95 protein-coding genes and 1 pseudogene (2 of these 96 cut by a window edge) are annotated in these 115,343 nt (G+C 39.0%); 87 read left to right on the forward strand and 9 right to left on the reverse strand.

All coding sequences use genetic code 11. From position 1 onward, the window contains the following. The 4 genes from atpA to QDN89_RS12705 all read left to right on the forward strand — a co-directional run. Positions 1 to 1,332, forward strand: partial view of a F0F1 ATP synthase subunit alpha gene (gene atpA, locus QDN89_RS12690; RefSeq protein ID WP_280770519.1) — the 3' portion only. It extends 174 nt beyond the left edge of the window; 1,332 of the gene's 1,506 nt are visible here — the last part of the coding sequence; its start codon lies beyond the left edge, outside the window; its stop codon occupies positions 1,330 to 1,332. Between the two features lie 140 nt (positions 1,333 to 1,472). Next, positions 1,473 to 2,357, forward strand: coding sequence for an ATP synthase F1 subunit gamma (gene atpG, locus QDN89_RS12695; RefSeq protein ID WP_280770520.1), 885 nt, complete (start codon positions 1,473 to 1,475; stop codon positions 2,355 to 2,357). A gap of 143 nt (positions 2,358 to 2,500) precedes the next feature. Further along, positions 2,501 to 3,904 carry a F0F1 ATP synthase subunit beta gene (gene atpD, locus QDN89_RS12700; protein WP_280770521.1) on the forward strand — a complete coding sequence of 468 codons (1,404 nt, stop codon included), beginning with the start codon at positions 2,501 to 2,503 and terminating at the stop codon, positions 3,902 to 3,904. Between the two features lie 133 nt (positions 3,905 to 4,037). Beyond that, on the forward strand, positions 4,038 to 4,445 hold the full coding sequence (locus QDN89_RS12705) for a F0F1 ATP synthase subunit epsilon (RefSeq protein ID WP_280770522.1): 408 nt from the start codon (positions 4,038 to 4,040) through the stop codon (positions 4,443 to 4,445). A 1,023-nt stretch (positions 4,446 to 5,468) separates the two neighbouring features. On the opposite strand, the gene QDN89_RS12710 is transcribed toward QDN89_RS12705, so the two are convergent. Beyond that, positions 5,469 to 6,347 carry an NERD domain-containing protein gene (locus tag QDN89_RS12710; protein WP_280770523.1) on the reverse strand — a complete coding sequence of 293 codons (879 nt, stop codon included), beginning with the start codon at positions 6,345 to 6,347 and terminating at the stop codon, positions 5,469 to 5,471. 1,187 nt (positions 6,348 to 7,534) lie between these two features. Here QDN89_RS12710 and ndhC point away from each other — a divergent pair. The 28 genes and pseudogenes from ndhC (at position 7,535) to QDN89_RS12850 (ending at position 34,172) form a co-directional block, all read left to right on the forward strand. Continuing rightward, the gene (ndhC, locus tag QDN89_RS12715; protein ID WP_280770524.1) at positions 7,535 to 7,906 is read left to right on the forward strand and encodes an NADH-quinone oxidoreductase subunit A; all 372 of its coding nucleotides are present in this window, start codon (positions 7,535 to 7,537) and stop codon (positions 7,904 to 7,906) included. Next, positions 7,897 to 8,424, forward strand: a complete 528-nt coding sequence (locus tag QDN89_RS12720) for a NuoB/complex I 20 kDa subunit family protein (protein ID WP_280770525.1) — start codon at positions 7,897 to 7,899, stop codon at positions 8,422 to 8,424. The genes ndhC and QDN89_RS12720 overlap by 10 nt, the downstream gene beginning before the upstream one ends. Next, positions 8,421 to 8,900, forward strand: a complete 480-nt coding sequence (locus tag QDN89_RS12725) for an NADH-quinone oxidoreductase subunit C (RefSeq protein WP_280770526.1) — start codon at positions 8,421 to 8,423, stop codon at positions 8,898 to 8,900. The genes QDN89_RS12720 and QDN89_RS12725 overlap by 4 nt, the downstream gene beginning before the upstream one ends. A gap of 14 nt (positions 8,901 to 8,914) precedes the next feature. Then, complete coding sequence (locus QDN89_RS12730; RefSeq protein ID WP_280770527.1) at positions 8,915 to 10,027, forward strand: NADH-quinone oxidoreductase subunit D; 1,113 nt, start codon at positions 8,915 to 8,917, stop codon at positions 10,025 to 10,027. Between the two features lie 11 nt (positions 10,028 to 10,038). Continuing rightward, entirely contained in the window at positions 10,039 to 10,986 is a 948-nt protein-coding gene (gene nuoH, locus QDN89_RS12735) for an NADH-quinone oxidoreductase subunit NuoH (protein ID WP_280770749.1), read from the forward strand. A gap of 4 nt (positions 10,987 to 10,990) precedes the next feature. Beyond that, positions 10,991 to 11,377: pseudogene (locus QDN89_RS12740) on the forward strand (NuoI/complex I 23 kDa subunit family protein); the annotation flags it as partial. Between the two features lie 398 nt (positions 11,378 to 11,775). Further along, positions 11,776 to 12,276 (forward strand): NADH-quinone oxidoreductase subunit J family protein, encoded by a 501-nt coding sequence (locus QDN89_RS12745; protein ID WP_280770528.1) that lies wholly within the window; start codon positions 11,776 to 11,778, stop codon positions 12,274 to 12,276. A gap of 1 nt (position 12,277) precedes the next feature. Next, positions 12,278 to 12,586 carry an NADH-quinone oxidoreductase subunit NuoK gene (gene nuoK / locus QDN89_RS12750; RefSeq protein ID WP_280770529.1) on the forward strand — a complete coding sequence of 103 codons (309 nt, stop codon included), beginning with the start codon at positions 12,278 to 12,280 and terminating at the stop codon, positions 12,584 to 12,586. A gap of 110 nt (positions 12,587 to 12,696) precedes the next feature. Continuing rightward, positions 12,697 to 14,697 (forward strand): NADH-quinone oxidoreductase subunit L, encoded by a 2,001-nt coding sequence (gene nuoL / locus QDN89_RS12755; protein ID WP_280770530.1) that lies wholly within the window; start codon positions 12,697 to 12,699, stop codon positions 14,695 to 14,697. Continuing rightward, positions 14,694 to 16,226, forward strand: coding sequence for a complex I subunit 4 family protein (locus tag QDN89_RS12760; RefSeq protein ID WP_280770531.1), 1,533 nt, complete (start codon positions 14,694 to 14,696; stop codon positions 16,224 to 16,226). The genes nuoL and QDN89_RS12760 overlap by 4 nt, the downstream gene beginning before the upstream one ends. A gap of 5 nt (positions 16,227 to 16,231) precedes the next feature. Next, positions 16,232 to 17,692, forward strand: a complete 1,461-nt coding sequence (locus tag QDN89_RS12765) for an NADH-quinone oxidoreductase subunit N (RefSeq protein WP_280770532.1) — start codon at positions 16,232 to 16,234, stop codon at positions 17,690 to 17,692. Positions 17,693 to 18,484: 792 nt separating this feature from the next. Next, positions 18,485 to 18,718, forward strand: coding sequence for a DUF1146 family protein (locus QDN89_RS12770; protein ID WP_280770533.1), 234 nt, complete (start codon positions 18,485 to 18,487; stop codon positions 18,716 to 18,718). Positions 18,719 to 19,232: 514 nt separating this feature from the next. After that, positions 19,233 to 20,558, forward strand: coding sequence for a UDP-N-acetylglucosamine 1-carboxyvinyltransferase (gene murA / locus QDN89_RS12775; RefSeq protein ID WP_280770534.1), 1,326 nt, complete (start codon positions 19,233 to 19,235; stop codon positions 20,556 to 20,558). Positions 20,559 to 20,995: 437 nt separating this feature from the next. After that, the gene (gene spoIID, locus QDN89_RS12780; RefSeq protein WP_280770535.1) at positions 20,996 to 22,084 is read left to right on the forward strand and encodes a stage II sporulation protein D; all 1,089 of its coding nucleotides are present in this window, start codon (positions 20,996 to 20,998) and stop codon (positions 22,082 to 22,084) included. A gap of 291 nt (positions 22,085 to 22,375) precedes the next feature. Then, positions 22,376 to 22,582 (forward strand): hypothetical protein, encoded by a 207-nt coding sequence (locus QDN89_RS12785; RefSeq protein ID WP_280770536.1) that lies wholly within the window; start codon positions 22,376 to 22,378, stop codon positions 22,580 to 22,582. Positions 22,583 to 22,803: 221 nt separating this feature from the next. Further along, the gene (spoIIQ, locus tag QDN89_RS12790; RefSeq protein ID WP_280770537.1) at positions 22,804 to 23,697 is read left to right on the forward strand and encodes a stage II sporulation protein SpoIIQ; all 894 of its coding nucleotides are present in this window, start codon (positions 22,804 to 22,806) and stop codon (positions 23,695 to 23,697) included. 370 nt (positions 23,698 to 24,067) lie between these two features. Further along, positions 24,068 to 24,352, forward strand: a complete 285-nt coding sequence (gene spoIIID / locus QDN89_RS12795) for a sporulation transcriptional regulator SpoIIID (protein ID WP_280770538.1) — start codon at positions 24,068 to 24,070, stop codon at positions 24,350 to 24,352. Between the two features lie 356 nt (positions 24,353 to 24,708). Beyond that, complete coding sequence (gene mreB / locus QDN89_RS12800) at positions 24,709 to 25,713, forward strand: rod shape-determining protein (protein WP_280770539.1); 1,005 nt, start codon at positions 24,709 to 24,711, stop codon at positions 25,711 to 25,713. 157 nt (positions 25,714 to 25,870) lie between these two features. Continuing rightward, entirely contained in the window at positions 25,871 to 26,695 is an 825-nt protein-coding gene (locus QDN89_RS12805; protein ID WP_280770540.1) for a flagellar hook-basal body protein, read from the forward strand. Positions 26,696 to 26,805: 110 nt separating this feature from the next. Then, positions 26,806 to 27,630: a flagellar hook-basal body protein gene (locus tag QDN89_RS12810; protein ID WP_280770541.1), complete on the forward strand. Its 825-nt coding sequence runs from the start codon at positions 26,806 to 26,808 to the stop codon at positions 27,628 to 27,630. Between the two features lie 122 nt (positions 27,631 to 27,752). Then, positions 27,753 to 28,520 (forward strand): DNA-directed RNA polymerase subunit beta, encoded by a 768-nt coding sequence (locus QDN89_RS12815; protein WP_280770542.1) that lies wholly within the window; start codon positions 27,753 to 27,755, stop codon positions 28,518 to 28,520. Between the two features lie 145 nt (positions 28,521 to 28,665). Next, positions 28,666 to 29,100 (forward strand): 3-hydroxyacyl-ACP dehydratase FabZ, encoded by a 435-nt coding sequence (gene fabZ, locus QDN89_RS12820; RefSeq protein ID WP_280770543.1) that lies wholly within the window; start codon positions 28,666 to 28,668, stop codon positions 29,098 to 29,100. Between the two features lie 578 nt (positions 29,101 to 29,678). Then, complete coding sequence (locus QDN89_RS12825) at positions 29,679 to 30,014, forward strand: hypothetical protein (RefSeq protein ID WP_280770544.1); 336 nt, start codon at positions 29,679 to 29,681, stop codon at positions 30,012 to 30,014. 91 nt (positions 30,015 to 30,105) lie between these two features. Next, the gene (locus tag QDN89_RS12830; RefSeq protein WP_280770545.1) at positions 30,106 to 30,369 is read left to right on the forward strand and encodes a DNA primase; all 264 of its coding nucleotides are present in this window, start codon (positions 30,106 to 30,108) and stop codon (positions 30,367 to 30,369) included. Between the two features lie 66 nt (positions 30,370 to 30,435). Continuing rightward, positions 30,436 to 30,597: a hypothetical protein gene (locus QDN89_RS12835; RefSeq protein WP_280770546.1), complete on the forward strand. Its 162-nt coding sequence runs from the start codon at positions 30,436 to 30,438 to the stop codon at positions 30,595 to 30,597. A gap of 90 nt (positions 30,598 to 30,687) precedes the next feature. Further along, the gene (locus QDN89_RS12840; protein WP_280770547.1) at positions 30,688 to 30,819 is read left to right on the forward strand and encodes a hypothetical protein; all 132 of its coding nucleotides are present in this window, start codon (positions 30,688 to 30,690) and stop codon (positions 30,817 to 30,819) included. 388 nt (positions 30,820 to 31,207) lie between these two features. Next, on the forward strand, positions 31,208 to 31,459 hold the full coding sequence (locus QDN89_RS12845; RefSeq protein WP_280770548.1) for a hypothetical protein: 252 nt from the start codon (positions 31,208 to 31,210) through the stop codon (positions 31,457 to 31,459). Between the two features lie 1,117 nt (positions 31,460 to 32,576). Continuing rightward, positions 32,577 to 34,172, forward strand: a complete 1,596-nt coding sequence (locus tag QDN89_RS12850; protein WP_280770549.1) for a C40 family peptidase — start codon at positions 32,577 to 32,579, stop codon at positions 34,170 to 34,172. Between the two features lie 218 nt (positions 34,173 to 34,390). Here the strand turns inward: QDN89_RS12850 and QDN89_RS12855 are convergent, their stop codons facing one another. Then, positions 34,391 to 34,966, reverse strand: a complete 576-nt coding sequence (locus QDN89_RS12855) for a hypothetical protein (protein ID WP_280770550.1) — start codon at positions 34,964 to 34,966, stop codon at positions 34,391 to 34,393. Positions 34,967 to 35,272: 306 nt separating this feature from the next. After that, on the reverse strand, positions 35,273 to 36,235 hold the full coding sequence (locus QDN89_RS12860; RefSeq protein ID WP_280770551.1) for a C40 family peptidase: 963 nt from the start codon (positions 36,233 to 36,235) through the stop codon (positions 35,273 to 35,275). 488 nt (positions 36,236 to 36,723) lie between these two features. On the opposite strand from QDN89_RS12860, the gene QDN89_RS12865 reads away from it, so the two are divergent. From QDN89_RS12865 to QDN89_RS12950, 18 genes are all read left to right on the forward strand, one after another. Beyond that, a complete protein-coding gene (locus tag QDN89_RS12865) occupies positions 36,724 to 37,839 on the forward strand; it encodes a glycosyltransferase (RefSeq protein ID WP_280770552.1) in 1,116 nt (371 codons plus the stop codon). A gap of 17 nt (positions 37,840 to 37,856) precedes the next feature. After that, entirely contained in the window at positions 37,857 to 38,981 is a 1,125-nt protein-coding gene (locus QDN89_RS12870) for a glycosyltransferase (RefSeq protein WP_280770553.1), read from the forward strand. A gap of 23 nt (positions 38,982 to 39,004) precedes the next feature. Beyond that, complete coding sequence (locus tag QDN89_RS12875; RefSeq protein ID WP_280770554.1) at positions 39,005 to 39,775, forward strand: glycosyltransferase family 2 protein; 771 nt, start codon at positions 39,005 to 39,007, stop codon at positions 39,773 to 39,775. A 42-nt stretch (positions 39,776 to 39,817) separates the two neighbouring features. Continuing rightward, entirely contained in the window at positions 39,818 to 40,600 is a 783-nt protein-coding gene (locus QDN89_RS12880; protein WP_280770750.1) for an ABC transporter permease, read from the forward strand. Positions 40,601 to 40,614: 14 nt separating this feature from the next. Continuing rightward, positions 40,615 to 42,126, forward strand: a complete 1,512-nt coding sequence (locus QDN89_RS12885; protein WP_280770555.1) for an ABC transporter ATP-binding protein — start codon at positions 40,615 to 40,617, stop codon at positions 42,124 to 42,126. 13 nt (positions 42,127 to 42,139) lie between these two features. Further along, positions 42,140 to 44,671 (forward strand): glycosyltransferase, encoded by a 2,532-nt coding sequence (locus QDN89_RS12890; protein ID WP_280770556.1) that lies wholly within the window; start codon positions 42,140 to 42,142, stop codon positions 44,669 to 44,671. Then, positions 44,661 to 47,309, forward strand: a complete 2,649-nt coding sequence (locus tag QDN89_RS12895) for a glycosyltransferase (protein ID WP_280770557.1) — start codon at positions 44,661 to 44,663, stop codon at positions 47,307 to 47,309. The genes QDN89_RS12890 and QDN89_RS12895 overlap by 11 nt, the downstream gene beginning before the upstream one ends. Then, positions 47,302 to 48,726: an ATP-grasp fold amidoligase family protein gene (locus QDN89_RS12900; protein WP_280770558.1), complete on the forward strand. Its 1,425-nt coding sequence runs from the start codon at positions 47,302 to 47,304 to the stop codon at positions 48,724 to 48,726. Before QDN89_RS12895 ends, QDN89_RS12900 begins: the two co-directional genes overlap by 8 nt. Continuing rightward, entirely contained in the window at positions 48,723 to 50,357 is a 1,635-nt protein-coding gene (locus QDN89_RS12905) for an acylphosphatase (protein ID WP_280770559.1), read from the forward strand. The genes QDN89_RS12900 and QDN89_RS12905 overlap by 4 nt, the downstream gene beginning before the upstream one ends. 25 nt (positions 50,358 to 50,382) lie before the next feature. Further along, the gene (locus QDN89_RS12910; protein ID WP_280770560.1) at positions 50,383 to 52,029 is read left to right on the forward strand and encodes an acylphosphatase; all 1,647 of its coding nucleotides are present in this window, start codon (positions 50,383 to 50,385) and stop codon (positions 52,027 to 52,029) included. A 106-nt stretch (positions 52,030 to 52,135) separates the two neighbouring features. Continuing rightward, entirely contained in the window at positions 52,136 to 53,761 is a 1,626-nt protein-coding gene (locus QDN89_RS12915; RefSeq protein ID WP_280770561.1) for an acylphosphatase, read from the forward strand. A gap of 35 nt (positions 53,762 to 53,796) precedes the next feature. Continuing rightward, complete coding sequence (locus QDN89_RS12920; protein ID WP_280770562.1) at positions 53,797 to 54,999, forward strand: YheC/YheD family protein; 1,203 nt, start codon at positions 53,797 to 53,799, stop codon at positions 54,997 to 54,999. 140 nt (positions 55,000 to 55,139) lie between these two features. After that, positions 55,140 to 56,744, forward strand: a complete 1,605-nt coding sequence (locus QDN89_RS12925; RefSeq protein ID WP_280770563.1) for an acylphosphatase — start codon at positions 55,140 to 55,142, stop codon at positions 56,742 to 56,744. A 108-nt stretch (positions 56,745 to 56,852) separates the two neighbouring features. Then, complete coding sequence (cuyB, locus tag QDN89_RS12930; RefSeq protein ID WP_280770564.1) at positions 56,853 to 57,575, forward strand: cysteate racemase; 723 nt, start codon at positions 56,853 to 56,855, stop codon at positions 57,573 to 57,575. 520 nt (positions 57,576 to 58,095) lie between these two features. Continuing rightward, positions 58,096 to 61,506, forward strand: a complete 3,411-nt coding sequence (locus QDN89_RS12935) for a peptidoglycan-binding protein (RefSeq protein ID WP_280770565.1) — start codon at positions 58,096 to 58,098, stop codon at positions 61,504 to 61,506. Positions 61,507 to 61,659: 153 nt separating this feature from the next. Beyond that, positions 61,660 to 65,733, forward strand: coding sequence for a peptidoglycan-binding protein (locus QDN89_RS12940; protein WP_280770566.1), 4,074 nt, complete (start codon positions 61,660 to 61,662; stop codon positions 65,731 to 65,733). Between the two features lie 316 nt (positions 65,734 to 66,049). After that, a complete protein-coding gene (locus tag QDN89_RS12945) occupies positions 66,050 to 67,462 on the forward strand; it encodes a sugar transferase (protein ID WP_280770567.1) in 1,413 nt (470 codons plus the stop codon). A 30-nt stretch (positions 67,463 to 67,492) separates the two neighbouring features. Next, positions 67,493 to 68,440, forward strand: coding sequence for an SDR family NAD(P)-dependent oxidoreductase (locus QDN89_RS12950; protein ID WP_280770568.1), 948 nt, complete (start codon positions 67,493 to 67,495; stop codon positions 68,438 to 68,440). Between the two features lie 45 nt (positions 68,441 to 68,485). Here QDN89_RS12950 and QDN89_RS12955 read toward each other — a convergent pair whose 3' ends face one another. Further along, positions 68,486 to 69,505 (reverse strand): YheC/YheD family protein, encoded by a 1,020-nt coding sequence (locus QDN89_RS12955; protein ID WP_280770569.1) that lies wholly within the window; start codon positions 69,503 to 69,505, stop codon positions 68,486 to 68,488. 464 nt (positions 69,506 to 69,969) lie between these two features. Here QDN89_RS12955 and QDN89_RS12960 point away from each other — a divergent pair, with 464 nt between their 5' ends. From QDN89_RS12960 to mtnA, 5 genes are read left to right on the forward strand one after another with little or no spacing between them, the layout of a single operon-like run. Next, the gene (locus QDN89_RS12960; protein ID WP_280770570.1) at positions 69,970 to 71,121 is read left to right on the forward strand and encodes a sugar ABC transporter substrate-binding protein; all 1,152 of its coding nucleotides are present in this window, start codon (positions 69,970 to 69,972) and stop codon (positions 71,119 to 71,121) included. Between the two features lie 56 nt (positions 71,122 to 71,177). After that, positions 71,178 to 72,683, forward strand: a complete 1,506-nt coding sequence (locus tag QDN89_RS12965) for a sugar ABC transporter ATP-binding protein (RefSeq protein WP_280770571.1) — start codon at positions 71,178 to 71,180, stop codon at positions 72,681 to 72,683. A 1-nt stretch (position 72,684) separates the two neighbouring features. Further along, a complete protein-coding gene (locus QDN89_RS12970) occupies positions 72,685 to 73,683 on the forward strand; it encodes an ABC transporter permease (protein WP_280770572.1) in 999 nt (332 codons plus the stop codon). 18 nt (positions 73,684 to 73,701) lie between these two features. Beyond that, positions 73,702 to 74,931: an S-methyl-5-thioribose kinase gene (gene mtnK, locus QDN89_RS12975; protein WP_280770573.1), complete on the forward strand. Its 1,230-nt coding sequence runs from the start codon at positions 73,702 to 73,704 to the stop codon at positions 74,929 to 74,931. 18 nt (positions 74,932 to 74,949) lie between these two features. Further along, a complete protein-coding gene (gene mtnA / locus QDN89_RS12980) occupies positions 74,950 to 76,017 on the forward strand; it encodes an S-methyl-5-thioribose-1-phosphate isomerase (protein WP_280770574.1) in 1,068 nt (355 codons plus the stop codon). A gap of 131 nt (positions 76,018 to 76,148) precedes the next feature. Here mtnA and QDN89_RS12985 read toward each other — a convergent pair whose 3' ends face one another. Continuing rightward, a complete protein-coding gene (locus QDN89_RS12985; RefSeq protein ID WP_280770575.1) occupies positions 76,149 to 76,907 on the reverse strand; it encodes a DeoR/GlpR family DNA-binding transcription regulator in 759 nt (252 codons plus the stop codon). A 183-nt stretch (positions 76,908 to 77,090) separates the two neighbouring features. On the opposite strand from QDN89_RS12985, the gene QDN89_RS12990 reads away from it, so the two are divergent. The 21 genes from QDN89_RS12990 to QDN89_RS13090 all read left to right on the forward strand — a co-directional run bounded on the left by QDN89_RS12990 (position 77,091) and on the right by QDN89_RS13090 (position 95,928). Next, positions 77,091 to 77,864, forward strand: a complete 774-nt coding sequence (locus QDN89_RS12990) for a class II aldolase/adducin family protein (protein WP_280770576.1) — start codon at positions 77,091 to 77,093, stop codon at positions 77,862 to 77,864. Between the two features lie 14 nt (positions 77,865 to 77,878). After that, positions 77,879 to 79,423, forward strand: a complete 1,545-nt coding sequence (locus QDN89_RS12995; protein ID WP_280770577.1) for an aldehyde dehydrogenase family protein — start codon at positions 77,879 to 77,881, stop codon at positions 79,421 to 79,423. A gap of 15 nt (positions 79,424 to 79,438) precedes the next feature. Further along, positions 79,439 to 79,768 (forward strand): BMC domain-containing protein, encoded by a 330-nt coding sequence (locus QDN89_RS13000; protein WP_280770578.1) that lies wholly within the window; start codon positions 79,439 to 79,441, stop codon positions 79,766 to 79,768. A 12-nt stretch (positions 79,769 to 79,780) separates the two neighbouring features. Next, positions 79,781 to 80,071 (forward strand): BMC domain-containing protein, encoded by a 291-nt coding sequence (locus QDN89_RS13005; protein ID WP_280770579.1) that lies wholly within the window; start codon positions 79,781 to 79,783, stop codon positions 80,069 to 80,071. Next, positions 80,068 to 80,409, forward strand: coding sequence for a BMC domain-containing protein (locus QDN89_RS13010; protein WP_280770580.1), 342 nt, complete (start codon positions 80,068 to 80,070; stop codon positions 80,407 to 80,409). The genes QDN89_RS13005 and QDN89_RS13010 overlap by 4 nt, the downstream gene beginning before the upstream one ends. Next, positions 80,402 to 80,677, forward strand: a complete 276-nt coding sequence (locus QDN89_RS13015; protein WP_280770581.1) for a BMC domain-containing protein — start codon at positions 80,402 to 80,404, stop codon at positions 80,675 to 80,677. The genes QDN89_RS13010 and QDN89_RS13015 overlap by 8 nt, the downstream gene beginning before the upstream one ends. Positions 80,678 to 80,700: 23 nt before the next feature. After that, positions 80,701 to 80,982 carry a BMC domain-containing protein gene (locus QDN89_RS13020; protein WP_280770582.1) on the forward strand — a complete coding sequence of 94 codons (282 nt, stop codon included), beginning with the start codon at positions 80,701 to 80,703 and terminating at the stop codon, positions 80,980 to 80,982. Between the two features lie 13 nt (positions 80,983 to 80,995). Then, entirely contained in the window at positions 80,996 to 81,667 is a 672-nt protein-coding gene (locus tag QDN89_RS13025; RefSeq protein WP_280770583.1) for a phosphate propanoyltransferase, read from the forward strand. A gap of 15 nt (positions 81,668 to 81,682) precedes the next feature. Next, complete coding sequence (locus QDN89_RS13030; protein ID WP_280770584.1) at positions 81,683 to 81,946, forward strand: EutN/CcmL family microcompartment protein; 264 nt, start codon at positions 81,683 to 81,685, stop codon at positions 81,944 to 81,946. Between the two features lie 13 nt (positions 81,947 to 81,959). Further along, entirely contained in the window at positions 81,960 to 83,117 is a 1,158-nt protein-coding gene (locus QDN89_RS13035) for an extracellular solute-binding protein (protein ID WP_280770585.1), read from the forward strand. Beyond that, positions 83,114 to 84,451: a CoA-disulfide reductase gene (locus QDN89_RS13040; protein ID WP_280770586.1), complete on the forward strand. Its 1,338-nt coding sequence runs from the start codon at positions 83,114 to 83,116 to the stop codon at positions 84,449 to 84,451. Before QDN89_RS13035 ends, QDN89_RS13040 begins: the two co-directional genes overlap by 4 nt. Before the next feature lie 17 nt (positions 84,452 to 84,468). Beyond that, entirely contained in the window at positions 84,469 to 85,353 is an 885-nt protein-coding gene (locus tag QDN89_RS13045; RefSeq protein ID WP_280770587.1) for a CoA transferase subunit A, read from the forward strand. After that, positions 85,353 to 86,099 (forward strand): CoA-transferase subunit beta, encoded by a 747-nt coding sequence (locus QDN89_RS13050; RefSeq protein ID WP_280770751.1) that lies wholly within the window; start codon positions 85,353 to 85,355, stop codon positions 86,097 to 86,099. The genes QDN89_RS13045 and QDN89_RS13050 overlap by 1 nt, the downstream gene beginning before the upstream one ends. 262 nt (positions 86,100 to 86,361) lie before the next feature. Next, entirely contained in the window at positions 86,362 to 88,446 is a 2,085-nt protein-coding gene (locus QDN89_RS13055) for a BglG family transcription antiterminator (RefSeq protein ID WP_280770588.1), read from the forward strand. After that, a complete protein-coding gene (locus QDN89_RS13060; RefSeq protein WP_280770589.1) occupies positions 88,443 to 88,739 on the forward strand; it encodes a PTS sugar transporter subunit IIB in 297 nt (98 codons plus the stop codon). Before QDN89_RS13055 ends, QDN89_RS13060 begins: the two co-directional genes overlap by 4 nt. Next, positions 88,736 to 89,995, forward strand: coding sequence for a PTS ascorbate transporter subunit IIC (locus tag QDN89_RS13065; protein WP_280770590.1), 1,260 nt, complete (start codon positions 88,736 to 88,738; stop codon positions 89,993 to 89,995). Before QDN89_RS13060 ends, QDN89_RS13065 begins: the two co-directional genes overlap by 4 nt. Positions 89,996 to 90,099: 104 nt before the next feature. Beyond that, positions 90,100 to 91,203 carry an ABC transporter substrate-binding protein gene (locus tag QDN89_RS13070; RefSeq protein ID WP_280770591.1) on the forward strand — a complete coding sequence of 368 codons (1,104 nt, stop codon included), beginning with the start codon at positions 90,100 to 90,102 and terminating at the stop codon, positions 91,201 to 91,203. 54 nt (positions 91,204 to 91,257) lie between these two features. Then, complete coding sequence (locus QDN89_RS13075) at positions 91,258 to 92,976, forward strand: ABC transporter permease (protein ID WP_280770592.1); 1,719 nt, start codon at positions 91,258 to 91,260, stop codon at positions 92,974 to 92,976. A gap of 27 nt (positions 92,977 to 93,003) precedes the next feature. Then, positions 93,004 to 94,086: an ABC transporter ATP-binding protein gene (locus QDN89_RS13080; RefSeq protein WP_280770593.1), complete on the forward strand. Its 1,083-nt coding sequence runs from the start codon at positions 93,004 to 93,006 to the stop codon at positions 94,084 to 94,086. Positions 94,087 to 94,106: 20 nt separating this feature from the next. Continuing rightward, on the forward strand, positions 94,107 to 95,180 hold the full coding sequence (locus QDN89_RS13085; protein ID WP_280770594.1) for an ABC transporter substrate-binding protein: 1,074 nt from the start codon (positions 94,107 to 94,109) through the stop codon (positions 95,178 to 95,180). Beyond that, positions 95,164 to 95,928 carry an inositol monophosphatase family protein gene (locus tag QDN89_RS13090; RefSeq protein WP_280770595.1) on the forward strand — a complete coding sequence of 255 codons (765 nt, stop codon included), beginning with the start codon at positions 95,164 to 95,166 and terminating at the stop codon, positions 95,926 to 95,928. Before QDN89_RS13085 ends, QDN89_RS13090 begins: the two co-directional genes overlap by 17 nt. Before the next feature lie 66 nt (positions 95,929 to 95,994). Here the strand turns inward: QDN89_RS13090 and QDN89_RS13095 are convergent, their stop codons facing one another. Both QDN89_RS13095 and QDN89_RS13100 read right to left on the reverse strand, forming a co-directional pair. Beyond that, a complete protein-coding gene (locus tag QDN89_RS13095) occupies positions 95,995 to 97,041 on the reverse strand; it encodes an LCP family glycopolymer transferase (protein WP_280770596.1) in 1,047 nt (348 codons plus the stop codon). Between the two features lie 859 nt (positions 97,042 to 97,900). Next, a complete protein-coding gene (locus tag QDN89_RS13100; protein ID WP_280770597.1) occupies positions 97,901 to 98,878 on the reverse strand; it encodes a zinc-binding dehydrogenase in 978 nt (325 codons plus the stop codon). Between the two features lie 492 nt (positions 98,879 to 99,370). On the opposite strand from QDN89_RS13100, the gene QDN89_RS13105 reads away from it, so the two are divergent. Further along, on the forward strand, positions 99,371 to 101,356 hold the full coding sequence (locus tag QDN89_RS13105; RefSeq protein WP_280770598.1) for an N-acetylmuramoyl-L-alanine amidase family protein: 1,986 nt from the start codon (positions 99,371 to 99,373) through the stop codon (positions 101,354 to 101,356). 858 nt (positions 101,357 to 102,214) lie between these two features. Here QDN89_RS13105 and galU read toward each other — a convergent pair. After that, on the reverse strand, positions 102,215 to 103,102 hold the full coding sequence (gene galU, locus QDN89_RS13110) for a UTP--glucose-1-phosphate uridylyltransferase GalU (protein ID WP_280770599.1): 888 nt from the start codon (positions 103,100 to 103,102) through the stop codon (positions 102,215 to 102,217). Between the two features lie 271 nt (positions 103,103 to 103,373). Here galU and QDN89_RS13115 point away from each other — a divergent pair, with 271 nt between their 5' ends. Beyond that, entirely contained in the window at positions 103,374 to 104,480 is a 1,107-nt protein-coding gene (locus QDN89_RS13115; protein WP_280770600.1) for an LCP family glycopolymer transferase, read from the forward strand. Positions 104,481 to 104,707: 227 nt separating this feature from the next. Here QDN89_RS13115 and QDN89_RS13120 read toward each other — a convergent pair whose 3' ends face one another. Then, a complete protein-coding gene (locus QDN89_RS13120; RefSeq protein WP_280770601.1) occupies positions 104,708 to 105,670 on the reverse strand; it encodes an LCP family glycopolymer transferase in 963 nt (320 codons plus the stop codon). A gap of 188 nt (positions 105,671 to 105,858) precedes the next feature. Between QDN89_RS13120 and QDN89_RS13125 the strand changes: the two genes are divergently transcribed. From QDN89_RS13125 to QDN89_RS13165, 9 genes are all read left to right on the forward strand, one after another. Continuing rightward, positions 105,859 to 106,605, forward strand: a complete 747-nt coding sequence (locus QDN89_RS13125) for a YveK family protein (protein WP_280770602.1) — start codon at positions 105,859 to 105,861, stop codon at positions 106,603 to 106,605. After that, entirely contained in the window at positions 106,595 to 107,296 is a 702-nt protein-coding gene (locus QDN89_RS13130) for a CpsD/CapB family tyrosine-protein kinase (protein WP_280770603.1), read from the forward strand. Before QDN89_RS13125 ends, QDN89_RS13130 begins: the two co-directional genes overlap by 11 nt. Before the next feature lie 111 nt (positions 107,297 to 107,407). Beyond that, the gene (locus QDN89_RS13135; RefSeq protein WP_280770604.1) at positions 107,408 to 108,172 is read left to right on the forward strand and encodes a tyrosine-protein phosphatase; all 765 of its coding nucleotides are present in this window, start codon (positions 107,408 to 107,410) and stop codon (positions 108,170 to 108,172) included. An 850-nt stretch (positions 108,173 to 109,022) separates the two neighbouring features. Then, positions 109,023 to 110,843: a polysaccharide biosynthesis protein gene (locus tag QDN89_RS13140; protein WP_280770605.1), complete on the forward strand. Its 1,821-nt coding sequence runs from the start codon at positions 109,023 to 109,025 to the stop codon at positions 110,841 to 110,843. Between the two features lie 190 nt (positions 110,844 to 111,033). Continuing rightward, on the forward strand, positions 111,034 to 112,089 hold the full coding sequence (locus QDN89_RS13145; RefSeq protein ID WP_280770606.1) for a DegT/DnrJ/EryC1/StrS family aminotransferase: 1,056 nt from the start codon (positions 111,034 to 111,036) through the stop codon (positions 112,087 to 112,089). 5 nt (positions 112,090 to 112,094) lie between these two features. Then, positions 112,095 to 112,718, forward strand: a complete 624-nt coding sequence (locus QDN89_RS13150; RefSeq protein ID WP_280770607.1) for a sugar transferase — start codon at positions 112,095 to 112,097, stop codon at positions 112,716 to 112,718. An 18-nt stretch (positions 112,719 to 112,736) separates the two neighbouring features. Continuing rightward, positions 112,737 to 113,375: an acetyltransferase gene (locus QDN89_RS13155; protein WP_280770608.1), complete on the forward strand. Its 639-nt coding sequence runs from the start codon at positions 112,737 to 112,739 to the stop codon at positions 113,373 to 113,375. A gap of 98 nt (positions 113,376 to 113,473) precedes the next feature. After that, positions 113,474 to 114,721, forward strand: a complete 1,248-nt coding sequence (locus QDN89_RS13160) for a glycosyltransferase family 4 protein (protein ID WP_280770609.1) — start codon at positions 113,474 to 113,476, stop codon at positions 114,719 to 114,721. Positions 114,722 to 114,741: 20 nt separating this feature from the next. Then, a protein-coding gene (locus QDN89_RS13165; RefSeq protein WP_280770610.1) for a nucleotide sugar dehydrogenase crosses the window boundary here: on the forward strand, positions 114,742 to 115,343 show its beginning. Its footprint extends 712 nt past the window's final position; only the first 602 of its 1,314 coding nucleotides appear in the window; it begins with the start codon at positions 114,742 to 114,744; its stop codon lies beyond the right edge, outside the window.

Below are 115,343 nucleotides of genomic sequence, written 5' to 3' on the forward strand. Positions count from 1 at the left end.
GTCATGGGAATGGCACAAAACTTAGAAGAAAATACGGTCGGGATTATTATCCTTGGTCCGTTTAGAGAAATTCGTGAAGGTGACGAAGTTCGTCGTACAGGACGTATCATGGAAGTACCTGTAGGCGAAGAACTTCTTGGTCGAGTTGTTAATCCACTTGGTCAACCACTTGATGGCATGGGTCCTGTTGAAACAAACAAAACTCGTCCAATCGAAGGTGGAGCACCAGGGGTTATGGACCGTAAATCTGTTCATGAACCACTACAAACAGGAATCAAAGCGATTGACTCCTTGATTCCAATTGGTCGAGGTCAGCGTGAGTTGATCATCGGAGACCGTCAAACTGGTAAAACAGCAATTGCGATCGATACGATCATTAACCAAAAAGAAGAAAACATGATTTGTATTTACGTGGCAATCGGACAAAAAGAATCCACGGTGGCTGGAGTGGTAGACACACTTCGTCAGCACGGAGCTCTTGATTACACGATTGTCGTGACAGCTAGTGCGTCACAACCAGCACCACTTCTTTACCTTGCACCTTACGCTGGGGTAACGATGGGTGAGGAATTCATGTACAACGGAAAACACGTCCTCGTTATTTATGATGACTTAACGAAACAAGCGTCCGCATACCGTGAACTTTCCTTGCTACTTCGTCGTCCTCCAGGTCGGGAAGCTTTCCCAGGGGATGTATTCTACCTTCACTCACGTCTATTAGAACGTGCGGCGAAGCTTAGTGATGCGAAAGGAGCCGGTTCACTTACGGCCCTCCCATTTATCGAAACACAAGCAGGGGACATTGGAGCTTATATCCCAACGAACGTAATCTCGATTACGGACGGACAGATTTTCCTTCAATCGAACCTATTCTTCTCAGGTGTACGACCAGCGATTGACGCCGGTTTATCCGTATCCCGAGTAGGGGGATCTGCCCAAATTAAAGCGATGAAGAAAGTAGCCGGGACACTGCGTCTTGACCTCGCATCTTATCGTGAATTAGAAGCATTTACCCAGTTTGGTTCAGACCTTGACGCATCCACACAGGCGAAATTGAGCCGTGGTGCGCGAACAGTAGAAGTACTGAAGCAAGGCCTTCACCAACCGCTTGCTGTTGAAAAACAAGTATTCATCCTTTTCGCCTTAACAAAAGGCTTCTTAGATGATGTAGAAGTAGAAGATATTAGTCGTTTTGAAATGGAAATGTACACATACTTGGAGCACAATCAAAAGGATCTCTTGGCTCAAATCAAAGAATCAGGGAAACTTGCTGATGAAGACGCGATGAAACAAGCGATCGAAGACTTCAAGAAAACATTCCAAACGAATTAAGAACGACTCGAAGATAAAAAGAGGATAGGCGTCTAGCACCAAAGTTACGAGAATGACCTCAACCATGGACCAAACCATCAACGAGGAAACCTCCCGTAAACGAGGTGCTTACGCTTTTCAACAAAAGGTGGTGAAGAACGATGGCCTCTTTAAAAGATATAAAGACAAGAATTGGATCGACGAAAAAAACGAAACAAATCACAAAGGCAATGGAAATGGTTTCAGCTGCCAAGCTTAACCGCGCCCAAGGCAAAGCTGAAGCATTCCAACCTTACACTGATAAAATTCGGGAAGTCGTATCGAGTATCGCAGCAGGTTCAGATGATGTATCCCATCCGATGCTAACCGACCGTGAGAAAGTGAAGAAGACCGGTTACATAGTGATCACATCAGACCGCGGGTTGTGTGGAGCTTATAACAGTGGACTCCTTCGCGAAACGATGCGCACGATCAATAAACGTCATAAATCAACTGATGAGTACGGTCTTATCGTCATGGGACGCGTCGGACGTGATTTTTTCAAAAAGAGAAATATGCCAATTTTTCAAGAAATCATTGGTTTACCCGATCAGCCAGACTATACGGACATTAAGAGCATCGCTTCGACAACCGTACAAATGTTTGAAGATGAATTGTTTGACGAAGTTTACATTCACTTCAACCATTTCGTTAGTGCCATCAGCCAGCAAGTGACCGAGTCCAAGCTACTCCCACTTACTGATATTGCTGAAGGTGAAGGAGAAGAATCACAAACACCTGCTCGTGTCATGGATTATATTTATGAGCCAGACGCAGGAACGATTCTAGAACAACTCCTTCCACACTATGCGGAAAGTTTGATCTTCGGCGCATTGCTTGATGGAAAAGCCAGTGAATTCGGAGCAAGAATGTCCGCCATGCGTTCTGCTACAGATAATGCAGACAACATGATCGGCGAATTAACTCTGAAGTATAACCGAGCTCGTCAAGCGGCGATTACCCAAGAAATCAACGAAATTGTCGGCGGAGCATCTGCCCAGAACTAACCTTATTAAACGAGCGACATAGTCGCATTTAATCAATAATACTGGTATTTTTTCGAAAGGTGTCCTTCGCTTTGCAAAGTAATCGATCCGTCGTTTTCCAAGCAAAACGAAAGCACTCACCTTTCTGAAAAGGAGGAAAGAAGATGAATATAGGACGCGTCACTCAAGTAACTGGTCCCGTTGTCGATGTTCAATTCGAACGTGGCCAACTGCCTGAGATTTATAACGCTATCAAGGTTGACCATAAAGCCCAATCTTCCGGAGAAGTCGACGTTGCTCTTACACTTGAGGTTGCTCTTCACCTAGGTGATGACACCGTTCGTACAATCGCAATGGCATCCACAGACGGTCTCGTTCGTGGCATGGAAGCGATTGATCAAGGAGAAGCAATTTCTGTTCCTGTCGGTGACGATACGCTCGGACGAGTATTTAACGTACTAGGGGAAAACATTGACTTAGACGAAGCAATCAACCCAGGAGTTCAGCGCGACCCGATTCACCGTGAAGCACCGGTTTACGAAGAATTATCAACACAAACGGAAATCCTAGAAACAGGAATCAAAGTAGTTGACCTACTAGCCCCTTACGTAAAAGGTGGTAAAATCGGTCTCTTCGGTGGTGCCGGTGTAGGTAAAACCGTATTAATTCAAGAGCTCATCAACAACATCGCCCAAGAGCACGGTGGTATTTCCGTATTCGCAGGTGTTGGTGAACGTACTCGTGAAGGAAATGACTTATACTACGAAATGAAAGACTCTGGCGTTATCAACAAAACAGCCATGGTTTTCGGTCAAATGAACGAGCCACCAGGCGCACGTATGCGTGTTGCCTTAACTGGACTCACAATGGCAGAACATTTCCGTGATGAAAAAGGCGCAGACGTGCTACTTTTCATCGACAACATTTTCCGATTCACACAAGCAGGTATGGAAGTATCCGCCCTCCTAGGACGTATGCCTTCTGCCGTTGGTTACCAGCCGACACTATCTACCGAGATGGGTCAGCTGCAAGAGCGAATCACATCAACGAAAAAAGGTTCTGTTACATCGATCCAGGCGATCTACGTCCCTGCCGATGACTACACAGACCCAGCACCAGCAACAACATTCGCCCACTTGGACGCAACAACAAACCTTGAGCGTAAACTTTCGGAAATGGGTATCTACCCAGCCGTGGATCCACTCGCATCTACGTCACGCGCCCTCTCTCCAGAAATCGTTGGAGAAGAGCACTACGCCGTAGCACGAGAAGTCCAAGTAACGCTTCAAAAATACAAAGAACTACAAGACATCATCGCTATTCTAGGGATGGACGAACTATCTGATGAAGACAAGCTAACGGTTAGCCGTGCCCGTCGCATCCAGTTCTTCCTATCTCAGAACTTCCACGTGGCCGAGCAGTTTACAGGACAAAAAGGATCGTACGTACCCGTCCAAGAAACCATCAAAGGATTCCGTGAAATCCTTGACGGTAAATACGACGACGTACCAGAAGATGCCTTCCGTCTCGTGGGCCGTATCGAAGACGTCCTAGAAAAAGCGAAGTAACATTTATTTACTAAGATGGAAGAATGAATGCAACAGGCAATAGGAAGCGATATTCGCAAAGGTCACTGCCGCGGATTTCTTATCCCGGCGATGATGCTTTGATGAATCGTCCCTTTCATAAGGAGGGTGAACCGTGAAGACGATGCAAACCAATGTCGTCACTCCTGATGGCAGTGTATATAGTGGAGAAACAGAGATGGTGAGCGTGAAAGCTTACGAAGGTGAATTAGGGATTCTCCCTGGTCACTTACCTTTAGTGACGCCCCTTACCGTTGGTGCCATCCGCATTAAGAAAGATTCGAAAGTGGAGCTCATCGCTGTTAGCGGCGGCTTCATGGAAGTTCGGTCCGACGAAGTGAACATTCTCGCTGAATCAGCCGAACGGCCATCAAATATCGATATCACTCGTGCCCGTGCTGCCAAAGAACGAGCAGAGCGCCGCCTAGAGGAAGCAAAAAGAGACAACATCGACTTCAAACGCGCGGAAATGGCCCTCAAACGAGCCGTCAACCGTCTAGAAGTCTCAGAGAACAAAATGTAATTCAGTTCTATCCGAGCGCCGTTCACCCTCATACGAGGCTGGACGGCGTTTTTGTGTTTCATCTAAAGGCAAATCAATCATTACCTCATATGTACGGGAAATAATATCGTTAAAGGCTGTGAGAGGCTAACTTAGGCACGCATTTGCTTTTAGTTTGTCTGGACGACTCTCTTGTGACGGTTACGAGCTAATTTTGATGAAAGACGGTCACAAGAGGAGGGCGCTTGTGTCCGTAGCGAGCTATTTTTGGTAAAAGACGGTCACAAGAGAGAGCGTCTTGTGCCCGATGCGAGTTGATTTTGGTGAAAGACGGTCACAAGAGGAGTCTGCTTGTGACCGATGCGAGTTGATTTTAATGAAAGACGGTCACAAGAGGAGTCTGCTTGTGCCCGTTGCGAGCCGATTTTAATGAAAGACGGTCACAAGAGGAGTCTGCTTGTGCCCGTTGCGAGCCGATTTTAATGAAAGACGGTCACAAGAGAGAGCGCCTTGTGCCTGTAGTGAGCCGATTTTAATGAAAGACGGTCACAAGAGAGAGCGTCTTGTGCCCGTTGCGAGTTGATTTTGGTGAAAGACGGTCACAAGAGGAGTCTGCTTGTGCCCGTTGCGAGCCGATTTTAATGAAAGACGGTCACAAGAGGGAGCGCCTTGTGCCTGTAGCGAGCGGATTTTGATGAAAGACGGTCACAAGAGAGAGCGCCTTGTGCCTGTAGCGAGAAGATTTTGATGAAAGACGGTCACAAGAGGAGTCTGCTTGTGCCCGATGCGAGTTGATTTTGATGAAAGACGGTCACAAGAGGGAGCGTTTTGTGACAGTTGCGAGCTATTTTTGGTAAAAGACGGTCACAAGAGAGAGCGTCTTATGACCGATGCGAGTTGATTTTGGTAAAAGACGGTCACAAGAAAGATGCATTATGCATGTTAAGTCGTAGTTAGTTCTTTACCAAAAATAGGTATTTAATTTTGGTTTTAAAATAATGAAGGACGAATCCCTTTTGAATTTCCTTTCTCAATAAATATAATTCATAGTGTACCTTCATAGACAAAAAATGTTCCAGCACCATAACCAACTCTATTACAATTTTTAATTAAAAGTTGCCTGATCGTTTTCCTTCCAGCAACATGGCCAATCCAATCATAAATGTCTTTAGATTTTATTTTTTTATCAGGGAAAAGAAGTTGAAACTCATTAATGCTCCTAATAATTCCAATACTTTTTGGTTCAATAAAACCACATGAGTCACAGGTGAACTTATGCTGTTGTGCAGACATAAAAGATTGGCACTGGGGACATACAACACCTTTATCAAGGTGATCAAATTCATATTTTGGCAACCGTGAATATGGTGATTTTTCTATGTGAGAAGCTAGTAATTTGTTTGCTAAATCGTAATACTGCTGAGTTAAATTAGAAGTGGAAGTATTGTTAAGTTTGTACATAAAGTGATTTATCTGGTTAGGTAATATCAAAGGGAGATTTAACGGTGTTTGAAACAACGTAAATTCTTGATTTGTAAAAATCACGAAGGGTTTTAATTGAAAATGAGGGGAACGATATTGCCGAAGTAATTGTTTAAAAAGTGTTTCAGCTCTCTGGACTTGAAGAATTGGATTTTGAATATCTTTATTTGAGATTGTAAACCATTTTCCATTTTGATCAATATAAAAATCACCTCTATAGTTCTTAACTTCAAAAATGATGATTCCTTTTGAATAAATTAGCAGTGAATCTATTTGAAATTCACTCTGATTTACCTTTAAAAGCAGGTCATTTAAAATGATTGAATCGAAAGTTATGTTCTTAAGCCAGGAGTCAAATATGACTTCCCCTTCGTATCCTTTCTCCATATTTTCGTACTGGAGTGTATGCTCTTCTGAAAAAAGCATACGAGGTTTTAACATCCGGAGGAGTAATAATTCCTTCGGTAGTTTTCGTGGTTTCATAATCATAAGCATCATCCTGTTCTAAATTATTGAACGTTTTTAAATCTGATAGTTTATGACAGACGGATAGGTATGTGAGGGAGTTTCTCTTCAATAAATGAAATCATTAAATATACAGATTTAGATCGTACGTTCCCTTATATATTATGATAAGTAGAAATATTTAACAAGTAAAATTTGATAATTGATAGAAATAATAAAAACAGGAATGAATTTGATAGATAAAGTTAAATGGGCAAAGACGGTCACAAAAGAGGACGTCTTGAGACCGTTGCGAGCTAATTTTGATGAAAGACGGTCACAAAAGAGGACGTCTTGAGACCGACATGAGTTGATTTTGATGAAAGACGGTCACAAGAGCAGCCTGCTTGAGACCGACATGAGCTAATTTTGATGAAAGACGGTCACAAGAGCAGCCTGCTTGTGCCCGACATGAGCTAATTTTGATGAAAGACGGTCACAAGAGCAGCCTGCTTGTGCCCGACATGAGCCGATTTTAATGAAAGACGGTCACAAGTCCCCCCGCCACTGTCTCCGCACACCAAAATTCACCATTGAGAATGAACACGCAAAAAAATAAATTTTCAGCTCAAATAAGATTCATGAAACGGACACATTTTCAAAACTAAACAGACTAAAATATATCAAAAGGAACTGTTATATTAATAGATATACTACTGTTATAGTACTTGAATATACTTTCACAAATCAGTTATAATAAACGTACCCACTAACAAATACAGGTTTTATAATGAAAAATGTAAAAATACATTCAAATCTGTAGCAACGAAATAAATGGTAATAAATCCCACCTACTATAAACAGCAAATGAGAAAGATCAAAACACCCATTAAATAAGTTTAGAAATAATAATTATCATATAATAATTATTATTGCCAAAACAACAGCTCAAACAACACCTACCAACACCTATCAAGACAGTCTAAATCCTTATACACCAACATTTTACAGGACATCCATATTCCCAAATCTCACATAAACAAACGCTTAAACGATATTAACACTATATATACAGTATTTATCTGAGAATTCCGAATCATATAGACATCATTTTCATTGCTTTGTTATAATTCTAGTGTGAGTTGGTGTAAAAATGAAAATACTTTACGGAGGGGAGTGAACGTATGGGGTTAAGTGTTTATTATGACAATTATATACTTGTCTTGATTTTTATGTTACTAGGGGTTGCCTTACCAATCGTGTCGATAACATTTGGACGATTCGTAAGACCGAAGAACCCGTATGCTGATAAAATCACGACATACGAAAGCGGAATTCAGCCTGAAGGAGACGCTCAGGTTCGATATCATGTAGCCTACTATATAGTAGCGTTAGAATTCATAATCTTTGATATTGAAACCGTTTTCTTAATTCCTTGGGCTGTAACGCTTGATCAGTTAGGTTGGGTTGGATTAAACATGGGTCTCGTATTCATCTTTATCCTAGCTTTAGGTCTCGTTTATTCTTGGAAAAAGAAGGTGCTAGAATGGAACTAAAAGGGTTTAGTGAAACAGAACAGTATGATCCGAGAATCCTTGAGGATGTAAAGAAGAACGTCTTTTTTACAAAAGTCGATCAGTTAAAAGCCTGGTCACGCACACGCTCATTCTGGCCATTGAGTTTCGGCTTAGCGTGTTGTGCGATTGAAATGATGACAACAGGTGGATCGAGGTACGACTTTGATAGGTTTGGAGTTATTTTCCGAGCATCGCCTCGTCATTCCGATGTCATGATCGTTGCAGGGACAGTAACAGGTAAGATGGCTCCTGTACTAAGAACGTTGTACGATCAAATGCCTGAGCCTAAATGGGTGATTGCGATGGGTTCCTGTGCGACGTGTGGAGGACCATACAAGGAAGCATACAGCGTCCTGAACGGTGTCGATAAAATTGTTCCGGTCGATGTCTATGTGTCCGGTTGCCCACCAACTCCACCGGCTTTATTAGACGGCGTAGACAAACTACGTGAAAAGATTCGCTTAGAAGCAAAAGGAGAGAGGGTGCCAAAAGGATGAGCCAAGAGCTTCTCGACCTGATTGTTGAAAAATTTAACACACTCCACGGAGAAGAATCAATAGTAGAATCCAAATTAAACTTCGGGAAGCCGATGGTCATTCTCGGTACTGAAAAGTGGGATTTAGCTACTGCAAAACTTCTTCACGATGATGAACAACTCCAGTTTGATTTTCTAACTTGCGTCACTGGCGTAGATTACGAAGAACATATGGAGGTCATTTACAATTTTTACTCAACAACGTTAGATCAGTATTTATATGTGAAAGTGAACACATCCAGAGAAGAACCAACTGTAATGTCAGCAGAACCTATCTGGAAATCAGCAGACTACATGGAACGCGAAACATTTGACCTTCTAGGGATAGACTTCCCAGGTCACTGGCGTTTGAAACGTATTTTGCTCGAAGACGACTGGGAAGGATATCCGCTCAGAAAAGATTATATTACAGATAAAAAAGCTCTGGGCTTGGATTAGGGGGTGCAAAGTAAATGTCGGAGTTAAAAACAGAAACGATGACGCTCAATATGGGTCCTCAGCACCCAAGTACACACGGAGTATTCCGTTTGCAGCTAAAAGTTGATGGGGAGACAATCAAAGAAGCGATTCCAGTTATGGGATATTTGCACCGTGGATCGGAAAAATTAGCAGAGAGATTTTTATATTCACAGTTTATCCCGTATACAGACCGTCTCGATTATTTGAACGCTATGACCAATAACTATGTGTATTGTTCAGCTATTGAAGAACTACTTGAGTGGGAAGTTCCAGAACGTGCAGAATATTTACGTGTGATTACGATGGAATTAAACCGAATCGCCAGTCACCTTGTATGGTGGGGAACATATTTATTAGATATTGGCGCAATGAGTCCATTCTTATATGCATTCCGTGACCGCGAAACGATCCTCGATCGTCTCAACGAAATAAGCGGAGCGAGAATGACGTTTAACTACCATCGTATTGGTGGAGTGAAATGGGATGCACCTGAGGGATGGATCGAAAAAGTACAAGAAACAGTAAAAGAGTTGCACACGAACATTCAAGAGTTCGATGTACTCGTTACTGGAAATGAAATATTTCAAGCCCGAACCATTGGAGTCGGAATATTGTCAAAAGAGAAAGTGATCAATTGGGGCTTATCCGGTCCAATTGCACGAGGAAGTGGCGTTGCGATCGACGTTCGTAAAACAGAACCATATTCGATTTATGACCGATTTGATTTCGATATCCCTACTCGTGAAGAAGGGGATGTTTTTGCAAGATACAAAGTTCGCATTGCTGAAATGTTCGAATCATTAAAGATTATCGAGCAAGCTTGTGAGCAAATTCCAGAAGGCGACATCATTACGAAAAAAGGGAAACGATTAATGATGATCAAACCGCCGGCTGGGGAAGTTTATCGAAGAGCGGAAGCTTCTAAAGGTGAAATTGGCGTTTACGCTATCAGTAATGGAAAAAATAAGCCTTACCGAATTAAACTTCGTCGTCCATCTTTCGTAAACGTATCGATTCTTCAAGATCTACTCGTCGGAGAATCTATTCAAAATCTCGTTGCGATCTTTGGAAGCCTAGACGTCGTTCTCGGGGAGGTCGATGCATAGTGGATTATTTGATGATGTTTATATATGCCGTAACCGTGATGGGTGTGTTATTAGGCGGTGTAACGTTCGCTATCCTTGCAGAACGTAAAGTCATCGGTGCGATTCAACTAAGAAACGGTCCGAACCGCCACGGTCCATGGGGACTTTTTCAAACGATCGCGGACGTATTAAAACTATTGTTAAAAGAAGACGTGATACCTGCAAAAGCAGACAAACCAATCTTTGTCCTTGCACCTGTATTGGCGTTTGCGCCAGCCTTTTCAGTCATGGCTGTGCTCGTCTACAGTAGTTCAATAGGTGGAGCAGATCTTAACATCGGCGTCCTTTATTTCTTAGGGGTGTCTTCGATTACAATGCTAGGTGTGTTAATGGGTGGTTGGAGTTCCAATAACAAATACTCGTTACTAGGTTCCATTCGTGGGGTTGCTCAAATGGTTAGTTACGAGCTACCACTCGTCTTATCGATTATTGGGATTATCATCATGGTAGGATCATTGAACTTAACAGATATCGTTAACTATCAAGCAAGCATGGGCGTTTGGTTTATCGTTCCGCAATTCCTTGGATTTGTTGTTTACATGATTTCCTCGATTGCCGAATTAAACCGTTCACCATTTGACTTACCAGAAGCTGAATCAGAATTAGTCGGTGGTTTCTTTACCGAATACTCAGGGTTCCGCTTCGCTATGTTTATGTTGGCAGAGTACACGTACGCGATTGCCATTGCAGGACTTGCAACAATATTATTTTTGGGCGGATGGTTAGGACCTGCGTTCTTACCAGGGATCGTTTGGTTCATGCTTAAAGTTGTTGGAGTTATGTTCATTTGGTTCTGGCTAACAGCGACATTGCCAAGAGCTCGTGTTGACCAGCTTATGAACTTCGGCTGGAAAGTGCTCATCCCGATAGCATTACTCAACATTGTGATTACGGCGATTATCAAAGTGTGGATGGGGTGATAAAATGTTTCGATTATTAAAGGGGTTTGGCGTAACCTTAAACTATTTTAGAAAAAAGAATATTACCATCCAATATCCTGAGGAAAAAGTGGTTATGCCTGAAAGATTCCGCGGTATACACCGGTTTTTTCCGGAAAAATGTATTGTATGTAATTTATGTGTGCAGGCATGTCCAACGGACGTTATCACGTTGACAGGTAAAAAGAGCGAAGAAAACCCGAAGAAAAAAATAATTGATACGTATAATATTGATTTCCAAGGGTGTATCCTTTGTGACTTCTGTACAGAAGTTTGTCCAACAGAAGCGATTGTCATGACCGCTCGTTACGACAACTTAAGTGAATTCAACCGTTCTGCTCACTTCAAAGATATTCACTGGTTAACGGATAACCATGTGTATGGAAACTACACAGAGCCAGATCCAGAAGAAGAAGCGAAAAAAGCGGCGAAAGAAAAAGAAGCAGCGGAAAAGAAAAAGAAAGCTGCCGCAGAAAAGAAAGAAAAAGAAGCCGTGACGGCTGGAGCGAAAGCGGAAGACAAGACAGCGGACGCAGAAAAGCCTAAATCGGAATCGGCAAAGCCAGACACAGCTAAAACGGCAGACACAGCTGAGCCAAAAGCTGACACTGCAAAAACAGCAGATACAGAAAAGCCAATTGCTGAAGCGAAAAAAGAAGATGTAGAAGAAAAGCCGTCAGATAAGACAGGGAAGTCGGAAGAAACAGAAAAGCAGTCAAAAGAAAATCCTGAAAAAACCGACGATGCCACTAAGGGAAGAGGTGACGATAAGTGACCGCGCAAATGACTTTCTTTATTATCCTTGCACTAATCGCCATTGTGTCTTCTGTTCTAGTTATGGCCTTAAGAACCATCTCACACCGAGTGGTATCGATGGCTTTCAGCTTTTTTGCCATAGCTGGGTTGTACTTTCTATTAGGTGCAGAATTTATCGGGATTATTCAAATCATGGTTTACGTGGGAGCCATCACAATCTTGTTCGTTTTCGGTATGATGATGACCGAGCACAGAAACATTGGGTTCGGTCCTGATCCCCGAAAAATACAACAAGTAGTCAGTTTTCTAGGGGTTGCCACACTACTTGGAATCATGCTTTACGGCATCTTTTCAATGGATCTGCCAACTACACCACAGCCGTACGTTGGTAGCGTGGAAGCGATCGGTCTTGAGCTATATGGACACTATTTCATCGCATTTCTTGGATCGGCTTTCCTTTTAACATCTGCCCTTATCGGAGCAGTTGTCATCGCACGAAAGGAGGCTGACGAATAATATGGTGCCTATTACGCTATTTTTGGCCCTCGCAGCCATTTTATTTTGTATCGGATTATACGGGGTGTTAACGAGACGCCACTTAGTTATTGTTCTAGCTAGTATTGAAATTATGCTCAACTCAGTGAATATTAACCTTGTCGCCTTTTCAGCGATCGGACCGTTTGCGAATATTTCAGGGCAAGTGTTCAGCCTATTTATCATAACTGTTGCAGCAGCAGAAGCAGCAGTAGGGCTAGCCATTTTAATCGCCTTGTATCGCAACCGAAACTCCATCGATGTCATTAAACATGACCTGTTACGGTGGTAAATGGTAATTCATAGAACAGAAAATCAGACGTGCTTGAAAAGCAGAACAACCTGTTCTCGACTTTTTAACACCCTTTATAGTAAGAGACTAATCGAAGAAAAGGTGATGGTATGATACAAAATGCCTGGTTAATCCCGGTTTTTCCGCTTATCGCCTTCCTTATTCTGTTATTCATCGGAAGATTTCTTAAAGAAAAATCTTCATATGTCGGGATAACAGCTTTGGCCCTGTCGTTCATCCTTTCCGTAATGGTTTTGTTTGAACGAATTGGCGGAGAAACGTACACATACGTAATTGACTGGATAACCTTTGGAGAACTTACGATCAGCATGGGATATGAAGTAACACCATTGAACGCGATGATGCTCATTGTCGTTACTCTCGTCAGCTTGGTCGTTCACATTTTCTCCCGTGAATACATGCATGACGATAAGCGAATTCATATATTCTTTGCTTATCTTGGACTATTTTCATTCTCGATGCTAGGACTTATTCTAGCTCCGAACGTATTACAACTCTTTATTTTCTGGGAACTTGTAGGGCTCATGTCTTACTTACTCGTTGGTTTCTGGTACTTTAAACCAGAAGCTGCCGCAGCTGCCAAAAAAGCGTTTTTAACGACTCGAATCGGGGACGTTGGGTTATTGATTGGTTTAGTGATTCTCTTCAATCAAACCGGAAGTTTCGATTACGCAGACATTTACGCAGCAGTGGAAGGCGGAATGATCAACGAAACGTTGATTACGACAATCGCACTCCTTATTTTCATGGGTGCTGTCGGTAAATCCGCACAATTCCCGCTTCACGTCTGGTTGCCGGATGCAATGGAAGGTCCGACACCGGTAAGTGCTTTAATCCACGCCGCAACAATGGTTGCCGCAGGGGTATACTTAGTAGGCGTAATGTATCCTTTATTCTTAGCTTCGTCTACAGCGATGACTGTTGTCGCATATACAGGTGCAATTACTGCCTTTTTTGCTGCAACGATGGCGTTAGTCATGACCGATATCAAAAGGGTATTGGCTTACTCCACCATCAGTCAGCTAGGGTTTATGATTTTAGCATTAGGAACAGCCGGCTATGTCGCAGGTTTGTTCCACTTAATGACGCATGCCTTCTTTAAAGCGCTCCTTTTCCTCGGAGCAGGAAGTGTGATTTATGCGGTTCACCACCGTCAAGATATTCGAGACATGGGTGGACTTTGGGGAAAAATGAAGATTACATCGATCACATTTTTGATTGGTGCCTTAGCGATCTCAGGGGTATTCCCATTAGCAGGGTTCTGGAGTAAGGAAGAAATTCTCGCTTCCGCTTTGTTAAATGGAGATGGATTCTTATTTACCATCGCTCTTGTGACAGCATTTATGACAGCATTTTATATGTTCCGCTTGTTTTTCAAAACGTTCACAGGAGAGTATCGCGGTGGAGACCACGACGATGCGCATGCTAATGATCCAGGCGTTGACGCCTATGGAGCAGCAGATGTAGCAGAAGCGGATAACCCGCGGGATGACTCGATGGACGAAGAAACTCACGTCTCACCGGCAGAAGATCATGATCATCATGATTCGCCAAAAGAGAACTCAGGTTTCATGACATTCCCACTGATTGTGTTGGCATCCATGGCAGTCGTTGCTGGTTTCGTCAATTTACCATTCCTGGGATATCCATTAGAAGGATTCTTAACAGAAGGAATCAATGTAGGATCACAGCCACACGGTGAACTATGGCTCGCTTTTGTTTCCTTAGCCGTTGCCGGGGCAGGTATCGCCTTAGCATGGGCAATGTACTATAAAGGTTCGATTTCAGAAGACTACTTTGCCAGTAAAGCACCTGGCGTTCATAAACTTCTCATAAACAAATATTATTTAGACGAAGTTTATACCGCTGTTTTTGTTCGACCAACCGTCGCAATCGGAAGATTCTTCTGGGAAATGGACAAAAGCATCGTCGATGGCATTGTCAACTTGATCGGTCGTTCAACGAGTAGCACTGGACGTACTGCCGGAAGACGGCATAATGGCCAACTACAGACGTATGGTCTCGTGTCTATCCTCGGAGGAATTGTTGTCATCGCACTTGCCTTCGTTCTAAGGGGGTATTTCGGATGATGCTAAACATTTTGACATGGCTCGTATTTTTACCACTCATCGGTGCGATTATCATCATGACGATTCCTAAGGAAAACGTCAATGTGATTCGTTCACTAGCTGCCATCACATCAGGAATTGCATTGGTCATCTCGCTCGTCTTGTGGGCAGGATTTGAACGAGGCGCTACTGGATTGCAATATGCAACAACAGCAGAATGGTTCAACATTGGCTTTTTACAAATCAACTATGAAATTGGATTGGATGGCTTGTCGTTACCACTCATTGTGTTAACAACGATTGTCACAACACTAGCAATCTTTGCTTCCTTTTCAATTGAAAAACGCGTCAAAGAGTTTTATCTTTGGACACTCGTTTTATTAACAGGGATGCTCGGGGTTTTCGTTGCCCTAGACATGTTCCTATTCTTCCTATTCTTTGAGCTAACGCTTATCCCAATGTTCTTCTTAATTGGTATATGGGGAGGAAAAATGAAAGAGTACGCATCCTTTAAGTTCTTGCTTTACACAGGACTGGGAAGTGCGATTATGTTCATGACTTTCATCGCTATGTTCTACAAAGCGTATGAAGCAATGAACATGCAAGAAACAACCTTTAGTATGATTCGAATGGCTGAAATTTTTGCAGACCCAGCTAATCCAGACGTGTTAACAGGTGCCGTCAAAGGTGCGCTATTCCTAGCATTGTTTGTAGCGTTTGCGATCAAACTACCAGTCTTCCCGTTCCATACATGGTTACCGAACGCTCACGTAGAAGCACCAACAGCAGCAAGTATGATTCTTGCCGGTGTCCTTCTAAAAATGGGTGGTTACGGATTAATCCGAGTTGGGGTTGGTATCTTACCAGACCAAGCAGCACGATTCGCATCCTTAATTGCGCTACTCGGTGTCATTAACATTATTTACGGGGCGTTACTAGCGCTCGTTCAGACAGACTTAAAGTCTTTGGTGGCTTACTCAAGTATCAGTCACATGGGGATCGTTCTACTAGGAATTGCATCCTTCACGACAGCCGGCATGCAAGGGGCGATTTTCCAACTCGTCTCTCACGGATTTATTTCCGCACTGCTGTTCTTCATGGTAGGAGCTATTTACGAACGAACAAAAACACGCACGATCTCAGAGCTTGGCGGCTTATCCAAGTCTGTTCCAATCTTAGCCGGGTTTACGTTAGCGGCAGCCATGGCTTCTGTTGGACTTCCGGGACTATCTGGGTTCGTCAGTGAATTGCTCGCCTTCATCGGAATCTTTGGCGCATCCGCAGAGATCCTTCCAGCGGCAACCGTATTTGGTGTCATCGCCGGACTTGGAATTATCTTAACGGCTGCCTACTTATTGTGGGCGGTGCAACGGACAACATTTGGACCAATGAAAGAGAAATTCGTTGGCTTAGCAGATGCCCGTCCGATGGAATATGTACCAATGATTGGCTTGCTCGCGTTAAGCATTGTCATTGGCGTATACCCACACATCTTAAGTGACGTAATAAACACTACAGTAATCGACATCGTGTCGAAGATAGGGGGTTAAAGACAATGACAGCTTTTGATGCCAACTGGTCTTTATTAACTCCGGAAATGGTTTTGGCCGCTTTAGCCTTATTAGTATTTACGATTGACTTTATGACCGGCATTCATGGAAAAAAACCGTTTATAGGTAAACTATCGGTGCTTTCCTTGCTTGTGACCGCAGTCCTTGTTCTTTTCATGAACAACTCCGGCGGACAAATTGCCGATCTATACTTGATAGACTCATTCGCGATGGTGTTTAAACTCATCATATTAGTTGGTGTAGCGATGGTCATTATGATCAGCCTTCACTACCTAGACCGGAACGAAGAAATATATCAAGGCGAATATTATTCGATTCTCTTGTTTGCCACATTAGGTGCAATGATCATGGTCTCATCTGCAGACTTGATCACGTTGTTCATCGGTTTGGAAATCTTAAGTATTTCCTCTTACGCCCTCGTAGGGTTTAAAAAACATCACCGTCACTCAACGGAAGCAGCACTGAAATATGTCATACTCGGAGGAGCGGCTTCAGCGTTTATCCTTTACGGAATGTCGTTCTTATACGGCCTAACAGGATCGACCAGTTTACTAGAAATCGGGCAAGTCATGCCGACGTTATTTGCAGATTACACCGTGATTATGACAATCAGTTTAATCTTTATGTTAGTTGGATTCGGGTTCAAAATTTCCATCGTTCCATTCCATATGTGGGCACCAGACGTATATGAAGGAGCACCAACACCCGTCACTGCCTTTCTATCGGTTGTCTCAAAAATCGCCGGATTCGCCATTGTCTTACGTGTCTTCACCTTCGGATTCCTAGGAGTTCACGAAGAGTGGGTGATGATCATTGCGGTATTAGCAGCCGTAACAATGGTATTAGGAAACATCATTGCACTAACACAGAAAAACACAAAACGACTGATGGCATATTCAGGAATTGCACAAGCAGGATATCTACTCGTTCCGGTTGCAGCCTTGCCATTTATCGGAACATTTTCCATCAACATGATCTTGTTCTATAGCATCGCATACTTGATGATGACATTAGGCGCATTCGCCGTCATCTCCCTCGTCACAGAAGATGCAGGAACAAACGATTTAAGCAGTTTCGCAGGGTTATTCCAGCGCGCACCATATTTAGCGATCTCCATGACCGTCTTCCTCGTATCCCTTGCAGGTCTTCCACTGACTGCTGGGTTTATCGGGAAAGCACACATTTTCTTTGGAGCAGCAGCCGCTGATATGCTCTGGCTTGCGATCATCATGATCGTCATGAGCGTCGTGTCATTCTTCTATTACTTTGGCTTTATCAAGCAAATGTTTATGACCGCGCCAAAAGCAAACGACGAAGAACTGAAAGTACCAACAAGCTTAAATGCTGTGATTACCGTTGCCCTAGCCGTAACGCTAATCCTCGGTATTTTGCCAAACATCGTACTCGACGTCTTCAACACATTTAACTGGTTCGCATTATTCTAGAAAACGTTTAAAAATTAACGGACAAAACAAGACCTCTTTCGACGAACGTTACCCATAGTGGTGTCGAAAGAGGTTTTTTGTTTTACCTACGTTTTAAATGATTTTCGTTGAAAACAATAGCCAATGACAGCGCACAACGGAAGAAAAAAAGCCTTTCTTCTCATTTCATCAGATTTCGACATACCTTAAGATACATCAAGTCGAATTTTGCCAAATTGTGAGTGATCGTTTTGTTGGAAAATATCAGTATTAAATATTTCTTTGACATCATAAGTTAACGTGTCAATCAGATTTTTACGAGTGGTGTATCACCTTTGTGAAAGGTGTGTCTAGTCAGTGTTTAATAAAAACCCTTTTTTTAGATAAAAATAAAAAAAATCCCTAAAAAAGGTTTGACGATGAACAAAACTGTGAAATGTACTCGTAAGGAGCTGAGGTACCTTTAAAGAAAAAAACAGACACGCGTGAAATCATTTCAAATGGAAAATTCGATATGTACCGATATTATCAGACAATTCCAACAATTGACGATTAACTAGGAACGATTAGGAAGAGGTCGTGATAGCGCTCTCATTTAAAAATCGTACAAAAGACCTATTTAAAAAAGCTGGAAAAAGTTAAATAATCAGTAGCGTTATTGGACTTTATCCGTTATGATTAGGTTTGTGCCAGGTTATCCATTGTATTTTTCAAGGATAAACAATGAGTAACATGTGCACACGTTTGAGGCATTCCAACACACACTGGAATCGATCTCACAAAAGGTCAGTACATCTCGGAGGGTATCACATCATGATCGAATCAATGGGACAACAGTCATTATTCAACATTTTAATAAGTCTGATGGTTCTCGTTGTCGTATGGTGGTCAATCCAGTCGATTAAAATCGACTTGTTTGTCAAAGATCCTGACGGGGTAAAGGCAAAGAGCTTGATGATTATTCTTACCATTTCGCTAACGTATATGGTAACCAGCTTTTTACTGAATTATTTAAACTGGTCTACATCGATCCGTTACCTCTTTTAATGAAATGATTAAAGATAGGAGTGGATGACAGTCGCTGTGCTTTCCGTTTATTAACGGATACTTCCATGTATGCTTAGCCCATTCAAGGCAACAATTTTAATAAGAGCATTATTGAACGAGGCAGTTTTATTAAAAAAATGGGAAACATGTTCGGCGGAAGAAATGTCAGTAACTTCTATAAGACACTTGATTACTAAAATTAGAACTGAATAGCATCAATATTGCAACGATATATGACAACGCTTATGGAACTATTCCTAGCAACGAACCCACATTGAATGAAACTTAATCCCAGTAATGATCGTACTACCATACAGACTAATTAGCGTCGTAATGACAAAAATAATGGTAAATGAGCAATATGTTATTTTGAACCGAGCAATTATTGTGTGAACAAACGACGCAACAACTGGATTTATTTATGCAAAAACAAAAGAATGCCAATGAAATGGCACACGAAAGAATATGATTGAATATTATTAAAGTATACAATCAGGACGCGGAGGGGAATATATTGGAAAAAATAATCGTCCGTGGTGGCCGGCAACTAAGTGGCACTGTCCGTGTCGAAGGAGCTAAAAACGCTGTTTTGCCAGTCATCGCTGCATCTATTCTAGCAAGTAAAGGAAAGAGTCACATTTATGATGTACCAGCTTTAGCTGACGTATTCACGATAAACGAAGTTTTACGGAACCTAAATGCAGAAGTAACTTATGATGGAAGAAACCATATAGAAGTTAATGCAGAAAACGAGTTAAATATTGAGGCACCATTTGAGTATGTCCGAAAAATGCGCGCATCATTCCTCGTCATGGGACCATTATTGGCTCGTGTCGGTCATGCACGTATTGCATTGCCAGGCGGTTGCGCAATTGGATCACGCCCAATCGACCAGCATTTAAAAGGCTTTGAAGCCATGGGTGCCAAGGTTGAAATTGGAAATGGTTACATTGAAGCAAAAGTGGACGACCGTCTAGTTGGAAACAAAATTTACATGGACTTTCCAAGTGTTGGAGCAACAGAGAACATTATGATGGCCGCTACTACTGCTCTTGGAACAACGATCATCGAGAACGCAGCAGAAGAGCCAGAAATTGTTTGCCTTGCTAACTATTTAAACGCCATGGGCGCAAAAGTTCGCGGAGCAGGTACTGGAACAATCCGCATCGATGGGGTAGATGAACTTGTAGGTGCTGAGCACACAATCATCCCTGACAGAATTGAAGCAGGAACGTACATGGTTGCCGCAGCAATTTCAAAAGGTAATGTATTTGTCGATAACGTTTTAACTGAACACTTACGTCCTTTAATTGCAAAAATGAAAGAAATGGGCGTTGAAATCATTGAAGAAGACAACGGCGTTCGCGTCATTGGACCAGATAAACTAAAGGCTGTCGACATCAAAACGATGCCACATCCTGGTTTCCCAACAGATATGCAGGCGCAAATGATGGCCCTCATGCTAAGAGCAGAAGGTGCCAGCGTCATCACAGAAACTGTCTTTGAGAACCGTTTCATGCACGTGGAAGAATTCCGCCGTATGAACGGAAACATTAAAATTGAAGGTCGCGCTGCGATCATCAATGGACCAATGGATCTTCAAGGAGCGGAAGTAGCTTCTACTGACCTTCGAGCAGGCGCAGCCCTCGTATTAACTGGTCTCGTAGCAGATGGTTACACCCGCGTAACAGAATTGAAGCACATTGACCGTGGTTATGTTGATTTTGCTGAAAAGCTTCACCAACTAGGTGCAGATATTGAACGCATTAATGAAGAAGCTGAATTAGAAAACTTAGAAGCACCAGCACCACTAAGACTAGATCCAAACTTTGCTTCCTAATTTCTTAATACATTCTTCTTGCTATCTTATTTATATCGATTAATATCGATGAACACCGAAGAATAACGAAGATTACCCAAACCTCCATGGGGGAGCCGTCTGAACAACAGACTCTCCCTCATGGAGGTTTTTTGTGGTTAAAACATTACAAACACACACCGCAAAGTGCCTGAAGAGCGAGAGGATTTGCGATGAAAGGCACCAAGGGAAAGTAGACACAACGATAATCAAATCTCAAAGCGGTTACTATACACATTAATAGAGTCCACCCGAATAAAAGTCCAAGCCTTCGTCGACGCTAGCGATAAAAGCGTTTTTGACCGACTTGCTAGCATGTTTCTATTAAATGATCTCTGTTTTGTTCTAATCATTCAATAGAGTTCATAGATATGTGATGAGACGTGCTTAAGCAAGGGGACGAAAAAGGAGGACATCGAATGATCAGAGGAATGATGGCAGTGGTTTTAATTTTTATGATGGGGATATTAGTTGTGCCCGTCATCCTAGTTACAGCTTTTTCAAGTGACTCTCCAGGAAACAATCTGGAAGTAACAATGCAAGAGAATGAACAACAATTCGGTCAAACAGAAATGGAATTAGAAGAAGGGAACAATGAGGATGCTAATAGACAAGATGGGATGTCTATCGAAAGTGTATCAGTTTTCCGATCTAATAATGAAATGATAGAAGAAGTTCCTTTGGAAGAATATATCATTGGTGTGGTTGCATCAGAAATGCCAGCATCTTATGAGATGGAAGCACTGAAGGCACAGGCATTGACGGCAAGAACTTACTTAGTCCGACAAATGATAGATGGAAATGACTTGAATTTGCCAGAAGGGGCCGACGTGACTGACACCGTAATGCACCAAGTTTACAAAAACGACGATGAACTGAAAGAAACATGGGGAAATGATTATGAGTGGAAAATTTCACGAGTACGTAAAGCTGCGCTAGAAACGGAAGGGCAAATAATTACCTATGAAGAAGAACCGATTACAGCAACGTTTTTCTCAACGAGCAATGGTTACACGGAAAACTCAGAAGAATATTGGGAAAATGAAATTCCATACTTGCGAAGTGTGGAAAGTCCATGGGATAAAGATTCTCCTCGCTATGAAGGAGATCGACAAATGACAGTAAATGAATTTGAACAAGAACTTGGTGTCCAACTAGCAGATGGGGAAGTAGGGAAGATTATTTCTAGAACAACGGGTGGCAGAGTGGCCAAAGTGGAAATTGGGGAACAGACTTTTTCAGGTAGAGAGATTCGTGACGCTTTGGAATTAGATTCTAGCGATTTTGACTGGGAACGAAATGGAGACAATGTAGTCATTCAAACACGAGGTTGGGGTCACGGTGTTGGCATGAGTCAATATGGTGCAGATAGCATGGCCAAGTCTGGAAAAACATACCGAGAGATTATCGATCACTACTATCACAACGTCCACATTGAAGAGGCTTCATCGGTGCTCGTAAATAATGAAATGCTAGATGGCGATCAAGTGAGTTTTGCGAATGAGTAGATGGGGGATCACCCCATCGTGACTTGTTCGTAAATGATAAGTAATGGTTACATAAAAGGAAAAGTAGTACCCACGCCGGTGCTACTTTTCCTTTTATGTTAGCGAATGGCTTATCCAAAAATGTCTTAGCAAATAATGGTCAATAATTAGTATTGTTTTTAGGGAGAAAAGGGTTCTTGTGACCGTTGCAAGCTGGTTTTGGTAAAAGAGGGTCACAAGAGGAGGCCGCTTGTGACCGTAGCGAGTTGATTTTAGTGAAAGAGGGTCACAAGAGGAGGCCGCTTGTGCCCGTTGCGAGCTGATTTTGGTAAAAGAGGGTCAAAAGAGGAGGGCGCTTGTGACCGTAGCGAGCTGATTTTTGGTAAAAGACGGTCACAAGAGAGAGCCGCTTGTGACCAAGATGAGTTGATTTTAGTGAAAGACGGTCACAAGAGCAGCCCGCTTGTGCCAACAAACAGATCACCGCTCCTCCAACCAAAAACTAACCAAAACAAATAAAGGTACACCTTAACAGACTAGTTAAGCGGCTAAACGACGTGGGATTGCTAGATGCTAGTTTTGCTCAAGTATATAGCAAAGGTTGGTGCATCGATTCATTCATTCTATCAAGTAATCTTGCTAGGTTTCATTCCTCGCAATCACTCTAGTAAATAAAATTTTCTAAATAATGTATAAACTTTCAGTGATTTGATCAGAATGATTGCTGAGGTGGTGATTACATGAACAATCATGAAGAAAACAAAGCTTCCAAGTGGGAGCAACTAAAGGCGAATACGAAACGCCTAATGAAAAAACGCTGGGCAATGCCCGCATTGTATTTAGGATTATCCGCAATCGTATTAACGACATTTTTGTGGATGTCCGCAACAGATGAAGATTTAGCTGACCTAGAACGAGACTCTGAGTTTGATATAGAAGGTCTCGACGAGGAAAATGCTGAGAATCCATTTGGAGAAGAAAACGGTGACGAAGAAGCAGTCCCAGCAGTATCCCATGATGAGGTATTTGATATGCCTGTTGTGGATGACGAAGAAGTTGCAGTTGTAGGTACCTTTCATGACTATGAAGCATCAGTAGAGGAGCAAAAACAATCATTGATCCACTACGACAACTATTACTATCAGAACAAAGGAATTGACTTAGCGAAAGAAGATGAATCGACTTTTGACGTGACTGCAACCTTAAGTGGTACAGTCGTAAAAGCAGAAGAAGATCCGCTATTTGGCCAAGTCATCCACATCGAACACGATGAGGATACGCTAACGATCTATCAAAGTCTTGAAAATGTGACAGTTGAGACAGGACAGTCGGTAAGACAAGGAGATGTTCTTGGACAAGCAGGTAGAAACCTTTATAATCGTGACGCAGGTGTCCATGCTCACTTTGAAATTCGAAAAGCAGGAGTTCCAGTGAATCCATTAGATTTTATGGACAAACAATTATCGGACTTGCCTGACTTCTCGGAAGAAGAGCAAGAGGAGCAACAAGCTCCAGAGCAAATGCCAGATCCTGAAGAAGATTTCTCAGATTCATCTGAAGGCTCAAATAACGACTCAAACGAAAACGAGCAAGAAGATTCGAATGAAAATGATGAGAATGATTCTGACGAATAATTAGTAAGCACATCTCCATAAAAAACGATCGGGAAAATCTACAGCAATAGCGGTAGCAAAGCGCTTCTGTTATGGTTTTAGACTAGGTTCTATCGTTAAAGCAAAAGGAAAAAGCACGGAGGACAACCCTCTAGCTTTTTCCTTTTTGTGCTTTTTAGGCATATCTTCCCTCATTGTCTAATAAAATTTAACAAACCTTAGCACAACCATTACAACATGAGAAGGTCGTTCAAAGAGAATGAGGGTGATGACAGACGAGCGGGACGAAGGAAGAAAGGGAGAGGGATATTACACTCATCATCGGACCGCTAACGAGACTGTCTTTTTCTCCGTCTTTTTGGATTGCAGAATGATGAGGGAGGCGAGAGATGTGCACGATTACATCAAAGAGAGGACCATCAAGATAGGAAGGTACATCGTAGAGACGAGAAAAACAGTCCGGACCATCGCAAAGGAGTTTGGTGTTTCCAAAAGCACCGTCCATAAAGATTTGACAGAACGCTTGCCTGAAATTAATCCGGAGTTAGCCAACGAAGTGAAGGCAGTGCTTAACTATCACAAATCGATCCGACACCTTCGCGGGGGAGAAGCAACAAAAGTCAAATACAGACAGCCAGGAGGAGAACAATCGAACATGGTAAAAACAAAATTGTAGACATCCTCACCGTTTACTAACGGCAAGGTGAAAGAAAAAGCACCCGCCCTATTGGAAGAGTGGGTGTTCCCTGTCGTTGCCATTTTTGGTGGTGCGAGTGACCCATGATTTTTCAGATAAAGAAATAAAGAGGACGGAGTGTTCTAGTTTTCATGGAAACATCCGTTCATATTCCTATAAAAGATTCCATAACCTTCCCTTAGTTATGACAAATTGTGATAAAATAATATAATGAATGCAGAGACTACACATATGTGTTCAAAAAGAGACGCTTTTTGAACCGGACATATATTGCAACTAACGACACTTAAATGATCTAACACCACATTCAAAATGAACCGGGGAGGAAATTACAGATGTTTGGAAGGGATATTGGAATTGATTTAGGGACGGCGAACGTATTGATTCACGTAAAAGGCAGAGGGATTGTGTTAAATGAACCTGCTGTCGTGGCGATTGATACATCAACAAAAAGGGTATTGGCAGTCGGAGAAGAGGCGTTTCGGATGGTCGGAAGAACGCCAGGAAATATTGTTGCCATTCGCCCATTGAAAGATGGGGTGATCGCAGATTTCGAAACGACAGAACAAATGCTTAAACACTTCCTTGAAAAAATACGAGTTAAAAGCTGGTTCGTTAAACCGAGGATTCTTATTTGCTGTCCGACAAACATCACGTCTGTGGAACAAAAAGCAATTCGTGAAGCAGCGGAAAAAAGTGGTGGCAAAAACGTATACTTAGAAGAAGAACCAAAAGTTGCAGCAGTAGGCGCTGGCATGGATATTTATCAACCGAGCGGAAACATGGTTGTCGATATCGGTGGCGGAACAACCGACGTGGCTGTTCTATCAATGGGAGACATCGTGACCGCATCTTCCATTAAAATTGCTGGTGACCGTTTTGATGCTGACATTCTTCATTATATAAAGAAGAAGTACAAGCTATTAATCGGAGAACGGACAGCAGAGACGATCAAGAAAGAAGTCGGAACCGTATTTCCAGGTGCCCGTAATGAAGAAATAGACATTCGCGGACGAGACATGGTTAACGGCTTGCCAAAAACGATCAATATAAAATCAGAAGAAATTCGCGTAGCCATGGAAGAGGCGGTTTATCATATCGTCCACGCAGCGAAAAATGTTCTCGAAAAGACACCTCCGGAACTATCCGCAGACATTATCGATCGCGGTGTGATCATTACAGGTGGGGGAGCTTATTTGCACGGCATCGATCAACTTCTTGCTGAAGAGTTGAAAGTGCCTGTCTTTATTGCCGAAAATCCAATGGACTGCGTTGCAAATGGGACAGGTATGATGTTGGAAAACTTAGATCGTATTAATAAAAACAGAGTGAAAGTATAAGATAATAAAGAGATACTAAAACGAATACGTTTGCGGAGTTTATAAACAGGCTTTGCCAACCGATATAGAAGATAGGCCGTATGATTGACCCGCTACAACAATGGGGGCTAGTCATCAACATTGTTTTTCAAAGCCATTAAAAAACGAGGTGAAGTCTATGTTACGAGGGTTATATGCAGCGGGGTCAGGGATGATTGCCCAGCAGCGTCGTCAAGAAATGTTGACGAATAATTTATCAAATATTAATACGCCAGGTTACAAAGGCGATCAAGGATCGATGAGAACATTTCCGAAAATGATGATTCAAGCGATGGGAACAGACCATCAGAAATTTGGACGATCCAATCACGTTGGTGAGTTAGCGACAGGTGTTTACATGCAGGAAAGAACGCCTAACTTCCGCCAAGGAGATATGCAAGAAACAGGCAATAATACAGATATCGCCCTGATTCAAGGACTCGTCCCAACAGATGAAGAGTCAGGGCAAGATGCGATGCTCGTTTATGAAACGTTGAATAACGACGGTGATATTCGCTATACGCGTAACGGAAACTTCACCATCGATGGACAAGGATTTCTGACTTCTTCCAAAGGTCATTACATTCTTGGCGATGATGGCGAACAGATCAACGTGCAAAACGAAAACATTCGTGTCACAAGGGAAGGCGAGATTTTTTCAGCTGACGACGAACTACTCGGGCAAATCGGGGTATCTGTCATCGCTGATCCAACGCAGCTAGTAAAAGAAGGCGATGGCTTCCTTCGTTACGAAGGGGAAAATGATGTCGTTACCGCTATCGGCAACGGAGACGTCACGTACCAGTTACAACAAGGATTTATCGAGCGCTCCAACGTGGATGCTCAGCAAACGACAACAGAAATGATGAATGCCCTTCGATCATTTGAAGCGAACCAGAAAATGCTTCAAGCCTACGACCAAAGCATGGAACGAGCAGTGAACGATATCGGCCGCATTGGCTAACCGATTGCTCCGTGGAACGGCATAAAGCCGGAACTCTCTGCTATATTTTTAGGGTAGCAAAAAATAAATACGGACAGCACGTCCATTATAAAAAAAGCAGGTGAATCAGATTGAATCAATCGATGATTAATTCCGCTGTCACGATGGGACAGATTCAGAAAAAGTTAGATTCCACAGGTCATAACTTGGCCAATGCGAATACTCACGGGTATAAGCGTCGCGATACTAGTTTTTCTGACTTACTTATCCAACAAGTAAACAATCAATCGCAAGAAAGGTTTGAAACAGGACGAACGACACCGAATGGTATTCGTGTTGGCTCAGGAGCAGCTGTGGCCCAAACAGCGCTTCGTTTCGAACAAGGATCGATCCAGGAAACAGGACGTGACCTTGATGTCGGGTTAACTCAACCAGGTTATTTCTTTGAAATCTCGCCTACAGAAGAAGGCGAACGGAGATTTACGAGAGATGGTGCGTTTTATTTAAGTCCGAATGGTGAAGGCGAAAACTTCCTCGTGAATTCCGAAGGAGAATATGTCTTATCTGCAGATGGCAATCCAATATTACTCCCAGCAAACTATGAAAGTTTTAACATTACGGAGTCAGGGAATATCCAAGTTACAAATGAAGATGGCGTGGAAGAAAACGTTGGCCAACTTCAACTTGTGAATATTACGAAACCTCAGCTCTTACAGCATAACGGAGAAAACAACTTTGTTTTTCCAGACCTTGAAGAATTAGAATTAGAGGTAGCTGACGTATTAGAAGAAGCGGCGGGCACAGACGTATTCCGACAATCTTCATTAGAAATGTCCAACGTAGATATGTCAAAGGAAATGACAAACATGCTTGAGGCGCAACGATTTTATCAGTTTAATTCCCAAGCCATCAGCATTACAGACCAAATGATGGGATTAGTGACAAATTTAAGGTAAAAATATTGACGATTTGTTTAAGTAGGTCGGAAAATCTGTTAAGAAGAGCGTTTTTTGCTTCATCCTTCTTTAAATCAGTGTTATGATAGTTGGGGAAAAACGTAACAGACGAGGAGTTAGTCATGAGTAAAGAGAACGATCAACAGTTCCAGTCGGAAGAAGAGCAAGGAAACGAGCATTCTTCTGAAAAGGAGTCTGATCATAACCACCAAGCACAATCAAATAAATCACACGATCAAAAGACAGAAGATGACTACATGAGACCGTTTATTTCTGATAAAAGCGATCAGTCATCGACTGCCGAATCTGCTGAACCATCTGAGTCAACAACGGAAACCTCTGATGAGGGAAGTCCGTCTAAAAACGAAGAGAACGAGCAGGAAAGGAAACCTTCGGAGGGTGAAACCGATACGTCGATGGAAAACGATGCATCTAATCATTCGGTAAAGGACTCTCAGTCAGAGGATCTTACGGAAACGATTGAAATGAAGCCAATCAAGTCGGAGGAGCAACAGGATAGCGTAGAAGAAAATGACGCCGACACTGTGGAATATCATAAGACGGCTGTGGCAGTCCCTCTAGAAACAGATGAAGAGGAGATCTCACGCGATCTTGAAGAAGAGGAAGCGGAAGAGACGGTGGAAACAGGGGAAGAAAAGAAACAAAAACGAAAAGAACGAAAGCGTGAGAAAAAAGGACGCATTCGTTTAATTCCAATTTGGGTTCGTCTCGTCATTGTTATCGCAGCACTTCTAGGAAGTTTAGCATTAGGCGCGATGATAGGGTACGGAATTATTGGAGGAGGCGGTAATCCAATGGATGTGTTTAAAGAAGATACTTGGTATCATATATATGACTTAATTTTTCAAGGAACAGATAGACAACGATAATTTTCATTTTATGATAAATAGGAGCTGGACATGAGTGCGGATATTTTCCGTGAACGTGTTCAGCTCCTCTTGTGTCTCCTCGAAAAAACACGTAAACTAAAGGCAGGAGAATCATTGCCTATTAATATGAGGAGGTCATAAAGAGATGTTAAATATTGAAGAAATAAAGGAAATCATCCCGCATCGTTATCCATTCTTACTCGTCGATCGCATTTTAGAAGTAGAAGAAGGGCAACGCGCGGTAGGTATAAAAAACGTGACAGCAAATGAAGAGTTCTTTAACGGTCATTTCCCAGATTATCCGGTTATGCCTGGTGTCCTAATCATTGAAGCGTTGGCGCAAGTTGGTGCCGTGGCGATGCTGAAAAAAGAAGAGAATCGCGGAAGACTTGCTTTCTTTGCAGGGATTGACGGTTGTCGTTTCAAAGGGCAAGTTAAACCTGGTGATCAGCTTCGACTTGAAGTCGTCATGACTCGCCTACGTGGCTCGATTGGAAAAGGGAAAGCAACAGCATCCGTAGACGGCCAAACGGTTGCTGAAGCGGAGCTCATGTTTGCCTTAGGAGAAAAACAACAGTAATCATCATAAACTTCTCAGTTACGATTAATCGTAGCTGGGAAGTTTTTTGTGTTGGTTTTATCGTTTAATGCAACGGATTAGTGACCCTAGACGAGGATTTGTGATTGATTTAGGGCAGTAGAGCAGACGATTAGTGACCTTAAAAGAGCATTTAGGTAAAAGAAAGGGCAGTAGAGCGACCGATTAGTGACCCTAAACGAGCAATAAATGAAAATAAGGGCAACTAAACTACACCGATCGACAAGTATCACCTTAAAAGAATCGCCGATAATTACAAAAATCAAAATAACCCTTTAGATTGTATTTTTTAAACACTAATTAGCTAATTTTCTCTTCTAAACTAAACCTGTTTATCAAACATTCTTTCATTCCAGCTCTAATTGTAAATGAAATCAGCTATAAAAAGCCTGTTGTGTAGGCTTTTTTATATAAATATGTGACTCTGTGTGAGAAATGTGGGAGATTATCAAAATAACACGATATACGTTTTGAAGACGAGGTCACGTGAAATAGACTGTATAGAAACAATGCTATTATAGCAATTTCAATCTTAGAAAATCATACAGGAGGAATTATTTATGCGTAAAAAGGCAATATTAACAGCAGCATCAGCAGTACTATCTTTAGGAATTTTAGCTGCATGCGGAGATCAAGATCAAGAAGTAGAAATTAACGATAATAACGGAACAAATGGTGGAGCTGACGTGGAAGAGAACAATAGCGACATTGATGTAGAGAATGAAGGAAACGAAGGAAATGACGTTAATGTTGATACGAACAACAACGACGGCAACATGAACCATGACGAGAATAACGACATGGATAATGACATGAATGACGATATGGATGACGACATGGATAATGATATGAACAACGATTTTGATGATAACGAAGACGATAACAACGATTATTAATAAGCAGTTGAATTAAATCATCAAAATTATCAATAAAATTGCTTAAAAAGTATCACAATATACAGTAAGAAATAATAAGGAGGAAATTAAAATGAAAAAGAAATTAATGATATCAGTATTGTCTAGTGTTTTAGCGTTAGGTGTATTAGGAGCTTGTGGAGACGCGGAGAATGAACCTGTGGAAAATGACCCAGCTATCAATGACAATGGTGGAATGAATGACGACATGAATAATGACGGAATGAACAACGACATGAATAACGATGGCATGGATGACAACATGGATAACGATGGCATGAATAACGACATGAACGATGATATGAACAACGATATGGATAATGAGGATAACGCATAATTTTTTAAAACTCGTGTCTGCAAGTTTTTATTAATATAAATTACTTTGCAAAGGGAGGAATAAAAAATGAAGAAAAAGCTAATGGTAACAGCATTGTCTAGTGTATTGGCGTTAGGTGTTTTAGGAGCTTGTGGTGACGTGGAAAATGAACCGTTAAACAATGATCCGATGAATGACAATGGCGGCATGAACGATGACATGAATGATGATATGAACAACGACATGTAAGTTGACGTTCATAATGGTGTTAGATAAGCTAAACAGCTTTTGACGATTGTTTCAAGTTTGATTTTAAAAAAATCGAAGGAGGAAGAAGTCATGAAGAAAAAGCTTATGTTAACGATGTTGTCCAGTGTTTTGGCATTAGGGTTTTTAGGCGCATGCGGTGATGTGAACGACGAGCCGTTAAATAATGACCCAATGGAAGAAAACATGAACAACGACATGTAAATGATATCATGGGAAAAGGCGTGCATCTGTGCACGCCTTTTTTCATTTGTCTGTTTGCTAAACCTATTCTCCTGAACATCAGAAGTAGGTAGAACGTATTTCGCTTTAGTTTTAGGATCTCTACCACACGCTAAGAGAGCCTTCTGAAAAAGTACTATGCAAGGATAAGCACACAATAAAAACAATCGATAAAGTTATATCATAGTTTGCGACAACAATATGAGAAAATATGGAAGAGTAACGAAAAGTAGAGGATGCTATTGTAACAATTGATTTCTCGCGTTAAGCTTATCGCAGTTGATCAAAAGAAATAAGGTCAACCTTGTGAGTCGGAAAGAACATAAAAAGATTACTCACATGTAGCACCAAAAATCAGGAGGAATAAATAATGAAGAAAAAATTATCACTTTCAATCTTATCAGGCGTTTTAGCAGTAGGTGTTTTAGCAGCATGTGGAGACAACAATGTAGAAAACAATGATCCAGGTCTTAACAATGACAATGGCATGAACGTAGAGAATAACGACGGCATGGAAAACGACCCAATGGATGAAAATGAAGGCATGAACAACGAAGACCCAATGGATGAAAATGAAGACATGGGTAACGACATGGAAGATAACAACGCAGCAAACGAATAATAAATAGAAATGATTTGATTATACGAGATGAGCTCTGCTCATCTCTTTTTTTTATGGACTGCTCCAGTGAATTTTAAGTGGGTTTTCGTATTCTTGAGGCGAAAAGCTACGGAAAAGGCTTATGATTGCTCAGAGAAGAGATCTATAGATGAGAGGAACAAAGATGTCTCACTCTATCCTTGAGTGACAGCGGCACATCTGAGAGTGAGAGAACCATAAGAATTTCAACCACTTAACAAAAACCTGAATAAATGAAATAACTCCTATGTTTCTTCAAAAAACAATCGTTTCGTTCAGCACTTGAAGCATCTAAATTCCATATGGTGATTATCAAGGAAACAAACATGTTAAGAATAGAAAATCAAGATTGTTGATACATTGTTCATTATTCTAATCTGCAAAATAATAAGAATGATACTATTAAAACGACAAAAAGAAAAAAGCGACCACTCCTTGGGACGAAGGAGAGTCGCTTTTTTCTTGCTTATCGAAGGAACGGTCCTTCGAATGCATATTTATAAAAAATGATAGGGGGGAGAGATGAAAGTGGTGGATTTCAACTCCTACTTTAATTGTACCCGCCTAGAAAATAAATGAAACATATTTTAAAGAAAAAAATAATAAATAATAAAATTTAATTAATAAATGCTTCAAAATGAAAGGTGAAATTATATTTTTAATCTTTTGAGGTTAATAGACTAAATATTAGGTGGTGCAATGTAGGTGGTAATCGAAATTAAGCCAAATAACATTTTTAAGCAGGGGCATCTCAACTTTGTAAAATCCTCCAAATTTAACGGACTCAAATTTCATTTGCAAAAGATGGAGGAAATCGATACATCTAGTGATAAATTTTATCCATAGATTGTCACGCGTCACTAATTTTACTGACTAGTAACGAGAACGATAACTAATCTAAGTCGAAAATCAGGACATTTTTTGTTACTAAAAAGCAAGTCAACAATCTTAAGACGTGACTTTTTACCAAATATTATAAAATAGTACAAACGAACCTACTAATATATCAGATAATTTGGTAAGATGGTTGCAACTATAGTCTATTATAACTAATTTAAGCCGTATATTTGAAGTAAAATTACATAAAAGGGGTGAATGTATGTCTTTTTTTGAATCTAAAGTTCGATCGACACTGTTTGTTTCCGCTGCTTCAGTCGGTGCAGCTTTGTTTGCGCCTAACTTAGCCGAAGCATCTTTTGGTGACAATACGTTACGAATGGGCATGGAAAATGACGAAGTGAAAGTGCTACAAGAGCGTTTAAAGGAGGAAGGTTATTTCAACTTTCACACAGCAACTGGCTACTTTGGAGAAATAACGAGAGAAGCAGTCCGGAATTTCCAGAGAGATCACAATCTTTCTCGAGATGGCATTGTAGGTCCACAAACATTCAGCGTGCTAAACGGCAATCGTTCAAGTTCGTCATCCTCTAACAGTAGTTCAAGTTCAAGCAGCTCATCATCATCAAGTGCATCCAATTCTAGTAATTCCACATCTGTATCGCCTATCAACAATACGAGTCAAGTGATGAGGGCTGGTACAAGAAATAACGATGTGCAGAGACTACAAGCATTTTTGAAAAGAGCAGGGTTTTATGACAATGGAAATGTAACAGGGAGCTACGGTAATCTCACGCAACAGGCTGTTCGGAAATTTCAACAAGCCCGTGGTTTGACTGTAGACGGGTTAGCTGGGCCACAAACGTTGACTATAGTGAACAGAGAAATCTCCGGAACGTCTAGTTCGTCGAGTTCTTCTAGTTCATCAAGCAGTTCCGCATCAAACGTGTCAAATAACAGTGGGTCAACAGATATTTCTGGTGTAGTATTACGTCAAGGTGCAAGGGGTAGCCAAGTGAGAGAACTTCAAACACGATTAAAAGACCTAGGTTACTATACTTCATCCGTTGATGGATCTTACGGTCCTCTAACAGTAAATGCTGTCCGTCAATTGCAGCGTCAAGCGAACATCTCCGTCGATGGTGTATTTGGGCCACAAACATTCCGCGAGCTTGATAAAGGTGTGAAGAGTAGCTCTTCTGGCAGTTCTTCCTCATCTAGCTCTTCTAGTAGCTCATCGTCACCTTCAACATTGAAAGAAGGTGTTCGAAGCGAAGGTGTAACGGAATTGCAAAATATGTTGAAAGCTACCGGTCACTTTGGTGGAAATCCAACAGGATATTTTGGACCAGTTACAAAAGAAGCGGTAAAGAAATTCCAAAAGCAATGGGGATTAATCGATGATGGGATTGCGACAAAAGCGACATTGGACAAGCTAGAAGAAGTAGCAGCTGTTCATATGAGCGAATCAACGTCGGGGTCTGGGTCGAGTCAAAGTTTCAATGCCATGAACCTTATTGCTGATGCGTCGAACTTTATTGGCGTGCCTTATTTGTGGGGAGGAACAACAGCGTCAGGATTTGATTGTAGTGGATTTATTCAACACGTTTTCCGAAGCAACAGTGTTAATTTACCAAGAACCGTTGCACAACAATGGAATGCGACGAAATCTGTATCAAAACCACGAGTAGGGGATATTGTTTTCTTTGAAACTTATAAAACAGGTCCATCACATAATGGAATTTATATTGGTAATAATCAATTTATCCATAGTGGATCGTCCACAGGTGTCACTGTGACGAGTTTAAGCAATAGTTACTGGTCTCAGCGTTATTTAGGTGCAAGACGAGCAAACTAACACTATAGGATAAGATTAAGAGCTGTATGCGGTGTTCCGCGTGCAGTTTTTTCTATTTAGAGAACATTAACACATAAAAGAGTAGAATTAGCATGGATTTTTAACGGGTCGTATCGTATTATCCTGTTGCAAAATCATAAATGACAATCAAAAGGTAGTTAAAGTTATGCCAATATTTTGCATGTGAATTTGTGTCTATCCATCAATCATTAGATAAACTACTCAATGACTTTAAAATCGACTGCTGCTTCTATTTTAAATCTCTCTCGGCTTCCTTCATTTTCCTCTGCATCAACAGAAAAGTCCGCATAGGCACCTACAACATAGTAGCCAGAAGGAAAATCATCTCTATTTAAAAAATCTCGAATAAAGCTAACGTAATCTTCTGGGTCTTGATCTGGACTATAACTACCGCTTTTTACATACTTCTCTTGATAAGGTTCACCTTGCTTAAGCGTTGTAGATAATCCGATATCATCAACAGCAAACCCTATGTCATAACCTCGTATCTTTTCTTCCATTGGAAAAAGGACAGCCGAAGAAGAATGATAAATTGTTACCTCATCTTTTTCGCCAATGTATTCTATTTCTCCATATAATGCCACTTCTTCCCCTTCGTTATATTCTTTCTTTTCGCTAACAAGCCGAAAGATAAAATCATCTTGGATAGTCTCATCTGTTGTTTGAGAAACAACATACTCATCTAATTCACTGCTAGAAATGGAATCGGATGAATGACATCCTACTAGAAAAAATAGTGACGTTATTATACTTCCTATAAAATATTTATTCACAAAATCCCTCCTCATATGCTTAGTCGGAAAATCGTTCTAACATGTTTCAGCTTTTATGAATAAACTTCCTGTTCGTTTAAGAAAATCATGTCCCAAACGGAGTATTTACATCCCTATCAGTCTTCCTACGAAACAATAAACCAATAAACGCCATAAAAAAATCCCCCCCTGGACGAGGGGGGATTTCATGGATGTTTGTATCATGATGTTTAGAGAATATATTATCGGGAAAAGGGTTAGTAGTTGTTGAATAGTATAGTCGTGATGTTTAGTAGATTGAATGTAGTGTATTAGTAAGTTGATTGATTATAGTCGTCCAGCACCCATGTAATGACTGCTCCAGTAGCCGCTGTTCAAGTTAGAAATGGTTACACCAGTAGAAGAACCAGCGTGGATGAACTCTCCATTTCCGATATAAATTCCTGCGTGTGATGGAGCTCTTGAAATATTAAAGAATACGATGTCTCCAACTTGTGGGTTAGAAACTTTTGTTGCTGCACTATACATTTGAGCAGTTGTTCTTGGCGTGCTCTTGCCTTGTTGGTTGAATACATACTGGATGAAACCACTGCAGTCAAATCCTGAAGTTGTTGTACCACCCCATACGTAAGGAGTACCTATATGACTTTTTGCAGCTGAAACTAATCCACTGTTGCTACCTGACGAACTGCTTACCGTTGTAGCACTGCTTGAGCTAGAGCTTGAAGAACTGCTTGAACTAGCTGACGTACCATTAATTGCACTATATGTTTGTGGTCCAGCAATTCCGTCTACAGTAATTCCAGCACTGCGTTGGAAATCACGAACAGATTGTTGTGTTTTAGGTCCGTATATGCCTGAGTTACCACCAGAGAATCCACGGTCTGCTAAAGCTTGTTGTAATTGACGAACTTGGCTTCCACGAGCACCAGAACGTAAGATAGTGCTGAAAGAAATCGTAGAATTAGAGTTTGATACTGTTGTTGCACTAGAGTTTGACGAGTTAGAAACGCCTAAAGCACGAAACGTTTGAGGTCCAACGATGCCATCTACAGTAATACCGGCACTACGTTGAAAATCACGAACTGCTGCTCTTGTTTCATTTCCGAAAAAATTAGTTGATGCGTTGTATGTATAATGCCCTGTGTCCCGCAAAGCACTTTTCAATTCTACAACGTCTCCGTGTCGAACTCCTTCTCTTAATGTCTGATCTCCCAATGCTGCGTCTGATAATGTTGGCATAGCGAACAAGCTACCTGCCAAAATAACACTCATAACTACTCTTTTCATAAACTTAACTCTCCCCTTGTTTTTAAATCTATTTGATTACAAGACCAAGTCTATCTAATAATTTCCCAACAAACAATAGATTTTCCCATAAGTTAACTAACTCTAATCTCTCTGTAATATTTGTAATATGATTTAATATTTTGACTAGTTTCCGTAATAGTTTTGACACAATACGATAAGTTTTTTACTTAGTTGGTAATTAGTTCGTCTTCTTTTACCAACAAAGGGAGACTTGTATAACTGTCAGTTAATATAAAATCTCTTGTTTTTTATCTACTATATGATAGAAAACAAGAGATTTTTTTATATGAAATTATAAATTAAATCAATAAACTGTCTTTGATAATTTATTAAAGAGACAAAAGGTATCAAATTAAGAACCAATATCCTACTTGATTAAAAATATAATCTGCACATTTTCTATGATATAATGTTCAATTGAATACTTACTCAAAATAGAGAGTTGCATGTCGAGAGGAAGATATATCATGAAGAAAGTTAAAATACTTTTCTATATATACGAAATGGGAGCTGGTGGCGCTGCGCGTACCCTTCTCAATATTATTAATAATTTAGATCGGGATAAATTTCAACCGGTCTTAGTTACGTTAGATTTTGACGGAAGTTATGAGAAAGATATTGAAAGGGATGTTACTTTTATCAAGCTTAAAACGAAGCGGTTGAGCAAATCTATTTTTAAGTTAGCTAAAATTATCAGAGATGAAGAGGTAGACCTTGTATTCAGCACGATTCCAAGAGTGAATACGATTGCTACCCTGGCAAATAAACTTTCGTTTACGAAAAGTAAAAATGTCGTTAGAGAAGCCGATAATTTAGGCGGTACCTTAAAGGAAGATATTCAACTTATTTTTTTTGGAATGGTATATCGTCTTTCAAACCAAGTTGTCTCCCTTTCAGAAGGTGTAAAAAATAACCTCGTAAACAAATATAAATTGAAAGCAGATAGTATCAAAGTTATTTATAACCCGGTTGACTTAAAAAAAATCGACCAGCAATTAATAGAAGAGATTCCAGAAAAGCACCGAGAGGCTTTTGACACTGATGAAAAGGTTATTATTACTGCTGGAAGACTCGTTGAACAAAAAGATCAACGGACATTAATTGAAGCTTTCAGAAAAGTTCAAGACAGAGTGGATTCGAGACTCGTGATTTTAGGGGTAGGACACTTGGAAAACGATCTTAAAGCATTGGCCGATCAGTATAACCTTCTCGACCGCGTATACTTTTATGGATTTCAACAAAACCCTTATAAGTATATTCATCAAGCAGATTTATTCGCTCTTAGCTCTAAACATGAAGGGTTCAGTCATGTTATCGCGGAATCATTGGCGACTGGAACGATGGTCGTTTCGACAGACTGTAAATCGGGACCTTCTGAAGTGTTAGACAAAGGAAAATACGGTTATTTATGCGAAGTAGGGAATGCAGAAGAAATGAGTAAACACATGATTGAAGCTTTAACGTTAACCGAAGAACAAAAGCAGAAAAACGTTGCAGAGGGTAAGAAAAGAGCAAGAGACTTTGACGCTAATATTATCGTCAAACAATACGAAGAAGTTTTTTTAGAAGTATTAAGTAAGTAGTTGGAGAAGGTGACACTATGAGGGATAAAGGCAAAGTAGTACATATTTCGACCGTGCATCATCCGATGGACCCAAGAATTATGTTTAAGGAGTGCCAGTCTCTAGCTCAAAATGGCTTTGATGTCTCACTATTAGTGAGAGAGACAGACAATGTTCCAACAGAATTTCATGGGGTAAAACTTATTTTTCTCAAAAAGTACAAAAATAGGTTTGTCAGTATGCTTCTTTCCCCTATAGAGGCTTATCGTAAGGCAAAGCAACTAGAAGCGGATTATTATCATTTTCATGACCCGGAATTACTTCCTGTAGGGCGTTTATTAAAAAAGAAAAATAATACTGTTGTATACGACGTTCATGAAGATTATGAAAGTGGTATTGTCACGAGAGATTACTTTATTAAATCGGTGCGTATCATGTTTAGTAAGGTTTATAAATTAGTCGAAAAAATGACGATTTCTCCGATGAAAGTAGTTTTAGCAGAAAAATATTATAAAGAAAAGTATCCTATGGGTACATGTATCTTGAACTACCCGAAAGTGTCGGAGGCCTCCATTGTAAACGTAGATAGAGATTTCTCCAGTAAGCGGCACTTGCTATATACAGGGAATGTAACAGAAGATCGTGGGGCGATGCTCCATGCGTTACTTCCAGCGATTGACGAGGATATTCACGTTCATCTCATTGGAAAGTGTTCAAGTGATCTTTACCGAGCGATGAAGAGCCTAGCTGGGGACTACTCTGAACGCTTGTCGGTGACTGGAATTGACCAGTTTATTACGAAAGACATTATCGATCAAACGTATGAGGAGAACCGGTGGTTAGCTGGAATTGCGATTTTCCCTGACTCGGAACACTATAGAAGGAAAGAATTGACAAAGTTCTTTGAGTATATGCTTGCAGGAATGCCAATCATCTGCTCTGATTTTCCGAAGTGGAAAGAATTTATTGAGAAGTATCAATGTGGAATAGTGGTTGACCCTAATAGTAAAGAAGAAATAAAAGCAGCTATTATGTATTTAAAAGAGAATCCACTCAAAGCAAAAGAAATGGGTGAGAAGGGCAGGAAGGCTGTGTTGAATGAACTGAATTGGGAAGCAGAAGCAGAAAAATTAAAAGAGCTTTATATAAATGAAAGAAAATAATATATAATGGTGGAGAGAATTTTATGAATTCACGTATCAACAGCCAACCGAAAGTATCTGTTATCACACCTTCATATAACTCAGAGAAATTTATTAGTAAAACCATTAATTCTGTTTTACAACAGACGTATCAAAACTGGGAAATGATTATTGTTGATGATGCATCCTCTGATGAGACGGTCTCCCTAATCAACGAATATAAAGAAAAAGACAGACGTATTCGTGTCGTTCCTCTCGAAGAAAATAAAGGTGCAGCAAATGCTCGAAATATCGGAATTCGTGAAAGCACTGGGCGGTTTATTGCTTTCTTAGATAGCGATGACGAATGGATGCCAGAAAAAATTGAAAAACAACTTAGTTTCATGTTAAAGAAGAACATTGGATTTTCCCATACTGCTTATTCTATCGTTGATGAAACGGGACAATGGATAAAAGCAAGTGAAAAAGTTCCACCTTCGACCAACTATAAAGATTTGTTAAAACAAAATACAATCGGTTGCCTAACGGTAATGCTAGACAAAGAAAAAGTTGGGGAAGTGGAAATGGTTGATATTAGAGCAAGGCAAGACTATGTACTATGGTTGGAGATAACGAAAAAAGGACAACTAGCATACGGGTTGAACGAATCTCTCGCAAAATACAGACAGATGAGTAGTTCCTTGTCTAGTAACAAGCTAAATATGGTGAAACTTAACTGGAAAGTGTATCGAGACATAGAGAAATTAAGTTTATTGAAAAGTATTTGGTACTTTGCTCACTTTGCTATAAACAAAACGATGAAATATATGAAATAGTAGTTATGTTTCTAATGAGAATAGGCGGTGTCTAAAGAAAGTATGAAAACGTATATTGCTGAAATGATAAAAAGAAAAGATTTATTAATGTACTTAGTAAAATCAGGCTTAAAAGCAGAACATAGAAATAGTTATTTAGGCTATTTTTGGTGGTTGTTAGATCCATTATTGAATGTGGTTGTTTATTATTTCTTGGTTTCAGTTATTTTGGGTAGGGGGAGCGATGAATTCAACTTTGCTGTTTTCCTTGTTATTGGTTTAATTGCATGGAGATGGATTATGACAACAATCAATACGTCATCAAAAGCAATTATTAAATACTCTTCCATCATAAATCAAGTCTATCTACCGAAGTCTATTTTCCCTTTATCTTTTACATTTACGCAGATGTTCAATTTTGCATTTGGCGTCGTGGTCATTGCAATCTTCCTTATCGTGAATGGAATTGTCCCAGGATGGCAAGTTATTTTTATGCCACTAATTATCGTAGTTCAACTGGTTTTTTTAATTGCAATAAGTTTTATATTAGCTTATGTGACCGTATTTATCAGAGATATGGATCATTTGCTGACTCATGTGACGAGAGTATTATTCTATTCTTCCCCGATCATTTGGGAAGGTGGGAGATTGCCACCTGAATATGGGTGGGTATTAGAGATTAACCCTGTTGCAATCATAGTTACGTCATACCGAGATGTACTCATGTTTCAATCAACACCGAATATATCCAGTTTGTTGATTATAGGAGTAACAAGTATATTAGTAAGTATCCTTGCACTTTATTACTACAGTAAAAATGAACATAAAATCATAAAAGCGTTATAAAGAGGGTTTGTAAAATGGAAAATCAACCGCAAGATCGACAAGTAATTATAGATGCAAAAGGTCTAGGAGTTTTTTTCAATGCAAGTCACCATAAAGACGATTATAAATCGAAAATGATGAATGTACTTACAATGAAAAAAACGGAAAAAACTGATGATAAGTTTTGGCCAATCAAAGACTTGGATTTCAAAGCATATAAAGGGGAAATTCTCGGGATTATCGGATCGAATGGTTCTGGGAAAACAACCTTATGTAAAATGCTTACAGGAATTCTCCATCCAGACTCAGGAAGCCTTCAAATCAATGGAAAAGTATCATCCCTTTTTTCTCTAGGAATGGGATTCAAAAAAGAATTGACTGGGAGAGAGAATGTTTATTTAAATGGAATGATGCTTGGAATCGATCGTAAGACGATTGACGAATATCTTGAAATAATTAAAGACTTTTCCGGACTGAATGAGTTTTTTGAACGTCCAATGAAATACTACTCAAGTGGAATGAAAGCAAGGTTAGGTTTCAGTGTTGCTTCTCATTTAGACCCAGAAATCTTGATTTTGGATGAAGCACTAAATACGGGTGACCGTCAATTTGGGGAAAAAGCTGCAGAAAAAATGCAGGAACTAGTTAAAAAAGCGAAGATGGTTATTATTGTGACGCACAGTATGAGGTTTGCTAAGAAAAACTGTGACCGATTGATTTGGCTTGATCAAGGTGTAATTAAAGGAGATGGCAAACCAGCTGATGTCATCAAAGAATATAAGAAAACTGTTCCACCTAGAAGGCAAAGAACAGCGAAAGTTGAATTACAAAAAATCACAACAACTGTAAAAAATGACTCCGTGATTAAAGCTGAAAATATGGGTGTTTCATTTAAAATGAATCGAAATGAATTTTGGGCGTTGCGAAACATATCTGTTGATATTAAAGAAGGACAAGTGGTAGGAATTATCGGGCATAATGGGGCTGGGAAAAGCACGATGTGTAAAGTCCTAACGAACATTTTAAGCCCTGATGAAGGGACGCTTGAAATGACCGGCGAAACAACATCGCTACTAAGTTATGGTGCTGGATTTAATGAGCAACTATCTGGCGAAGACAACATTTATTTAAATGGGATGCTACTAGGAATCCCTAAGCAAAAAATAGATAATAGTTACGAGGAAATCGTAGACTTTTCAGAACTAAATAAACACATAGATAAACCTGTGAAGCAATATTCCAGTGGAATGAAAGCGAGATTAGGTTTTAGTATTGCTGCCATGCTCAAGCCAGATATTTTTATTATTGATGAAGCATTATCAACGGGAGACATGGCGTTTAAACAAAAAGCGAGTGAAAAGATTCAGGAAATCATGGGTCAATCCAAAGCAGTAATCATTGTGACTCATAGTATGAGCACAGCTAAGAAGATGTGTAATCGCGTCATCTGGATGGAACAAGGTCAAATCATGTATGACGGAGAGCCAGAAGAGGCTGTAGAGAAATACCGTTCAAGAATAGAAGAACTAAAAGCTAAAAAGAGATAAAGGTGGTGAAAATATGATCAAGCAAGCAAAGAAGTCAGTGTCAAATGCCATAGAATGGATTCTTTACAAGAAATTGAAGTCCAGCCAAAAAGAGAGACTGTCTAAAATATTAACGACAGATCAAAAAGAATTTTTAAAAAAGATACTTAAACCAGGCGATAAACGTGGCAAATTAAAGAAAGTAGATAGATTAAAATTCCGTTTGACAAGCCTAGGTTTTCAAGAGAAAGCATTAGAAGATTTAGAAGCTCTCTTCAAGCAAGAGGAAGATCTTTTCTTGAAGAAAATGGCTGGGTATGAGCTGATTGTTTGGCATGCCAACTTACAGAATGAAGAGGCGGCTAAAAAAGTAATAGACCTAGGTTCACAATTACTTACAGTAGAGAAAGATAGTGACCGACTGCGTAAGCTGATCATCATGTTGACGGAAAGCTATCATATTTTAGGGAAAGCAGAGACGGCTGTCAAAATTATCGCAAGGTTACTTAAAAGTGACACCCACCATGACACAGTGTTCGCCATGGCGAATTTGGAAGAGGAAGACGAAAAGAAACTAGAATGGGTTAATCAAATCTACCGAAAAGAAGGTAGGAAAGAAATAGCTCTTATGAATAACCCTCAAGCAGAACATAAATATGATTTATTAACGACGATACCTTCCACGACTCATGAGGATACTAGTAATCAAGATGCAAAAGTGACCATTATTGTACCGGTCTATAATGCGGAAGACAAAGTTGCTTCTGCGTTACATTCATTACTAAATCAAACGTGGAAAAACATCGAGATCATTGTTGTTGATGACTGCAGTACGGATAACACAGTCACCGTTATAGAAGGTTTAATGAGAGAAAATTCAGCTGTTAAATTTTATCAAACACCTATCAATAGTGGGGCATATGTGGCGAGAAACGTTGCCTTACAACATGCTACAGGAAAATACGTCACGATCAATGATGCAGATGATTGGTCTCACCCAGAAAAAATCGAACTGCAAGTTCGCCATTTAGAAAAAAATCAAAAGTTAATTGGGAACTTTAGTAATCAGGCACGATTATCGAATGATTTAAATTTTTATCGCCGTGGCAAGTTTGGCGTTTATATGTTCGCGAACTTTTCTTCCTTTATGTTTCGAAGAGAAGAAGTGTTTAATAAACTAGGCTTTTGGGACTCTGTCCGATTTGCCGGAGATTCTGAATACGTAAAGAGAATCAAAAAAACTTTTGGTGAGAAGGCGATAGAAGAAATATCGTCTGCACCGATGTCTTTCCAACGACAAACAGAGGATTCGTTAACTGGAAATTCTGCTTTTGGTTTTCCAGGTTTCTTTATGGGAGCTAGAAAAGAATATGCTGAGTCTCATGAACACTATCACGAGAGCGGAGCGAGTTTAACATACCCTTTTCCTATGGAATCAAGGCCTTTTCCTGTTCCCGTGCCAATGAAACCTGATGGAAAACCGCAAAAGGGTGAAAGAAGACACTTTGATGTGATCATCGCCTCTGAGTTTCGCCTTTTAGGTGGAACGAACATGTCTAATATTGAAGAAATCAAAGCACAGAAACGAGAAGGGCTTCGAACCGGACTCATCCAGCTTTCTAGGTATGATTTAAACTCGGTGGAACGAGTCAATTCGAACGTCCGAGATGTCATCGATGGCGATCTCGTGCAGATGCTTGTGTACGGAGAAGAAGTGAGTTGTGACGTTCTTATTGTGCGACATCCACCTGCCTTACAAGAGTGGCAAAAATACGTGCCGGATGTGAAAGCGAACAAGGTGGAAGTGATCGTCAACCAACCGCCGAAACGGGACTACAGCGAAACGGGGGAAACCCTTTACTATATCAAAGATTGTTTACAAAACTTGAAAACGTATTTTGGACAAAGTGGCACATGGTACCCGATTGGACCAGAAATCCGTAAAGCATTAGAACAACATCATAAAGATGATTTAGCTGCGATCAACTTAGCAACAGAAGATTGGGTGAACATCATTGATGTGGAGGAATGGAAACGAGACGAGTATATTCCAAAACAAGATATGATTCGTGTTGGGCGTCACTCGAGAGATCAATACGTAAAATGGCCAGAAACTCGAGAGCAAATGGAGAAAGTTTATCCGTCCACATCGCCTTATGAAATTCATGTATTAGGTGGCGCAAACAGTGCCAAGAAAGTCATGGGAGAACTCCCAAAAAACTGGCATGTAAAACAATTTGGAGAACAATCCCCACGAGACTTTTTGAAAGATCTGGATGTGTTTGTCTACTATACGCATTCTGGCTGGGTCGAAGCGTTTGGCCGCGTGATTTTTGAAGCGATGGCAGCCGGTGTGCCAGTCATTATTGAACCAAAATATAAGGATTTATTCGGAGAAGCAGCGATATATGCCGAAGCAGATAACGTGCAAGAGACGATAGACAAACTAATGGACGATCCAACGATGTACAAAGCACAAGTGGACAAAGCGCTAGCCTATGTCGAAAGTAATTTTGGCTATTCCAAACATATCGCACGGATTGCGAGGGATGGAAGTGGGGCGTAAAACTTCATATAATCATGATCACACCAAGCCGAATGATTTGGAACATCAATGGAAGCATGAGGCCATCCTTCATGAAAAACTGCTAGAAGAAAACAGAGAGCTGGAGAAACAATTTGAATCGTATCAAAAGTCTTTACCGATGCGAGTTGCTAGAAAGATGAAGAAGGTTAAATATTACATTAGGCAAATCTTAAAAATCATTACTGGAAAAAGAAACTATAAAGACGTTTTCAGTAAGCCATATAAAAAGCAAAAAGCCAAAAAACGGATCAAGCAATTAACTTATCGTCTGTATGAATTAGGTTTTGAAGATAAAGCGGTGAAGGAACTGGAAACAGTTATTGAACGGTCAGACAACCAGTACCTTGTCGAACTTGCTCAGTGGGAACTAGTTAGTTGGTATGCAAATAAAGGGACGGTTAAAGACTTGCAAAAGGCTATGATGTATTTGACCCAACTAACTAAAATGCCTTCCGGGATCATCCCAAAAAGAAAAATGGTGTTAATGGAATCCGAAATATACGCTGGTTTAGGAATGAAAGAATTAGCTGTGAATAAATTAGATGAACGTATGAAAAAAGAAACACACGTTGATCTATTTTTTGGCATGGCTAATTTGAAAGAAAATATTTCTGATAAGGTCAACGTCATCAATGAAGCTTTATCAATGAACGGGCAAATGAGCATAGACGTGGGGACTGACAATGATGGCGACGAGACAACTGTTTATGATAGATTGCGGGTAATGCTGGATGAAAAGAGCGATCACGAGAGGCAATTAGAAGATAAAAAAATTTCCATCATCATTCCAGCTTATAATTCGGAATCGAATTTATCGACAGCGATAGAAAGTTTACTTCATCAAACGTGGAGGAATATAGAAATCATTGTCGTAGATGATTGTAGTACAGATCAAACGTTTGAAGTGGCAAAGGCCTATACAAAAAGGGACTCTAGAGTGACTTGTTATCAAAACGTAGTAAATTCTGGACCTTATATAGCAAGGAACAAAGGGTTAAACGTGGCAAACGGGGATTATATTACGGTTCATGATGCGGATGATTGGTCACACCCTGAAAAAATTGCGTATCAAGCAAATCATTTATCCACTCATCCAGAAGTGATTGCAAATACATCGTTGCAAGCAAGAGTAACAGAAGAATTGACGTTTTTTAGAAGAGGGAAACCAGGAGTATATGCGTTCCCGAATATGTCTTCATTGATGTTTAAAGCGGAGAAGGTAAGAGAACAAATCGGGTATTGGGATAGCGTCAGATTCGGTGCGGATGCTGAATTTAAAAAGCGGATGATTCGAGTGTTTGGAAAAGGTGCTGTGACAGATTTAAAAGACGGTATTTATTCGTTTCAACGACAAACTGCCAATTCACTTACAGGAAGTTCGAAGTTTGGTTATCATGGTTTTTTCATGGGCGCACGAAAAGAACATCGTGAAGCCTATTTGACTTATCACGAGAGCGGAGCGAGTTTAACATACCCTTTTCCTATGAAATCAAGGCCTTTTCCTGTTCCCGTGCCAATGAAACCTGATGGAAAACCGCAAAAGGGTGAAAGAAGACACTTTGATGTGATCATCGCCTCTGAGTTTCGCCTTTTAGGTGGAACGAACATGTCTAATATTGAAGAAATCAAAGCACAGAAACGAGAAGGGCTTCGAACCGGACTCATCCAGCTTTCTAGGTATGATTTAAACTCGGTGGAACGAGTAAATTCCAACGTCCGAGATGTCATCGATGGCGATCTCGTGCAGATGCTTGTGTACGGAGAAGAAGTGAGTTGTGACGTTCTTATTGTGCGACATCCACCTGCCTTACAAGAGTGGCAGAAATACGTGCCGGATGTGAAAGCGAACAAGGTGGAAGTGATCGTCAACCAACCGCCGAAACGGGACTACAGCGAAACGGGGGAAACCCTTTACTATATCAAAGACTGTTTACAAAACTTGAAAACATACTTTGGACAAAGTGGCACATGGTACCCGATTGGACCAGAAATCCGTAAAGCATTAGAACAACATCATAAAGATGATTTAGCTGCGATCAACTTAGCAAGAGAAGATTGGGTGAACATCATTGATGTGGAGGAATGGAAACGAGACGAGTATATTCCAAAACAAGATGTGATTCGTGTTGGGCGTCACTCGAGAGATCAATACGTAAAATGGCCAGAAACTCGAGAGCAAATGGAGAAAGTTTATCCGTCCACATCGCCTTATGAAATTCATGTGTTAGGTGGCGCAAACAGTGCCAAGAAAGTCATGGGAGAACTCCCAAAAAACTGGCATGTAAAACAATTTGGAGAACAATCCCCACAAGACTTTTTGAAAGATCTGGATGTGTTTGTCTACTATACGCATTCTGGCTGGGTCGAAGCATTTGGCCGCGTGATTTTTGAAGCGATGGCAGCCGGTGTGCCAGTCATTATTGAACCAAAATATAAGGATTTATTCGGAGAAGCAGCGATATATGCCGAAGCAGATAACGTGCAAGAGACGATAGACAAACTAATGAACGATCCAACGATGTACAAAGGACAAGTGGACAAAGCGCTAGCCTATGTCGAAAGTAATTTTGGCTATTCCAAACATATCGCACGGATTGCGGGGAATGGAAATGGATGATCAACAAAGAAACCAAATAATAGATAAGGTGAAAAAAGAAAACGATTGGAAAAAGGTAAAGGAAGAAAATCGGCAGTTAGAAAAAAGAAATAAACATATTAAAAATAGTAAAGTATGGAAAATCGGAACACTCATCCTAAAACCTTTCAGGATTTTATCACGAATACTTAATTGGAAACCAACCACAAAAAAACAACGCATTCATGAACTAGAAAAAGATAACTACTACTTAACTCAGCAAATTTCCTTTTTAACAGAAAAGCTTGAAATCCGTAATGATCACCTGCGCATCATGTCTAATGAATCTGAGAAAATACCAAAAGAGACGATTAGAAAAATCAGTAAAGAAACAGAATCAATGGAAATGCTATTCTCAATCATAGAAGACGTAAAACAAACGAAAAAAAATAAAAAACTAATTTTGGATGCTATAGTGAATCAATATAACTATACAAATGACTTTGACAAAAAGAACCTCATCTATACGAAAGTTATGGAATCATATGATATAGGGGAAATTCCCGAAAAAATGATTCGCCATCTAGAAGACGAGCGTACTGAAAAACATCAGCTCGTTTCTTCTTTTAAAACGAGTTTGGCTTTTCGTTCAACAATGAGAAAGAATCGCCATATTTCGTATGAACAGATGTTGGATACGAAATCGAGTGCATACGAGTTCGTCGATGAATTAAATATTCGTAGACCAGAAACGAGCTCAAAAACTTATGGATTAGATAAAGTTCCGTTCAAGGAAAAAATAGTCGTGAAACCAGTTGATTCAGCTGGTGGAAGAGGCGTTTATATCATATATTCGGAAAAAAAGATCCAAAGAGTAAAAGATTCCACTATTTTTCAAGGGTACGATGAATTAAAATATAGGATGGGTAAAGATTTGTCGAACGGTCTGGTGAAAAATGACGAATGGTTCATGGAGGAACTGGTCATTGAACATGAAACTGAAACACCTGCGAGGGATATGAAGTTCTATTGTTTTTATGGAAAAATAGGTCTCGTTCTCGAAATTGTTCGATCACCTCGCATCCAATATTGTTGGTGGGATGGTCTAGGAAATCAGATTATTACTGGCAAATATGAAGAAGATTCTTTTCTAGGTAGTGGTTTTACAGAAAAAGAATTACAGATAGCTTTAGATATTAGTACCGAAATCCCTGTACCGTTTATGAGAGTCGATTTTTTAAAGACTGAAAGGGATTTTGTTTTTGGAGAATTCACTCCGAAACCAGGTAACTATGATGAATTTGACGGTGAAACAGATCGTCGTTTAGGTCAGCTCTATTTGGACGCTGAATATAGAATAGTAGAAGACTTAATGAACGGAAAAGAGTTTAGTCAGTTTAAAGATATATACTACAAACATGAAAAGACTTGGAAGGTCGATGAGGAGGAACAACCATGATTGAGGATAAGCCCAACGAAAACTTTTTGCCCCACTTAACTGAAGAAATGGTGACAGAAGCAAAAGGACCTGAATTAGATGCTTTCGCTATCGCATTAGAAGGATGGCGGAGAGGCTTAACGCTAAAGTGGTATGCAAAAAATGCGCCAACGTTTCAGGGTATGAACGTATGGAATGTGGAAAAGCCAGGTAAATTATTTTCGCTCGCTTCAGATGAACAGTTTCATTGTTTTTTTAGAAGTAGAGGCGATCGCGTATCGAATGAAGCGGTTGAAGTTTGTATGGACAAGCATCGTACAAAAGATGTTCTCCAAAAAAATGGTGTTTCTGTTCCAGGTGGGAAAACTTTCGAGGCGGAAGCGGAGATTGAAATTGTGTTACAGTACGCAAGCGAACTTGGTTTCCCTATTGTCGTAAAGCCGATCGATGGAAGTTTTGGTCGTGGTGTATACTCTAACATTAAGAGTTCAGAAGAATTAACGAACGTGTTAGAAAAACAAAAGAACGCAGAAGAACCTGGAGATTATCTTGTTGAACGATTTATCCCAGGAGATGAATATCGGGTATATGTTGTCGATCAAGAGGTCGTCGGAGTCATTATGAGAATCCCAGCTAATGTAATGGGCGACGGAGAACATACGATTAAACAATTAATCGACATCAAAAATGCAGAAAGGGATATGAACCCTAGACTTTCTAGTTGTCCCATCGTTATTAATGAGGAAGTTGTTAAATATTTACAAGAAAATAGCCTCACTCTTGATGATGTGGTCAAAGAAAATGAAATCGTAAAATTAACAGAGAAAAGTAATATTTCCATTGGTGGCGATCCTATTAGTATGGATATTGACTCTGTTGAGAAAGTTTGTGAAGTTTCTATACAAGCTGTAAATGCTATAGATGACTTGCCTCATGCTGCAGTTGACGTGATTTGGGATAAAGTAAGTGGCGAAGTAGCGGTATTGGAAATTAATCCATCTGCTCAACTTGGATCGCTGTTATTTCCTATGGAAGGTCCTTCATTTGATGTTCCTTCTGCAATTATAGATTATTATTTTCCTGAGACAAAAGATGTGAAAGTAGAAAAAGAAAAATTGTATTTTGATCTATCGGATGTGTTGTTCCCATTGAAATCGAAAACGAGTTTGATTACAACGGTTAGTCCTGCTTTTTTGAGTAAGGTTCATGTAGTGAAATATACAGTATATGGAGATGTAGGTGGAATAGATTACCACAGAGGACTTAGAAAACAGGCATTTGAGCGAGATCTAAGCGGATTTGTTATGAATCTAAGTGATGGTTCAATGGAAGTTATTGTCGCTGGGGAAGATATAGAATGTGTTAATGACTTTGAAAATGCGATTTGGGAAGATCCTGAACGATCTGAGGTAGAGCGGGTAGAATCATCTGCCTATGATGGCCCTGTGAAGATAGGATTTGAAATAAAAGCTGATTTAAAAACACAATTGGAAGAATTAAAGACGTTAAAAGTAGAAGTGGAACAAACGGAAAAAAAATATAAAAAATTAAAGAAAAGAAATGAAGAGTTGAGAAATAGTATTTCTTGGAAAATCTCTTCCCCTATAAGAGTTGTAGGAGACACATTTAAGATGTTTAGGGTGAAAAGGTGAGAATGGTAACTGGAGGTATATTATTATGAATCAAGCAATCACATTGCCACATTTAACAAATGATATCGTAAACAGTGCAAGGAAAACGAGACTATGTGCTTATACTGTTGCTTTGGAAGGTTGGCGACGGGGGTTAACCTTGAAATGGTACACAAAAGACAGTGACCATTTTAAAGATATGGTCGTATTTGGAGTGAATCCTCCAGGAAGACTATTTTCATTAAGTTCTGATACGAAAACGCATTATTTCTTTCGGACAAGAGGAGATAAGGTGACAAGTGAAGCGGTGGAAATAGGTTCTGACAAAGATTTAACGAAAGTATGGTTAGAAAAATCAGGTGTCCCTATTCCTAAAGGGTTTGGGTTTGATGAAACTCATAGCGAAGATGATATCGTTGAAGCATCAAAACAATTAACATATCCTGTTGTATTAAAGCCGACGAATGGAAGTTTAGGTTATGGTGTAGTAACGAACATCCAATCAGAAAAGCAATTAAGGAAAACGATTAATTACGTTAGAAATCATTTAGAATATGTCGAAGTAGTATTAGAAGAACACAAAAAAGGCTTGGAATACCGTGTGTATGTCATTGAAGATAAAGTCATTGCAGCCTATAACCGTGTTCCAGCAAATATAAAAGGTGATGGCATTCATACGATTGAAGAATTAATTACCTTGAAAAACTTGGAGCGTAAAAAGAACGCTAGGCTCCATAGCTGTTTAATTGATATAGATATAGAAATAAAAGAGTTTTTGGAAAAAGCAGATTATGACTTTGAAAGTATTCCTCCTAAAGGAGAAAAAATATATTTAAGAGAAAAAACAAACGTTTCTTCTGGTGGCGATCCGATCGATGTCACGGACGAGATGCCAGAGCATTATAAAAATGTTGCGATTGAAGCGGTTAAAGCGATACCTGGATTTAACCATGGTGGAGTAGATATTATTGTTGATGACTCAAAACCACTTGAAGAATCTGCCGTTGTTATTGAATTAAATGCTACAGCACAAATTGGAGGTATTTTATACCCTCTGAGAGGAAAAGCTCGTGATATACCTAAAGCAATTGTAGACTACTATTTTCCAGAAACGAAAGATATAGATACATCAAAATCAAAAGTTTACTTTGATTTTTTGACAGCAATGGAACCGTTAGAAAATCGATCAGCCATTGAGGTCCAAATTAACGAGGCTCCTAAAGGAGAACTCATTAGAAAGAAATACTCGTTAACAGGAGATGTTAATCGTCAAAGTTTTCATCATGCAATTAGCATTTATGCGCAAAATAATGGAATTCACGGCGGAATAAATAAAAACTTCAATGGTGAAATTGATTTGATTGTCGGATGTGACCAAAAGGAAACATTAAATGATTTCAAAAAATATATAAAAGGACTAACGCATCTTGCTAAAGTTGAAAAAATAAATGAAGAATCATGGAAAGAACCAATAAAAGTTGGATTTGAAATTAATGAAAACTTTAATGTCAGTAAAAAAGAAAGCGTCAATCAGGCACTTAAGCGACTAAGAAGAGAACACAAGAAGCTAACGAAAGAAGTGTATCATTTAGAGAAAGATAATATAAACATTGTCACAAGTAGATCTTGGAAAGCGAGTGGACTTCTGCGCTCTGCAAAAAATAATCTCAAAAAGACTATTAAAAAAGAATAAATGGTAAAGTATTGGCTCTGTTTAGTTTGATTGATATAATCTACGGATTGTTTACATAAACAATCTAATGCTTTGAGAGTAACTTTATTATGAAGGGGATAAAAACATGAGTGAAGAAAATTATGAGTGGTTACCCCATTTAAATAAATCTATACCAAAGATTGCGTACGGAGATAAAATTGATATGTATGTAATGGCCCTAGAAGGATGGAGAAGAGGTTTAACATTAACATTTGTAAGTGTAAGTAGTAAAAACTTAGTCAGATTTAAATTGAGTAATGGTAAAAGAGAACATAACTTCTCTGTCACTAGAGGAGATAAAGTTTCTGAAGAAGCAGTTGCAATTTGTGTTAATAAAAAATTAACCAAAGATTACCTGTTAAAAGCCGGAGTCTCTGTCCCTCTAGGCTCTAGTTTCAATAAAGATGTCTCTGATAGTCATATATTAAAATATTCAGAAGAATTAGGCTATCCTTTAGTTCTGAAACCGATTGATGGGAGAAGGGGAAGAGGAGTAATATCCAACATTCAAAATTCAGAAGAAATGTTAGATGCTTTGCAACAAGTGCGTATAAATATGAATTATTCAGAAGTAATTGTTGAACAATATTTTGCCGGGGAAGAATTCAGAGTTTATGTAGTTGATGGAAAAGTAGTTGGAGTTATAAAAAGAATCTCCGCCAATGTCGTCGGTGATGGGAAGCATACAATTAAAGAATTAATTGAAATAAAAAATAACAAAAGAAAAAAAGTTCCTAATATGCATACTAGACTAATTAATATAGATAGAGAAGTTCTAAAACATATTGAAAAGGCAAACTATACTCTAGAATCTGTACTAGAAGATGGAAAACTACTCTTCTTAAGACAAAAAGGAAATTTATCCACGGGTGGAGATTCTATTGATTATACAGATGAAATTGGGGAAGAAGTAAAAAAAACAGCGATTGAATCTTCTAAAGCGATCCCAGATTTAGGTCAATGTGGAGTGGATGTTTTATACAACAAAAATAAAAATAAAGCTGTGGTGATAGAAGTTAATAGTCGAGCGGGGGTAGGAGGGCATTTATTCCCATTGTATGGGAAAGCTAGAGATGTTCCAAAAGCTATCATAGATTATTACTTTCCAGAAACATCATCAAAATATAATAATAATTATGACAAGGTATATTTTGACTTTAGCTCCTGCTGGGATATTATTAAGAGTGGCAAAGTTAAAGAAGTAAAAGTTCAACCAATACCAAAAGAACCTTTAATTACAAAGCAATACAAAGTCTCGTCGATTACAAAAAGTAATACTTTCCTAGAAAGGGTTTATAAAAAGGCCACTAGGTTAAATATAAACGGATATATAAACAAAATAGGAAAGCAAGAATTTTCTATTGTTGCTGCTGGTAATAAAAAAAATATGGAAGAGTTTAAGGAAAGTATTTTAAATAATTTTGATAATGAAAATGTAGAAATGATAGAAAACGAATGGAAAGCATTAATCACTCAAGGGTTCGAAGTTCTTAATACTAGTCAGAACGCTAATGGCACCGTGAAAAAGAAAAAAAATAAAACCAATGAAAATAAAAAAATCGAGAAATATAAATCAGACATAGAAGATTTAAAGAAGCAATTATCTGAAAAAGATAAGAAATACAATGAAATAATTACAAGTAAGTATTGGAGATATACTTCACCCTTTAGGAAAGTTAGTGACACAATTAACAAGAACAAAAAGAAATAAATTAAATAACTGTTTGACAATATGGGGGACTAATAATGCTTGTAGGCTTTATGAGAAACTATATAAAACCGCCTAAGATTGCAAAAGTTTTAGCGATGACTTGCCAATACCATAATCTAACATTTATCTATTTTAGACCAAAGGATATTGATATGAGTGGTCATAAAGTTAAAGGTAAAATGCTGTTGAATAATAAATGGATTTCAGTTGAAAAAGATATTCCAAGTTTTATAGATGTTACTAGCTATTCATTTAAATATACAGAAATTATGAATTATCTAAATGATAAAGCAGAATTATCAGATGATGGAAAAAACCGGATGTCAAAGGAAAAGTTGCAAAAACTATTGTTAGACAATAATAATTTTAAACATCTCGCAATTCCAACGAAAAAGGTATCTGACCAAAGTAATATTGAAGAATTCCTTAATGACTATAATAAAGTAGTGTTAAAACCTATTTCAGGTCAACAAGGTAAAGGTGTTTATTCATTAACAAAAATCGATGATTATTATAAATGTGAATATCAAAAAACAGAATTTAATTTGTCAAAAGTGGAATTTTATGATTTTTACAAGAAATATATAGAGAGTAATAATTATATTATTCAAAAATATGTATCTTCAAAAACATCTAGAGAAGACCCTTATGACTGTAGGGTTCACGTTGAAAAAAACGGAAAAGGTGAATGGGTCATAGCAAAAATGTATATCAGAATTGGTCTTGGACAAAAAATAACTTCCAATATCCACCAAGGCGGGGGAGTCTGTAATCCCAAAACATTTCTCAAAAGTAATTTTGGAGAGAAATGGGAGAGCATTTATCGAAATACAAAACAGGTGTGCCTTGGATTATCTCAAGAAATAGAAAAATATAGAGATCAAAAATTAATGGTATTAGGTTTTGATGTAGGTATTGATCAAAGTGGAGAGATATATTTATTTGAAGTGAATAGTGCTCCAATAGTTGATCATCTTAAAGCTGAAGTAGGTCTACTCAGGTCTGAGTATTATAAGTATATGGTAAGTGAAAATACTCAAGATGAAAAAGAAACAAAACCTCTTAAAAAGAAAAAGAGAAAACCTTTAAAAGTTAATAACAATAAAGAAAAGATTAAACAATTAGAAAAAGAAGTTTTAACGTATAAAAAAAGAATTGAAAATATAGAAAATAGTAGATCCTGGCGACTTACTAAACCAATTAGGAAACCTAGAGAAATTTTAAAAAATATGAAGTGAAAAAATAAATTTTTCTATACCTATTATCTATGTTATATAGGAATATAATATACGTTTTAAGGGTGAATATTTTTAACATTAACTGTAAAAATTAACATGTAATTAATTATTATAACTACTAAAAATACGGAGGATTAAATGTGAGTAATACTAATGACAACAATTTGGACTATGTAACGAATAAGATGGTTAAAGATGCTAGAGGAGTTTCTTTATGTCCATATTTGATAGCTCTAGAAGGTTGGCGACGCGGCTTAAAATTAGAGTGGTTTCCTAGTGATTCAAAAGAAGGAAATGTAAAGAAAGAAGGCAACCTTAATTTACCTACTAAACTTTATCGATTGAGCTCTGATAAAAGTGAGCATTTCTTTTTTAGGTCTAGAGGTGATGAAGTAAGTGAAGAAGCGATTAATATTTGTAAAAATAAAGAAGAAACAAAAGAACGCTTGAAAAAAAATGATGTACCAACTCCTGAAGGGAAAAGGTTTGGTAACGAAGCTACTATAGAAGAAATTATAGAATATGGTTTAAATCTAGGGTTCCCTATAGTGGTAAAACCAACAAATGGGAGCTTAGGAAAAGGTGTTATTGCGAATATAAATAATAAATCTGAATTAGAAAATGCATATAATTATGTTCGTTATGAATTGAAATATTCTGATGTTATCGTTGAGAAATATGTTAATGGTAGTGAACATCGCGTCTATGTTGTCGGTGACAAAGTAATAGGGGCAATAAAAAAGCTTCCACCAAATGTCATCGGTGATGGTATGAGTAAGATCGAAACACTAATAAAAAATAAAAATACAGAAAGACTTTCAAACCCGCATTTATCTAAACGTCCAATCAAAATAGATTATGAGGTTCTTAACTGTATTGAAGAGTATGGGTATAATTTAAATAGTATTATTAAAAAAGATGAACAAATATTTTTAAGGAAGAAAAATAGTCTTTCTTCTGGCGGAGATCCCGTGGATTCTACAGATGAATTATCAGATAATATTAAGTCAATTGCTGTAAATGCAGTCGCATCTATACCTAATCTTAATCAAGCTGGATTGGACCTAATTGTAGATATTGATAATGATATTGGTGTAGTAATAGAATTAAATGGAACTGCAATAATAGGGTCACATGTATTTCCAGGGAAAGGGCAAGCTCGAGATATTCCTTCTGCAATAATTGATTATTATTTTCCAGAGACGATTAATTTAGAAAAAAGCCAATTATACTTTGATTTTAAGAGTGTAAAACAAGTTTTTGAAAATAAGATCGTCAATTCCCTCACATTAGCTCCAGCACCTGAAGGGAAATTATTTACTCGCAAATATATTGTAACTGGAAAAGTTCAACGTGTAGGCTACAGACAATGGATAAGAAAACAAGCGCTAAAACAAGGTTTAAACGGTTATACGAAAAATTTAATGAACGGAAAAGTTGTAGTTGTCGTAGCGAGTGCAAATAAACAGCAGTTAGAAGATTTTAAAAAAGTATGTCTAAAAGGTTCTGTGAAATCAGATGTAGAAAAGGTAACTTCTCATGAATGGGATAGACCATTAAAGCTAGGTTTTGAAATAAAAAGTAATATGAAAGCACAGCCAAAGAAAAAAAATAAACAAACTAAAAACATGAAGAATCCAAATAATCAATTCATAAGTGAAGAAAAATACAACGCTGTAATTAACAGTCGTTCTTGGAGATATACGTCTCCTTTAAGGACCATAATTAAGAAAATAAAAAATTGATGTAATTTAAAAACTTGTGTACATGACCCTAGTCCTTTAAACTAAAATTGCAACGAATTTATCGAGTAAGAAAAATCATGATTTAGTTATAGTAGGAAGTGAATAGAGATGGAATTACAAAATAAAACAATAGGAATTTTAGGAGGCATGGGGCCGGCAGCAACAGTGGAGTTATTTAGTCGAATTGTGAATAACACTGTTGCTACTTCAGATCAAGAACATGTAAACATGGTAATAATTAATGACCCACAAATACCGGATCGATCAAAATATATTTTGGAAAAAGGAGAAAGTCCGCTCCCTAAACTGAAAGATAATCTTATCAAGCTATATAATGCTGGGGCTGACGTCGCAATTATTCCATGTATGACAGCTCATTCATTCATCACTGAGTTACAATATCATTCGCCGATACCTATCATTAATGCTATTGAATTAGTCGAGAAGCACATTAAAGAAACTTTTCCATTTATTGAAAAGGTAGGACTTTTAGCAACTACTGGTTCTGTCAAATCAGGAGTTTATCAGAAGTATTTAACTAAAACGATATACACACTGGATGAACACGAACAAAATAAATTGATGGGAGCAATTTATGATAAAGATGGTATTAAAGGTGGAAATATATCAGATGAATCAGCTAGTCGCGTATTAAATGTATTAGAAACATTAAAAGATAGAGATGTTGACGCTGTTATAGCAGGATGTACCGAGTTAGGTTTAGTGTTAAATGATGAAAATGCAAAAATCCCAGTCATTGATCCTATTTTTCTGTTAGCTAAAGAAGCGGTTAGAATTGGAAATCACTACACACTAGTGGAAAATAAATAGCATTATTATTTTTATATAACTTACCGCAAATCCATAATCTTGATTCTTAAATTCAAGATTATGGATTTGTGGTTTTTTTGGTTAGATATATTATTAATTCTAGTAATAACGCACCTAGTTTAATACATAAGTGAAAATGAAACTATATAACTGAAACTAAGGGAAAAAGTCCCATTAAATGTATAAGAAAGTAAGATATAATTTAGTGGATGTTGTCAACTTATTTTCAAACAATTTTCTATAGTTACTGTGGTAATATATAACGCTTATAACTAGCAACTAAATCATCTTAATTTATATATCAATAAGTTTGGGACAGAATCAAAAATTCCTGTACTAATAGAATAATGTTGGTACTCAAATGGGGGTGGCTTAGTAAAATCAAAACAAAATATGATCTTATTTTCATGTTAAATCTATTCATATCTATAAATTAGAATTTAGATGTGGTTTTTGTGTTCTTTTTAGTGAACGGGATGTGAAGGTTTTTACTAGAGTCGATATGAAGGGGTGCTAATTAGTGAATAACAAAAAGATGGTGGTTATTTCTCTTGTTTTCCTTGTTTTTTCTTTATTCTACATACCTAGTCAAACAGCGAAAGCAATGGAGGAAGGGACAGTTTTACAGAATGGGGACAATAATGAGGAAGTTCAAACTTTAAAGGAAAACTTAATTAAACTTGGTTTTCAGGTGGGAATGAATTTCCCTACAAGCTATGGTCCATCAACAGAAAGTACAGTGAAAGAATTTCAAGAATATTATGGATTAACAGTTACAGGGATAGCAGATGAAGTGACGTTAACTAAGGTAAAAGACTCGTTAAATAGTTCTTTACGAAAAGGACAGAATAACGAAGAGACAAGAGTACTTAAAGAAAATTTAATGGAGCTTGGATTTGAAGTGGGAATGAATTTCCCGACAAGTTATGGTCCATCAACGGAAAGCTCCGTGAAAGAATTTCAAGAGTACTATGATTTAAAAGTCAATGGAATTGGTGATTCTATTACTTTAGGAAAAGTAGAAGAACTTGTAAATAGTTCACTAGAGTACGGTTTTCGAGCTCCAATTGTATACGAACTTAATAAGCAATTAAAGGCTTTATCATATGATGTTGCAACGGCGGATTATTACGACAGAAAAACAGAAGCAGCAATTATGGAAGTTCAAAATGAATTCGGATTAGAAGTAACAGGAGTTGCTGATGTAGAAACTTTAAATCAATTAGACAAGTTGTCTGATAACCCTTTGAGAAAAGGCAAACACAGTGAAGAAGCAGTTATCCTTAAAGAAAACTTAAATCGACTCGGTTTTGAAGTAAGCATGAATTATCCAACAAGCTTCGGCCCATCTACGGAAAAAGCAGTAAAAGAATTTCAAGAATACTATTCACTATCAATAACAGGTATTGGTGATACTAAGACGTTAGCGAAAATCGAAGAAACGCTTAATAGCCCATTACAAAGAGGTAAAAATAATAATGAAACAGCAGTAATGAAAGAAAACTTGAATCTACTTGGGTTTAGTGTAGGGATGAGTTATCCAACAAGCTACGGACCTTCAACAGAAAAAACGGTAAAAGAATTCCAAGAATATTACGGTTTAAAAGTTAACGGGATTGGAGATTCTGTTACATTAGCGAAATTGGAAGAGATAACGGATTCTGAATTAACCTATGGATTGAAACGTCCAGATGTAACTATTTTGAAAGAGGATTTAAAAGAAGCTGGTTTTGAAGTTGTTGGTAATCCGATAGATTACTATGGTGAAACGACAGAAAGAGCAGTAAGGGAATTCCAAGAATATTACGGATTGAAAGTAACAGGTGTTACAGACGATGAAACAAGAGCTAAATTGAATCAAGTGTTAAACAGCCCACTACGGATTGGAAATAATAACGATGAGACAGTAGTAATGAAAGAAAATTTAAACCGTTTGGGTTTCGAAGTGGGAATGAACTACCCAAATAGCTATGGTCCATCTACAGAAAGAACAGTGAGAGATTTCCAGGTATATTATGATTTAGTTGCTAATGGAATTGGTGATGATGTGACATTGGCGAAAATGGATGAGATCTTGAACAGCTCATTGAGTCTTGGGAATAATAATAATGAAACGCAAAGTTTGAAAGAAACATTAAATTCAATTGGATTTGAAGTAGGGATGAATTTTCCTACTAGTTATGGTCCTTCAACGGAAAGCACAGTGAAAGAATTTCAAAAGTACTATGGGTTAAAAGTAAATGGAATTGGTGATCAGGTAACTTTGGCTACATTGGAGAAAGTATCTAACGATGAACTTTCTTTCGGACTTAAAAGACCGGATGTATTGTCATTAAAATATAAGCTAAGTGACTTAGGTTTTCATGTCTCAAATAATCCGACAGATTATTATGGAAGTACAACAACAAAAATTGTAAAGGAATTTCAAACTTATTATGGATTAGAGCCTAGTGGGAATGCTGGAGAAGAGACAGTAGAAAAAATCGAAAATCTTTTAAATTCACCGTTAAGAAATGGTCAAAACAATCAAGAAACGGCTGATTTAAAAGAGACACTTAATGAACTTGGGTTCAATGTTGGGATGAACTATCCTACGAGTTACGGTCCATCAACGGAAAGGACAGTTAAAGAATTTCAAGAGTATTTTTCACTAGTACCAAATGGTATAGGGGATGACATAACCAAAGCGAAAATAAATGAACTTCTAACTAGTCCACTAAGAAAAGGAAGGAACAGTGACGAAGCAGTCGCATTAAAGGAAAACCTTAATAAATTAGGATTTGAAGTAGGGATGAATTTCCCAACAAGCTATGGTCCTTCTACTGAAAAAGCTGTGCTTGATTTCCAAAAGTACAACGGACTAAAAGCGACAGGTATCGGTGATGAGGTTACTTTGTCAAAAATCGATGAGATCTTAAACAGTCCATTAAGGTTAGGACAAAATAATAACGCAACCGCCGAATTAAAAGAAAACTTAAATCTAATAGGCTTTTCAGTAAGCATGAATTTCCCGACTAGCTATGGACCTTCAACCGAAGCTGTAGTGAAAGATTTTCAAAAACAGAATAACTTAAAAGTCAGTGGGATTGCTGATGATAAAACGTTAACAAGAATAAAAGAATTGGTAGAAGCTTTTTCTTACAGTGAAAATGATTTTGCTGATAACTCAATTATAGGATACTCAACGGCTAATTCATTAAATGTGCGATCCACACCAAATGGAAGTCAAGTAGACTCCATTCGAAGAGGTACAAGGGTAGAAATCTTATCAACTTATAGTGGTTCTCGCATAAATAGTTGGCATCGTATTAAATACGATGGTTATAAAACTGGTTATGTTTCTGCTGGTTACATTCAACTAGCTATTAATAAGTCTGCCAATTCAGGGCCACTTGTTGGAAAAACAATTTACCTTGACCCAGGACACGGTGCACAAGATTCAGGTGGCATTGGTGGTGGAATGCTTGAGAAGGACTTAGTATTAGACATCAGCAACAGAGCAGAAAAACTTCTTAGAGATGCTGGGGCAACAGTAATAATGACTAGAAGGACAGACTTTTTCTTGTCTTTGAGTCAACGATCATTTTTAGCTAATCGGTCTGATGCAGATGTTTTTGTTTCTGTTCATGCTAATGCGTTTAATGGTTCTGCTCATGGAACAGAAACTTTTTGGCATGGTGGCTACAAAAGAGGAGATAGTCGAAGGCTTGCACATGCTTTGCAAGATGCAACTGTTGAAAAAATGGGTACTCATTATAGAAGAGTTGAGGAAGCAAGCTATCACGTGATTAGAGAAACTCAAATCCCAAGTGCACTTCTAGAAGTCGGTTTTATGGATCATACAGGAGATGCAGCTAAATTAAGACAAAGCTCTTATCGTCAACGGTCTGCAGAAGCGATTAGAGATGGGTTAATTAACTACTTTAAATAATCTTCATTAGTTATCTAAGGTACAATTATTTTAATGAACAATATATGCCAGTATGTATTGGAGCATGGACAATTTATATTGTCCATGCTCCAACAATAATAATGAGGAATCGCGAGCACTTAATGTAGATTTCAAAGGGGAGAGACGCAAAACATGGTTTATCGAAATCTAATGATAATACTTACTATTTTAGTAGGATTAACAGTTATGTCGTTTGATAAAGTTGAAGCTGAAGAACAAGATAATACGGGAGAAACACAAGACCAAGAGAATGCGGAAGACACGCTAGATCAAGAGAATGTGGAAGAAACACAAGATCAAGAGAATGTGGAAGAAACACAAGATCAAGAAGAAACAGTTTTAAAAATAGGTGATAACAACGAGGAAACAAAAGAATTAAAGGAGAACCTAATTAAACTTGGTTTCAATGTGGGGATGAATTATCCAACTAGTTTCGGCCCATCGACAGAAAGTACGGTGAAGGAATTTCAAGAATACTATGGACTAGATATCACAGGAATGGGTGATGAAACGACGTTAGCTAAAGTTGAATCAACACTAAACAGTTCATTAAGAAGAGGTCAGAATAACGACGAGACAAGAAAGCTAAAAGAAGATTTAATTAAGATTGGTTTTGAAGTGGGGATGAACTTCCCGACAAGTTATGGTCCTTCAACAGAAAGTACAGTGAAGGAATTTCAAGAGTACTATGAATTAAAAGTCAATGGAATTGGTGATTCTGTTACGCTAAGAAAATTAGACGAACTTGTGAATAGTCCTCTAGAACTTGGTCTTCGTGCGCCAATTATTAGTGAAATAAATGAGCAGTTAATGGAATTATCATATGATGTATCAAGTAATGACTATTTCAGTAGCGATACAGAAAAAGCGATTAAAGATATTCAAGAATATTACAGTCTTGAAGTGACAGGTATTGCTGATGAAGAAACGCTAGAAAAATTAGACTTACTTTTGGACAATCCTTTAAGATTAGGACAAAATAGTGAAGAAGCAGCAATACTAAAAGAAAACTTGAATAAACTGGGCTTTCACGTAAGTATGAATTTTCCTACGAGCTACGGTCCGTCAACGGAAAGAACAGTAAAAGAATTCCAAGACTATTTTGGATTACCAGTAACAGGTATTGGTGATGAAAAAACGTTAGCCAAAGTGCAAGAAACACTTAATAGTCCTTTAAGAAGAGGACAAAATAATAATGAAACTGCAGATATGAAAGAAAAATTAAATAAACTTGGCTTTAGTGTAGGCATGAATTACCCAACAAGTTATGGGCCATCTACTGAAAGTACAGTAAAAGAATTTCAAGAATACTACGGGTTAAAAGTAAATGGGATTGGAGATACAGTTACTTTACCCAAATTAAATGAAGTCGTAAACTCGTTTTTAGAGCCAGGCTCAAGAAGTCCGAAAGTTTATGAATTGAATACAAAGTTAATTGAATTATTCCATTCTATTCCTGAAGAGTCGATGGATACTTTTGGGAGCGCAACTGAAAAGGCTCTTAGTGATTTTCAAAATGGTTTCGGATTAGAAGTGACGGGATTAGCTAACGAGGAAACTCTAAATAAACTTGATGAGATTATAAGTAACCCGTTAAGAAGAGGACAAAACAGTGAAGAAGCAGCAGTTCTCAAAGAGAAACTTAATCAAATCGGATTTGAAGTAAGTATGAATTATCCGACAAGTTATGGTCCATCAACAGAAAAAACGGTTAAAGAATTCCAAAAATATTATAGTTTAAATGTAAATGGTATAGGTGATGAAGCAACGTTAGCGAAAGTAGAGGAAATACGAAAAAGTTCTTTAAGAAGAGGTCAAAGTAACGAAGAAACTGCTGAATTAAAAGAAAACTTAAACAAGATTGGTTTTATTGTAAGTATGAATTCTCCAACAAGTTATGGTCCATCAACAGAAAAGACAGTGAAAGAATTTCAAAAATACTATGGATTGGTAGTTAATGGAATAGGTGATCAAGTCACCTTAGATAAACTAAATGACGTATCTAAACAAAAGCTTTCTTTAGGTTTAAAAAGACCAGATGTATTATTGTTAAAACTTGATCTAAGTGAGGTAGGATTTCATATCTCCGATAATCCTACAGATTATTATGGCAATACGACTAAAAGTGTCGTGAAAGATTTCCAAAAGCTTTATGGAATAGAAGAAACCGGAGTTGCTAACGAAGAGACGTTGGCAAAGCTAAAGGAATTAATGGCTAGTCCTTTAAGGCAAGGGAAAAATAATAGTGAGACTATACAGCTAAAAGAAAAATTAAATCAATTAGGGTTTCATGTAAGTATGAACTACCCGGATAGTTTTGGCCCATCCACAAAAAGTACTTTAATGGAGTTCCAAGAATATTATGGATTAATTGTAAACGGCATAGGTGACACTGACACAATGAATAAAATGGAAGAGATTTTTAATAGTTCATTAAGGCTAGGGCAAAGCAATGAAAAGACAGCCGAATTAAAAGAAGATTTAATTGACTTAGGGTTTGAATTGACGATGAATAGCCCTAATAGTTATGGTTCATTGACAGAAAGAACAGTGAAGCAGTTTCAAAGATATTATGGATTACGAATAAATGGAATAGGTGATGAAGTCACTTTAGCTAAAATAGAAGAAATATTAAATAGTTCGTTAAGGCGAGGACAAAATAATAATGAAACAGCAGAGTTGAAACAAAATTTAAACAAACTTGGATTTGAAGTTGGCATGAATTTCCCGAATAGTTATGGACCGTCTACAGAAGAAACCGTAAGAGATTTTCAATTTCATTATAGGTTAAGAGTTAATGGTATTGGAGATTCCGTCACGTTAGCAAAAATAGATGAAATACTTAATAGTCCATATCAAAACGGTAAAAGTCATTCTGATATGAAAGATTTCAAAAGAAAATTAAATGATATTGGTTATGGTGGTATTAATATTACTGATTATTTTGGAGATTTTACTGAACGAAGAGTAAAAGAATTCCAAACAGATATGGAGTTGCCTGTAAGCGGAATATTAGATGAAATAACTATTGAAGTATTAAACCGTGTTTATGAAAGACAACCGGTTTTCACTCGTACTTCTTATGATATCTCACTTAATGATGCATTTAACATTCAAATGGGTATGAGTTTACCACCGCAAACGGATAGATATCGAAACAATCCAGGTTTCGTTCGAACATCAGATTTAGATATTTTTGAAAGTGGTCAAATAACTGGTTCTAGTGTGAACGTCAGAACGGAGCCTGACTCAACAAAGGATAATATTGAAACTTCTTTAACTAATGGGACCAAGTTTGAATATATTGAAACGGTTAGAGGGAACTCCGTTGGAGGGAATCGTGATTGGTATAAAATGAAATATTCAGGCAAAACTTTATACGTTCATAGCTCTTTATCTCGTATAGATGGATCTTTTGCCAAAGTTAAAACAGCAACGAATGTCTATGAAACTGGAAGCACTAGTAGTCACCTTTACTACAGAACTACAAGCGGGAAAGAGTATGCTGTTCGTGAAAAGGGTTCTACATGGACTCAATTGTCCGTTCAAACTTGGCGAAATGCAAAACGAGCAGACGCTTTTGAATTTTTTGACCCAGAGAAACAAGATAACTTTCAACATTTAGTTCTTTCATCCAGTCCTAATGTTTCTAGTAATCAAATTAATCGGATTCTAGAAGATCAAGGAATTTTGAGTGGAAAAGGGCAAGCGTTTATCGATGGTGGAAGAAATCATGGTGTGAACGAAATCTACCTCATTGCACATGCTTTCTTAGAAACGAACCGAGGAAAGTCTGAGCTGGCAACAGGAATCAGAGTTGGAAAGAACTCAAGTGGTACGTTAGTTTTAGAGACAGAAAGAAATAAAGACAGCCTATCTGATACTAAAACTACCTACAATATGTTCGGAATCGGAGCATTTGACGGAGATGCTCATCGAGCAGGGGCTGTTCGAGCTTACGAATTAGGATGGTTCACTCCAGAAGCTGCTATTAGAGGTGGTGCTAAATTTATTGGCGAGCGCTATATTCATAATCGTTATGGGCAAGATACTCTCTATAAAATGCGCTGGAATCCAGCAAATCCTGGCTTTCCACAATATGCTTCAGACATGGGATGGGCAGCAAAACAAGTGGCTACAATCAAAAACATGTACGATCGATTAGATCAGCCAATGATGGTTTTTGACATTCCAAAATATAAATAATTTTTCATAGTTTCATAGATATTTGATGGATTAAAAAACGTCCGTTATTGAACTGCACCCCAATTGTTGGACAATCATCTAACAAGTAGGAGGTGCAGTTTTTATTTCATACACCATTCATGGACGTTTTAAAATGTTATTTCCATCGATTTGTGTAAAAACTAGGATAAAATGTTCTCCAATTCATCCAATATTTAATTATGGTGGCTAAACCTTTTCATTAATATTATAATGTAAGTCGAGAAATGATTAGAAGAAGCGGATAATGGAAATAATGAACTGCCGCTTTTTAACGATATAGAAAGAGGTTTTAACAATGACGAACATGGAAGGTTCTAGAAATCATAAATTTATATTGATATTAGGGGATTTAGCGTGTTTATTAGCCGCTTATGTCAGTGCGTTTTACATTCGATATTTGGATTTCCCAGGCCGTAACTGGGAAGCATTTATTGCCTTATTGCCATGGATTTTACTGATCGGTTTGTTTTTTATTTCCGTTTATGAACTTTATTCATTAGACCGAAAACATTCGATAAGTGATATCGTACGAAAAATTCTCGTCGCCGTTGCGATGATGACATTCTTTACGATGGCAGCGTCGTATTTATTCCGTGAGTTTGCGATGCCGCGTTCTGTCGTTGTCATTGCCAGTGTATTCGCAGTTATTTTAATGGTCTCGTTTAAAGTTTTGTATTTGAAACTGACTCGGGGAAATGTCATTGGCAAAGTACTATTGATTGGAAACGAAAACAATACGGCGAAACTAATTGATAAAATCAAACACCCGATGTTAAAAGGAACAAAAGTAAGGCATATACAAGAAGACGCAACGATTGAGCAGATTGACTACTATCTTGAAGAATCTGATTATGTTGTGTTGTGCACCGATATATCCAAAGAAACGAAATCACAAGTCATATATCACGCGATGGAGCGAAACAAAGTCGTTTACGTTATTCCAACGCTGTATGAATTGCTACTACAGCGAGCGACGATCACGCCACTGGAGGATACGCTCGTCATGGGAGTGAAGCCATTTGGCGTCACGTGGGACAAAGTGTTTGTGAAGCGAGTCTTTGACCTCGTTTCCTCCTTCATTATCCTTGTGGTCATATCACCAGTCCTACTCATTGTGTCGATTATTGTGAAGCTAGAAGATCCTAAGGGTAAGGTGATTTACTCACAAGAACGATTAGGAAAATATGACAAACCGTTTACCATTTATAAATTCCGCTCGATGGTAAGCGACGCAGAAAATAGTACAGGTCCAATTTTAGCAACGTCTAATGATGATCGTATTACGAAAGTTGGTAAGTTCATTCGTTCTACAAGACTGGACGAGCTACCGCAAATATTTAACGTAATTAAGGGAGACATGTCCCTTGTTGGTCCAAGACCGGAACGGGAATTTTTTATTAAACAACTATCGCAGAAATATTACCATTACGGTTACCGAAATCGAGTACAACCAGGAATTACTGGTTACGCGCAAGTAATGGGCAAGTATAGTACCCAAGTCGATGATAAGCTGAGATTTGACCTTTATTACATTCGTAATTATAGCCTTTGGTTAGATATCATTATTTTATTAAAAACGTTCCTCGTTATTTTTGACAAAACAAAAGCAGAAGGATCGGATGATAAGCCCGGTACGGATACTGGCAACGAAGATGAGAAAGATAAGTCAGAACAAAAAGAAAAATCACGCTCGAAATTGAACGTTTAAGTAGATGAAATAACAGGGAGGACGCTTGATATGAATAAAGTACTCGTCACTGGAGGAGCCGGTTTCATTGGTTCACACGTCACAGATCTTCTTGTGGAGAAAGGACATGAAGTTGTGATTCTTGATAACCTTTCCTCTGGAGATAAGAAAAATATTAATCCAAGCTCCCTTGTAACGTTTGTGGAAGGCGATGTGAGGGATGAGAAAACCGTATCGGAAACATTCCGTCAACACGCAACGATTGACGCTGTCGTTCATTTAGCTGCTCAGAGTAAAGTAGGGCCTTCTCTCGAAAGTCCTCAGAACGACTTGGACATTAATATTCACGGAACAGTAAACGTGCTAGAAGGAGCGAGAAAGCACAACGTGTCGAACGTCGTCTATTCATCGTCCGCAGCGGTTTATGGACATGTAGAAGTTCTTCCTGTATCAGAACAAGCCAGCGCTGCTCCTCTTTCTCCTTATGGTGTTTCCAAGCTGGCCGGAGAGGAATATGTGAAAGCGTACGGAAGGTTATATGATCTAAACGTATCCGTTCTAAGGTTTGCGAACGTGTTTGGTCCGCGGCAAAGCGCGGCGACAGAAGCCGGTGTGATTACGATTTTTATTGAGCAACTAATCGAAGGGACACAGCCAACGATTCAAGGAGACGGCAAGCAAACCCGTGACTTCGTGTACGTGAAAGATGTTGTCCGTGCTGTAGTAGACTGCCTTGAAAAAACAGATAAGATAGCCTCACCGAATCCAGTTTATAACGTGAGTACGGAAACGATGACAAGTGTGGAAGAGTTACTGAAACAGCTTTGTTCTGCCGTTGGTGAAAATTTCGATCCATTATACGTGGAAGAGAGAAAAGGCGACATCAAACATAGTTATTTAAGCTACAGTAAATTATCGGAAGAATTTGATTGGGCACCTGAAACCAAACTAGAAGAAGGCTTAGTAAATACGGTGGAATATTACCGATCGCTAACTTAAATAAACCTAGCTGCCAATGGAGGCAGCTAGGTTTTGTTTTGTGATTTATAATGCTCGATGACTAAGAGAACTTTTATTTAGCATGTAATGATAATGTTCAGCTTTTAATAGAGCAACTTCACCTAACGCAAATTCAGGACCAGGAGTAGTATTTGTTTCAAATAAATAGATAGTACCATCTTTTTCAATACCAATGTCTAAACCTAATGCAGTTAGTCTAGTATCAAACATTTTTTCTAGTTTAGGTGGTAAAAACTCAGCTACTTCTTTAATTGCTGTTTTAATTCGAAGAGTAGCCATTTCGCCATAATTGGCTTTCAGGAAAGGCGTTAATTTGCTTGCGCTACCGCCACTAGAAACATTGGAAACAACTTTATTTCCACTGCCTATCCTCACAAGGTAAATAGCCACCTCCCACAAACCTTTGCCATTTTTCTCTAACCGAATACGACAGTCAAAAGGGTCTCCACCTTTCGTACTTGAATGGATAAACTTTTGGAAAAGGAATCGATCATAATTAATTTTTTCGAAGAAATCATATAGTTCTTCTTTAGAAAGAACCTCTTCTTTATTATCAAAAATTAATAAATAACCATTTTCGGTTATGGAAAGCTTATATATCCCTTTTCCTCTTGAGCCATTAATTGGTTTAATAATGATTTCATTATTCTCTTCTAAAAAGCTAAAGAAAGTTTCGAAATCCTCAACTGTTTTTGAAGGGATGATTAAGTGTGAAAATTCCCCATCTTCGATTATTTTTTTATTTACAACATCCTTCGAACCTAAACGACGATCGATAGATAAAGTGCTATGTTCTTTTAAGAAATTAATTACCTTTTTATGTCTAAAACAGTAAGAAGAAAGGTCAATAAATGGTGGAATTGGAACTTCTTTAGAAACCCATTTATTTCCGACTAACACTTGTCCGTTTATAACTTTTTTGTCAAAGTCAACATCCTCTGGAAGACAGTGAACAAAATCAATGCCATAAGACTTCGTTGTTCTAGCTAAGAGTTTGGCGAACTTCTTAGGTTTAAGCTGGTTTCTCATATATCCTACGTACATAAAAAATACCTCCTGGTTGTTTTCAAATAAACTGTAAATACATAATTAATGGCACTAAAAAATAATTTTGAATCAGTGTTCTTGTTTTTCCACTTATAGTACCTACTTTATGCAACTCGTTCCCGAAATTTTAAACCTAGTAACACAAAAGCGCGAAATACCATAAACTTTCATGATTGTTACATATTTATTAGAACAACAAAGAGATTTAGAGGGACGAAAAATAGCTAATGTAAATGTCTTTATTTGAAACTAAACAATACTTTCTAATCCAAAGTACTCTCTCGTTGAAACTTCGATACAAATAACAAAACAACAAAAACAATACAAAACAACACAAATCAAATAAAAACACAAAAGAAACCTTGTATAAAGTTTGTATATATGATATTATCACCTTAATAGTAAGAATTGTAAGCGCTTTTTTAGTGGTTTGTTACAGATACTATAAGGAGGGCAAGGAAATGAAAAAGGGGATTTTTGGTAAATCGTTGTTGGTTACGTTGATGGCGTCTGTTTTGTTAGTTGGTTGTGGTGATGAAAACGCAGATACAAGTGAAGCATCTGGGAATAATAATGACAATACAGAAAATAATAGTGAGAATGAAAACGCGGAAGGCAGTATGGATGGCGTACCTGAGCGTTTTGCTGGGGATGAAGAAACAAAAATTCGTGTCATTCGTAAAATTGGAGGCGACGATCACACAGCCCAGTTTTTAGCAGGTGCTAGTGAAGAAGGTTCTTCTCTTGGTTTTGATGTAGACGTCTTTACTGCAAACGGAGATTCTGCTCGTTTCCACGATGCTATTGCTCAAGCGATAGATGAGAACGTTGATGGACTAATTATTTCACACGGAGATGATTCAGCTACTTTTGATGCAGTGAATGAAGCACGGGAAGCGGGCATTGAAGTAGTAACTTTTGACTCGGTTCCTGAATTAGAAGATATCGAAGGAGTAACTTCAACGTCTCAAGATGATGAAGCTCTAGCAACTCTTGCTCTCGAACAATTAGTACAAGACCACGATGGAGAAGCAAATATTGTATATCTTTGGGTTGACGGTTTTCCACCAATGGTTCGTAGAAATAACATCTTCCAAGAATATATGGATGAATACGAAGGGTTAGTTGAAGTTGATCGGTTTGGAGTAGCGGCTGAAGATACAACTGGTCAAACACAAAACGCAGTATCAGCCATGCTTAATGCTTATCCTGAAGGAGAAATTGACGCCATTTTTGCTACTTGGGATGCCTTCGCAATTGGAGCAGCGCGAGCTATAAATGAAGTTAATCGGAATGAAATTGATATTTATGGTATTGATGTATCGAATGCTGACTTAGAGATTATGCAGCAAGAAGATAGCCCTTGGAAGTATACGGCAGCTGTAGATCCAAAGCAGATTGGTTCTGTAAACATGCGAATACTTGCTAAGAAACTTGCTGGTGAAGAAACACCTGTAACGTATGACTTAGATGCGACACTCATTTCTCAAGAACAACTTCAAACGAGTGATGAAGCTGTAAATATGGAAAGTTTACAAAATATTATTCCAGAGTGGGGTAAATCAGACGAGTTTCTTGAAGATTGGATGGAAACGCTGAAGGCTAATAACTAAATGAGTTGAAGGGGGGATCCGATCTCCCCTTTTTTTTGAAAGAGGTGTTATTCAGCATGGCAAAAAATAAATTATCGATGACAGATATTACAATTGAATTCCCAGGGGTCAAAGCTCTTGATCAAGTCAACTTTGAAACGGAAACTGGCGTTTCCCATGCTTTAATTGGGGCGAATGGAGCTGGTAAGTCTACACTGATGAAAGTTCTTTGTGGAGCTCATGATCATTATACAGGCGAAATTTATTTAAATGGTGAAAAAGTAAGTATACGTAGCCCAAAGGATGCACAAGATTTAGGGATTCAAATCGTATACCAAGAAGTCGATACAGCATTGATACCATACCTTAGCGTAGCAGAAAATATCATGTTGAATGAAACGGTTAGCGATATGGGGAAGAAACAAGTAGTTAAATGGAAACATATATACTCAAGAGCTCAAGAAATCCTAACAAGTATGAACGTCCATGTTTCTCCCAGAAAACTAGTTAGTGAGTTATCTTTATCAGAAAAGCAAATGGTTTTAATAGCTCGTGCAATATCAAAGGAATGTAAATTTTTAATCCTTGACGAACCGACAGCTCCTCTAAGCCTTACGGAAACAGATGAATTGTTTCAGATTGTAAACGATTTAAAAAGCCGTAATGTAGGAGTTATCTTTATTTCTCACCGAATTCCTGAACTTTTCGAAATTTGTGATGAAATAACAATTATGCGTAATGGTAAATTCATTATTAAAGAGGATATCCAACAGACGACGATCAATCGTGTAATTGAACATATGTTAGGTCAGAAATTAGATGAGCAATTTCCACCTCGACACGCCAATATTGGAGAAGTCGTTCTTGAAACAATGAGTCTTTCTGATCGAGAGAAGATTTTCGAGATCGGAATAAACGTAAAGAAAGGTGAAATTGTTGGATTGGCAGGCCTTGTGGGAGCGGGAAAAACAGAGTTTTGTAAAGCTCTATTCGGTGTGGCAAAAAAGGTTGATGGTGACATCGTTTTAAGTGGGAAAAAAGTAAAAATACGCACCCCTTATGATGCAGTAAAGCTTGGTTTTGCGCTTGTTCCAGAAGAACGTCGAAAAGAAGGTATCTTAGTTCATGAAACGGTTGTGACTAATTTTTCAGCTGCTAGTTTAAATAACTTTTTAAAAGTATTTAGTTTTCTAGATTTTAAGTCTGAAGCTAAAAAAGCTCGTGAAATGATTCAAAGTCTAGGGGTGAAAACCCCATCTGAACGGACGATTGTGGAGAATTTGTCTGGTGGTAACCAGCAAAAGATTGCCATTGGTAAATGGCTTGTTGCAGATGCAGAAGTTTATATTTTTGATGAGCCCACAAAAGGCGTAGACGTAGGGGCGAAACGAGATATCTTTAATTTGATAACTGCCTTAGCAGAACGAGGGAAATCTGTCATTTATGCTTCTAGTGAACTATCAGAAATCATGGGAATAAGCGATAGAATTTATGTCATGTTTGATGGAAGAATTGTGAATGAAGTGATGAAAGAAGAAACAGATGAAGAAAAATTGCTACTTTATTCAACGGGGGGAAATTAGTATGAGCAATTCAAACTCAGTTGATACGAAAAAAAGCGGCCACAGCTTTGATCTATTCGACTTTATGTACAAGTATGGGACACTCATTCTCATTGTATTATTAATTATATTTTTCTCTACCATGAACCAAAACTTTTTACAGACGAGTAATCTTGTAAATATTCTTCGGTCCATTTCTATCGTAACGATTATTGGAGTTGGTATTACGATATCTTTATCTGTGGATGGTTTTGATTTATCAGTAGGGTCTGTTGCATCTCTAGCAAACGCAGTGGTCATATCTATGTTTGTTTGGTATCAACAGCCAGCTGTCATTGCAATTGGTGCAGGATTAATGGCGGCATTACTTGTAGGTGCTTTTAATGCATTTATGATCGTGAAGGTTAAAATTCCAGATTTACTTTTGACTCTAGCAACGATGTTTATTATTCAAGGGGTGGCACTAAGCTACACGAGAGGAGCAACGATTTCTCAAAATATGATTATGTCTGATGGGACGTATGCAGAAGGACAAATTTCACCATTTTTTGCGAAACTAGGGCAAATTCCGTGGATTATTATTATCATGCTTATCGTTGTCGTCGTCGTACATATTTTCTTGACGTACACGAAACATGGTCGGTATATGTATGTCATTGGTGGCAATAAAGAAGCTGCTAGATTATCTGGAATACCAGTTAACAAATATAAAATATTGGCATATTTACTATCAGCTTCCTTTGCAGCCATTGGCGGAATGGTTCTAGCTTCTCGAGTAATGACGGCAGAAATTAATGCCGGTGGACCTTATTTAATGGATGCGGTAGCTGCTGCATTTATTGGTTTCGCAGTACTAGGAGCTGGAAAACCAAATGCCTTTGGAACATTTATTGGTGCGGTTTTAATTGGAATTCTAGCAAATGGTTTAGTCATGATGTCGGTTCCTTATTATGCAATGGATATCGTCAAAGGAACTGTACTTGCTTTAGCGCTTGCATTAACATATTACAAGATTAAATAAGGATGGAGGGGTCTCGTAATGTCCAATACAGATTTTAAAACGGAGTACTTTACGATGAAAGAAGAGGATGTCATCCAATATGTGAAAACGGAACTTAGTTTTTTCAAAGAAGACGCAAAGCTCGAATGTAAAGAAATTGGTGATGGAAATCTGAACTATGTTTTCCTCGTTAAAGATGAAGTTCATGGAGATTCTATCATTATTAAACAAGCTGGACCGGTGGCAAGAATTTCAGACGAGTTTAAATTATCGCCTGATAGAAACAGAATAGAAAGTGAAATATTAAAAATTCATGATGAGTTAGCAGAAGGGTTTGTTCCGAAGGTCTACCATTATGATCCGATTATGAATTGCACGGCAATGGAAGATTTGTCTGATCATACGATTATGCGTGATGCGTTGATGAATAAAGAATCCTTCCCTTTGTTTGCAGATCATATTACAACGTTTATGGTAAACACGTTGCTTCTAAGTTCCGATGTTGTCATGGAGCATAAAAAGAAGAAGGACTTAGTGAAGTCGTTTGTTAATCCAGAACTGTGTGAAATTAGTGAGGATTTAGTATTTACGGAACCATTCTTTGATTGTGTTCGAAACGACGTATTTGCTGGCACTCGTGATTTCGTTGAAAAGGAAATCTGGAGTGACGATGCCTTGAAGTTAGAGACTGCGAAACTAAAGTTTGATTTCATGGCAAATGCCCAGTCACTGATTCACGGTGACTTGCATACGGGCTCAGTGTTTATTAAACCTGATTCAACAAAGGTGATTGATCCAGAATTTGCTTTTTATGGACCTGCTGGCTACGATGTGGGAAATGTCATTGCAAACCTCATTTTTGCTTACGTAAATGGTGTGGTGACAATGGATGAAGGCTCTGAAAAATCAGAGTATGTAGGATTTTTAGAAAAAACGATTACCGATGTGATCGATTTATTTAATAATAAATTTAAAGTTGCTTGGGACACCTATGTAACGGAACAGACAGCAAAGTATCCAGGGTTTATGGATCATTATTTAGCATCCATTTTGAAAGATACTGCAGGAATTGCTGGTTGTGAACTGATTAGACGGACAGTTGGTCTTGCTCATGTAAAAGACTTAACATCCATTGAAAGTGCTGAAAAGAGAACAAGAGCGGAAAAGGTTTGTTTAGCTGTTGGGAAAGCATTTATTCTTGAACGGGAAAACTTACATTCTGGTGAGAATTATATGGAAATTTTGAATCAGAAGATGAACGAGATTTAAAAAAGAGGAGAGAGCGCTATGGAAGGGAACGTCATTCAGTCGGTACGTCTCGATGATGCTAACGATACGTTGGTTCTTCTAGATCAAACTGTCTTACCTGAACAAATGACTTTTTTATCGTTAACAAAAGTGGAAGAAGTATGGGATGCTATCTATCATCTTAAGGTCCGGGGGGCTCCCGCTATTGGTATTGCTGCTGCGTATGGTGTTTATTTAGCGGTGAAACCGTCTAGTGCAGAAACGACAGCGGCATTTTATAAAGACTTTAAGAAGGCCAAAGCATACTTGGCTTCGTCCAGACCAACTGCCGTAAATTTATTCTGGGCTCTAGATCGGATGGAGCGTCGTTTTGTAAAGGAAATGGAAGAAAATAAAGGGCCAGTTGAAGTGAAGCATGCCCTCTATCATGAATCAGAAATGATTCGCGATGAAGATGAACAAGTTTGTAAGACAATTGGAGAACACGCACTGACTTTATTAAAGCCAAATATTGGGATATTAACTCATTGCAATGCAGGAACAATAGCAACAGCCAAGTATGGAACGGCGTTGGCACCAATTTATTTAGGGAATGAACAAGGATATAACTTTAAAGTGTTTGCAGATGAAACAAGACCTTTATTACAAGGGGCTCGTTTAACCGCTTGGGAATTACAACAAGCGAAAGTAGATGTGACACTCATTTGTGACAACATGGCTTCTATTGTCATGAAAGAAGGGAAAATTCAGGCTGTGTTGGTCGGTTGCGACCGTGTAGCTGCCAATGGGGATACGGCAAATAAAATCGGAACATCAGGAGTTGCGATTTTAGCAAAACATTACAACATTCCATTTTACGTTTGTGCGCCGCTTTCGACGATTGATCTCGCTTGTGCAACAGGGGATGATATTGAAATTGAAAATCGTAGCGCAGAAGAAGTAACAGACAAGTGGTATGAAACACGAATGGCACCAGAAGATGTGAAAGTGTATAATCCAGCTTTTGACGTCACGGATCATTCGTTAATTACGGCGATTGTTACAGAAAAAGGGATCGCATATCCCGGATACGAAAACAGTTTAAAAGTATTGTTCAAGGACAATTAACCAAAGGAGAGTGTCTCCAATACCGTTCTGAATTCCAAAAAACGAGTCAGATATATATCATTTGACTCGTTTTTTCAATACTACCTGGATATATTCACCCTTTCGCTAGAGCGATTGGCAGCGGGAGCAGATCATGCTTCATGTAAAGTAATTTGTAAATTTTCGAAAAACGTATGCCAGTCATCGGATAACGTATCGTCAACGATGACATGTTGAAAAGCATCAAAATCACATATCTTGATGAACGATGTTTTATCGAATTTAGTGTAATCAGCAATTAAAAATACTTGATTACCGTGTTTCGCTGCGATATTTCTTACACCTGCTTGAAGCTCATTGGAATCGGTGATTCCGTGATCCATGCTGACAGACCGACATGAAATAAATGCAGCATCGTAAAAATAGTTAAGCAAGTCAGATTCCGCGGCTCGACCTAGATTTGATTGGGAAGAGCGAGAAAAAGTTCCACCAATGACAACAAGGTTGATATTCGGACTGTCGTTTAATGTATTTACAACTTTGATGGAGTTGGTAACAACGGTGAGATTTAAATTATTCAACATACTTGCGATCATGAGTGATGTTGTTGATGCGTCAAGAAAGATGGAGTCCCCACTATGAATGAAGGATAAACACTTTTTTGCAATTTTTTTCTTTCCTTCAACATGGATGTATTCTCGAAGGTTAATGTCCACATCGTTTTGGACGCCTTCAGAAATATAGGCGCCACCATAAGTTCGGGTCAGAATTCCTTCTTCTTCTAATTGTTTTAAGTCTCGTCGTATCGTTTCCTCAGTAACTTTAAACTGTTTTGTCATTTGAGCGACTGTTAAGCTCTTTTTTTCAATAATCATTTCTTTGATTTGGTTTTTTCGTTCGATGGGTAGCATAGGTGGCTCTCCTCACTTTTATAGATGTTTATAGGGGTATTATACCATATTGTTAAGGAGAGATGGAGGATATAAAACAACAAAATCAAGATAAAACAACACAAAACCAAATAAAACATTGACAAATTACGTATAAAAGAAGAAAATAAAGAAAAAGAAGGATGGAAAGAGGGGAGGTTTCCCATGAAGAAACCAACATATTATTCTGATTTTGAAGCGAAAAAGTTGATTTGTGATATTGGCCAGAGGGTTTACAATAAAAATTTCGTCGCAGCTAACGATGGGAATATTTCTGTGAAGTGTGGACCAGACACAATCTGGACCACGCCAACTGGAGTAAGTAAAGGATTTATGCGTCCAGATATGATGGTGAAAATGAACCTCGATGGAAAGGTTTTATCTGGCACGTATAAACCATCTTCAGAAGTAAAGATGCATATCCGTGCATATAAAGAAAATCCAGAAATCAATGCAGTTGTACATGCTCATCCACCAGTTGCTACATCTTTTGCTATTTCAGGTGTGGAGCTTGATAAACCAATCTCACCCGAAGCTATCGTGTTATTAGGGACAGTCCCAATTGCCCCATATGCTACGCCAGGTACGGAAGAAGTGCCAGAATCGATTGCACCGTATTGTCGCGACTACAACGCCGTGTTATTAGCGAACCATGGAGCATTAACATGGGGACGAGATTTAATCGAAGCATATTACCGGATGGAGTCGTTAGAGCATTATGCATTGATGACGATGTATTCCACGAATATTATCCAGCGAAGCAATGAATTAAATTGCACCCAAGTTTCTGACTTACTGGCCATTCGTGACAAGTTGGGCATTAAAACAGGAGGAACGCCACCATGTCATGTGGAGGAAAAGAAGGAAGAAAAAACGATCAATATCGAGCAAATTGTTGAACAAGTCACCCGGGAAGTGTTGAAGAAATATCAACGGTAAATGGAGGTGCGACCATGTCAATTTCTGAAGAAGCGCTTCAAAAGATTGTTCAGTCTGTCATGGAAAATGTGGAGAGGGAACTCGATGGACGAGAAGGAATCGCTCATCAAACAACTTCCTCTCCTATTATTCCGAAAAAAATGAAAGCGATTTCCTTAACTGGAAATTCATCTTCAACTTTGAATCAAAGAGATGATGATGGTGTTTTCACAAATGTGAATGAGGCAGTCGAACAGTCAGTAAAAGCTCAAGCAACATTCGTTAAAAACATATCTCTTGATGGGCGAACAAAAGTGTTGCAAGCGATAAAAGACGTTGTTTTAAGAGAAAAAAGAGATTTGTCTGAACGCGTTGTTCAGGAGACGGGATTAGGTTCGATCGAGGATAAAGTTTTAAAACATGAGTTAGTCGTAGCAAAAACCCCAGGCGTAGAAGATTTGCGCACGGAGGCGATGTCAGGAGATAACGGATTGACGATTGTAGAAGATGCCCCATATGGTGTGATTGTTGCAGTGACACCCGTTACAAATCCGACAACAACGATTGTGAACAATGGATTGTCGATGATTGCTGCAGGGAACTCTGTTGTATTTAATGTCCATCCGTCATCTAAGTTAGTTTGCGGGCACTTAGTTCGTGTAATCAATCGAGCCATCGTTGATGCTGGTGGACCAGCAAACTTGATTTCAATGATAGAAGAGCCGACATTGGAGACGTTAAAAGAATTAGCAGCTCATCCGAAAGTAAGGTTACTAGTAGGAACAGGTGGGCAAGGATTGGTCCGATCCCTTTTGCAATCAGGAAAAAAAGCGATTGGCGCTGGTGCAGGAAACCCTCCCGTTATTGTGGATGAAACAGCGAATTTAGAACAAGCAGCAAAGTCGATTATTCTTGGAGCCTCATTTGATCATAATATTTTATGTATTGCAGAGAAAGAAGTTTTTGTCCTTAAAGAGGTAGCAGATGATTTAATCTATCAATTTCTGCAACATGACGCTTATGTCTTGAATCGAGATGAGCTTGAGAAAGTGATGAATCTTGTATTGATAGAAGATAGATTAGATAAAAATGCTTCACCTGGCTGCTCCTTACAAACGAAGAAAACATATCATATATCAAAAGAATGGATTGGACAGAGTGCTAATAAGATTCTTCAGAAGATAGGCATTCGTAAAGAGAATGCGAGATTACTACTTTGTGAAGTAGACTTTGAGCATCCGTTTGTGCAACTAGAGCAGATGATGCCAGTGTTACCAATTGTTCGTGTTGATAGTTTTGAAGAAGCGGTAGATAAAGCTGTTTCTGCAGAGCATGGAAATCGACACACGGCGGTTATCCACTCCAAAAATGTGGATCGTATGTCGACATTTGCACGTGCGATTGAAACGACAATATTTGTGAAAAATGCATCGTCATTAGCGGGTGTTGGTTTCGGTGGTGAGGGATATACAACGATGACCATTGCTGGACCGACAGGGGAAGGCGTAACGTCTGCGAGATCGTTTACTAGAAAGCGACGCTGTGTATTAGCAGAAGGCGGGTTTCGAATTATAGGATAGGTGCAGGTGATAAGGATGAGTCAAGCACTAGGAATGCTCGAAGTCTTAGGGTTTAGTGTGGCGATGGCGGCGATGGATAAGGCGTGTAAGACGGCAGAAATTAAGATTGAAGGCATTGATTGCAATAATCCTGTAGCAGGTGATCAAGCGCACATTCCCGTTGTTGTTCAGGTTAAGTTTTCAGGTGGAATTTCTGACGTTAAAGAAGCATTGGCTATCGCTGAGTTAGAGGCAATAAAGTATATACCGGAAAAAGACGTGATGATAAGAATGGTACCAAGCATGTCGAAAGAATTGAGTGGATTATTGTCTCTTGGGAAAGTGAAGCGGAAGGCACCAAGGTAAAGGAGGATGCCAATGTATCAGTCTTATGGGTTTGTTGAAGTCATTGGTTATATCGCCGCATCTGCTTGTGCCGATGCGATGGTGAAGGCCGCTTATGTAAAGGTGGACCGAGTGGAAAGGATTGGTGCCGGGTATGTCACAGTTGCGATCAAAGGGGATTTGGCTTCGGTACAAGCTGCCCTTCAAGTAGCGGAAGAAGTAGCTCATCGTTTCGGAGAGTTAGTTGTTACGAAAGTGATTGCTAGACCGTACGAGGGATGTTTAACCGTGATGGAGTCTCGTGAAGAAGGTGATGAAACATGACCAACTATGAAGCGATTGGGTTAATTGAAGTAAAGTACTTTACTATCGCCTCACAGCTGTTGGATGCAGTATGCAAAGGGACAAACGTGACGTTTCTGTCCAGTGAGAATTATTTAGGGGGACGATTAGTTACGTTGGTCATTGGTGGTGGGATTTCCGATGTAAAGGGAGCGCTTGAGTTAGTCAAAAACGTGAGTCCTGAAATTACATCGTCTTATTTGAAAGGGGCAATCTTGATAACCAACCCCGCAAAAGAAATCATGGATTATCTCGTTTGGAAGAAAGAAGAACCGACAGGGGAAACCCTTAATTTAAAGGAGGATGAAGAAGATGAATGAATCAGTAGGGATGATTGAAACAAGAGGGTTAACGGCAGCGATTGAAGCAACAGATGCCATGCTCAAAGCTGCTAATGTCGAAGTTGTGGGAAGTGAAAAGATAGGCTCTGGATTAGTTTCCGTCATTATTAAAGGGGATGTTGGTGCAGTAAAAGCGGCAACGGAAGTTGGAGCTGAAGCAGCTCAGAGAATTGGAGAGCTCGTAGCCGTTCATGTTATTCCAAGGCCGCATGATGAACTTAGCCACTTACTTCCTAAAAGTAAATAATACACAGTGAGGAGAATGAAATAATGAACCATTCCATAGGCATGATTGAAACGAGAGGGTTAACAGCAGCAATTGAAGCGGCAGATGCGATGTTGAAAGCAGCTAACGTAGAAATAGTAGGAAGCGAAAAGATTGGATCGGGTCTTGTGACAGTCATCGTACAAGGAGAGGTAGGCGCGGTGAAAGCTGCGATCGACGTGGGCTCGGAAGCGGTTCAGCGTTCAGGTGAGTTAGTTGCGGCCCATGTTATTCCACGTCCTCATGAAGATGTAGCAAAAATTTTACCGATGATTCAGTCATCGTAAAGGTGTGAAAGAGATGGGGAAGCGTGAGGAACTCATAAGAGAGGTCGTCGCTTCGGTAGTGGATGTATTGAGAGCAGAAGGAGTGGAAGTGACGGGATCAAAAGAACTCACTGCAATGATTCCAGTGAGTGTCTCTGCCCGTCATATCCATCTCTCGAAGGAGCATGTGGCTTATTTGTATGGAGAGGGATATGAGTTAAAGCCTTTCAAACAAATTTCTCAGCCGAATCAATACGCTTGTGAAGAGCAAGTGACGATAGAAGGACCTCGAATGTCAATCGAAAGGGTACGCATTTTAGGACCGACTCGCGGTCAGACACAGGTGGAAGTATCGAGACAGGACGCTCGAGTATTAGGGTTAGATCCTCCTGTTAGACACTCCGGTCATTTAGCTAGTTCAGCACCGATTACGATTATTGGACCAAACGGTCGACGTTTACAGTTAGATGAAGGGTGTATGATTGCTGATCGCCATATTCACATGACCCCTAAAGATGCGCAACTGTATCGCGTTGTTGATGGGCAGAAAGTAGCAGTCGAAGTGTTTGGTGAAAAAGCGGGCGTCATGAAAAATGTGACGATCCGAGTGAAGGATACCTATGCGCTCGATATGCATATTGATACGGATGATGCCAATGCATTTATGATTAATGGTCAAGGTAAGGTTAAGTTGATTACGGAATAACGGAGGGTGACGAACATGTTGATAGGCAAAGTAATTTCCAATGTCATTTCGAGTCGAAAGTATGAAGGATTGCAAGGCTATAAGTTACTCGTCATTGAGTTAAAACATACGAAAGAGCCGAAGTATGTTGTTGCTGCGGATAATATCGGAGCAGGGCGAGGAGAACATGTCTTGTTGACATCGGGACAGTCAGTGCAATATGGGCTTCAGCGTGAGGCACCAATAGACATGCTCGTCATTGGAATTTTAGACAAGGAACCAGTTTTCGAAAACGAGTAAGGAGGCGAGGAACATGGAACATAGAACCATTCATGTATTAGCTGTAGCAGATCCAGCAGTTTTTGTGTACACAGATGAAACACAAGAAATTATTCAAAAATATGAACAAGAAATGGCCGTTCAGATCGTGTTTGATATTGTTCCATTTGAGACTTATTATTCTCGCCTCCTTCGTTCCTTTGAAGAAGATCTCGGTTATGACGTGATGATGATTGCCGGCCATTTATGGTTAAAGGACTTTGTCAAAGCAGGTCGACTCTTCCCATTTCATCATCCGATGGAAAACGATGTGATGCCTTTGGTAAGGAAGGAAATGTATGTAGACGGAACACGGTATTTGTATCCTTCTTTTTGTGATGGGCACATTCTCGTGTATCGAAAAAGTGTCGTCGAAAAAGCATATGGTTCCTTACCGTCAATGATCGATACCGACACAATCATTGAAGCAGCAAGAGCTTGTCACGGGCATGATGGAGTTTGGAAAGGGATTGCGTTAAAGGGGGATAAGAGCGAGATATTCTTAGATTTCCTCCCGTACTTAAGGCAGGCAGGAGAAAATGTCTTCAGTGAAGAAGGAAAAAGTCTTTTTAAGCATGATAAATCTGCAGTAGAAGCACTCGACAACTATTGTTCGTTACGTGATGTTGCTGTTGAAGGGACAGAGAAGTTCGGGAATGATGATGTTCGTGAGCAGTTGCAGAAGAGAAATTGTGCGATGGCTGTGACGTGGGGTGGTCAATTAGGGTTTGTGATGGATGAACGCATGGAAGACCGTGAAGATATTGGCTTTGCAGTCGTTCAAACAGCGTGGAATGTGACCTGGAGTTTTGCGATTCATCGATCATGTACTCAAGTGGATGACGTTCATGATTTCCTTCAGTATTTAACGTCTCTTGGAGTAGATAAGAAAGTTGGTCGATTTGCTGGAGCACCAGTTAGAAAAAGCTCGTATGAAGCGGATCGATTGAAGTATCCATGGTATGACGTGCAAGAGAAGTTATTGAATGAAGTAGCAGAACCCCTGCCTGTTCGTGAAAGGATGGGAGAATTCATGGAACCGTTTTATGATGAGATATGGAAGGCATTTGTTGGAGAAAAATCAACAGTTGCTGCGATACAAGATGTTAAGTCACGTATAGAAGAACTAGAGAAAGGGAGTCCGGGCCTATGAAGTTGCTTGTAATTGGTGGAGTAGCTGCCGGAATGTCTGCAGCTTCGAAGTTTCGACGTCTCAATAAGGAAGCAGAAATTATCGTTTATGAAAGAGGAGCATTTACGACGTATGGTGCATGCGGATTACCTTATTATATTTCAAATGAGAATGACGACCATCAAAAAATGATAGCTCGGTCCAAAGAACAGTTTGATGAAGTAGGCATTCAAGTGAAACTTCGACACGAAGTCGTGAAGGTAGATCCTGCAAAAAAACAGCTGATGGTAAGGGACTTAGAGACGTCACAAGTATTTTTGGAGTCTTATGACCGGTTAATGATTTCTGTTGGTACAGCTCCAATCGTGCCAGATTTTCCTGGTATTGAGTTAGAGCGGATTCATCTTTTAAAAACAATGCAAAACGGATTAAAGATCAAGGGAATCATTGAGAAACCTGAAGTTCAAAACGTGACGATTGTCGGTGGAGGATACATTGGAATTGAGATGGCAGAGGCATTGACAACACAAGGGAAGGAAGTTCGTATCATTGAGATGGAGGATCGCATTCTTCGTCCATTTGACAGAGAGCTGACAGAGAAAGCAGAAAAAGAACTGATTGACCATGGCGTGTCTCTTCATTTAGACGAGCGATTGGAACGTTTTGAAGGCGATTCTTTAGGTAATGTTCGCAGTGTCATGACAAATCGCGGATCGTATGAAACGGATTTTGTATTATTGTCACTGGGTGTTCGACCGGCGACTTCGTTTTTGAAAGGTACCGGTATTCAACTCGCTAAAAATGGGGCAATTGTCGTTGATCGAGAAATGCGAACGAATGTAGAAGATATTTTTGCAGCAGGCGACTGTGCAGAAGTTTACCATAAGGTAAAAGAAGAGAATGATTATATTCCGTTAGGAACGAATGCCAACAAATGTGGTCGTTTAGCTGGCGCGAATATAGCGGGATCTCACGAAAAATATGTAGGCACACTTGGTAGCGCAGCGATTAAAATCTTTAACTTGGAAATGGGAAGAACCGGGCTTTCAGAACAAGAAGCAAAAGCATTAGCGATCGACTACACAACTGTTTTTGTGGAATCGATGGATCATCCAGGTTATTACCCAAATGCTACTCAGCTATGGATTAAGTTAATTTGTGAAAAACGAAGTCGACGGTTACTAGGGGCTCAAGTTGTCGGTGAAAAAGGTGCTGTTCTTCGAGTCGACGCTTTTGCAGTAGCCATTCATGCAAAGATGACGGCAGATCAGTTTGGAATGGTTGATTTTTGTTACGCACCACCGTTTGCAGGTGTGTGGGATGCGATGCATATTGCAAGCAATGCAGTGAAATGAATGAGGAGTTGGTGACCGTGTCGAAGCGGATGGGATTAGAAGAAGCAGTCCAGTCATTCGTAAAGGATGGAGACGTATTGACGTTTAGCGGAAATGCCCTTCACCGAGCGCCAATGGCATTTGTGAGAGAGTTGGTCCGGCAAAACAAGCAGCAGTTACAAGTAGCAAAAACAGCCGCTGCTCTTGATGTGGATCTCTTGTGTGCATTCGGCTTAATGGATACCGTTCATGCGGGATTTGTCAGTTATGAGACAAAGTATGGGCTTGCGAGCTATTATCGTAAGGCGGTAGAAGCGGGACAGGTTAAAGCAAATGAACATGCGTGTTATACGGTGATCTGTGCGTTACGAGGAGCGGTAATGAATGTCCCGTTTATGCCAGTTCATGGGTTAAAATACGGAGATTTATTAGTCGAGAACGATTATTTTATGGTTGTAGAAAATCCTTTTGAAGAATCAGCTGAAGAGAATCCTGGTGACGAAGTTGAACGAGTAACGCTCGTAAAGACGATTCGTCCGGACCTAGCTGTCATTCATGCGCATATGTGTGATGAAGAAGGGAATGCCATCATTCATGGGGCGCAATACGAGGATATATTGATTAGTCGTGCGGCGAAACGAGTGGTGATTACGGCAGAAACGGTTGTGAAAAAGGGGAAGTTGAACAGCGGCGCTGAAAAAGTAGATATTCCCGGATTTTTGGTCGATGCCGTGGTTCATGTTCCTAACGGTGCGAAACCTTGCTCGTGTGAAGGAAAGTATGATGTGCAGGACATGGAACTTCGGACGTTTCTTGAAACGAAATCAATGGAAGATCTTCGGTCGTGGGTTAAAACTTATGAGAAGGCAGATCGATCTTTTATCGGAAAAGGGCGGAATAGCGGAGGTGTTAGGTCGTGGTAATGTATGAGGGCAATGTTCATTCAACAAATAAAGAATGGCAAATAAGTGATTTGATGACTTGTGTCATTGCAAGATTACTGAAAGATCGCGAAACGGTATTTCATGGCGTTTCATCGCACCTTCCAATGGTAGCTATGCAGTTAGCTAAGCAGTTACACGCGCCAAATCTCGTACACTTGAATATTCCAGGAGGAGTGAATCCTACAAGTTTACGAGAGACGACATATTCGTCCGCTGGTCCAGATTTGTTACGAAGCGCAGAGTCTTCTTTTTCTTTGGCTGAAGTTTTCGATCTATCTATGAGGGGAAAGTTGGATGTCGCGTTTTTAGGTGGCATTCAATTTGATGTGAAAGGAAATGTGAATGCATCGACCATTGGCCCTTACAAAAAGCCGAAGGTAAGGCTACCAGGAGGAGCGGGAAGTGCTGTTTTAATTCCTACAGCAAAAAAAGCGATTATTTGGCGTACGAAACATGACCGACGAACGTTTGTGGAAGACGTGGACTTTGTGACAACTCGAGGAAACTTATGGAAGATCGTAACGCCTCTTTGTGTATTTGGTTATAGGGATGGTCGATTAATGTTAGATGCCATCCATCCGAATACGACAGTAGAAGAAGTACAGGAGAATACAGGCTTTAAACTGCAATACGATCATATAGAATACACGAAAGCACCGACGCGAGAAGAAATGGGTGTTCTCCGACGTGTTGACCCTAAAAATGTAAGGTCATTGGAATTTTAAGTCTTTTTTACCAAAACCTCAGCAAGTAGACAATGATAAGGTCTGCTTGCTGAGGTTTCTTATATTTAGATAACCTTAATTGAAGTGAAAATGAATAACCAGATCATACTGAATTAAGGTAGGCTTTCCAATTTGTATGCTAAATGTAAAAGAATATATTCACCTTTTATCAGTTTTTTACTAGTAGTCGTCCTTCTTAATAAAATGTGTGATATGTTATTTAAAACAGTATTTTCAAAGCTAAAAGTAAAAGGAGAGAACGATGTTAACGATTAGACAACGGGAAATGTTGAATGACTTAATAAACAACAATCATTATATTTCTATGACGTCTTTTACTGATCGATATGATTTATCATTGAGAAGTATCCGGCAGGACTTGATTAGCTTAGAAGAGTGGTTGTTACATTCGAATATAGAGTTGGACAGGCATCGAAAGCATGGTGCTCGCTTAGTGCTTTCTGATCTAGAGAAAAAGGACTTATTGGAACGGTTGGAATCCGAACCTATTTTTTTAAGTGGATCTAATCGTAAGAGACATATGATTCTTATGATCCTTCAAGGAGATAGTGATGCATCTTCAATGGAAAAAAAGTTTGATGTCAGCCATAATACGATGCAAAATGATATCAGTGAATTGAAGCGTTTTACTGCAAGTGATTATTGTCTCAAGTTATCCCGTTCGAAAGGGAAATTACAATTCTTCGGAGAAGAGATAAATATTAGAAGGTTATTTATTGATACATTGTTGGATTTATTTGAAGAAGAAAAACTAATGAATCTGTTTGTAACGTTCAAAATGGAAGAAACAGAAATAGAACTGATTTGGAATCGCTATTTTAGGTTTATTGATGAAAAAGAAATTGTTCAAGTGATTCAAGGGATAGAAACAGAGTTGAATGTTGAGTATACCGGGTCTAGTTTATATCATTTATTTATTGTCTTAGTCGTTCAATTTTCACGTATGTTTTATTCTCATTTTCTCCCCCCAGAATGGTTAAATAAGAAAGAAAAATTACTAGATACTAGTGAATATGAGGCGATCGAAAAAAACTTGAAAGCATACGTTGTAAAGTCATTATCCTGCTTCCTTCCAAAATCAGAAGTAGCTTTTTCAACATTGTATTTTATAAGTGCGAAAAAAAAGTATGATAGTCTTAAAGGAGATATAAAATTTTTGGAATTGGCAGAACGGCTTGTTTTTGCGTTTGAGAAGAAAGGAAAAGTAAAGCTTTCGAATAAACCAAAAATCATTGAAGGATTAGCTCTTCACTTAAAACCAGCATTTCACAGAATGAAGTATGGTCTTCAAATTGAGAATGCTTTACTAGATGAATTAAAGAAAGATTACGAAGAGTATATCCTTATTGTCGAAGAGATTATCCTTGCTGAGTTTAAAGGTGTTTTTGAGTCGATCGATGAGCATGAGATTGGTTTTTTAACAATCCATTTATGTAGTGGGATAGAAAACCGAGTGTCAACGCCAAAGAAAAAAGTTGCTATTGTTTGTAGCTCGGGAATTGGAACATCCTCATTGTTAGAAAGTTCACTAAGAAGAAAATTTCCTCAAGCATCGGTACACGGTGTTTATTCTGTCAATAAAGTTCGATCGTTAACAAAAGAAAATACAGATGTGATTCTCTCCACCGTTTCTCTTATGAATGTCGACGTTCCTTGGCTTAAGGTTAGTCCTTTTTTGAATGATTTTGAGACTTCGAAAATTCAAGAGTTACTTGGTGTCTCTCAGATGGAAGAAAAGAATGAAGTAGATGTGATAAATACTGTGAAGCAGGTTCATGAGTTAGTGAAAAAACATGCAGTAGTAGAGAATGAGTCGAAAATGTTCCGCGAATTGTATCATTATTTCAAAGGGACAACACAACCGTCGAAAGGGAACATCACTTCTCTTTCCCATCCATCGTGTATTTTACTTGCTCAACAGCGTTCTTCTTGGGAAAAAGTGATGGTAGAATTAAATGAATGTTTAGTTCAATTAAACAAAACAACACCCGTATACGCGGATGAATTAATTGATTACATTACGAATCAAGATCACCATTTTTTAATTGCTGAGGGGATAGTGTTCCCTCATTTATCTAGTGATCAAGTAATAGAGAGTGGTTTCAGTATGATGACTTGTGATCCACCAATTCTGTTTGGACCAAATGAAGATCGTGTCTGGTGGGTGATTTTGTTAGCTGCCAAAAATCCTCATGACCATTTGCCAGCAGTAGAGTTATTAATTGATGCTGTTAATAAACCAACGATTACGAATAAATTAAAAATAGAAAGCCAAACAAGTGTCATTTGGGAATGGCTAAGAGAAAGAGAGGGGGGGGTTGAATGAGACGTGTTCTTGTCGTGTGTTCAGGTGGACTAGGAACGAGTGTCATTTTGAAGGTGGAGTTAAAAAAAATATTCAAAGAATGGAACATTCCTGTTTATATTGAACAATCTGATGTAAGTGCTGTTGGATTTTCCAATGCAGAGATGATTATTGGAGCGAAACAGATCATTTCATCTTTACCATCCCAGCAGAGTGTGGCATTGATTCCACTTACATATATCGCAGATAGTGCTCATATTCGAAACACGTTACTAGAAAATGATGCCTTACGAGAATGGTTGGATGATGTATGAATGTAACAGACCTAATTAATAGAGGGGTGTTTGGAGAGCCTGCTTTTCTATTAGGAATGGTGGCGTTTATTGGACTTATCTTAATTAAAGCTGAATTTCATGAAGTGATCAGTGGCACCGTAAAAACAATGGTTGGTTACATTCTTCTTCAAGTTGGAGCTACTGCAGCAGGAGCATCCTTGTCTAATTTAACGTTAATGATTCAAGAAGGATTTCAAGTTATTGGAATTATTCCCCATAATGAGGCGATTACTGCTCTTGTTCAAATAAACTATGGACAAGAAGTGGCCATCATGATGTTGATTGGGATGGTAGGACATTTTTTAATTGCTCGTTTTACTCCGATAAAATATATCTTTCTATCGGGTCATCATATATTATTTATGTCTTCTGTAATTACAAGCGTATTAATGACTTCTATTTTGACGCCAACGTTAAACTATGTAGTTGGTGGAGGAGTCCTTGCCCTTTCATTATCATTGGCTCCAGCAATTTCGCAACCTTTTGTGAGAAAAACAGTAGGAAATGACCAGATTGCAATTGCTCACTTCAATAGCATTGGATATGTTCTTTCGGGAACAGTAGCCAAATTATTTAAACCGCCGAAACAACCTTTAACCATGCCTAAATCACTTCAGAAATTGGAACCGTTAATGCATGATCATATTTTAATGATTAGCTTTTTTTCTTTTATGCTTTTCTTTATTTCGAGCTTATTCGTAGGACCAGCAATGATGCAAGAGTTATTTTCAGGACGAAACTTCTTCATTTTTTCCGTCATTCAAGCAATGTGGTTCACAGCTGGTATGTATGTGATTTTAACAGGGGTACGAATGATGCTTTCAGAAATTGTGCCTGCTTTTAAAGGGATTGCTGAAAGGTGGATTCCACATGCTATTCCTGCCCTTGATGCCCCAATTTTATTTACCTATGCGCCATATGCTGCCATATTCGGTTTTTTCATCAGTTTTTTTGCAGGGTTAGTTTCGATGTTTGTAATGGCTTCCATGCAATTTACAATTATTATTCCTGGTGTCATTCCTCACTTCTTTGCTGGAGGTGCAGCAGGAGTCATTGCTTATAAAATAGGTGGCGGAAAAGGTTTGGTTGTTTCTACAGCTCTTCATGGGGTACTGATTACGGTACTTCCATTATTTTTACTAGGGTTCATGTCAGAACTGGGATTTATGAGGACGACTTATGGGGATTCTGATCTTAATATAATCGGTATATTACTAGGCTGGTTACTCCAATAAAGGGGTAACTTTTTTTTGCCGTTTCAAGTGGCAGGAACTTGGTCTATTTGTTGAAAGCGTATTCATTTATGATGAAGTTAATCTTAATTGAAGGGGGATTTACATTGAAGAAATTAGCTTTTATTTTTATGGTACTTATTTTAGGAGTGGTTATCGTTGCCTGCGGCGACAGTAATGGTAATGAAGAGGCAACAGCGGATCAAGATAACAGTAATGAACAAGAAAAGAACAATAATGAAGAGGAAGCAACGGAAGAACAATTAGAAGGATCGTTGACGGCATATGTTGGGTTCCAAGAGGATCATGCGATCGCAGCTGTTAATCAGTTCGAAGAAGATACTGGAATTGATGTTGATATGATCCGAATGTCAGCTGGTGAAATTTTAGCTCGAGTACGTGCAGAGAAAAACAATCCACAAGCAGACATTTGGTATGGAGGCCCTGCAGATACGTTTGTAGCAGCTCAACAAGAAGATCTATTACAACCTTATATTTCAGATGTTGCAGTAGAAGGCATTTCTGAAGAGTTCCGTGACGAAGATGGGTATTGGACAGGAGTTTACTTAGGTCCTGTAGGATTCGCTTCGAACCAAGTTTTCTTAGATGAACACGGTCTAGAAGCACCGACGAGTTGGGAAGATTTGCTGAACCCGGTTTATGAAGATGAAATCGTGATGGCACACCCAGCATCATCAGGAACTGCTTACACGATTCTTTACACTGTACTTGAAGTATTAGGAAAAGAAAATGAAGAAGCAGGATGGGAATACTTAGACCAACTTCATCCTCTCGTTCAGCAATATACAACAAGTGGTGCTGCACCTGGACGTATGGTTGGAATGGGTGAAGCAGCAGTAGGGATACTGTTTGCTCATGATATCATTAAATTTCAAAATGAAGGATATTCTGATCTTGTGATGACAACACCAGAAGATGGTACTGGATTTGAAATTGGTTCCGTTTCGATCATTGATGGTGCACCAAATCCAGAGTTAGCGGAAGCATTCATTGATTGGGCTGCGGGACCTACCGCTCAAGAAGTAGGGCAGCAAACAGATAATTTCCAAAACTTAACACATCACGATGCTCAACAACCAGAGCAAGCGATAGATTTAGATGATTTGAACTTAATTGAATCTAATCCACTTCGTGCTGGAGAACTTCGACAAGAAATTATCGACAAATGGGACAACGAAGTAAATAAGTAAATAGGGAGGGAGACATCAAAGTGTCTCCCTTTTCCATAAAGGAGATTGATTCAAATGCTTAGGGATTACTATCAAAACTATATTAGACCATTATTTAAGCAACCGTTGTTGTTATTGATGGTCAGTTTGATTATGCTTTCTCTCATCACATTTATTGCGTATCCTCTCTTCAAAATATTCATCGTAAGTTTTACTAGTGAGGGAAGTTTTTCTCTTGCAGGTTATCAACGTGTTTTATCTGGTGGAGAACTTTTCACTTCACTCGTGAACTCGTTAGTGTTAGCCATTATTGTAGCAACATTATCAACAGTTATTGCGTATTTTTTCGCTTATACATTTGCTTATATAGCTGTACCTTTCAAAAAAATATTTAACGGGATAGCCATTTTACCTTTGATTTCACCCCCGTTTGTTATTGCACTTTCTGCTATCTTATTATTCGGTCGTGGTGGATTTATTTCAGAAATGATCTTTGGAATTGAAAATGCAAACATTTACGGTTTACATGGCCTCGTATTAGTCCAGACATTGAGTTTCTTTCCTGTAGGGTTTCTCGTTTTATCGGGGTTACTTCGTTCGATCAGTCCAGCTCTTGAAGAAGCAAGTGATAACTTAGGAGCAAGTCGATGGGAAACGTTCAAAAAAGTAACGTTGCCGTTATCGATTCCTGGAATTGCAAATGCTTACCTTCTCGTTTTTATTCAGTCGATGGCTGATTTTGGTAATCCAATGACCATCGGTGGTAACTATAATACCGTTGCAAGAGAAATTTACCTTCAAGCAGTGGGAAGCTACAATATGCAAGCTGGTGCTGCTCTTGCGATGCTGCTCTTAACTATTACACTAGTTGTTTTTTCCATTCAGAAATTTTGGGTTGGGAAGAAAAGTTATGTCACTGTAACTGGTAAACCCACTTCTGACCGTAAAATGATTGGTAAAGGTAAACTAAGAGGATTTATGATTGGTACTTGTTATTCTTTATCTGCAACAGTCATGCTTTTTTACTTATTAGTTCCTGTTGGTTCGTTTATCAGGCTGTGGGGCATTGATAACAGTTTTACTTTAGATCATTATAAGTTTGTCTTTTCGATTGGACAAAAAGCAATTGTGGATACTCTCCAACTTTCATTAATTGCTACACCTATAGGTGGACTTATAGCTATGATCATCGCCTTTTTAATAGTACGTAAAAAGTTTGCAGGAAAAAAAGCAATGGAATCGGTTAGCATGCTCTCGATTGCGATTCCTGGGACAGTTATTGGTATTTCTTATATTCTTGCATTTAATGCGCCACCACTGGCAATTACGGGAACGGCGCTAATTATTATTGCAGCCTTTATTATTCGTTCGATGCCAATTGGTATTCGGTCTGGGATAACAGCACTTCAGCAAATTGATCCGTCCATTGAAGAAGCTTCGACAAACTTAGGAGCTAGTGGCCGAAAAACATTTTTCGCCATTGTATTACCTTTAATTAAGCCTGCATTTTTCAGTGCATTAATCTATACATTCGTGAAAAGTATGACAGCGATGAGTGCGGTCATTTTCCTTATATCGGCTCGATACAATTTAATTACAGCCTCCATTTTATCTCAGGTAGAATCAGGGCGAATTGGTGTAGCGAGTGCTTATAGTACGTTGTTAATCATTATAATGGTAATTTCTCTCTTGTTGCTTAATTTCTCGGTTAAATTCTTTTCTTATGAAAGAAAAGCAAAAAAACGAATGAAGAAGAATAAAATTACCACAGATTCAGCAAGCATTTCAAATTAGAACTTACATCTAGGAGGTTTGAGAACGATGAATTCAAAATCAGTTTCCTTAAAAAATATAACGAAAGAATTTACAGATGATCAAGGTAATAAAGTAAAAGCAGTTAATGATGTGAATCTCACTATCGAGAAGGGGGAGTTTGCTACATTGTTAGGTCCTTCAGGGTGTGGTAAGACAACCACTTTAAGAATGATTGCAGGATTTGAAGAGCTTTCTTACGGAGATATATACTTTGGTGAACAAAATGTGAAAGACGTTGCTGCAAATAAACGAGACTGTACGATGGTCTTCCAATCTTACGCGCTTTTCCCACATATGAGTGTATATGAAAATATAATTTATGGATTAAAAATAAAAAAATTGAGTGATTCAGAACTTGATAAAAGAGTAGAGCCTGTCATAGAAATTATGAATTTGGATGTTCATCGTGATAAAATGCCAAACCAGCTATCAGGTGGTCAACAGCAACGGGTTGCATTAGCTAGAGCGCTAGTGATGGAGCCGAGTGTCTTATTATTTGATGAACCGTTATCGAACTTAGATGCAAAATTAAGGGTAACGATGCGAGATGAAATACGACGTGTCCAACAAAAAGTAGGGATTACTGCGATATATGTTACTCATGACCAATCAGAGGCAATGAGTTTAAGTGATAAAATTGTTGTCATGAACGAGGGACGAATCGAACAAATAGGTTCAGCGATGGAGATTTATCAAAGACCAACTTCTAAATTTATTTCTGATTTTATTGGATCTGCGAACTTTCTTCCCAGTAAAGTTTCTCAAGTAGATTCAAATCAGTTAAAAGTGATTTACAGTAATAATGAATTACTTGTATCTCAAAAAAATGCGAAAGAGTTTAAAGTAGGACAGCAAGTAGAAGTCGTTATTCGACCAGAATCCATTCATGTCAGTGATGAAGGTGATTTTGAAGGGAAGGTTGTCAAAAGCGCATTTATGGGGCAAACTCAAGAGTATGAACTAGAGTTTAACGGTACTATTTTACAAGCCGTAGTATCGAACCCAAGTGGTGGTAAGATCTATGCAGAAGGAGAAAAAGTAGCAATTAGCTTTGCTCAGTCATCTTTGCATGTCGTTCCAAGCGCTTGAGAATGATGGAGTGATAAAATATGATTAACAAGGTGAGTTTTACCTTAGTTTGGCTTCTATTAGTTTTCGTTCTTCTTTCAGGATGTCAAACAAAAAAGGAATCGGGTCAATTAAGTGTTTACGCTGGTATGTATCCTGATCATGCAATTAAAGCGATGGAACAGTTTCAACGAGAAACGGGAATTCAGGTGAATTTCATCCGAATGAGTAACGGTGATATTCTTGACCACTTGCAAAATGAATCAGAAGATCCGGTTGCTAGTGTATGGTATGGAGGGCCGGCTGACATTTTTGCTCAAGCAAAAAAAGAAGGTCTTCTTTATCCATATGTGTCACCTAATGCATCTTTTATTCCTGATAAATATAAAAATGAAAATGGTTATTGGACCGGAATTTATGTTGGTGTCTTATCGATTGTTGCGAATCGGCAATGGCATGTTGATAGAGGATTGGAACTCCCTCAAACGTGGAAAGATCTGTTGCGTGAAGAATACAGGAATTGGATATCTTTACCTGACCCTAGAAGCTCCGGAACAGGATACTTGTCGCTGAGTTTATTCACTCAATTATACGGTGAAAAAGAAGGGTTCGAATTTTTACATGAACTTGATAAAAATGTCTCGGAGTATACGTATTCGGGAAATGCGAATGGTCGAAGTGTTGCAATGGGAGACAGCGCTATCTCTATCATGTTTGCGCAAGATGCGATTAAGCTCTACAAAGAAGGGTTTCGAGATATAAATGTGATTTTTCCTAAAGATCAGACAGCTTATGAAGTTGGAGCTGTGGCGATTATTGAAAACGCGCCAGATTTAGAAGAGGCAAAAATATTTGTTGATTGGGCACTAACGAAGCAAGCACAAGAAATTGGCAAACAAGTAGGTAATTATCAACTTCTAACTCATGAGTTGGCTAATTCACCTGATGAAGCGATTGACCCATCTAGTATCCCAATTCTCGAATATGATATTTCCCAATCAGGCTCAAGTCGTAAACGGTTAATAAATCGATGGGAAATTGAGATATTCATGAATCGGATGGCTTTAAAATTCCCTGATATGGAAAGGGTAGATGAAGATGAAGCAAATAGTTGAAACGTGGGTGTATGAAGCAGGAGAAAATATTCGTAAGAGACTAACAGAAACGTTACAAGTGGAAACAAAGGCGCATGCAAATGATCTCGTTACGAACGTGGACCGAGAAACGGAAGAGTTTTTTGTTGGGAAAATAAAAGAATACTATCCAGATGATAAAGTGTTAGGGGAAGAAGGCATTTCAGACGAGGTAACTGATTTAACTGGGCGTGTGTGGATCATTGATCCGATTGATGGGACGATGAATTTTGTTCATCAGAAACAGTTTTTCGCCATTTCTCTAGCAGTCTACCAAGATGGTGAAGCACTATGGGGATTTGTTTATGATGTCATGCATGATGAACTTTTCTTTGCTGAACATGGGAAAGGGGCATATCTGAATGGGGAACGGCTATCTCCATTAAAGGAGGTTCCTCTTTCTGAAGCGATCATTAGTTTCAATACGGATTACCTCTATGAAAGACCAGGACTTGAATTGATTGTGAAAAAGGCAAGAGGAATCCGTGCATATGGTGCATGCTCATTAGAAATGGCCTACGTAGCAAAAGGAAGGTTAGATGCTTTTGTGAGTGATTCCATTTCGGCATGGGATTACTGTGCTGGAAAGCTTATCGTGGAAGAAGTAGGTGGAACAGTTATTTCTCAAATACATAATCAAGTGGAGTATTTAAAAAAAGAACAGTTGATTGTAGCGACGCCTTCCTTATTGAGTGATCTACAAAATGCTTGCCAAATACCTTCAAAGTAAAGTTGATAGCAGAGCACCGACATAAAAAGACCTAACCGACTTCTTCCTCGGTTAGGTCTTTCCACTTTATTCTCCTAGGTCTGTCCCTTCGCTTTCACTTTCAGCGGCTTCTTCATTGGAGACTCCAAAGCTTTCTGAATGTGCAATTTCTAAATGATCTCTAAAGGTATCTGAAATGTCGTTAACGGATTCATCATAAAGCTGATAGTAATAGACACCTTCAATCGTTGAATCTTCCCCTTCAAGACTTAAACTTTCGATGTTATCCAATTCACCAGCGTAGGAATGCATGCTTACCATGTTTCCAAAGCTCAAGTTCGTACTAAGGTTTCTCTCAAGACTATCCATCAGTGAACCGAAGCGAGTAATCGTCCTGAAATTAGCGGATTGCTTGATGATTGCTTCAATTACATCTTTTTGACGGTCGCCACGTCCAAGGTCGCCACGTGGATCTTGTTTTCTCATTCTTGCATAAGCAAGGGCTTCTTCGCCATTTAGCGTTTGAATCCCTTCGTCAATTTCAATTGTGCCGTACGTAGCATTATCCGTATCGCTAATTGGCATTGGCACATCGACTTCGACGCCACCAATCGTATCAACAATTTCCATAAACGCTGTAAAATTCAATGAAACGACATAGTCAACTGGAATATCAAATAAGTTCTCCACAGTATCAATCGTCATATTCACCCCACCAAAAGCATGAGCGTGGTTAATTTTATCTTTGTTCTGTCTGCCCGGAATGTCGACATACGAGTCGCGAGGAATACTTAACATCTTGATTGTTTTCTCATCTGGATTGAACGTTGCCAGAATCATCGCATCCGTTCGTCCGGATAAATCATCTTCCCTGCTATCCAACCCTAAAAACAAGACGGATATCGGGTCATTCACTGGATCGACGGCCACTTCACGGAATTCCGATTTGTCTCCGCGATCCAACTCTTCTTGTGACCCGCTTGTCGCACTGGAAATTTGATAAATCATGTAGGCAGCAACACCTCCAGCGATAAGCAACACTCCAAGTAACGTAAACAACGTATATTTTACAAATCGGCGAAAAGGTGATGATTTTTTCTTGTTATTTTTATCTGATCGTTTTAAATCTGTCAAAGAAGGACACTCCCCTAATTTTCGGTTATGTCAAAATGGAAGCATGGTGTGAACCACTTTATTTTTACATAACTATTCAATTCCAACAAAGTAATAAGCATAAATTTTCTCAATTTTTATTATAGCATTTTTTATCCGCTAAAAGACGACACAATTTTTGACGATAATAGGAATAGAAAGTTTCGTTTTTTATGAGATTTATTTACTTTTTTAAAACTAAGGTTGAAAAGCTTGCTACAACAAGGATTAAGATGTCATTTTATTTTCTCTATTCTTCTCCTTAATTGTTAACAATAACCTAATTAGAAACAATCAAGCTAATTTTATATATTTTGGTTCATTTAGTCGAAAAAACAAAGCAATTCTTACTATATACGCAGGGTAAAGTAAATATTACCAATTATATCGGAGGATCAATCATGAAAAATTTACGTTGGGGATCGCTCAGTGTTGCTTGTTTAGTGTGTTTTTATTTGGTTTAGCTAGTTTGCTAGATGTGATTTGGAAGTACTTTTTAAGTTATGGATGATTCATAGCATAAGTACAGAGAAGGATGTCTAACATGTGAAAAAAAGTAGGGTTTTTGTTTCTTACCGTTTTATTAGTTGTTGGATTTAACCTAGTTCCATCCCCGCGGTTGTCCAAAAAAAGTTGTTAAAAACTAGACGATGTAGAAAGAAAATGTGAGTAAGGTAATCAAGAGGAATTAGTAAAGAGAATCGAGGATATACGGGACTAACGCATGCGAAAAGAGTCAAGTTAGTCTCGAACAGAGGAAGATTTACGAACTATCATGAAAAAAACGAACCAGAGAGTGTCCTAAAAGTACAAGCTTTTGGGACACTCTCTTTCATTAGCTTTAATCCACTATTTGACACACGATATTGCCGCGCACGTGGCCTTCGTTAATTTTTGAAAGGGCTTCTGGAACGGCTTCCAGTGTGACGACATCTTCTAACATTGGATCAAGCTGTTTATTTGCCGCTAACTCTCCGACTTCCTTGGCGATATGTCCGAGGTCGGCAATTTGCCGTTCGTCGTCGCTTCGGTAAACAAATCCTAAGGCTACTTCATGAATGGAGAGGGCGAGCGATTTAGGTGCGTACTGGCTCATATCAGGAAGGTCAACGACACTTACCAGATGTCCGTTAAATGCGAGCATATCCATAGCATCTGATACTGCCTGGCCGCCAACCATGTCCATGACAATGTCGACACCGCGGCCATCCGTGTATTTATGCACTTCTTTAACAACGTTCTCCGTGTTATAGTCGATGACTTTGTTCGCGCCAAGTTTCTTAACATGGGCCGTATTTTCAGGAGAACAAGTGGTTATGATATCAAGCCCTTTCAGGTGGGCGAGCTGGATGGCAAACCCTCCAACACCACCGGCGCCGGCTTGAATTAAAATGGTCTGTCCTTTGCGAGAAGGGACTTTTCTGTTTAGTGACTGGTAAGCCGTAAATGCAGGAGTCGGTAAAGCTGCTGCTTCATTAAAGCTCAGTCCTTCCGGTAGAGGAGCGAGCACATCTTGACGGGCGATCGAATATTCTGCGAATCCGCCTTGATGGGCAAGGCTGCCGTGGTAATAAACCTTGTCACCGGGATGCCAATCAGTCACGTTTGCACCTGTTTTTTCCACCACACCTGCTACATCAAGTCCTGAAATGTGGGGAAACTCCCACTCTGGCAACGGATTATTTGCAAGTTTATAATCGACCGGGTTTAATCCGACCGAATGTATTTTTACAAGAACTTGGTCAGCTTCAGGTTCGGGAACGGGTACATCCATCACTTTCAAATGACCGCCTGTTTTTTCAAGAGCTAATGCTTTCATTTCTTATTCCTCCTCGTATAAACTATCGTATTCTTTATTCGTATTCCTGTATCAAACAACACTCAAACTAGCTTTGAAAAATCCTGTGCAAATGCCGAGGAAAGACTTTGGTATTATTTTCAAAGGAAGAGGCTTGGGCAAATGAAAGAAAGGCTAACAGGAGCATTATTATATGGATCGACAACTCCCCTTTTTGATGGTAATAATAACCATATATGAAACAATCAAGCTAATTTTATATATTTTGGTTCATTTAGTCGAAAAAACAAAGCAATTCTTACTATATACACAGGAATAAAGATACGGTAAAGTAAATATTACCAATTATATTGGAGGATTTATCATGAAGAATTTACGTTGGGGATCGCCCGTCAGTGTCGCTTGTTTAGGTGTGTTTTTATTTGGTTTAGCTAGTTTGCTAGATGTGATTTGGAAGTACTTTTTAAGTTATGGATGATTCATAGCATAGGAACAGAGAAGGGAGGCTAACATGTGAAAAAAGTAGGGTTTTTATTTCTTACCATGATTTTAGTTGTTGGATTTATCATTGAAACAGGGCAAGGGTCCATCAATTTTGCTCATGCGGAGACGATGGAAAAAGGAGAGATTACTGCTTCGTCACTCAATATCCGGTCTCAACCCTCGTCAAGTTCGAGTGTGATAGGTGGGTATGCTCGGGGAGCAAAAGTGGACCTCCACGAAAAATCAGGCTCCTGGTACAAAGTTCGTTTTAACAATCGCTGGGGATACATACACGGTAACTTTGTTAAAGTAACGAGCACAAGTAATGGGAGTAACGCTTCAAGCATTGGAAGCGGAGAAATTACGGCAACCAATCTGAATGTTAGAGCTTCAGCTTCATCGAGCGCGTCGATCATAAGTAGTGTGAGACGAGGCACGAAAGTAGACTTACTTGGAAAAAGTGGCTCATGGTACAAAATCAAAGTAGGCAGTCGTGATGGATTTATTCATGGTGACTATGTGAAAGTAACGAGTTCGAATAATTCTAGTTCTTCATCAAACCTCGGAAGCGGGGAAGTGACGGCAAGCAACTTGAATGTACGAGCATCTGCCTCATCGAGTGCGTCGATCATTAGTAGTTTACGTCGAGGCACGAAAGTAGACTTACTAGGAAAAAGTGGCTCATGGTATAAGATCAAAGTAGGAAGTCGCGACGGTTACATTCATAGTAACTTTGTGAAAGTATCCAGTTCATCAAGCGGATCCGACAGTTCGTCAGGAGGAAGCTCGTCATCTGATCTTGGAACAGGCGAAATAACCGCATCGAACTTAAACGTACGCGCATCTGCCTCATCGAGTGCGTCGATCATCAGTAGTTTACGTCGAGGAACGAAAGTAGACTTACTCGGAAAAAGTGGCTCATGGTACAAGATCAAAGTAGGAAGTCGCGACGGTTACATTCATAGTAACTTTGTGAAAGCATCGACGTCATCAAGCGGATCTGACAGTTCATCAGGAGGAAGCTCGTCATCAAATCTCGGAAGTGGGGAAGTGACGGCAAGTAACTTAAATGTTCGCGCATCTGCCTCATCGAGTGCGTCGATCATAAGTAGTTTGCGTCGAGGAACGAAAGTAGACTTACTTGGAAAAAGTGGTTCATGGTACAAGATCAAAGTAGGCAGTCGTGATGGTTACATTCATGACAGCTTTGTGAAAGCATCGACGTCATCAAGCGGATCCGACAGCTCATCATCAACTCTTGGAAACGGTGAAGTGACGGCAACAAACTTAAACGTAAGAGCATCTGCCTCATCGAGTTCTTCCATCATAAGTAGTTTGCGTCGCGGAACGACCGTCAACCTTCATGAAAAAACAGGAAACTGGTACAAAATCAAAGTAGGCAGTCGATGGGGATATATTCACGCTGATTACGTAAAGATGGCCAATCAGACTGGAAATAGCTCAAGTGGTTCTGGTAATTTATCTGGAAAAACCATTTTCCTTGATCCAGGTCACGGTGGTCATGATCCGGGAGCAGTTAATGGTAATATTTACGAAAAAACAATCGTACTCAACTTAAGTAATAAAGTGAAACAAGCATTGGAACGTGAAGGTGCCAAAGTCGTTATGAGCCGATCCGATGATCGTTTCATTGCCATTGGAACTCGCGTCTCCTTAGCGAATCAATCGAACGCCGATCTGTTTATAAGTATTCACGCCAATTCATTTGGAAGTTCGGCTGCTAGCGGTTCCGAAGTTCTCTATAGTGAAACTCAGTACCCAGCTCAAAGCCGCAGATTAGCAACAGAATTGCAAAAAGCAATTTCTAGTGGAATGAATATGCGAGATCGCGGCCTTGTGAAGCGGAATCTCCAAGTGCTAACTGGACCGAGGATGCCTGCTGTATTAATTGAACCAGGTTTCATGTCCAATCAATCTGATTTGAATAAACTACTGAATCAACAAGATAAAATGGCCAATGAAATTGTTAGAGGCATTAAAGCATACTATAACTAAACAATTGTTTAACCCGAGCATATCATTTGATGCTCGGGTTTTTTTATACTGTGGAGCGGATGCATCTTGTGACCAAAGCGAGCTGATTCTGGCAAAAGACGGTCACAAGAGAGAGCGTCTTGTGACCGAAGCGAGCTGATTCTGGCAAAAGACGGTCACAAGAAAGAGCGTCTTGTGACCGAAGCGAGCTGATTTTGGTAAAAGACGGTCACAAGAGAGAGCGTCTTGTGCCGGTTGCGAGCTAATTTTGGCAAAAGACGGTCACAAGAGAGAGCGTCTTGTGACCGAAGCGAGTTGATTTTGGTAAAAGACGGTCACAAGAGAGAGCGTCTTGTGCCGGTTGCGAGCTAATTTTGGTAAAAGACGGTCACAAGAAAGAGCGTCTTGTGACCGAAGCGAGTTGATTTTGGTAAAAGACGGTCACAAGAGAGAGCGTCTTGTGACCGAAGCGAGTTGATTTTGGTAAAAGACGGTCACAAGAGAGAGCGTCTTGTGCCGGTTGCGAGCTAATTTTGGTAAAAGACGGTCACAAGAGAGAGCGTCTTGTGACCGAAGCGAGTTGATTTTGGTAAAAGACGGTCACAAGAGAAAGCGTCTTGTGACCGAAGCGAGTTGATTTTGGCAAAAGACGGTCACAAGAGCGCCCAGCTAGTGACCCTAAACGAGCATTTTGGCAAAAGAAAGGTCACTAGAGCGACCAACTAGTGACCCTAAACGAACATTTTAGCAAAAGAAAGGTCACTAGAGCCCCCGCCAAAAGCCGCCAACTCCCCCACCCACGAATCCGCCGAAATCTCTACCAACCAAAAAAAGCTCTCCTACCTAATAGGAGAGCCAAAAACACTTTAATCTTTGCCCTTACTTCAAATGTCTCTTCGAAATCTCTTCTAAGTACTCCAACATGTCCTGCTTCAAATCATCACGCTGCAAGGCAAAGTCTACCGTCGCTTTGACAAATCCAAGCTTGTCTCCTACATCGTAGCGCTTCCCACTGAACTCATAGGCAAGAACGACTTGCGTCTCATTGAGCTTTTTAATCGCATCCGTTAACTGAATTTCGTTTCCAGCACCTGGAGCAAGCTCGTCCAAAATGTCGAAAATTTCCGGACGAAGCACGTAGCGACCCATGATCGCATGGTTCGATGGGGCATCTTCTAGTTTTGGCTTTTCCACAAGGTCTTTCACATGAATAACGCCTGGTTCGATTTCAGATGACTTCGGCGACACGATACCATATTTCGACACGTCTTCATCAGGAACAGGTTGCACGCCAACGACGGAGGAATTGTACCGTTCGAACACATCGATTAATTGTTTCAAACAAGGTTTCCCTTCCGTTTGCACAATGTCGTCTCCTAACAGCACAGCAAACGGCTCATCGCCGATAAAGTGCTTCGCACACCCAATAGCATGTCCTAACCCTTTTGGCTCTTTCTGGCGAATGTAGTGGATATTTGCCATATTTGAAATACCTTGGATCTCTTCCAACAACGCTAACTTTTCTTTTTTCAACAACGTCTCTTCTAACTCATAAGATTTATCAAAGTGGTCTTCTATCGCACGTTTTCCTCGTCCACTAATGATAATGATATCTTCAATTCCAGAATGAATCGCTTCTTCTACAATGTACTGAATCGTTGGTTTATCGACAATTGGCAGCATTTCCTTCGGCTGTGCTTTTGTCGCCGGCAGAAATCTCGTCCCCAAGCCTGCAGCAGGGATAATCGCTTTTTTTACTTTAGGCATATGACCACTCCTTTTTCTCTTCATTTCTACAATACATCCAAATATTCACAGAGGCAAGAATCTTTCGAGCAAAAAACGAGTAAAATTGACCATCAAACAACAAAATCCACCTAGGTTGTCCACTAATCCCTATGAAACGATGAAATTCCAAAAAATAACCTTTACTAGATTCTTAAATTAGAGTAAAATTATTAGTTGAGGTTTTAACGAAAATATTCAAAATAATGACAATAATAAATGAGCTTTTAGATACGAAAAAGGAGTGTCGACAGTGGCGCAATCGCGGTATGAATCGAAACAGGGAAAAGGAAAGAAACCACGTTCCATTTTTAAAATCACGTTAATCACATTTTTAGGAGTATTTTTGTTAGCTGGTGGCGCTTTAGTTTACATGGCAACACAAGTCGCGAACGTCACATCTAGTGCGCAGCAAGATTTAGAAAGAGGAGAACGCTCAGAGTTCCGCGAGGAGAAAGTAAATCCTAGTAACGAACCAATCTCCGTTCTATTTCTTGGACTCGATACGAGAGATGAAGATTTAAGTGGACGAACAGATGCGATGGTACTCGCCACATTTAACCCTGAAGAAGGCTCGATTAAAATGTTAAATATTCCACGAGACTCCAAAGTGGAAATTGTCGGTAGATACGGCGAAGATAAAATAAACCATGCCCACGCGTTTGGTGGGATCGACATGACACTAGATACCGTAGAAAATATGCTAGATATTCCAGTTGATTATTTCGTATCGTTGAACTTTGACGCATTTATGGAAATTATTGATGAACTAAACGGGATTACGGTTGATTCACCAATGACTTTCACCGAAACGGATAATGCCACATACGGAACGTTAACGATCGAAGAAGGCGAGCAAATATTAAATGGCGAAGAAGCATTGGCGTATGTAAGAATGCGGAAGTCCGATCCAGCAGGTGATTTAGGTCGAGGCGAACGCCAAAAGGAAGTCATGGAATCAGTCATTCGCGAAGTAGCTTCCTTTAGCTCGATTACGAACTTCAACTCATTAATGGATACCGTCGGAAGAAACCTTCACATGAATATGAGTTTCAATGACATTGTCTCGATGCATTCATATGCGAATGATTTAAACAACATTGAATCATTAAGCTTTGATGGAACAGATCTCATGCAAGATGGCGTGTATTATTATAACGTTGATGAACAGTCTTTAGAAGAAACAAGCCAGCGACTCCAGAAACATTTAGGCATCATTGATGAAATGACAGTTGCCTCTTCTGTTGAAACAGATGACGAACATGAACATGAACACGATCACGATCATGAACATGATCATGAACACAGGGAAGAAATAGACGACCAAGAGGAAACATCCACAACAGAAATTGGACAATAAAGAACGCCAAGCTGTCTCGCATATCTGCGGGGCAGTTTTTCTTTTGCTTGGAAAAATCAAGTCGTCTCCAGGACCTGTCGCTCACCGCTTTCGGTCAAATAAAGAGAATCCGTTAGAACATCTCGTTACTAATAGAACTTCTATTTCTATAGAAAGAACGAGCACGTTCTCCAACCAAAAAAGGGCAAAGCACCATATCAAGTGCCTTGCCCTAAACCTATCTACAATCAGTCTTCTTCGGCTTCTTCATCTTCATCCTCATCATTTACAACAACAGATTCCCCATCTATTCCTAAGTGAGCTTGTAACTCACCACTAATGCGTTGGCGCTCTTCATCAGGAACCATCAAGTACCAAATACCGTCAATCGTTTCTCCAGAACCTTCAATTTCATACGTTTCTTGATTATGACGAGCATCACGATAATTTGACTGCAACTTCACCATTTCATCGAATGTTAAGTTTGTGACCATGTTTCCACCGATGGCGTCTAGAATCGATTCTGCACGTGTAATCGAACTGAATTGTGCTCCTTCTTTAATCATGCCGTTAACGATTTGACGTTGACGATCGTTTCGACCTAAATCTCCACGAGAATCTTCTTTTCTCATTCGAGCGTAAGCAAGAGCTTGATCGCCATCTAAGAAGTTTTCCCCTTCATGGAAGTCATACCCACTCTGTCTGAAATCAAAGTCATTATAGACAGTAACTCCACCTACAGAATCAACCATTTCTTTAAAACCTTCCATATTAACGGTTAAAAAGTAGTCTATCGGAATATCAAAGTAATTTTCTACCGTAGCGATGGCCATATCAGCACCGCCAAATGCGTATGCGTGATTGACTTTGTCTTCAAAACCACGTCCGACAATCTCCATTCGAGTGTCACGAGGTAAACTAACCATCTTCATCGATTGATCATTTGGGTTTACCGTAATAACCATCATTGTGTCCGTTCGACCAGTTGTGGACTCTTCCGCATCGACCCCTAATAGCAAAAATGACAGTGGCTCTTTTTCATCCATATTTACTTCGATGTCTCTCTTGTCGGTCTTTTCGCGGTCTAATGTCGTGTGCATCTGTGTATCGATCGTTGACTGAACTGATTTATATAAATAGAATCCATATCCGCCGACGGCCACTAGAAACACCAGCAACAGCGATCCGATAATAATGAATGCTTTTCTCATGTCATTTCTCCTCTTAAACGTAATTTGTTATAAGCTTAGTATAATGAGATTGACAAAACTTAGCAATCTAATTTTCTATAATTTGAAAGTATTTGCCATAAACGATTTACTTTATTCCCATTTTCAGATAGCATAAGGAGAGCTAATGCCATAAATTTTGTCGATTTTACATTTTTCAGGAGGAAACCATGGAAGAAACAATTAGTTTGAAAGAAATTGTAGGCACGTTAAAGAAACGACTTCGACTCATTATTATTATAACAATCGTAGCGGTAGCATTAAGTGCTGCTGTATCTTACTTCTTATTAACACCATCCTATGCTGCTTCTACTCAACTATTAGTCAATCAATCAAAGGAAGAAGGTCAAGCCTATACGTCAGGTGATCTTCGGACAAACCTAGATTTAATTAATACGTACAATGTGATTATTACATCTCCTAGAATCATAGAACCAACGTTGGAAGAATTAAATCTTGAGCGTTCACCTGGTGCATTAAGGGATCAAATTACCGTTCGTAGTGAAGGGGATTCTCAGGTCGTATCGATCACTGTAGAGGACGATAATCCAGCCATGGCAGTGCAAATTGCCAATACGCTTGGAACTGTTTTTCAACGAGACATTGTAGAGATTATGAACGTAGACAATGTGTCGATTTTAACGAGTGCGGAACTATCTGAATCACCTTCCCCGGTAAGTCCAAATCCAACATTGAACATGGCGATTGCCTTTGTTGTTGGATTGATGGCGGCTGTAGGGTTAGCCTTCTTACTAGAATTCTTAGATAATACGATCAAAACAGAAGAAGATGTGGAAGACAAACTAGGAATTCCAGTTCTCGCATCGATTGCAACGATTGATGCATCGAAAGTAACAGTGAAAGAGTTATCCCATTCAAGACGGGCAAGAACAGGACGTGAAAATCATGGCGCGTAAAAAAGGAAACCAAGAACTTTCAGATAAACAACGAGCATTAATTACCGAATTTGATAAAAAATCGGCCATTTCTGAGCAGTTTCGTACATTGAGAACGAATATTCAATTTGCCTCGGTTGATAAACAAATAAAAACGATGATGGTCACGTCGTCTTCCCCAGGGGAAGGGAAATCAACGGTGATTGCAAATTTAGGTGTTGTTCTCGCACAACAGCATAATAAAGTATTGATCGTCGATACGGACTTACGAAAGCCGACGGTTCACTTCACTTTCCAGTTGCCGAACCTAACAGGGTTAACAACTGTGGTGACGCAGCAAGCGACATTTGAAGAAGCTGTGTTGGAAACGTCTATTCCGAGATTAGATGTGCTTCCTTCAGGACCAGTTCCGCCAAACCCAAGTGAATTATTAGGTTCACGAGCAATGAAAGAGTTTGTCAATTCTGTATCGAAACTTTATGACTACGTTGTGTTTGATGCCCCACCGGTGAATGCCGTGACAGATCCACAAATTTTGTCGCGTCTAGTAGATGGAGCTATTTTAGTTATTCGAAGTGGACAAACAGAGGATGAGCATGCGCAAAAAGCGGTTGATTCGTTGAAGAAAGTGGAAGCGAATATTTTAGGGGCAGTACTCAATGATCGCAAAATGGAAGATTCACAGTATTACTACTATTACGGAGAGGGTTAATACTCTCTCTTTTTTCTTTTAGTTTCTGTTATCGTGAATCATGGGATTTTATTATGATTTCGTAACCTACCATATGTATCTACATAAGTTTCTTGAAAGGAGATAGGCAAGATGATTGATATTCATTGTCATATCTTACCGGGATTAGATGACGGTGCGCAAACGGAAGCGGATTTTCTTAACATGGCCAGAGCCGCAATGGAAGATGGGATCACGACAATTATAGCGACACCTCATCACCAAAATGGAAGCTATGAAAATGAGAAGCATGCGATTATGAAAGCGACACATATTGCGAATGATCTTCTTAAAGAAAACGGGTTTGATCTTACGATCAAACCTGGACAAGAAGTTCGCATTTATGGAGAGCTGCTAGATGATTTGCAGAATGATCTCGTTTTGCCTTTGAACGATACACAGTATGTGTTTATCGAATTTCCGTCAGCGCAAGTGCCACGATTCAGTAAAAAGTTGTTATACGATTTGCAGTTAGCCGGGAAAATACCGGTCATCGTTCATCCAGAAAGAAACCAGGTGTTTATGAAGAAACCGGATATGTTATATGAATTTGTTAAAAATGGCGCATTAACACAAGTAACAGCTGCTAGTGTCGCAGGGAAGTTCGGAAAAAAGATCAAAGAATTCTCGTTAGATTTAGTCGAAGCGAACTTGACGCATTTTGTAGCGTCGGATGCGCATAATACGACAAATCGGACGTTTCATATGACGGATGCTTATCGAGTCATTGATGAGGAGTTCGGGGGAGACCTTGTTTATTTCTTCAAAGAAAATGCTGCTTATTTGCTCGAAGGGGATCATGTCATGATCGAACCTCCTGAGAAAGTGAAGAAGAAAAAGTTATTTGGATTATTTTAGACAACTTTTGTGTCTTTCGTCATCATTGCATATTAGGCAATGCTAAGAAATGGTTCATAAAACCTAGCAAATTTGTCTATTTATTGACATGTTTATATAATAATCATATAAAATTTGTAAAATATACCTACATTTTGTCGTTGAAATATGGTAAACTTACTTAGGTAATTATAACAATTATGAAATTAAATATAAGTTTTTTGAATCAAAGGTCCTGTAGAAAAATCTACGAAACTGCTTTTGTATACTATTATCTTCCTATATCCAAACCTACTCGCACTCTAATCACACTAAATTTCATTCATAACTCTTGTTTGTATGAAGGAGAGTCCTTGTACAAGAGAAGCGAATAAAAAGATACTTCAACTCTGTAAAGAGAGAAAGTATCTTTTGCGTTTTATGAGGTCGCAGTCTGATAATTCAGTTCAGAATTTTGCGAAAATTGTCGAATGGTAAGTGAAAAAGTACACAATTCGACAATTGATAAGAGTATTTTGTCGAATGACAAAGAAATAAGGCTTTCAGGGTCATTTCTCCTATACCCTTATCAATGGAGGAAGCTCGGCTTTTCTGTGGGTTAGTTCTTTATTTAGAACGACCTTAGGCGCAATCGGTTGCCATTGGTGAAGTGTGAGGTCGGGTTTAATGCCTGTTTTATAAATGATTAGAACGTTCCATATTCTCTATTACCTTCATGTAAAAACGTTAAACCATGATTCGACAAAAAGTGCGTGTTATGGTTTAGCGTTTTTAACTTCAACTACTTTAAAAGCTTTAATTCAAACGCAACAATATGGAATGGCTTTTGTGGATTGTACACGACGTTAGATTAGAAAGGGGAAGATATTCGGTGAGTTATAAATGGAGGTTAAGTTTATTAATAACCGTGGATTCATTAATTGTCTTATTATCGATTTATTTTAGCTACTGGTTGTTAATACCGACACAACAAATTGTTCCGATGGCTCTGTTAGTCAGTTCAGGAGCATTATTTTTCATTCATCATCTATATGCTCATTTGTTTAAGTTATATAAGAAAGTATGGTCGTATGCTAGTATCCAAGAATTGAGTGCGATCTTTGTTGCGGTCTCGTTGTCAATTGGAACATTGGGGATTATTCAATTAATTGGATTTCAGATGCTTTATTCACGAACGTTACTTGTGACGTGGATGTTACATATCTTGTTGATTGGCGCTTCGCGCTTTTCGTGGCGATTGTATCGTGATCGAAAGCTGAAACCACAGCAAGAGCAATTACGAACGTTAATTATTGGTGCTGGAAACGGCGGAACGATGGTAGCTAGACAGCTGCTAAACAGTGAAAAGTCGGAATTGTATCCGGTGGCGTTTATTGACGATGATCCAGCGAAGCAACATTTAGAGATTATGAGTATTCCTGTATTAGGACGAATGAAAGCTATTCAATCTGTTGTCGAAGATAAAAAAATTGAACATATTATTATTGCGATCCCATCGTTAGGAAAGCAAAACCTCAATGAAATTTTCACACAATGTTCGGAGTCGAAAGTGCGGACGCAAATCATGCCTTCTGTGGAAGACATTATGTCAGGGAAAGTATCTGTAAATGAAATGCGCGACGTACAAGTGGAAGATTTATTAGGTCGAGAGCCGGTAGATTTAGATACAGCGAAAATTGGTGAAAAACTAACTGGGAGAACGATTCTTGTTACTGGTGCTGGTGGATCGATCGGTTCGGAAGTGTGTCGTCAAATTGTAAAGTTTAAACCGAAGAAGCTAGTGCTACTAGGACACGGGGAAAACAGCATTTATGAAATTGAAATGGAATTGAGACCACGATATAAAGAGATTGAAATTGTGACGGAAATTGCCGATGTGCAAGATCAATACCGAATGCTTGCGGTTATGAAAAAACACCAGCCGAGAGTGATTTACCATGCAGCAGCACATAAACATGTTCCGTTAATGGAACGAAACCCTCACGAAGCGATTAAAAATAACGTGATCGGGACAAAAAATGTTGCGGAAGCAGCTCATGAAGCGGGTGTTTATGCGTTTGTAATGGTATCAACGGATAAAGCAGTGAACCCAACGAGCGTCATGGGAGCAACAAAACGAATTGCGGAAATGATCGTGCAGCATATGAATATGATTAGTGAAACAAAATTCGTTGCCGTTCGGTTTGGGAATGTATTAGGCAGTCGCGGAAGTGTGATTCCTCTATTCAAGAAGCAAATTGAAGCGGGTGGACCGGTAACGGTAACTGATCCCGAGATGACGCGTTATTTCATGACGATTCCGGAAGCATCCCGACTTGTATTGCAGGCAGGTTCTATAGCTGAAGGTGGCGAAACGTTTGTCCTTGATATGGGAGAGCCTGTTAAAATCGTTGATCTTGCGAAGAACTTGATTCGTTTGAGTGGGTACAAACCAGATGAGATCGAGATTCGCTATTCTGGCATGCGTCCGGGGGAGAAGTTGTTTGAAGAGTTATTAGGAGAAGACGAAGTACACAAAGAGCAAATCTACCCGATGATTTATCGAGGGAAAACCCCTCCGGTGAATGTAAATGTGATTTATGAACTGGTGGAAGATTTTCATTATATGACAAGAGAAGAAGTAAGGGAAAGGGTGCTGGATATTGCTTGGTTTAGGGTGGAGCAGTTGCGGCATTTGAGTGTGGTTAAATAGGGCAGTGATTAGTTGGTTAGGGGTTAGTTGTTAAAGAGTGCATTGGACCTTCGGTCTTGCTAACCACTAAATGAATTAGAATAAATGTTAGTATTCTCCGAGAAAGGGCGTTATAAGATTGTCAACTCAGAGTATAACGAATAAGAAAATATTCCTATCATCACCACATATGAGTGATGAGGGTTATGAAATGGAATACGTTAAAGAAGCCTTTGAAACGAACTGGATTGCTCCATTAGGTAAGAACGTCAATGAATTTGAAAAAGAATTGGCAATTAAAGTGGGAAGCAAGCATGCTGCAGCATTAAGTTCTGGTACCGCAGCGATCCATTTAGCACTAAAAGCGATTGGTGTTGGTGAAGGAGATATTGTCTTTTGCCCAACTTTAACGTTTTCTGCAACGGCGAATCCTATTATTTATCAAAATGCTAAACCAGTTTTCATAGATAGTAATGAAGAAACGTGGAATATGTGTCCTAGAGCATTAGAAGAAGCTTTCGAGAAGTATCCGAACGTTAAAGCGGTTATCGTTGTTCATCTATATGGTTTATCGGCAAATATGGATGAGATTATGAGGGTTTGTCGTCATTACAACGTGAAAGTAATTGAAGATGCAGCTGAATCACTTGGTGGTTACTATAAAGGAACTCATACAGGTACGTTTGGTGACTATGGAGTCTTTTCTTTTAATGGAAACAAAATTATTACGACTTCTGGTGGTGGTATGCTTGTTTCAAAAAATGAAGAAAGAATTGAGAAAGCTCGCTTTTGGGCAACTCAATCAAGAGACCAAGCTCGTCACTACGAGCATAGTGAATTGGGGTATAACTACCGAATGAGCAATGTGTCTGCTGGCATTGGAAGAGGGCAACTAAAAGTGTTAGAGGAAAGAGTCGCCAAGAAGAAGTATATATTTGATCATTATAAGCGTGAGCTTGGATCATTAGAAGGTGTATCGTTTATGCCAGTTAACGACTGGGATGAACCGAACTATTGGTTGAGTAGTATGACCCTTCACGGCAAGGTGAAACCAATTGAAGTGATGAAAGCTCTCGAACTAGAAAACATTGAGGCTAGACCAATTTGGAAACCAATGCATTTACAACCGTACTTTGAAAAATACGATTATGTTGGAACGAATGTAGCGGAGAGGTTGTTTGAATATGGTGTTTGTTTGCCGAGTGATACGAAGATGACGGATGAGGAACTAGAACGAACAGTAAAGACTATTAAAAAGCTGTGGTGAATAATATGAAACCGAAAAAAACAGGTATTTATCAAAATTTTATAAAGAGACCAATGGATTTTGTTTTGTCATTGGCAGCGGTCGTTTTTTTTAGTCCATTACTATTGACAGTGGGGTTACTAGTTAGAACTAAGCTAGGAAGTCCTATATTGTTTAAACAAAAAAGACCAGGTCTGAATGAGAAGATTTTTATGATGTATAAATTTAGAACGATGACTGATGAAAAAGATGAGAGCGGAGAGTTATTACCTGACAGTGTCAGACTTACGAAATTCGGTAAGCTTTTGAGGTCGAGCTCTTTGGATGAATTGCCAGGGCTTTTTAATATTCTTAAGGGAGATATGTCAATCGTAGGGCCACGTCCGTTATTAATAGAGTACTTGCCCCGTTATAGTAATCATCAACAACGTCGACATGAGGTTAGACCTGGTTTATCAGGGTTAGCACAGATTAGTGGTAGAAATGCTATCAGTTGGGAAGATAAATTTAATCTCGATGTTAATTATGTTGATAATGTAACCTTTTTAGGTGATTGGAAGATTATTTTTCTTACATTAAAAAAAGTGTTTGTTAGAGAAGGTATTAACTCAGAGACTGCAGCGACAATGGAACCTTTCAAAGGAAATTAAAGAAAGAAGGGTATTTCGATGAAAAAAAACTTAGTTATTATTGGTGCAAGTGGTCATGGGAAAGTGGTAGCTGATATCGCAATAAAAATGGAACAATGGGAGAGTATCTTTTTCCTAGATGATAATACAAATATTAAATCGTCAATTGGGTTAAAGGTTATTGGAAAAGTAGACGATTATCGAAAGTATATCGATGATTGTGAGATATTTGTAGCAATTGGACATAACAAAATAAGACAAGTTATTCAAGAAGAGATTGAGGAAGCTGGAGCTACTATACCAGTGCTGATTCATCCAAGTGCAATCATTGGAACAGATGTGGTGCTTCATTCAGGAACGACGGTTATGGCTGGAGCAGTTATAAACTGTAGTACTAAAATCGGAAAAAGTTGCATCATCAATACTGGGGCTACTGTCGATCATGATAATGTGATTGAGGATTATGTACATGTATCGCCTGGGGTTAATATAGCAGGTAATGTGAAAATTGGTAAAGGTACGTGGGTAGGAATTGGAAGTGTAGTTAGTAATAACTTAAACATCACTAAAGAATGTACAGTTGGTGCAGGGGCTGTGGTGGTTAGAGATATTGATGAACCTGGAATTTATATAGGGGCACCTGTAAAAAAAATAGGTTCCATGAAAATAAATGCTTAAGTGAGTAGAAGATAACACTTGTAACAAGATAGAGTTTTTTTGGGTTTATAATACATGTTTGAACTTATATAGGAGCTTGTGTGAGGATGGGATAGAGGATGAAAAAAAATATTTGGATTTGGAATCATTATGCAACTAATATGTTTAAAGATCAAGCAGGGAGGCATTATTCTTTTGCAGAGAATCTAATTAAAGAAGGTTATAATCCTACTGTATTTTGTGCCTCAACAGATCATTTTTCAAATGAAAATATTGATACCAATGGTAAAAAATATGTTTCAGATAAGGTTAATGGTATTCCATTTGTTTTTGTTAGGACTCCAGATTATAAGGGGAGTGGAAAGAAAAGAATTAAAAATATGCTAACATTTTATAAAAATATTTTCCCTGTAGCGAAGGAATATGCTGTAATTCATGGGAAGCCGGATGTAATTATTGCCTCCAGTGTTCATCCACTTACTTTGGTAGCCGGAATAAAATTAGCGAAAAAATTTGATATACCTTGTATCTGTGAAGTAAGAGATTTATGGCCTGAAAGTATAGTAGCATATGGTGCTTTAAAACGAAGTAGTATTATAGCTAAATTGTTATATCAAGGTGAAAAATGGATTTATAAAAAAGCAGACTCTATCATCATGACATGGGAAGGTGGTAAAGATTATATTATTAACCAAGGATGGGACAATCAAATTGATTTAGCAAAGGTCAGTCACATCAGCAATGGAGTAGTTATTGATACATTTGATAGAAACAGTGAAGTCTACCAGATCTTTGATGCAGATTTACAAAATAAAGATTATAAGAATGTTGTTTATGCGGGTTCTATTAGAAAAGTTAATAATATTGGATTGTTATTAGACGCAGCAAAATTAATACAGGATAAAGGGGAGACATGTATACGATTTTTAATATATGGTTCTGGCGATGAAAGTGTAATGCTTAAGAAACGGTGCGAAGACGAAGGGATCGTTAATGTTATATTCAAGGGACAAGTTGAAAAGAAATATGTGCCTTCAATTCTTAAAAAAGCTTACATAAATATATTGCATAATTCGAGTACTTCTCTTGATAGATACGGTCAAAGTCAGAACAAATTTTTTGAGTATTTGGCTGCCGGAAGATGTATTGTTCAAACATATTCAACAGGCTATAGTATTTGCGAGCGTTCAAATTGTGGAATTAGTGCTCCTGTACAAAATGCTGAAGAGATTGCTAAGGCAGTCCTAGATGCTTGCAGTGACGACGATCAAAATCAATTGATGGGTGAAAATGCTCGAGAAGTGGCAAGTGAATTTGATTTTGAAAAGTTAACATTAAAACAGATTGGTGTTATTGAAAGTGTATAAATGAGGAGAGAAATTAACTTATGAATCTATATCGCAATATAACTAATAAAGAAGAAACAATTTCTGTAATAGGTCTTGGATATGTAGGATTGCCACTAGCTGTTGAATTTGCAAAGAAGTTTGAGGTTGTAGGTTATGATACTAACGATAAAAAGTTGGACAAGTATCTAAATGGGATTGATGTAACTAATGAAGTAGGAGATGAAGCAGTTAAAAATACGACTCTACAATTTACAAATGAAGAAAGCAAATTAAGAGATTGTAAGTTTCATATTGTTGCAGTTCCTACTCCGATTAATAGTGATAAGACCCCAGACTTAACACCTATAATTGGAGCAAGTAAAACAGTAGGAAGAAATCTTACTAAAGGGGCTATAGTAGTTTTTGAATCAACTGTTTACCCTGGCACAACAGAAGAGATTTGCATACCTATTTTAGAAAATGAATCTGGTTTAAAATTTGGTATTGATTTTAAAGTGGGTTATTCACCAGAAAGAATAAATCCAGGTGATAAAATTAATACATTGACGAAAATAACTAAAGTAGTTTCTGGATCAGATCAGGACTCTCTAGAAATTATTTCGAACGTATATGAATCTATTATAGAAGCTGGAGTTCATAG

Source organism: Salipaludibacillus daqingensis (assembly GCF_029891575.1).
Taxonomy (GTDB): domain Bacteria; phylum Bacillota; class Bacilli; order Bacillales; family Salisediminibacteriaceae; genus Salipaludibacillus; species Salipaludibacillus daqingensis.

Excerpts from the sequence above, each read along its gene's own strand:
- spoIIQ (WP_280770537.1), top strand. The coding sequence starts at position 22,804 with ATGAACAATCATGAAGAAAACAAAGCTTCCAAGTGGGAGCAACTAAAG.
- QDN89_RS13080 (WP_280770593.1), top strand. The coding sequence starts at position 93,004 with ATGAATTCAAAATCAGTTTCCTTAAAAAATATAACGAAAGAATTTACA.
- QDN89_RS12875 (WP_280770554.1), top strand. The coding sequence starts at position 39,005 with ATGAATTCACGTATCAACAGCCAACCGAAAGTATCTGTTATCACACCT.
- ndhC (WP_280770524.1), top strand. The coding sequence starts at position 7,535 with ATGGGGTTAAGTGTTTATTATGACAATTATATACTTGTCTTGATTTTT.
- QDN89_RS12815 (WP_280770542.1), top strand. The coding sequence starts at position 27,753 with ATGAGTAAAGAGAACGATCAACAGTTCCAGTCGGAAGAAGAGCAAGGA.
- QDN89_RS12885 (WP_280770555.1), top strand. The coding sequence starts at position 40,615 with ATGGAAAATCAACCGCAAGATCGACAAGTAATTATAGATGCAAAAGGT.
- mtnK (WP_280770573.1), top strand. The coding sequence starts at position 73,702 with ATGTCCAATACAGATTTTAAAACGGAGTACTTTACGATGAAAGAAGAG.
- QDN89_RS12765 (WP_280770532.1), top strand. The coding sequence starts at position 16,232 with ATGACAGCTTTTGATGCCAACTGGTCTTTATTAACTCCGGAAATGGTT.
- QDN89_RS12825 (WP_280770544.1), top strand. The coding sequence starts at position 29,679 with ATGCGTAAAAAGGCAATATTAACAGCAGCATCAGCAGTACTATCTTTA.
- nuoH (WP_280770749.1), top strand. The coding sequence starts at position 10,039 with ATGATGTTTATATATGCCGTAACCGTGATGGGTGTGTTATTAGGCGGT.
- QDN89_RS13005 (WP_280770579.1), top strand. The coding sequence starts at position 79,781 with ATGTATCAGTCTTATGGGTTTGTTGAAGTCATTGGTTATATCGCCGCA.
- QDN89_RS13000 (WP_280770578.1), top strand. The coding sequence starts at position 79,439 with ATGAGTCAAGCACTAGGAATGCTCGAAGTCTTAGGGTTTAGTGTGGCG.
- QDN89_RS12710 (WP_280770523.1), bottom strand. The coding sequence starts at position 6,347 with ATGTTAAAACCTCGTATGCTTTTTTCAGAAGAGCATACACTCCAGTAC.
- QDN89_RS13090 (WP_280770595.1), top strand. The coding sequence starts at position 95,164 with ATGAAGCAAATAGTTGAAACGTGGGTGTATGAAGCAGGAGAAAATATT.
- QDN89_RS12850 (WP_280770549.1), top strand. The coding sequence starts at position 32,577 with ATGTCTTTTTTTGAATCTAAAGTTCGATCGACACTGTTTGTTTCCGCT.
- QDN89_RS12965 (WP_280770571.1), top strand. The coding sequence starts at position 71,178 with ATGGCAAAAAATAAATTATCGATGACAGATATTACAATTGAATTCCCA.
- QDN89_RS13020 (WP_280770582.1), top strand. The coding sequence starts at position 80,701 with ATGAACCATTCCATAGGCATGATTGAAACGAGAGGGTTAACAGCAGCA.
- QDN89_RS13050 (WP_280770751.1), top strand. The coding sequence starts at position 85,353 with ATGTATGAGGGCAATGTTCATTCAACAAATAAAGAATGGCAAATAAGT.
- QDN89_RS12725 (WP_280770526.1), top strand. The coding sequence starts at position 8,421 with ATGAGCCAAGAGCTTCTCGACCTGATTGTTGAAAAATTTAACACACTC.
- QDN89_RS12970 (WP_280770572.1), top strand. The coding sequence starts at position 72,685 with ATGAGCAATTCAAACTCAGTTGATACGAAAAAAAGCGGCCACAGCTTT.
- QDN89_RS13125 (WP_280770602.1), top strand. The coding sequence starts at position 105,859 with ATGGAAGAAACAATTAGTTTGAAAGAAATTGTAGGCACGTTAAAGAAA.
- QDN89_RS12910 (WP_280770560.1), top strand. The coding sequence starts at position 50,383 with ATGAATCAAGCAATCACATTGCCACATTTAACAAATGATATCGTAAAC.
- cuyB (WP_280770564.1), top strand. The coding sequence starts at position 56,853 with ATGGAATTACAAAATAAAACAATAGGAATTTTAGGAGGCATGGGGCCG.
- QDN89_RS13120 (WP_280770601.1), bottom strand. The coding sequence starts at position 105,670 with ATGAGAAAAGCATTCATTATTATCGGATCGCTGTTGCTGGTGTTTCTA.
- QDN89_RS13010 (WP_280770580.1), top strand. The coding sequence starts at position 80,068 with ATGACCAACTATGAAGCGATTGGGTTAATTGAAGTAAAGTACTTTACT.
- QDN89_RS12950 (WP_280770568.1), top strand. The coding sequence starts at position 67,493 with ATGAATAAAGTACTCGTCACTGGAGGAGCCGGTTTCATTGGTTCACAC.
- QDN89_RS13100 (WP_280770597.1), bottom strand. The coding sequence starts at position 98,878 with ATGAAAGCATTAGCTCTTGAAAAAACAGGCGGTCATTTGAAAGTGATG.
- QDN89_RS12915 (WP_280770561.1), top strand. The coding sequence starts at position 52,136 with ATGAGTGAAGAAAATTATGAGTGGTTACCCCATTTAAATAAATCTATA.
- QDN89_RS13135 (WP_280770604.1), top strand. The coding sequence starts at position 107,408 with ATGATTGATATTCATTGTCATATCTTACCGGGATTAGATGACGGTGCG.
- QDN89_RS12920 (WP_280770562.1), top strand. The coding sequence starts at position 53,797 with ATGCTTGTAGGCTTTATGAGAAACTATATAAAACCGCCTAAGATTGCA.
- QDN89_RS13015 (WP_280770581.1), top strand. The coding sequence starts at position 80,402 with ATGAATGAATCAGTAGGGATGATTGAAACAAGAGGGTTAACGGCAGCG.
- QDN89_RS13040 (WP_280770586.1), top strand. The coding sequence starts at position 83,114 with ATGAAGTTGCTTGTAATTGGTGGAGTAGCTGCCGGAATGTCTGCAGCT.
- QDN89_RS12840 (WP_280770547.1), top strand. The coding sequence starts at position 30,688 with ATGAAGAAAAAGCTTATGTTAACGATGTTGTCCAGTGTTTTGGCATTA.
- QDN89_RS13035 (WP_280770585.1), top strand. The coding sequence starts at position 81,960 with ATGGAACATAGAACCATTCATGTATTAGCTGTAGCAGATCCAGCAGTT.
- QDN89_RS13085 (WP_280770594.1), top strand. The coding sequence starts at position 94,107 with ATGATTAACAAGGTGAGTTTTACCTTAGTTTGGCTTCTATTAGTTTTC.
- QDN89_RS12770 (WP_280770533.1), top strand. The coding sequence starts at position 18,485 with ATGATCGAATCAATGGGACAACAGTCATTATTCAACATTTTAATAAGT.
- QDN89_RS13055 (WP_280770588.1), top strand. The coding sequence starts at position 86,362 with ATGTTAACGATTAGACAACGGGAAATGTTGAATGACTTAATAAACAAC.
- QDN89_RS13155 (WP_280770608.1), top strand. The coding sequence starts at position 112,737 with ATGAAAAAAAACTTAGTTATTATTGGTGCAAGTGGTCATGGGAAAGTG.
- QDN89_RS12730 (WP_280770527.1), top strand. The coding sequence starts at position 8,915 with ATGTCGGAGTTAAAAACAGAAACGATGACGCTCAATATGGGTCCTCAG.
- atpG (WP_280770520.1), top strand. The coding sequence starts at position 1,473 with ATGGCCTCTTTAAAAGATATAAAGACAAGAATTGGATCGACGAAAAAA.
- mreB (WP_280770539.1), top strand. The coding sequence starts at position 24,709 with ATGTTTGGAAGGGATATTGGAATTGATTTAGGGACGGCGAACGTATTG.
- QDN89_RS13065 (WP_280770590.1), top strand. The coding sequence starts at position 88,736 with ATGAATGTAACAGACCTAATTAATAGAGGGGTGTTTGGAGAGCCTGCT.
- nuoL (WP_280770530.1), top strand. The coding sequence starts at position 12,697 with ATGATACAAAATGCCTGGTTAATCCCGGTTTTTCCGCTTATCGCCTTC.
- QDN89_RS12830 (WP_280770545.1), top strand. The coding sequence starts at position 30,106 with ATGAAAAAGAAATTAATGATATCAGTATTGTCTAGTGTTTTAGCGTTA.
- QDN89_RS12845 (WP_280770548.1), top strand. The coding sequence starts at position 31,208 with ATGAAGAAAAAATTATCACTTTCAATCTTATCAGGCGTTTTAGCAGTA.
- atpD (WP_280770521.1), top strand. The coding sequence starts at position 2,501 with ATGAATATAGGACGCGTCACTCAAGTAACTGGTCCCGTTGTCGATGTT.
- QDN89_RS13160 (WP_280770609.1), top strand. The coding sequence starts at position 113,474 with ATGAAAAAAAATATTTGGATTTGGAATCATTATGCAACTAATATGTTT.
- mtnA (WP_280770574.1), top strand. The coding sequence starts at position 74,950 with ATGGAAGGGAACGTCATTCAGTCGGTACGTCTCGATGATGCTAACGAT.
- QDN89_RS12995 (WP_280770577.1), top strand. The coding sequence starts at position 77,879 with ATGTCAATTTCTGAAGAAGCGCTTCAAAAGATTGTTCAGTCTGTCATG.
- QDN89_RS12860 (WP_280770551.1), bottom strand. The coding sequence starts at position 36,235 with ATGAAAAGAGTAGTTATGAGTGTTATTTTGGCAGGTAGCTTGTTCGCT.
- QDN89_RS12865 (WP_280770552.1), top strand. The coding sequence starts at position 36,724 with ATGAAGAAAGTTAAAATACTTTTCTATATATACGAAATGGGAGCTGGT.
- QDN89_RS12905 (WP_280770559.1), top strand. The coding sequence starts at position 48,723 with ATGATTGAGGATAAGCCCAACGAAAACTTTTTGCCCCACTTAACTGAA.
- QDN89_RS13130 (WP_280770603.1), top strand. The coding sequence starts at position 106,595 with ATGGCGCGTAAAAAAGGAAACCAAGAACTTTCAGATAAACAACGAGCA.
- QDN89_RS12880 (WP_280770750.1), top strand. The coding sequence starts at position 39,818 with ATGAAAACGTATATTGCTGAAATGATAAAAAGAAAAGATTTATTAATG.
- QDN89_RS12805 (WP_280770540.1), top strand. The coding sequence starts at position 25,871 with ATGTTACGAGGGTTATATGCAGCGGGGTCAGGGATGATTGCCCAGCAG.
- QDN89_RS12760 (WP_280770531.1), top strand. The coding sequence starts at position 14,694 with ATGATGCTAAACATTTTGACATGGCTCGTATTTTTACCACTCATCGGT.
- QDN89_RS12940 (WP_280770566.1), top strand. The coding sequence starts at position 61,660 with ATGGTTTATCGAAATCTAATGATAATACTTACTATTTTAGTAGGATTA.
- QDN89_RS13075 (WP_280770592.1), top strand. The coding sequence starts at position 91,258 with ATGCTTAGGGATTACTATCAAAACTATATTAGACCATTATTTAAGCAA.
- QDN89_RS13030 (WP_280770584.1), top strand. The coding sequence starts at position 81,683 with ATGTTGATAGGCAAAGTAATTTCCAATGTCATTTCGAGTCGAAAGTAT.
- QDN89_RS13150 (WP_280770607.1), top strand. The coding sequence starts at position 112,095 with ATGAAACCGAAAAAAACAGGTATTTATCAAAATTTTATAAAGAGACCA.
- fabZ (WP_280770543.1), top strand. The coding sequence starts at position 28,666 with ATGTTAAATATTGAAGAAATAAAGGAAATCATCCCGCATCGTTATCCA.
- spoIID (WP_280770535.1), top strand. The coding sequence starts at position 20,996 with ATGATCAGAGGAATGATGGCAGTGGTTTTAATTTTTATGATGGGGATA.
- QDN89_RS13060 (WP_280770589.1), top strand. The coding sequence starts at position 88,443 with ATGAGACGTGTTCTTGTCGTGTGTTCAGGTGGACTAGGAACGAGTGTC.
- QDN89_RS12985 (WP_280770575.1), bottom strand. The coding sequence starts at position 76,907 with ATGCTACCCATCGAACGAAAAAACCAAATCAAAGAAATGATTATTGAA.
- QDN89_RS12835 (WP_280770546.1), top strand. The coding sequence starts at position 30,436 with ATGAAGAAAAAGCTAATGGTAACAGCATTGTCTAGTGTATTGGCGTTA.
- QDN89_RS12960 (WP_280770570.1), top strand. The coding sequence starts at position 69,970 with ATGAAAAAGGGGATTTTTGGTAAATCGTTGTTGGTTACGTTGATGGCG.
- QDN89_RS12870 (WP_280770553.1), top strand. The coding sequence starts at position 37,857 with ATGAGGGATAAAGGCAAAGTAGTACATATTTCGACCGTGCATCATCCG.
- QDN89_RS12720 (WP_280770525.1), top strand. The coding sequence starts at position 7,897 with ATGGAACTAAAAGGGTTTAGTGAAACAGAACAGTATGATCCGAGAATC.
- QDN89_RS12900 (WP_280770558.1), top strand. The coding sequence starts at position 47,302 with ATGGATGATCAACAAAGAAACCAAATAATAGATAAGGTGAAAAAAGAA.
- QDN89_RS13025 (WP_280770583.1), top strand. The coding sequence starts at position 80,996 with ATGGGGAAGCGTGAGGAACTCATAAGAGAGGTCGTCGCTTCGGTAGTG.
- nuoK (WP_280770529.1), top strand. The coding sequence starts at position 12,278 with ATGGTGCCTATTACGCTATTTTTGGCCCTCGCAGCCATTTTATTTTGT.
- QDN89_RS12955 (WP_280770569.1), bottom strand. The coding sequence starts at position 69,505 with ATGTACGTAGGATATATGAGAAACCAGCTTAAACCTAAGAAGTTCGCC.
- galU (WP_280770599.1), bottom strand. The coding sequence starts at position 103,102 with ATGCCTAAAGTAAAAAAAGCGATTATCCCTGCTGCAGGCTTGGGGACG.
- QDN89_RS12890 (WP_280770556.1), top strand. The coding sequence starts at position 42,140 with ATGATCAAGCAAGCAAAGAAGTCAGTGTCAAATGCCATAGAATGGATT.
- QDN89_RS12990 (WP_280770576.1), top strand. The coding sequence starts at position 77,091 with ATGAAGAAACCAACATATTATTCTGATTTTGAAGCGAAAAAGTTGATT.
- QDN89_RS12945 (WP_280770567.1), top strand. The coding sequence starts at position 66,050 with ATGACGAACATGGAAGGTTCTAGAAATCATAAATTTATATTGATATTA.
- QDN89_RS13145 (WP_280770606.1), top strand. The coding sequence starts at position 111,034 with ATGGAATACGTTAAAGAAGCCTTTGAAACGAACTGGATTGCTCCATTA.